Annotated in this window: 101 protein-coding genes and 5 tRNA genes (1 of these 106 running past the window's edge); 48 read left to right on the plus strand and 58 right to left on the minus strand. The window is 36.0% G+C overall.

The window, feature by feature from the left end; genetic code table 11:
• Positions 1-1,134: 1,134 nt before the first annotated feature.
• Positions 1,135-1,207, minus strand: a tRNA-Ala gene (locus ACUN8G_RS11175).
• Between the two features lie 112 nt (positions 1,208-1,319).
• On the opposite strand from ACUN8G_RS11175, the gene ACUN8G_RS11180 reads away from it, so the two are divergent.
• Together ACUN8G_RS11180 and ACUN8G_RS11185 are read left to right on the plus strand one after the other, a co-directional pair.
• Complete coding sequence (locus tag ACUN8G_RS11180) at positions 1,320-1,724, plus strand: c-type cytochrome (protein ID WP_437347300.1); 405 nt, start codon at positions 1,320-1,322, stop codon at positions 1,722-1,724.
• Positions 1,708-2,172, plus strand: a complete 465-nt coding sequence (locus ACUN8G_RS11185) for a GIY-YIG nuclease family protein (RefSeq protein ID WP_437347299.1) — start codon at positions 1,708-1,710, stop codon at positions 2,170-2,172. The genes ACUN8G_RS11180 and ACUN8G_RS11185 overlap by 17 nt, the downstream gene beginning before the upstream one ends.
• On the opposite strand, the gene ACUN8G_RS11190 is transcribed toward ACUN8G_RS11185, so the two are convergent.
• Positions 2,103-3,095, minus strand: a complete 993-nt coding sequence (locus ACUN8G_RS11190; RefSeq protein ID WP_437347298.1) for an NAD-dependent epimerase/dehydratase family protein — start codon at positions 3,093-3,095, stop codon at positions 2,103-2,105. The genes ACUN8G_RS11185 and ACUN8G_RS11190 overlap by 70 nt on opposite strands.
• A 152-nt stretch (positions 3,096-3,247) precedes the next feature.
• Here ACUN8G_RS11190 and ACUN8G_RS11195 point away from each other — a divergent pair, with 152 nt between their 5' ends.
• A complete protein-coding gene (locus ACUN8G_RS11195; RefSeq protein ID WP_437347356.1) occupies positions 3,248-4,387 on the plus strand; it encodes an aminotransferase class I/II-fold pyridoxal phosphate-dependent enzyme in 1,140 nt (379 codons plus the stop codon).
• Positions 4,388-4,406: 19 nt separating this feature from the next.
• On the plus strand, positions 4,407-5,528 hold the full coding sequence (locus ACUN8G_RS11200) for a hypothetical protein (protein WP_437347297.1): 1,122 nt from the start codon (positions 4,407-4,409) through the stop codon (positions 5,526-5,528).
• 6 nt (positions 5,529-5,534) lie between these two features.
• Here ACUN8G_RS11200 and porD read toward each other — a convergent pair whose 3' ends face one another.
• Entirely contained in the window at positions 5,535-6,431 is an 897-nt protein-coding gene (porD, locus tag ACUN8G_RS11205) for a type IX secretion system protein PorD (RefSeq protein WP_437347296.1), read from the minus strand.
• A 66-nt stretch (positions 6,432-6,497) separates the two neighbouring features.
• Here porD and ACUN8G_RS11210 point away from each other — a divergent pair, with 66 nt between their 5' ends.
• Entirely contained in the window at positions 6,498-7,301 is an 804-nt protein-coding gene (locus tag ACUN8G_RS11210) for a hypothetical protein (protein WP_437347295.1), read from the plus strand.
• Positions 7,302-7,314: 13 nt separating this feature from the next.
• Positions 7,315-9,231 carry a ComEA family DNA-binding protein gene (locus ACUN8G_RS11215; protein ID WP_437347294.1) on the plus strand — a complete coding sequence of 639 codons (1,917 nt, stop codon included), beginning with the start codon at positions 7,315-7,317 and terminating at the stop codon, positions 9,229-9,231.
• 40 nt (positions 9,232-9,271) lie between these two features.
• Here the strand turns inward: ACUN8G_RS11215 and amaB are convergent, their stop codons facing one another.
• Positions 9,272-10,801, minus strand: coding sequence for an L-piperidine-6-carboxylate dehydrogenase (gene amaB / locus ACUN8G_RS11220; RefSeq protein ID WP_437347293.1), 1,530 nt, complete (start codon positions 10,799-10,801; stop codon positions 9,272-9,274).
• A gap of 493 nt (positions 10,802-11,294) precedes the next feature.
• On the opposite strand from amaB, the gene lat reads away from it, so the two are divergent.
• The gene (gene lat, locus ACUN8G_RS11225; protein ID WP_437347292.1) at positions 11,295-12,602 is read left to right on the plus strand and encodes an L-lysine 6-transaminase; all 1,308 of its coding nucleotides are present in this window, start codon (positions 11,295-11,297) and stop codon (positions 12,600-12,602) included.
• Between the two features lie 82 nt (positions 12,603-12,684).
• On the opposite strand, the gene ACUN8G_RS11230 is transcribed toward lat, so the two are convergent.
• On the minus strand, positions 12,685-13,122 hold the full coding sequence (locus ACUN8G_RS11230) for a hypothetical protein (protein WP_437347291.1): 438 nt from the start codon (positions 13,120-13,122) through the stop codon (positions 12,685-12,687).
• A 218-nt stretch (positions 13,123-13,340) separates the two neighbouring features.
• Between ACUN8G_RS11230 and rsmI the strand changes: the two genes are divergently transcribed.
• On the plus strand, positions 13,341-14,051 hold the full coding sequence (rsmI, locus tag ACUN8G_RS11235; RefSeq protein WP_437347290.1) for a 16S rRNA (cytidine(1402)-2'-O)-methyltransferase: 711 nt from the start codon (positions 13,341-13,343) through the stop codon (positions 14,049-14,051).
• Here rsmI and ACUN8G_RS11240 read toward each other — a convergent pair.
• The 7 genes from ACUN8G_RS11240 to ACUN8G_RS11270 all read right to left on the minus strand — a co-directional run bounded on the left by ACUN8G_RS11240 (position 14,036) and on the right by ACUN8G_RS11270 (position 20,516).
• The gene (locus tag ACUN8G_RS11240) at positions 14,036-14,557 is read right to left on the minus strand and encodes an adenine phosphoribosyltransferase (RefSeq protein WP_437347289.1); all 522 of its coding nucleotides are present in this window, start codon (positions 14,555-14,557) and stop codon (positions 14,036-14,038) included. The genes rsmI and ACUN8G_RS11240 overlap by 16 nt on opposite strands.
• Positions 14,558-14,575: 18 nt before the next feature.
• Positions 14,576-15,571 carry a tRNA dihydrouridine synthase DusB gene (dusB, locus tag ACUN8G_RS11245; protein WP_437347288.1) on the minus strand — a complete coding sequence of 332 codons (996 nt, stop codon included), beginning with the start codon at positions 15,569-15,571 and terminating at the stop codon, positions 14,576-14,578.
• A 2-nt stretch (positions 15,572-15,573) separates the two neighbouring features.
• Positions 15,574-16,743 (minus strand): MFS transporter, encoded by a 1,170-nt coding sequence (locus tag ACUN8G_RS11250; RefSeq protein WP_437347287.1) that lies wholly within the window; start codon positions 16,741-16,743, stop codon positions 15,574-15,576.
• A 126-nt stretch (positions 16,744-16,869) separates the two neighbouring features.
• On the minus strand, positions 16,870-17,061 hold the full coding sequence (locus ACUN8G_RS11255) for a BF3379 family histone-like protein (RefSeq protein ID WP_437347286.1): 192 nt from the start codon (positions 17,059-17,061) through the stop codon (positions 16,870-16,872).
• 14 nt (positions 17,062-17,075) lie between these two features.
• Complete coding sequence (locus ACUN8G_RS11260; protein ID WP_437347285.1) at positions 17,076-19,082, minus strand: (Fe-S)-binding protein; 2,007 nt, start codon at positions 19,080-19,082, stop codon at positions 17,076-17,078.
• Positions 19,083-19,120: 38 nt separating this feature from the next.
• The gene (locus tag ACUN8G_RS11265; RefSeq protein WP_437347284.1) at positions 19,121-19,675 is read right to left on the minus strand and encodes a biotin transporter BioY; all 555 of its coding nucleotides are present in this window, start codon (positions 19,673-19,675) and stop codon (positions 19,121-19,123) included.
• 10 nt (positions 19,676-19,685) lie between these two features.
• Complete coding sequence (locus ACUN8G_RS11270) at positions 19,686-20,516, minus strand: alpha/beta hydrolase (RefSeq protein WP_437347283.1); 831 nt, start codon at positions 20,514-20,516, stop codon at positions 19,686-19,688.
• A gap of 111 nt (positions 20,517-20,627) precedes the next feature.
• Here ACUN8G_RS11270 and ACUN8G_RS11275 point away from each other — a divergent pair, with 111 nt between their 5' ends.
• The 6 genes from ACUN8G_RS11275 to ACUN8G_RS11300 are packed head-to-tail and all read left to right on the plus strand — an operon-like array spanning position 20,628 to position 24,686.
• Positions 20,628-20,915: a hypothetical protein gene (locus tag ACUN8G_RS11275; protein WP_437347282.1), complete on the plus strand. Its 288-nt coding sequence runs from the start codon at positions 20,628-20,630 to the stop codon at positions 20,913-20,915.
• A gap of 58 nt (positions 20,916-20,973) precedes the next feature.
• Positions 20,974-22,125 carry an acyl-CoA dehydrogenase family protein gene (locus ACUN8G_RS11280; protein ID WP_437347281.1) on the plus strand — a complete coding sequence of 384 codons (1,152 nt, stop codon included), beginning with the start codon at positions 20,974-20,976 and terminating at the stop codon, positions 22,123-22,125.
• Positions 22,118-22,873, plus strand: a complete 756-nt coding sequence (locus ACUN8G_RS11285; protein WP_437347280.1) for a 1-(5-phosphoribosyl)-5-[(5-phosphoribosylamino)methylideneamino]imidazole-4-carboxamide isomerase — start codon at positions 22,118-22,120, stop codon at positions 22,871-22,873. Before ACUN8G_RS11280 ends, ACUN8G_RS11285 begins: the two co-directional genes overlap by 8 nt.
• A gap of 8 nt (positions 22,874-22,881) precedes the next feature.
• Positions 22,882-23,430 (plus strand): cyclic nucleotide-binding domain-containing protein, encoded by a 549-nt coding sequence (locus ACUN8G_RS11290; protein ID WP_437347279.1) that lies wholly within the window; start codon positions 22,882-22,884, stop codon positions 23,428-23,430.
• Positions 23,427-23,903 carry a universal stress protein gene (locus ACUN8G_RS11295; protein ID WP_437347278.1) on the plus strand — a complete coding sequence of 159 codons (477 nt, stop codon included), beginning with the start codon at positions 23,427-23,429 and terminating at the stop codon, positions 23,901-23,903. The genes ACUN8G_RS11290 and ACUN8G_RS11295 overlap by 4 nt, the downstream gene beginning before the upstream one ends.
• Before the next feature lie 18 nt (positions 23,904-23,921).
• Positions 23,922-24,686 carry an eIF2B alpha/beta/delta subunit family protein gene (locus tag ACUN8G_RS11300; protein ID WP_437347277.1) on the plus strand — a complete coding sequence of 255 codons (765 nt, stop codon included), beginning with the start codon at positions 23,922-23,924 and terminating at the stop codon, positions 24,684-24,686.
• Here the strand turns inward: ACUN8G_RS11300 and ACUN8G_RS11305 are convergent.
• A complete protein-coding gene (locus tag ACUN8G_RS11305) occupies positions 24,676-25,275 on the minus strand; it encodes a tetratricopeptide repeat protein (protein WP_437347276.1) in 600 nt (199 codons plus the stop codon). The two genes, ACUN8G_RS11300 and ACUN8G_RS11305, sit on opposite strands and share 11 nt — an antisense overlap.
• Positions 25,276-25,418: 143 nt before the next feature.
• Between ACUN8G_RS11305 and ACUN8G_RS11310 the strand changes: the two genes are divergently transcribed.
• The 10 genes from ACUN8G_RS11310 (at position 25,419) to trpA (ending at position 36,127) form a co-directional block, all read left to right on the plus strand.
• Positions 25,419-26,006 carry a sigma-70 family RNA polymerase sigma factor gene (locus ACUN8G_RS11310; RefSeq protein ID WP_437347275.1) on the plus strand — a complete coding sequence of 196 codons (588 nt, stop codon included), beginning with the start codon at positions 25,419-25,421 and terminating at the stop codon, positions 26,004-26,006.
• A 264-nt stretch (positions 26,007-26,270) separates the two neighbouring features.
• Positions 26,271-27,137 carry a sigma-70 family RNA polymerase sigma factor gene (locus ACUN8G_RS11315; RefSeq protein ID WP_437347355.1) on the plus strand — a complete coding sequence of 289 codons (867 nt, stop codon included), beginning with the start codon at positions 26,271-26,273 and terminating at the stop codon, positions 27,135-27,137.
• 102 nt (positions 27,138-27,239) lie between these two features.
• Positions 27,240-28,715: an aminotransferase class V-fold PLP-dependent enzyme gene (locus ACUN8G_RS11320; RefSeq protein WP_437347274.1), complete on the plus strand. Its 1,476-nt coding sequence runs from the start codon at positions 27,240-27,242 to the stop codon at positions 28,713-28,715.
• Positions 28,716-29,615: 900 nt separating this feature from the next.
• The gene (gene trpE, locus ACUN8G_RS11325; protein ID WP_437347273.1) at positions 29,616-31,097 is read left to right on the plus strand and encodes an anthranilate synthase component I; all 1,482 of its coding nucleotides are present in this window, start codon (positions 29,616-29,618) and stop codon (positions 31,095-31,097) included.
• Positions 31,075-31,644 carry an anthranilate synthase component II gene (locus tag ACUN8G_RS11330; protein WP_437347272.1) on the plus strand — a complete coding sequence of 190 codons (570 nt, stop codon included), beginning with the start codon at positions 31,075-31,077 and terminating at the stop codon, positions 31,642-31,644. Before trpE ends, ACUN8G_RS11330 begins: the two co-directional genes overlap by 23 nt.
• Positions 31,638-32,651 (plus strand): anthranilate phosphoribosyltransferase, encoded by a 1,014-nt coding sequence (trpD, locus tag ACUN8G_RS11335; protein ID WP_437347271.1) that lies wholly within the window; start codon positions 31,638-31,640, stop codon positions 32,649-32,651. The genes ACUN8G_RS11330 and trpD overlap by 7 nt, the downstream gene beginning before the upstream one ends.
• A gap of 3 nt (positions 32,652-32,654) precedes the next feature.
• Positions 32,655-33,458: an indole-3-glycerol phosphate synthase TrpC gene (trpC, locus tag ACUN8G_RS11340; protein ID WP_437347270.1), complete on the plus strand. Its 804-nt coding sequence runs from the start codon at positions 32,655-32,657 to the stop codon at positions 33,456-33,458.
• Positions 33,448-34,062 (plus strand): phosphoribosylanthranilate isomerase, encoded by a 615-nt coding sequence (locus ACUN8G_RS11345; protein WP_437347269.1) that lies wholly within the window; start codon positions 33,448-33,450, stop codon positions 34,060-34,062. The genes trpC and ACUN8G_RS11345 overlap by 11 nt, the downstream gene beginning before the upstream one ends.
• 89 nt (positions 34,063-34,151) lie before the next feature.
• Positions 34,152-35,351 carry a tryptophan synthase subunit beta gene (gene trpB / locus ACUN8G_RS11350; protein WP_437347268.1) on the plus strand — a complete coding sequence of 400 codons (1,200 nt, stop codon included), beginning with the start codon at positions 34,152-34,154 and terminating at the stop codon, positions 35,349-35,351.
• Positions 35,348-36,127, plus strand: a complete 780-nt coding sequence (trpA, locus tag ACUN8G_RS11355; protein ID WP_437347267.1) for a tryptophan synthase subunit alpha — start codon at positions 35,348-35,350, stop codon at positions 36,125-36,127. Before trpB ends, trpA begins: the two co-directional genes overlap by 4 nt.
• Here the strand turns inward: trpA and ACUN8G_RS11360 are convergent.
• From ACUN8G_RS11360 to hisG, 9 genes are all read right to left on the minus strand, one after another.
• The gene (locus tag ACUN8G_RS11360; protein ID WP_437347266.1) at positions 36,124-36,984 is read right to left on the minus strand and encodes a sulfurtransferase; all 861 of its coding nucleotides are present in this window, start codon (positions 36,982-36,984) and stop codon (positions 36,124-36,126) included. The two genes, trpA and ACUN8G_RS11360, sit on opposite strands and share 4 nt — an antisense overlap.
• Before the next feature lie 85 nt (positions 36,985-37,069).
• Positions 37,070-37,678 (minus strand): bifunctional phosphoribosyl-AMP cyclohydrolase/phosphoribosyl-ATP diphosphatase HisIE, encoded by a 609-nt coding sequence (hisIE, locus tag ACUN8G_RS11365; protein ID WP_437347265.1) that lies wholly within the window; start codon positions 37,676-37,678, stop codon positions 37,070-37,072.
• Positions 37,675-38,430 carry an imidazole glycerol phosphate synthase subunit HisF gene (hisF, locus tag ACUN8G_RS11370; RefSeq protein WP_437347264.1) on the minus strand — a complete coding sequence of 252 codons (756 nt, stop codon included), beginning with the start codon at positions 38,428-38,430 and terminating at the stop codon, positions 37,675-37,677. The genes hisIE and hisF overlap by 4 nt, the downstream gene beginning before the upstream one ends.
• A complete protein-coding gene (hisA, locus tag ACUN8G_RS11375; protein ID WP_437347263.1) occupies positions 38,399-39,139 on the minus strand; it encodes a 1-(5-phosphoribosyl)-5-[(5-phosphoribosylamino)methylideneamino]imidazole-4-carboxamide isomerase in 741 nt (246 codons plus the stop codon). The genes hisF and hisA overlap by 32 nt, the downstream gene beginning before the upstream one ends.
• Positions 39,133-39,720 carry an imidazole glycerol phosphate synthase subunit HisH gene (gene hisH / locus ACUN8G_RS11380; RefSeq protein WP_437347262.1) on the minus strand — a complete coding sequence of 196 codons (588 nt, stop codon included), beginning with the start codon at positions 39,718-39,720 and terminating at the stop codon, positions 39,133-39,135. The genes hisA and hisH overlap by 7 nt, the downstream gene beginning before the upstream one ends.
• Complete coding sequence (hisB, locus tag ACUN8G_RS11385) at positions 39,717-40,595, minus strand: imidazoleglycerol-phosphate dehydratase HisB (RefSeq protein WP_437347261.1); 879 nt, start codon at positions 40,593-40,595, stop codon at positions 39,717-39,719. The genes hisH and hisB overlap by 4 nt, the downstream gene beginning before the upstream one ends.
• On the minus strand, positions 40,592-41,641 hold the full coding sequence (gene hisC, locus ACUN8G_RS11390; RefSeq protein WP_437347260.1) for a histidinol-phosphate transaminase: 1,050 nt from the start codon (positions 41,639-41,641) through the stop codon (positions 40,592-40,594). Before hisC ends, hisB begins: the two co-directional genes overlap by 4 nt.
• Positions 41,638-42,909, minus strand: coding sequence for a histidinol dehydrogenase (gene hisD, locus ACUN8G_RS11395; protein ID WP_437347259.1), 1,272 nt, complete (start codon positions 42,907-42,909; stop codon positions 41,638-41,640). The genes hisC and hisD overlap by 4 nt, the downstream gene beginning before the upstream one ends.
• On the minus strand, positions 42,906-43,787 hold the full coding sequence (gene hisG, locus ACUN8G_RS11400) for an ATP phosphoribosyltransferase (protein WP_445480942.1): 882 nt from the start codon (positions 43,785-43,787) through the stop codon (positions 42,906-42,908). Before hisG ends, hisD begins: the two co-directional genes overlap by 4 nt.
• A gap of 198 nt (positions 43,788-43,985) precedes the next feature.
• Between hisG and ACUN8G_RS11405 the strand changes: the two genes are divergently transcribed.
• On the plus strand, positions 43,986-44,816 hold the full coding sequence (locus tag ACUN8G_RS11405) for a metallophosphoesterase family protein (RefSeq protein ID WP_437347257.1): 831 nt from the start codon (positions 43,986-43,988) through the stop codon (positions 44,814-44,816).
• Here ACUN8G_RS11405 and ACUN8G_RS11410 read toward each other — a convergent pair.
• Genes ACUN8G_RS11410 through ACUN8G_RS11420 form a run of 3 tightly spaced genes read right to left on the minus strand, consistent with a single transcriptional unit; the run spans position 44,808 to position 51,037 of the window.
• On the minus strand, positions 44,808-48,005 hold the full coding sequence (locus tag ACUN8G_RS11410; protein ID WP_437347256.1) for a PEP/pyruvate-binding domain-containing protein: 3,198 nt from the start codon (positions 48,003-48,005) through the stop codon (positions 44,808-44,810). The genes ACUN8G_RS11405 and ACUN8G_RS11410 overlap by 9 nt on opposite strands.
• Complete coding sequence (locus ACUN8G_RS11415) at positions 48,002-49,699, minus strand: PEP/pyruvate-binding domain-containing protein (RefSeq protein ID WP_437347255.1); 1,698 nt, start codon at positions 49,697-49,699, stop codon at positions 48,002-48,004. Before ACUN8G_RS11415 ends, ACUN8G_RS11410 begins: the two co-directional genes overlap by 4 nt.
• Positions 49,700-49,750: 51 nt before the next feature.
• Positions 49,751-51,037: a Glu/Leu/Phe/Val family dehydrogenase gene (locus ACUN8G_RS11420; protein ID WP_437347254.1), complete on the minus strand. Its 1,287-nt coding sequence runs from the start codon at positions 51,035-51,037 to the stop codon at positions 49,751-49,753.
• Between the two features lie 391 nt (positions 51,038-51,428).
• On the opposite strand from ACUN8G_RS11420, the gene ACUN8G_RS11425 reads away from it, so the two are divergent.
• From ACUN8G_RS11425 to ACUN8G_RS11435, 3 genes are read left to right on the plus strand one after another with little or no spacing between them, the layout of a single operon-like run.
• Positions 51,429-53,534 carry a prolyl oligopeptidase family serine peptidase gene (locus ACUN8G_RS11425; protein WP_437347253.1) on the plus strand — a complete coding sequence of 702 codons (2,106 nt, stop codon included), beginning with the start codon at positions 51,429-51,431 and terminating at the stop codon, positions 53,532-53,534.
• A 13-nt stretch (positions 53,535-53,547) separates the two neighbouring features.
• Entirely contained in the window at positions 53,548-53,784 is a 237-nt protein-coding gene (locus ACUN8G_RS11430; RefSeq protein WP_437347252.1) for a PGPGW domain-containing protein, read from the plus strand.
• A complete protein-coding gene (locus ACUN8G_RS11435; RefSeq protein ID WP_437347251.1) occupies positions 53,762-54,202 on the plus strand; it encodes a hypothetical protein in 441 nt (146 codons plus the stop codon). The genes ACUN8G_RS11430 and ACUN8G_RS11435 overlap by 23 nt, the downstream gene beginning before the upstream one ends.
• 150 nt (positions 54,203-54,352) lie before the next feature.
• Here ACUN8G_RS11435 and ACUN8G_RS11440 read toward each other — a convergent pair.
• Positions 54,353-54,443, minus strand: a tRNA-Ser gene (locus ACUN8G_RS11440).
• A gap of 182 nt (positions 54,444-54,625) precedes the next feature.
• Between ACUN8G_RS11440 and ACUN8G_RS11445 the strand changes: the two genes are divergently transcribed.
• Together ACUN8G_RS11445 and ACUN8G_RS11450 are read left to right on the plus strand one after the other, a co-directional pair.
• A tRNA-Ser gene (locus ACUN8G_RS11445) sits at positions 54,626-54,712 on the plus strand.
• 20 nt (positions 54,713-54,732) lie between these two features.
• Complete coding sequence (locus tag ACUN8G_RS11450; protein ID WP_437347250.1) at positions 54,733-55,158, plus strand: surface-adhesin E family protein; 426 nt, start codon at positions 54,733-54,735, stop codon at positions 55,156-55,158.
• Here the strand turns inward: ACUN8G_RS11450 and mtgA are convergent.
• Positions 55,136-55,843, minus strand: a complete 708-nt coding sequence (gene mtgA / locus ACUN8G_RS11455; RefSeq protein ID WP_437347249.1) for a monofunctional biosynthetic peptidoglycan transglycosylase — start codon at positions 55,841-55,843, stop codon at positions 55,136-55,138. The genes ACUN8G_RS11450 and mtgA overlap by 23 nt on opposite strands.
• Before the next feature lie 82 nt (positions 55,844-55,925).
• Here mtgA and ACUN8G_RS11460 point away from each other — a divergent pair, with 82 nt between their 5' ends.
• The 5 genes from ACUN8G_RS11460 to ACUN8G_RS11480 all read left to right on the plus strand — a co-directional run bounded on the left by ACUN8G_RS11460 (position 55,926) and on the right by ACUN8G_RS11480 (position 59,237).
• Complete coding sequence (locus ACUN8G_RS11460; protein WP_437347248.1) at positions 55,926-56,414, plus strand: ferritin; 489 nt, start codon at positions 55,926-55,928, stop codon at positions 56,412-56,414.
• Between the two features lie 78 nt (positions 56,415-56,492).
• A complete protein-coding gene (gene rpmB / locus ACUN8G_RS11465; RefSeq protein ID WP_014857469.1) occupies positions 56,493-56,732 on the plus strand; it encodes a 50S ribosomal protein L28 in 240 nt (79 codons plus the stop codon).
• Positions 56,733-56,889: 157 nt separating this feature from the next.
• The gene (locus ACUN8G_RS11470; protein WP_437347247.1) at positions 56,890-57,636 is read left to right on the plus strand and encodes an electron transfer flavoprotein subunit beta/FixA family protein; all 747 of its coding nucleotides are present in this window, start codon (positions 56,890-56,892) and stop codon (positions 57,634-57,636) included.
• 9 nt (positions 57,637-57,645) lie between these two features.
• The gene (locus ACUN8G_RS11475; protein WP_437347246.1) at positions 57,646-58,617 is read left to right on the plus strand and encodes an electron transfer flavoprotein subunit alpha/FixB family protein; all 972 of its coding nucleotides are present in this window, start codon (positions 57,646-57,648) and stop codon (positions 58,615-58,617) included.
• Positions 58,618-58,619: 2 nt separating this feature from the next.
• Positions 58,620-59,237: a bifunctional nuclease family protein gene (locus tag ACUN8G_RS11480; protein ID WP_437347245.1), complete on the plus strand. Its 618-nt coding sequence runs from the start codon at positions 58,620-58,622 to the stop codon at positions 59,235-59,237.
• Position 59,238: 1 nt separating this feature from the next.
• On the opposite strand, the gene ACUN8G_RS11485 is transcribed toward ACUN8G_RS11480, so the two are convergent.
• The 21 genes from ACUN8G_RS11485 to ACUN8G_RS11585 form a co-directional block, all read right to left on the minus strand.
• Positions 59,239-60,723 (minus strand): DUF2851 family protein, encoded by a 1,485-nt coding sequence (locus ACUN8G_RS11485; protein ID WP_437347244.1) that lies wholly within the window; start codon positions 60,721-60,723, stop codon positions 59,239-59,241.
• An 83-nt stretch (positions 60,724-60,806) separates the two neighbouring features.
• Positions 60,807-61,598 (minus strand): orotidine-5'-phosphate decarboxylase, encoded by a 792-nt coding sequence (pyrF, locus tag ACUN8G_RS11490; protein WP_437347243.1) that lies wholly within the window; start codon positions 61,596-61,598, stop codon positions 60,807-60,809.
• 12 nt (positions 61,599-61,610) lie between these two features.
• Positions 61,611-62,147 carry a dCTP deaminase gene (dcd, locus tag ACUN8G_RS11495; RefSeq protein WP_437347242.1) on the minus strand — a complete coding sequence of 179 codons (537 nt, stop codon included), beginning with the start codon at positions 62,145-62,147 and terminating at the stop codon, positions 61,611-61,613.
• Between the two features lie 7 nt (positions 62,148-62,154).
• Positions 62,155-63,384 carry a rod shape-determining protein RodA gene (gene rodA, locus ACUN8G_RS11500; protein WP_437347241.1) on the minus strand — a complete coding sequence of 410 codons (1,230 nt, stop codon included), beginning with the start codon at positions 63,382-63,384 and terminating at the stop codon, positions 62,155-62,157.
• A complete protein-coding gene (mrdA, locus tag ACUN8G_RS11505) occupies positions 63,374-65,182 on the minus strand; it encodes a penicillin-binding protein 2 (RefSeq protein WP_437347240.1) in 1,809 nt (602 codons plus the stop codon). Before mrdA ends, rodA begins: the two co-directional genes overlap by 11 nt.
• A complete protein-coding gene (gene mreD / locus ACUN8G_RS11510; RefSeq protein WP_437347239.1) occupies positions 65,179-65,667 on the minus strand; it encodes a rod shape-determining protein MreD in 489 nt (162 codons plus the stop codon). The genes mrdA and mreD overlap by 4 nt, the downstream gene beginning before the upstream one ends.
• Positions 65,664-66,494, minus strand: coding sequence for a rod shape-determining protein MreC (gene mreC / locus ACUN8G_RS11515; RefSeq protein WP_437347238.1), 831 nt, complete (start codon positions 66,492-66,494; stop codon positions 65,664-65,666). The genes mreD and mreC overlap by 4 nt, the downstream gene beginning before the upstream one ends.
• On the minus strand, positions 66,494-67,519 hold the full coding sequence (locus ACUN8G_RS11520; RefSeq protein ID WP_437347237.1) for a rod shape-determining protein: 1,026 nt from the start codon (positions 67,517-67,519) through the stop codon (positions 66,494-66,496). The genes mreC and ACUN8G_RS11520 overlap by 1 nt, the downstream gene beginning before the upstream one ends.
• Before the next feature lie 25 nt (positions 67,520-67,544).
• Positions 67,545-69,062 (minus strand): bifunctional phosphoribosylaminoimidazolecarboxamide formyltransferase/IMP cyclohydrolase, encoded by a 1,518-nt coding sequence (gene purH, locus ACUN8G_RS11525; RefSeq protein ID WP_437347236.1) that lies wholly within the window; start codon positions 69,060-69,062, stop codon positions 67,545-67,547.
• Between the two features lie 4 nt (positions 69,063-69,066).
• Complete coding sequence (gene purN, locus ACUN8G_RS11530; protein WP_437347235.1) at positions 69,067-69,678, minus strand: phosphoribosylglycinamide formyltransferase; 612 nt, start codon at positions 69,676-69,678, stop codon at positions 69,067-69,069.
• 25 nt (positions 69,679-69,703) lie between these two features.
• Complete coding sequence (locus ACUN8G_RS11535; protein ID WP_437347234.1) at positions 69,704-71,203, minus strand: tetratricopeptide repeat protein; 1,500 nt, start codon at positions 71,201-71,203, stop codon at positions 69,704-69,706.
• Positions 71,200-72,825: a CTP synthase gene (gene pyrG, locus ACUN8G_RS11540; protein ID WP_437347233.1), complete on the minus strand. Its 1,626-nt coding sequence runs from the start codon at positions 72,823-72,825 to the stop codon at positions 71,200-71,202. Before pyrG ends, ACUN8G_RS11535 begins: the two co-directional genes overlap by 4 nt.
• Positions 72,826-72,919: 94 nt before the next feature.
• The gene (locus tag ACUN8G_RS11545; protein ID WP_437347232.1) at positions 72,920-73,804 is read right to left on the minus strand and encodes a lytic transglycosylase domain-containing protein; all 885 of its coding nucleotides are present in this window, start codon (positions 73,802-73,804) and stop codon (positions 72,920-72,922) included.
• A 154-nt stretch (positions 73,805-73,958) separates the two neighbouring features.
• Positions 73,959-75,269: a citrate (Si)-synthase gene (locus ACUN8G_RS11550; RefSeq protein ID WP_437347231.1), complete on the minus strand. Its 1,311-nt coding sequence runs from the start codon at positions 75,267-75,269 to the stop codon at positions 73,959-73,961.
• Positions 75,270-75,300: 31 nt separating this feature from the next.
• Positions 75,301-76,602: a hydroxysqualene dehydroxylase HpnE gene (hpnE, locus tag ACUN8G_RS11555; protein ID WP_437347230.1), complete on the minus strand. Its 1,302-nt coding sequence runs from the start codon at positions 76,600-76,602 to the stop codon at positions 75,301-75,303.
• A gap of 2 nt (positions 76,603-76,604) precedes the next feature.
• Positions 76,605-77,447, minus strand: a complete 843-nt coding sequence (gene hpnD / locus ACUN8G_RS11560; protein ID WP_437347229.1) for a presqualene diphosphate synthase HpnD — start codon at positions 77,445-77,447, stop codon at positions 76,605-76,607.
• Positions 77,444-78,319 carry a squalene synthase HpnC gene (gene hpnC, locus ACUN8G_RS11565; RefSeq protein WP_437347228.1) on the minus strand — a complete coding sequence of 292 codons (876 nt, stop codon included), beginning with the start codon at positions 78,317-78,319 and terminating at the stop codon, positions 77,444-77,446. Before hpnC ends, hpnD begins: the two co-directional genes overlap by 4 nt.
• A 78-nt stretch (positions 78,320-78,397) precedes the next feature.
• Positions 78,398-78,484 (minus strand) — tRNA-Leu (locus ACUN8G_RS11570).
• A 28-nt stretch (positions 78,485-78,512) separates the two neighbouring features.
• Positions 78,513-80,789, minus strand: a complete 2,277-nt coding sequence (locus ACUN8G_RS11575) for a penicillin-binding protein 1A (protein ID WP_437347227.1) — start codon at positions 80,787-80,789, stop codon at positions 78,513-78,515.
• A gap of 3 nt (positions 80,790-80,792) precedes the next feature.
• Positions 80,793-81,515 carry a UDP-2,3-diacylglucosamine diphosphatase gene (locus tag ACUN8G_RS11580; protein ID WP_437347226.1) on the minus strand — a complete coding sequence of 241 codons (723 nt, stop codon included), beginning with the start codon at positions 81,513-81,515 and terminating at the stop codon, positions 80,793-80,795.
• Positions 81,508-83,175 (minus strand): M1 family metallopeptidase, encoded by a 1,668-nt coding sequence (locus ACUN8G_RS11585; protein WP_437347225.1) that lies wholly within the window; start codon positions 83,173-83,175, stop codon positions 81,508-81,510. Before ACUN8G_RS11585 ends, ACUN8G_RS11580 begins: the two co-directional genes overlap by 8 nt.
• Before the next feature lie 81 nt (positions 83,176-83,256).
• Here ACUN8G_RS11585 and glgC point away from each other — a divergent pair, with 81 nt between their 5' ends.
• Both glgC and uvrC read left to right on the plus strand, forming a co-directional pair.
• Positions 83,257-84,513, plus strand: coding sequence for a glucose-1-phosphate adenylyltransferase (gene glgC, locus ACUN8G_RS11590; RefSeq protein ID WP_437347224.1), 1,257 nt, complete (start codon positions 83,257-83,259; stop codon positions 84,511-84,513).
• A 62-nt stretch (positions 84,514-84,575) separates the two neighbouring features.
• Positions 84,576-86,429, plus strand: a complete 1,854-nt coding sequence (uvrC, locus tag ACUN8G_RS11595) for an excinuclease ABC subunit UvrC (RefSeq protein WP_437347223.1) — start codon at positions 84,576-84,578, stop codon at positions 86,427-86,429.
• Positions 86,430-86,432: 3 nt separating this feature from the next.
• Here uvrC and ACUN8G_RS11600 read toward each other — a convergent pair whose 3' ends face one another.
• Positions 86,433-87,464 carry a LacI family DNA-binding transcriptional regulator gene (locus ACUN8G_RS11600; RefSeq protein ID WP_437347222.1) on the minus strand — a complete coding sequence of 344 codons (1,032 nt, stop codon included), beginning with the start codon at positions 87,462-87,464 and terminating at the stop codon, positions 86,433-86,435.
• A gap of 230 nt (positions 87,465-87,694) precedes the next feature.
• Here ACUN8G_RS11600 and ACUN8G_RS11605 point away from each other — a divergent pair, with 230 nt between their 5' ends.
• On the plus strand, positions 87,695-88,861 hold the full coding sequence (locus ACUN8G_RS11605) for an iron-containing alcohol dehydrogenase (protein WP_437347221.1): 1,167 nt from the start codon (positions 87,695-87,697) through the stop codon (positions 88,859-88,861).
• A 41-nt stretch (positions 88,862-88,902) separates the two neighbouring features.
• Here ACUN8G_RS11605 and ACUN8G_RS11610 read toward each other — a convergent pair whose 3' ends face one another.
• The 6 genes from ACUN8G_RS11610 to ACUN8G_RS11635 all read right to left on the minus strand — a co-directional run bounded on the left by ACUN8G_RS11610 (position 88,903) and on the right by ACUN8G_RS11635 (position 102,543).
• Positions 88,903-91,431 carry a glycoside hydrolase family 9 protein gene (locus ACUN8G_RS11610; RefSeq protein ID WP_437347220.1) on the minus strand — a complete coding sequence of 843 codons (2,529 nt, stop codon included), beginning with the start codon at positions 91,429-91,431 and terminating at the stop codon, positions 88,903-88,905.
• Between the two features lie 16 nt (positions 91,432-91,447).
• Entirely contained in the window at positions 91,448-93,775 is a 2,328-nt protein-coding gene (locus ACUN8G_RS11615) for a spermidine synthase family protein (RefSeq protein ID WP_437347219.1), read from the minus strand.
• Positions 93,772-95,733, minus strand: coding sequence for a GDSL-type esterase/lipase family protein (locus ACUN8G_RS11620; protein ID WP_437347218.1), 1,962 nt, complete (start codon positions 95,731-95,733; stop codon positions 93,772-93,774). Before ACUN8G_RS11620 ends, ACUN8G_RS11615 begins: the two co-directional genes overlap by 4 nt.
• A gap of 106 nt (positions 95,734-95,839) precedes the next feature.
• The gene (locus ACUN8G_RS11625; protein ID WP_437347217.1) at positions 95,840-97,570 is read right to left on the minus strand and encodes a peptidylprolyl isomerase; all 1,731 of its coding nucleotides are present in this window, start codon (positions 97,568-97,570) and stop codon (positions 95,840-95,842) included.
• Positions 97,571-97,699: 129 nt separating this feature from the next.
• On the minus strand, positions 97,700-99,457 hold the full coding sequence (locus ACUN8G_RS11630; RefSeq protein WP_437347216.1) for a T9SS type A sorting domain-containing protein: 1,758 nt from the start codon (positions 99,455-99,457) through the stop codon (positions 97,700-97,702).
• An 80-nt stretch (positions 99,458-99,537) separates the two neighbouring features.
• Positions 99,538-102,543 (minus strand): TonB-dependent receptor, encoded by a 3,006-nt coding sequence (locus ACUN8G_RS11635; protein ID WP_437347215.1) that lies wholly within the window; start codon positions 102,541-102,543, stop codon positions 99,538-99,540.
• 1,313 nt (positions 102,544-103,856) lie between these two features.
• Here ACUN8G_RS11635 and ACUN8G_RS11640 point away from each other — a divergent pair.
• Positions 103,857-104,678, plus strand: a complete 822-nt coding sequence (locus ACUN8G_RS11640) for an SDR family oxidoreductase (RefSeq protein WP_437347214.1) — start codon at positions 103,857-103,859, stop codon at positions 104,676-104,678.
• 3 nt (positions 104,679-104,681) lie between these two features.
• A complete protein-coding gene (uxuA, locus tag ACUN8G_RS11645; protein ID WP_437347354.1) occupies positions 104,682-105,899 on the plus strand; it encodes a mannonate dehydratase in 1,218 nt (405 codons plus the stop codon).
• A 42-nt stretch (positions 105,900-105,941) separates the two neighbouring features.
• Here the strand turns inward: uxuA and pta are convergent, their stop codons facing one another.
• The gene (pta, locus tag ACUN8G_RS11650) at positions 105,942-106,925 is read right to left on the minus strand and encodes a phosphate acetyltransferase (RefSeq protein WP_437347213.1); all 984 of its coding nucleotides are present in this window, start codon (positions 106,923-106,925) and stop codon (positions 105,942-105,944) included.
• 120 nt (positions 106,926-107,045) lie between these two features.
• On the opposite strand from pta, the gene ACUN8G_RS11655 reads away from it, so the two are divergent.
• The 6 genes from ACUN8G_RS11655 (at position 107,046) to mdh (ending at position 113,926) form a co-directional block, all read left to right on the plus strand.
• The gene (locus ACUN8G_RS11655) at positions 107,046-108,098 is read left to right on the plus strand and encodes an AI-2E family transporter (protein ID WP_437347212.1); all 1,053 of its coding nucleotides are present in this window, start codon (positions 107,046-107,048) and stop codon (positions 108,096-108,098) included.
• Positions 108,099-108,128: 30 nt separating this feature from the next.
• Positions 108,129-109,526 carry an MBL fold metallo-hydrolase RNA specificity domain-containing protein gene (locus ACUN8G_RS11660; protein WP_437347211.1) on the plus strand — a complete coding sequence of 466 codons (1,398 nt, stop codon included), beginning with the start codon at positions 108,129-108,131 and terminating at the stop codon, positions 109,524-109,526.
• Positions 109,513-110,499, plus strand: a complete 987-nt coding sequence (locus tag ACUN8G_RS11665; protein WP_437347210.1) for a fibronectin type III domain-containing protein — start codon at positions 109,513-109,515, stop codon at positions 110,497-110,499. Before ACUN8G_RS11660 ends, ACUN8G_RS11665 begins: the two co-directional genes overlap by 14 nt.
• 1 nt (position 110,500) lies before the next feature.
• Positions 110,501-112,423 (plus strand): hypothetical protein, encoded by a 1,923-nt coding sequence (locus ACUN8G_RS11670; RefSeq protein WP_437347209.1) that lies wholly within the window; start codon positions 110,501-110,503, stop codon positions 112,421-112,423.
• A 57-nt stretch (positions 112,424-112,480) separates the two neighbouring features.
• Positions 112,481-112,894, plus strand: coding sequence for an ATP-binding protein (locus ACUN8G_RS11675; RefSeq protein ID WP_437347208.1), 414 nt, complete (start codon positions 112,481-112,483; stop codon positions 112,892-112,894).
• Between the two features lie 66 nt (positions 112,895-112,960).
• Positions 112,961-113,926, plus strand: a complete 966-nt coding sequence (gene mdh / locus ACUN8G_RS11680; RefSeq protein ID WP_437347207.1) for a malate dehydrogenase — start codon at positions 112,961-112,963, stop codon at positions 113,924-113,926.
• Positions 113,927-113,955: 29 nt separating this feature from the next.
• On the opposite strand, the gene rpmA is transcribed toward mdh, so the two are convergent.
• Complete coding sequence (rpmA, locus tag ACUN8G_RS11685) at positions 113,956-114,216, minus strand: 50S ribosomal protein L27 (protein ID WP_437347206.1); 261 nt, start codon at positions 114,214-114,216, stop codon at positions 113,956-113,958.
• Positions 114,217-114,228: 12 nt separating this feature from the next.
• A complete protein-coding gene (rplU, locus tag ACUN8G_RS11690; protein ID WP_437347205.1) occupies positions 114,229-114,537 on the minus strand; it encodes a 50S ribosomal protein L21 in 309 nt (102 codons plus the stop codon).
• A 573-nt stretch (positions 114,538-115,110) separates the two neighbouring features.
• Between rplU and ACUN8G_RS11695 the strand changes: the two genes are divergently transcribed.
• Both ACUN8G_RS11695 and zwf read left to right on the plus strand, forming a co-directional pair.
• Positions 115,111-115,184, plus strand: a tRNA-Arg gene (locus tag ACUN8G_RS11695).
• 119 nt (positions 115,185-115,303) lie between these two features.
• Positions 115,304-115,343 carry the start of a glucose-6-phosphate dehydrogenase gene (gene zwf / locus ACUN8G_RS11700; RefSeq protein WP_437347204.1) on the plus strand. Its footprint extends 1,478 nt past the window's final position, so only the first 40 of its 1,518 coding nucleotides appear in the window; its start codon is at positions 115,304-115,306; its stop codon lies beyond the right edge, outside the window.

Consider the following 115,343-nt stretch of genomic DNA (forward strand, 5'->3'; position numbering starts at 1 on the left):
TTCGATTCATACAAATTTATACTTCACTAAACCTTATGCCACGCATCATCTTCCCGCCTATTTTATCACATTTAATTGTTAGCGGGATTTCGCTTCGCTCAACAATTCCATGGAGCCTGTCCCGCCGAAGGCGGGAGTTCGATTCATACAAATTTATTCTTCACTAAACCTTATGCCACGCACCATCTTCCCGCCTATTTTATCACATTTAATTGTTAGCGGGATTTCGCTTCGCTCAACAATTCCATGGAGCCTGTCCCGCCGTAGGCGGGAGTTCGATTCATACAAATTTATTCTTCACTAAACCTTTCGCTACGCATCATCTTCCCGCTTATTTTATCACATTTAATTGTTAGCGGGATTTCGCTTCGCTCAACAATTCCATCCCGCCGAAGGCGGGAGCTTGATTCATACAAATTTATTCTTCACTAAACCTTATGCCACGCATCATCTTCCCGCCTATTTTATCACATTTAATTGTTAGCGGGATTTCGCTTCGCTCAACAATTCCATGGAGCCTGTCCCGCCGTAGGCGGGAGTTCGATTCATACAAACAAAAATTAACTGAATAAGTTTCTTTAGTTCTTTGCTCTCAATTCCATTACGGTTCGATTCATACTGTCAAATTTGATGGCAAAATATTGCGATTTTTTATTAAAATCAAATATTTTTTTTCAACTCCACCAAAAAAATTTACGTGAACCTCTTTTTCTTTAAAAACCCTGGGAGGTTCAAGTTTCGATTTTGAGCTATTTTCGCAACTTTTGTGTGATTTGTGTGTCTTTTAACTAAAAAAGACACGAGGTTCACAAATCGAACCTCGTTTTTGGCTCGTTTTCGCACTTTTTAAAATGACATTTTTATGCCTCTTTTTATTGCTTCAAGCTATTTTATATCGACCTTTTGACTTTATTTAAAAGTATGTCAATATAAATTAGGAGTGAATTTGGAAGTGGTAGGTTCTCCTTTGTTTATAAATGCAATTAAAATTTTGAGGCATGTTAAACATAGATTTATAAAATTAGGCTTGACCGTTCTGATTGTCTTAATGTTAAAAACGGAAGAAATCTTTTACAAAGTTGAAATTAAAAAATATCTTTGGAATAATTTAGAAGTGGAGTTAGTGCTTCTTTGTGGAGCTGAGGGGATTCGAACCCCTGACCTTCTGAATGCCATTCAGACGCTCTCCCAACTGAGCTACAGCCCCATATTTCAATACGCAAAGATATAAATCTTTTCCTTTTTCTACAAAGTGTTGGTTTATGGATTTGTTTAATTCTTTTTATAAAAATATTTTTATAAATAAAAAACCAGTGAATATGAAAAGCAAATTAATTTCTTTAATCTTTATTTTGATTTTTGGCTCCACAATTTTTTTCAATTGCGACGATACGATCAATCAAAGCGAACTCGATTCCCGCCCAATACCATTATCAAATATTAGCTATGCCGAACATATACAACCTGTATTTGATGCCAAATGTAACTATTCAGGATGCCACAACGACGCCGATATGGCCGGTGGATTGAGCCTGACATCGCATCAAAATACAACCGCAAATTATTTAATTGTAGCCCAAGGTTATCCAGATAATAGTAGACTTGTGCTTGCAGTTGAAGGTCGCACGGTAAATCCCATGCCCCCCTTAGGCTACTGGCCTTTGACAGATAATCAGATACGCGCAATAAGGACATGGGTGAAAGAAGGTGCTAAAAATAACTGACGCAGTTACTAATTCAGGCATTTATTTACTGGAAATTTTTATTCCTAATCAATTTATCATAGACATAAAAAAATTCAACAGCCAAATTTTTCCCGATGGTTATTATTATTACGCAGGCAGTGCACAGAAAAATATGCGCAAGCGTCTACAAAGGCATCTTAGTAAAAATAAAACCATCTATTGGCACATCGATTATATTACCTGCCGTTTTGATATAAATAAAATTTTTTATTTCAACAATCGAGGTAAGGACTTCGAATGTAAATTGGTTTCTGAATTAGAGGAATATTTCGGATTGAAATCGATAGCACCGGGTTTTGGTAATTCAGACTGTCGAATATGCGAATCGCACTTACTTTATTCTAAATTGCCGATTGACTATAACCAATTCATTTCGCGGTACCATTCAATAGTCCGTTTCATACCTTCTTCCAAAGAAACTTTTTGATGGAAATCCAATTCCTTTACGGCTTTCGAGGCACTGCACGTCCATGCAGGTTGAACAAAGTCCTTTGCTTTTTCGATATTGAACGTTGCAGCCTTCTTGCTGAAGAATGAAAAAAATTCTGCAATTGCTGCCACAGTGTATACCAGAAAGTGAGGTATCTTAATTTTCAAAGCACCTCTTCCAAATGCTTTTTTTATTGCTTCGCTTACTTCATTCCAATCGTAAATTTTTTCGGATGCAATAAAATAAGTTTGCCCTTTTGATTTTTCGCTTACTGCCGCCAGATAAATCCCTTCTACAGCGTCTGCCACATGAATAAGGTTCAACTTTTTGTTGTCGAATCCCACTAAAGTCATCAATCCCATTTTGTATGTTTTAAATACTTGATAAATTTCCGTATCCCTCTCTCCATAGACTGCAGGCAATCTCACAATTGTTATCGGAAGTTTGCCCATATAACTTTTGGCAACTTTTTCCTGTTCAAGTTTGCTTCTACCATATGTGGTAATGGGATGTTCAGGTGTTTCTTCATCAACTGGTTTGCCATCGAGAGATGGGCCACAGGCTGTTTGACTGCTTGAAATAACCACCCTTTTAATCGAAGGATTTACTTTCAAGAGAACATCGAGTAAATTTTTTGTGGTCTCAACGTTACCTTTGAAATATCCTTCTTTTGTTTTCGACTTAACAACGCCGGCAATATGGAATAGGTAATCGGCGTCTTTTAAAACTTCTTCAAGTCCTTCTTTATCAAATAATCCTGTTGAAAAAATTTCTACTGGTTTATTTTCGAGCCAACGTCTTGAGCTTGTTTTTCTTATAATACATTTGACCTTGTGACCTTTAGTCAGTAAGTAATCAACTAAATGGCTCCCGACAAATCCGGAAGCACCCGTAACCACAGAGATAATTTTCGATTCCATAGTGTTGAATAATTCTTTATATTGTTTTAGTTAATTCAAAAAAATTATTTATAAATATAAGAAGATATAAATAACTAATAAAATACGGAGGTATTTTGGTAGATCTATTCAAAAAATGTTTCGATTTCACCCGAGCAGACGATATTAAAGCAATGGGTGTTTATCCATACTTCAGACCAATCGAAGAAAATGAAGGACCTGTAGTTCAAATTGAAGGCAGAAAAATTGTAATGGCAGGTTCCAACAACTATTTAGGTTTAACAGCTCATCCGAAAGTAAAAGAAGCTGCAATTAAGGCAATTGAGAAATATGGCACGGGATGTTCAGGTTCGAGATATTTGACAGGCACGCTCGATCTACACATAGAACTGGAAGAAAGATTAGCAAAGTTTTTTGGAACAGAAGCTGTACTTTTGTACAGTACGGGATATCAAACTGCACAAGGAGTAATAGCAACTTTGGTGCAGCGCGGTGAATATGTAATTTCCGACAAAGACAATCACGCGTGCATAGTTGCCGGCCAGATAATGGCACGTGGTGCTACAGCCGAATTAGTACGTTATAAACACAACGATATGAACGACCTGGAACGCGTTCTTAAAAAAGTACCTATCGAAGCAGGCAAATTAATTGTAAGCGACGGCGTTTTTAGTACGGGCGGTGAAATTGTCGACCTACCAACTTTAGTTGACCTTGCCAGGAAATATAACGCTCGCATTTTAATTGACGATGCACATGCCGTTGGCGTTATTGGAAAAGGTGGAAGAGGAACCGCCAGCGAATTCAACCTTGAAGAAGAAGTTGACCTTACAATGGGTACTTTCAGCAAAACATTCGCATCGCTCGGTGGCTTTGTTGCCGGCAAAGAACGAGTGATTAATTATCTTAAGCACCATTCTTCTGCACTTATATTTAGTGCATCGCCCACTCCAGCTTCGGTTGCTGCAGCGCTTGCAGCTCTTGATATTCTCGAGGCAGAACCATGGCGCGTACAAAAGCTAATTAATAATGCCAATAAAGTACGCACTGAATTAGCTGCAGCTGGATTCAATGTATTAGAAGGTAGAACTGCAATTGTACCTGTTATCGTAGGCGATGATGGCCTGGCATTCAAAATGTGGCGACGTTTATTTGACGAAGGCGTTTTTGTTAATGTCTTTATTTCACCAGGTGTTCCGCAAGGTAGACAAATGATGCGCACAAGCTATATGTCGACTCACGAAGATGAACACCTCGACTTTATTATAGATACATTTAAAAAAGTGGGTAAAGAACTGGGATTAATTTCATAATTTTAATGGAGTATCTTCGATGTCGGATATAACTATAAAAACAGTTAAATCTAAAAAGGATTTAATGAGATTTATAAAATTCCCGTGGGAAATTTATAAAGGTGATCCTTACTGGGTGCCACCATTAATTTATGACAAAAAGAAAATCCTGGATAAGAAAAAGAACCCATTCTTCGAACATGCCGACATTGAACTATTTTTAGCCGAAAGGGATGGTAAAATTCTCGGAAGGATAGCCGCAATCAGCAACCAATTACATAACCAATATCACAACGATAAAGTTGGTTTTTGGGGCTTTTTCGAATCGATTAACGACCAGGCTGTTGCCAATAAACTTTTTGACGCCGCTAAAGAATGGCTCAAAGTTAGAGGTTTCGACACAATGAGAGGGCCAGCCAATCCTTCTTCAAACGATGAATGGGGAATGTTAATAGACGGTTTTGAAGATACTCCAAGAATTTTAATGACTTACAACCCGCGCTATTATTTGACGCTTTGCGACAATTACGGCTTCAAAAAAGTTAAGGACCTTTATGCATACAAACTGGAACATGATAAGGTTGTTTCGTCCGATAAATTGAGAAGGGTTGCAGAGATTGCACGCACTCGCTCGAAAATTAAAATCACTCAGTTGAATATGAAGAACTTCAAAACAGAACTCGACAAAGTCAAATACGTTTATAACAAAGCGTGGGCTCCGAATTGGGGATTCGTTCCTATGACCGAAAAAGAGATAGATGCAATGGCTAAAGATTTGAAGCCTCTGGTTGAACCTTCATTGGTGTTATTTGGTGAAATCGACGATAAACTTGTGGGTTTTGCTCTGGTTATGCTCGATTACAATCAAATAATCAAAGATATGAACGGGAGATTATTGCCCTTCAATTTTATCAAGCTTTTTACACAGAGGAAAAAAATTAACTGGTGTAGAATCATAACACTTGGAATAATACCTGAACATCAAAAAAGGGGTTTAGACTCAGTTTTCTACTGGGAAATTGTAAACCGCGCTGCAGAACTTGGAATTTACCTCGGCGAAGCCAGCTGGATTCTTGAAGATAATGATATGATGAACCGTGGTGCTCACGTTATGAACGGAGAACTTTATAAGAAATACCGTATTTACGAAATGCCAATTTAGTCAGGATTAATCAACTTTCATCGCTTCGTCGTATTTTGAGATGTGAGGTGGATCGATCTTTTTCAAAGCTTCGAAGAGTGGTTTATTGTCTGGGTAATTTTTCAACAGTTCAGCAATTTCACCAGCTTTGGCATCGAAAAATACTTTAAGCAGTGGGCTTCGTGGGTCTAACTGATCCTTCACTTTGTCTAGATTTATTATCAATTTAACAATATTTTTGTAAGCTGCTTCTGGCTCTGAGCTAAGCAAATCCAATCCATTATAATGGTAATCATAAAAATCCATTCTAAACTGCTGATATTTGGCATTCATTAAATTTTCGACCAGACCTCTGCGACTGTAGAGAGTGCTCTTCGATTCCCAGCCTTCCATATACGCAGTGTTTATGCCTCTTATTGCAATATCGAGGGCTTTTGAAAAATAGGGAGTTCCTGTCAACTTGCCATACGAATCGCTGTCAAAACCGATTATTACATAAGCATAGAAATCGAGAAAACTGACTAAAGGATCGAAGTCGGATTGATTAAAATAGAGAGCTTGATTTTTTTCGTAGGTAAAACTCCAGGCATTATCGAATATATTTAACATCAAAGAATTTCTTTCCGAATTTTCTATTGGTCTTTGACTGGTAACAACGACCTGAGCTTTATATGTAGTTTCGTCGTCGGCAGCTTTAAGGAAAAAGATATTGAATCCACATCGAATTTTATAATCGCCCCAATTTTCAGTGGTAAATTTGGTATTGTTTAAGTAAGTTTCTATCTGACTTTGAAAATTAATTAACCTTTCCTTTGCAGCAACGGGCAGCTGTTCATAATTAACCGATACTGTAGCATCTAATTCTTGCGCTCTTATTGTTGATAATAAGAAGAGTGAGACAATTATAAAAATTAGTTTTTTCATTTATCTTCCTGCAAATTTAATGGCAAAATAAATAATTAAACAATTTTATACAATCATGGATGAACGATGAAGAAAATCAGTTTAATCCTTCAACTCCTGATTGTCGTTAATTGTTTCGGTCAATCCGATGCAGGCGCTCGCCGAACAGCCCTCAACTCTTCCGATATCATAAGTTGCAACGACCCATTTGCAATCTTTTATAATCCTGCATCGGCTGCATCGTGCAAGTCAGCTCAAATCGGTTTTTTCTATTCCCCATCCCCTTTTGAAATGAAAGAACTGTCAACATTTTATGCAGCTTTTATTCAACCTACTTCAATTGCTTCATTTTCACTCGGCTTTATGAAATATGGGTTTGAACTCTACAGTGTCAAACAGATTCAAGCTGGAATTGCATTTAACTTTTATGAAAGTTTTTCCGCCGGTATAAATTTTTCGATGCAAAATCTTTTTATCGAAAATTACGGCACACGCAATTTCTTTTTTGCAGATGCCGGATTGACTGTTAAATTAAACGAAAAAATAAGCACGGGAATATTTGTTAAAAATATAACCAGAACCTCAATTGACAATTTCGAAAATCAATTCCCAACAATTTTTAATGCGGGCATTTATTATAAAATTATTGACGAAATTAATCTTTATGCCAGCGCAAGGAAAGAATTAGGATATAAAATTGCTTTACAATACGGCATTGAGTTCAGTATAGTTGAGTACCTTAATTTGCGGGCTGGCATGTCAGACTTCCCCGAAACTTATAGCGGTGGAGTCGGAATCAATTACAAATCGTTCGAATTCGGTTACAGTATAAACTCGCATTTTGAACTCGGGCTCTCACATCAATTCGAAATAATAATTAGACCGTATTAATATGAGATACTTTTTGATAATCATATTTGTTTTGTTCAATGCGTTTATTTTGAAGGCACAAACCGATACTACATTCGAAGAGCTACTTTCTCAATTAATTGAAGATAACTTAGGCGAATTGGAAGAATCTGAAATCTTTGACGATATCGAAGAGTTGCTCGACAACCCGATAGATATTAATACCGCCTCTTTAGATGACCTTCTCAGAATACCAGCGCTCGACAGGCGCAAAGCCTCTGCTATTATCCAATACAGACAATCGCACGGAAGTTTTAAGAATAAAAACGAACTTTATCTTGTACCAGAATTGAATGATTTAACTGCGAGATGGATTTCATATTTTATTAAAATATCGAGTTCAGCTAAATCAGAAAGTATCTTTTCCTTTTCAAAAATTGCCCTTCGTTCAAGGATACAGAGCGACCTCCAGATTCGACAAGCTTACATTGAAAACAAATTTGCTGGCAATAGACTGAAATCTTATAACCGCTTACTTTATTATGGAAAATATATCAATGCAGGATTTGTTACAGACAAGGACCCGGGCGAAAAAAGTTATACCGATTTTACTTCCGGTTTTATCGAATTAAGGACAAAGACTTTTCTGAAAAAGATTATTGTTGGCAATTATACAGTTGAATCGGGATACGGATTAATTTTATGGTCGCCATATAATTATCGCAAAGGAAACGAAGTTACCGTTCCGATTTCCAATTTTAGAAGCGGGAGTCGCCCTTATAAAAGTTCGGGAGAATTCGGTTACTTCTCTGGAATATCGACAAGTCTCTCTGCAGGAATCATTGAATTCTTACCATTTGTTTCTTTAAAGAGAATTGATGCATCTCTCGATACAACAGGAAACATAAATTCATTTAAATACGACGGCTATCACCGTTCGTTGAATGAACTAAACTCGCATTCGAATACTAAAGAATATGCTTACGGTGCAGTAATTAAACTCAAGCCATCTCAGAGTTTGACTTTAGGATTAACGACTGTTTCTTATAAATATAACAGGGCAATCAATTCAGTCGGTTCGTCACGCTTGCAAAATCATACGATAAATTTTAGTTATGGCAATCCCTTATTCACAATTTCTGGTGAATCTGCACTTTATAAAAATCATCTCTCCTCGATAACGTCTGTCTTATTGACGCCGCTCGATAACCTAAAATTAAGTCTTTCATACAGAGATTATTCGCCCTATTTTTATTCTGTCATGGGTAATTCTTTTGGCGAGCGTTCAAATTCCACCAACGAGAAAGGGTTCTACACTTCAATTGACTTTAAATCCCGTATGGGCAATTTTTCTTTCTATTATGACATCTATTACTTTCCCTTTGTTAAGGGAAATTTCCCTGCAAAGGGGAAGGATTTTCTGTTCGTATATCAAAACAAATTAAGTAACACAAGTAAAATAAATCTATTATATAAAAATGAACGGGCTGAAATGCCTTCAAACGAAGAGTTATATCCTCGATTGGTTTTAAATTCAAGAATTCGTTACAGGATCGAATTGATTAATTATTTCAAAGACAGGATACGAACGAAAACCCGTTTTGAACTCGTACGTATTAAATCATCGGCGATAAAGGAAAACGGTTACTTAGTTTATCAGGATTTACAGTTAAAACCTCTAAACAATATCACGGTATACGCCAGAATCTTATTTTTCGATAGTGCTTCGTACGATTCCCGCATTTATGCATATGAAAACGACCTGGATGGTCTAATGACAAACGGCTTATTTTATGGAGAAGGGATTAAATGGTATTTATTACTAAAGTATACTCTTAATGGATTTAGTTTTTCGCTCAAGTATTCCGAATTGTACAAACCTTTTGAAAGACAATTAGGCAGTGGCTATACGGAAATTGAAGGTCACACGGACAATCGGATTTCATTTCAATTTGATTATGCCCTCAAATAAAAAGTGCCCAGACGTTGAAGTGGCATCGGGGCAGTGGAAATCAAATTTCGAATTTAATGCCCTGTGCAAGAGGAAGTTTTGTACCGAAATTGATAGTATTTGTTTGTCTGCGCATATAGAATTTCCATGCGTCAGAACCCGATTCACGTCCTCCTCCAGTATGCTTTTCGCCTCCGAAGGCACCTCCAATTTCAGCACCAGAAGTTCCAATATTTACATTTGCAATTCCGCAGTCGCTTCCCCAGGCTGAAAGAAATTCTTCGGCTTCTCTCAAATTGTTAGTAAAAATTGAAGATGAAAGTCCCTGTACAACATCGTTTTGAATATCTATCGCATTTTGAACTTCGCCGGAATATTTAATCATGTATAGTATCGGAGCAAAAGTTTCCTCTTGCACAATTCTATAGTGATTTTCGGCTTCTACAATTGCAGGCACAACATAACATCCCGATTCGTAGCCCTTTCCGGAAAGGACTTCGCCGCCGTATAGAATTTTTCCGCCTTCCTCCACAACCTGTTTAAGTGCATTTTTGAAATCTTCTACTGCAGCTTTATCGATAAGAGGTCCCACATGATTTTTCTCGTCGAGAGGATTACCTATTTTCAAACTTTTGTAAGCTTTAATTAAAGAATCTTTCACTCTGTCATAAATATCTTCGTGAACAATTAAACGGCGAGTTGTAGTGCATCTCTGTCCAGCTGTGCCGACGGCTCCGAATACAACAGCTGGAATCGCCAGATTGAGGTCGGCTTCTGGAGTAATAATAATTGCATTGTTGCCACCCAGTTCTAATATCGACCTACCAAATCTACCTGCAATAATGCCTGCTGCTCGTTTACCTACAGCAATTGAGCCGGTCAATGAAATGAGTGGTATCCTTTTGTCGTTCAATAATTTGTTGCCGATAGTCGAACCTTTACCAATTATCAAATTAAAGAGTCCTTCTGGCAGGTTATTCGATTTTATTACACCAGCCAAAATATTTTGTACGGCTATTGCTGATAATGGCGTTTTCGATGAAGGTTTCCATAAATTGACATCGCCACAAACAGTTGCAATCATAGCATTCCATGCCCAAACGGCTACAGGGAAATTAAAAGCTGTTATGATGCCAACGATACCGAGCGGATGATACTGTTCATACATTCGATGTTTTTCTCTTTCGGAAGCGATTGTTAATCCGTAAAGTTGTCTCGATAGACCTACAGCAAAATCGCATATATCAATCATCTCCTGCACTTCGCCCATTCCTTCCTGCAGCGACTTTCCCATTTCATAAGAAACCAGCTTACCAAGAGGTTCTTTATATTTTCTTAGTTCAAGACCGATTTGCCTGACAATTTCGCCTCTTTTGGGAGCTGGCACAGTACGCCAGTACTTGAACGCTTGCTCGGCTTTTTCGACAACACGCTCGTAATCTTCCTCGTCAGCTTGAATCACTTTTGAAATTACTTTTCCATCTACAGGTGAAACTACGTCAAATGCTTCTCCTTTTGTCTTGACCCAATCGGTGCCCGTCGATGCGCCGTTGTTCTTTTCAGTTATTAACAGTTGATTTAAGAATTCCATTTTTCTCCTCCCGCTTTTTCTTAGGGATTTTTAAGTGCATTTATAAAACTTATCCGAAAAAAATTTTTTCCACGAGATATTAATTCTGTATCGGACTCTTTAGTTTGATGTTCCAAATTGTCTTAATAATTACCGATTAAAAAGCATTTAGTGATATGCTCCCCCTCAATAATCCTTGATACAAAAACGATTTATGTAAAAATTGATTACTCTTTCGATTAATTAAAAGGGACTTCGTTCATCCCTTAAATTTGTTATCCAATTTAGTAAATTGAATATTATCAGTAAACCTGAAATCTTCTTATTAATAGTTCTTGATGAATATTTTTCCATTTGATATATTTGTTTGTCAACATCGATATAAGATGAAAAACTTCAAAAAATTAACCGGTCGAAACACACTCCGAAATTATATGGCATCCCGCTTCGAAGACGTCTTCTAAATTTTTTCTCCCTTCTCGCTCTATTATATTATTAAAACAGGGAGAAACAAATGATTACAAAAGAAAACGCACTCGACTTTTTACGTCGATATATGTTAATCGACGGATTTGATATTTTGCTCGATCTTTCTGAAAGCAAAGGAATTTATCTCGTTGATGCGAGAAATGGAAACAAGTTTCTCGATTTTTATTCTTTCTTTGCTTCATCACCTGTGGGCATGAATCATCCGAAATTATTCGAATCAGAGTTTCTTGAAGAATTGCAAAGAGCCGCTTTGTCCAAACCGTCGAACTCAGATATTTACACACTCGAAATGGCTAAATTTGTAGAAGCTTTTTCAAAGTATGCAATGCCAGCGGATTTCAAGCATCTATTTTTTATTGATGGTGGAGCGCTCGCCGTTGAAAACGCTTTGAAAGCTGCTTTCGACTGGAAAGTTAAAAAAAATTTCCAGAAAGGATATAAAGAAGAAAAAGGCACTCAGGTTATTCATTTCAAAAGTGCTTTCCATGGTAGGACGGGCTATACAATGTCGCTTACAAACACCGACCCAAACAAAACGGCATATTTTCCAAAGTTCAACTGGCCCAGGATATCGAATCCGAAAATAATTTTTCCGCTTCAGGAAAATCTCGATAAAATAGTTAAAGCAGAATCGGAAGCCATCGATCAAATTTACAATGCAATTAAAAACAATCCAGATGATATTGCAGCGCTTATCATAGAACCGATTCAGGGCGAAGGTGGCGACAATTTTTTCAGAAAAGAATTTTTCGAAAAACTACGTGATATAACACTCGAAAATGAAATTATGCTAATATTTGATGAAGTCCAAACAGGAATTGGTATAACCGGAAAAATGTGGGCGCATGAACATTATGTTCAACCCGATATGATTGCTTTCGGTAAAAAAGTGCAGATCTGCGGATTTATGTCGACCAATCGAATCGACGAAGTGGAAGATAATGTATTTAGAAAATCGAGCCGCATTAATTCAACCTGGGGTGGAAATTTAGTTGACATGGTGCGTTCACGAAAATATCTTGAAATAATCTCTCAAGAAAATCTTCTTCAGAATGCTGAAGCTACAGGTAAATACCTGCTCGAGCAATTAATACAAATAGAAAAAAAATTCCCGAAATTAGTATCGCAAGCTCGTGGATTGGGATTGATGTGTTCATTCGATTTACCAAATCCAGAAGTTCGTAAAAAATTTCTGGCAAAACTATTCGAAAAAAGAATGCTCATGCTTGGCTGCGGCGTAAGTACAGTACGTTTTAGACCGCCGCTTATTGTAAATAAAAATGACGTGGACAAAGGAATTGAAATAATCGAAGAGGTACTAAAATCTTTCTAAAAAAAGACTGACTAAAAAGTAGATCGACATTACCATCATCCTTGATTTAGGAGTGGATTGATTACTTTTTAGTCAGTTTCATTTAATAGCTGCCCATTCCCTGATCGTGCTTTTTACTCATATTTTTTACGAGTTTAAAGCGGATGGGACCGTTGAGTAAAGTGCTCGAATTCCAGAGCTTATAACCGCCTGCCATACTTAAGTCCTCGCCAAGCCAGGCATCGATATCGCCGTTGAGGTCACCCATATTTGTATCATTTAGCTGAAATGTAAAAATGGTATGTTTGTTTATAGAAGTACCTTCAAAATTAAATGTAATTGCATTCCAGCTGCCAGTGCCATAAACTTTGTTTCCTTCTTGTGTATAAAGAAGAATAACAACCGGCTCTTCAGAGGATGAGTTGTATGGTACCGATTGATATTGTCCACTGAATACGTCTGAATCGACGGGCTCGACAATCTTTTCGGCATTGCAGGCAATTAAGAACGGCAGCAAAAACAGAGCGATGAGCTTTTTCATAGTATCCTTCCTATGATTTTTATTGTTAAGAAAGTATCCTTACTTCTGCCCTATTATCGATCGCTGCCCTCTTTTTGTTTAGTATGTTTGTATTGAAATTAGAGGGATAAATTTTTCTTTAAATTAATTTTCATTCGATACGATAATTAATTTTATCTCCAGTTCGGACTAAACATTTAAAGGATTTTATTACATTTGCTCGAAAAAATGGTAATCTTATGGATGGAAAAAGTTCAGGCAAGTTATACGTTGTAGCCACACCTATCGGAAATTTACAGGATATAACATTTAGAGCCGTTGAAGTCTTGAAAAACGTTGAATTTATCGTTTGTGAGGACACCCGAGTTTCCGGTATCTTATTGTCGCATTACGGCATAAATAAACGGTTGAAAGTCTTAAACGCACGTAATGAAACAAAAGTATCGGAAGAAATAATTGAAGAAATTAAAAGTGGAAATGCATGTGCACTGATCTCTGACGCTGGTACACCACTGATTTCCGATCCTGGAAGTCAATTAATTAATAAAGCTGTAAGAGAAAACATAGTTGTGGTTCCGATTCCAGGTCCCAGCGCCTTGATTGCTGCATTAAGCATTAGTGGGCTTCCATCAAGTTCGTTTCTTTTTGAGGGTTTTCTGCCGCAAAAGAAAGGACGACAAAAAAAACTTGAACAACTATCACACGAAAACCGAACTATCGTCCTTTACGAATCAACTTATAGAATAGAAAAATTACTCAAAGAACTTTTGGAATATATGCCAGAGAGAACAATAGTGGTTTGCAGAGAATTAACAAAAAAATTCGAAGACGTATGGCGAGGTAAACCCTCGGAGTTACTAAAACAACTCCCCTCAAGAAATATTAAAGGGGAGTTTGTAGTAATCATTTCTCCTTTGGAATGGATTGAAGAAAATTATTCTGAATCGTAATTGATAAGAGAATGAATTTCGTAATTGGATAATTTATTCCGTCCATTCAAAAACGATAATTCGATTAAAAAAGAGATCTGCACAATTTTACCGCCAAGTTTTTCGACCAATTTACATGCAGCTTCCATAGTACCACCCGTAGCCAGCAAATCGTCGTGCATCAATACAATGTCGCCTTTTTCGATTGAGTCTTTGTGAATTTCAATTGTATCGGAACCGTATTCCAGTTCATAAGTTTCTGTCAATTTATCAGCGGGCAATTTTCCGGGTTTACGCACAGGTACAAATCCTGCTTTTAATTTCAAAGCCAGAGCCGCTCCTAAAATAAAACCACGCGATTCAATTCCAACAACCTTTGTAATCGCTTTGTCCTTACTTAATTCATACAACTTATCAACTGCATAATTCAAAGCCTTGCTCTCTTTTAGAAGAGTTGTCACGTCCCTGAACATAATACCTTTTTTCGGAAAATCCGGCACTGTGCGGATGTAATTTTTTAAGTCCATTTCTTTGTCCTTAATTTATTAATTGGAAAGCTGACTTTCGAATTTATTTAGTTCTTCTAAATAATTCATCAGCAAATTCTCAATTGGAGCGTATTCTGTAAATCTCATTATTTCCTGTTTAACTCTCGAAGAATTTTTTAGCCCTTTCAGATATCCCGACCAAAACTTTCGGAAGGGAATGATTGCGTTTTTTTCGTCGTTTTTTAATTCAATTGAATATTTAAGATGACGGAGAGCAATTTCGAATCTTTTCTCGGGAGTATCTTTGAATTTAATTTCACCATAATAAAGAAGTTCTTTTGCTTCCAAGAAAATCCATGGACGTTCAATGGCGCCCCGTGCAATCATCACGCCATCTGCCGGCGTAGTATCAAAGGCACGCTTAACGTCGTCAGCAGAAAAAATACCGCCGTTCAAAATAACTGGGATACTAACAACTTCTTTAACCTTTTCAATCCATGACCAATCTGGTTCTCCGCTGTGTCCCTGATTTTTAGTTCGGCAATGGATAGTTAATGCAGCAGCACCAGCAGCTTCAATCCTTTTGGCAATTTCCTGTATATTAATTGAATTTTCATCCCATCCAATACGGGTTTTTACTGTAACGGGCAATTTTACACTTTTTACAATTTCTCTCACCATCGTTTCCATATACTCAGGATCTTTTAATAGGCCAGCTCCTGCGCCTCTATTTGCAACTTTTTTCACCCAGCAACCAGCATTAATGTCGATAATATCGGGATTTAAGTCTTCTACTATTTTCGCTGATTCGACCATCGGCTCGAGATTTCCTCCGTAAATTTGAATTCCAACAGGACGTTCTTGATCTGTAATTTCCATTTTCCGGTAAGTTTTTTTATTAGAGCGCACCAATCCATCTGAATTAATAAATTCTGTATAAACTATATCCGCTCCTAATTCTTTGCATAATTTACGGAATGCAATATCTGTAACGTCTTCCATTGGCGCCAATAGCAAAGCTCTATTTAATTTGATATTTCCTACTTCTAACATATTCAATCGGTCCTTAAATAGTAATGTGTCAAAACGAGAGTAACAAAAGTAAAGAATGCACCTGTCAAAAACGGTGTATAATAGCCGAGATAATTAAATGAAAATCCACCCCAGAGCGGACCTAAAACGCGAGCGAGCGATGCCAGTGATTGATTAATTCCGAGAATTGCACCCTGCTCGTTTTCCGACGATAATTTTGAAACTAAACTTAGTATTGTAGGCTGTAAAATGCCAGTCCCAATCGAAAGAATGGTAACAACAATTGCCACCCCAAAAAAATTATAACCGTATGGAATTGCACCCAGACCAAACATCATCAATGTTGTTCCCCACAGAACTAATTTTCTTTCGTTAATTTTTCCTCCTGCCGATTTTACAAAAAATCCCTGCACCAGAACGCTAACAGCGCCCATTATTCCGTACAGAAATCCATTCTGCTGGTCGGTAAAATTGAAGTGTTTATACCCCAATAGAGCAAAGGTGCCGTAGAGATTTGCAATTGAAAAAATTATTATAAAAAAGAGAATTATTAATAAACCCACGCGCTGAATTTTCAATACCTTAGTGATGAATTTTATATCAACTAATTTTAAGGAGATCCTGACATCATTCGATTTTTTAAGATTCGATTCGGGCAGGAAAAAGATCGCAAAAAGAAAAGCTATGAATGAAAATGTAGCACTTCCAAAACCAGCAATATCATATCCAAATTTCGCAAGCAAAGCCCCAATTAATGGTCCAAAAACAAAGCCGAGGCCAAATGCAACGCCGATCAATGCCATTCCTTTTGCTCGATCTTCTTTCGAAGTCACATCGGCAATGTAAGCTTGTGCTACAGCGATATTGCTGCCGCCAATACCAGCCAGCATACGAGAAACCAATAGAATTATGAATGAATTGGCAAAACTGAAAATTATATACGAAACAGCTGTCATTAAAAGTGTGGTTGTTATCAGCGGCTTTCTTCCAATTTTGTCAGAAAGCTTACCCAATAGAGGATTAAATAAAAATTGCATCAAGGAAAAAACTGCTACAATTATACCAATACCGAAATCGGATATACCAAGTTGCTTGCTGGCAAAAGTGGGCAACAATGGGATCAGAATTCCAAAACCCATTAAATCGATAAAAATTGTAAAAAATACGATTACAAGAGCAGTTCTATTTTTCATATATCAGAAAATTCTTGAGAAATTAAATTCAAAGATAGGAATTTTTAACAAAAATAAGATGCGGGGTGTATTATGCGAAAAGAAGGGTGACCCGAAAATATTTTTCTCGGGTCTCCCCATGTGGTATTATTCTTTAGGAGCTTTTCTCTGAGCTTTTACTTCCTGAACTTCATTACGGATCTCTTGAGCCATTTTCTTCAGTTCGCTCAAGCCTTTTCTCAAACGAGTTCCTGCTGCAGCCTGCCCTTTTTCGTAAAATTTGACTACATCGGCTTCCAAACTTTTAACGAATTCTACCAGTTGTTGGTATTTTTGCATACTTCCTCCTTTTTTTAGTTAATGATTACATTTTCGAGTATTATTTCAGCAATATCTTTAACTTCTATTTCGTTAGATTTATCGAGACTTTTCATACCGTCGTTTAACATCGTCATGCAGAAAGGACATGCTGAAACGACTTTTTGAGCTCCCGTTTCAACAGCTTCTCGGGAGCGATTGATATTAATTCTTTCTCCTTCGTTTTCCTCCAAAAACATTCTGCCGCCTCCGGCTCCGCAACAAAAACCTTTGTCTTTTGAACGTTCCATTTCAATTAATTCAAGACTCCCAAATTTATTCAAAATTTCACGCGGTGGATTATAAATATTATTATATCTTCCCAGATAACACGAATCGTGATACGTCACTTTAATCTTTTCCCTGCTTTCATTATTTATTTTAATCTTCCCTTCTGCGATTAGTTTTATAAGTAATTCCGAATGATGCTCTACTTCGTACTTACCACCAAATTTGGGGTATTCGTTTTTTATCGTGTTGAAACAATGTGGACACGCAGTCACAATCTTCTTTACGCCATAATTATTTAGTGTTTCTACATTTTCTTGAATTAGCATTTGAGCCAGATATTCGTTACCGAGCCTTCTTGCCGTATCACCGTTACATTTTTCCTCAATACCTAGAATTCTGAAGTTAATATTTGCAATTTGCAGCAATTTTGCAATTGCTTTTGTCACTTTTTGATATCGGGCGTCGAAAGAACCCGCGCATCCTACCCAGAAGAGATATTCACATTCAGGGTCTTCTGCCATAGTTTTAATATCCATCCCTTCTGCCCAATTGGCTCTATCCTGCCAATTAAAAGCCCAGGGTGTGAAATTCGTTTCAATATTTTTGAAAACCGTATTGAGTTCCGGAGGGAAATTTGATTCCATCAATACAAGATTCCTGCGCATATCAATAATTGCATCGAGGTGCTCAATCGAGACGGGACATTCGTAAACGCATGCACCACATGTAGTGCATGCCCATAATTCCTCGTCGGTAATGTAATTATGCACCAAAGTTTTTTCTAATAACTGATTCTCATCATCGCCTTTTAAGATCAATGGCGCTTTCTCTTCTGTGCGATGACGAATATTGATGATAATTTCTCTTGGGGATAATTTTTTCCCTGTGTTTGCAGCAGGGCAAGCCGCTGTGCATCTTCCGCATTCTGTACACGAGAAACCATCGAGCAGCTGTTTCCAGGTTAAATGTTCAATATCAGCTGCACCAAATTGCTCTCTATTTTCATCTTCAAGGTCGATTGCTTTTGCAATAAACTTTTCGTTACCCAGTTTCGAAAAAAATACATTCGGAATCGAAGTAACAACGTGAAAATGCTTTGAATAAGGCAAAAAGTTTAGAAATAACAAAATTAAGCCGATGTGCATCCACCAGAAAAATTCGTAATAAGCTACATGGACATAATTAGAATCACTAAAAAACAATTTGCTGATAAACATCGATACAGGCTTAAACTCGAATAATCCATAACGAAAATCATTGTTTATAATATTAATTACATTCTGACCGAACATCGAAAATACAATACCAAATATCATTAGAAGAATAACAGCTGCATCGAGATTTCCTTTTTTACCCACATTTAAACGGGGAACTTTGATTATAAATCTCCTGTAAAGCGCTGCTAATACGGCAATCATCACAAAGAAGCCAAAGGTATCCTGTACAAACGTAATTAAAAGATAAATCCTTCCGAGGAAACTGAAATTAAAATCATAATAAAATCCCTGAATGATCGACTCGACTACAACCAGCAAAAAAAGCATAAATCCCCAGAATATTAAAAAGTGAATGATACCAGCTGCAGGTTCACGTAATAGCTTTGATTGCCCGAATGCAATTTTCAGTACATTTTTTATTCTTTCGGAAATATTATCAAATCGGTTTTCTGATTGCCCTATGCGCAGGTAAGAAAGGATTCTCCTTAAATTGTAGAAGAAGAATCCTATCGCAAATAAAAATAAGAAAGAAAAAATTACGCTTTTAATTCCCATCAATCACTTCTGTTTAATTTGAGAATGACAACCTGAATTTATTTCTTTTTCAGAGTAAAGAATAAAAGAGTGGCGCCAACTACTTTCAAGATATCCCAAAGGGTAAATAAGATCGCACCGCTAAATAAAGCTGTCCTTAGGTTACCTCCGAAGAAAATGGAAAGATAAAGTGCACCGGATAAAATAATCATTGCATCAGCCAGAAGAAATGTAATAAATACTTTTAATAAACCACTATTTCTTTCAAGCAGATAACCCGCCAAAAATGCTGCAAATGGGAATGCGAGCAAATAACCACCTGTAGGACCAAATAATTTCATGAAGCCAAAACTGAAACCCGCAAATACAGGAATACCAATTGCACCTGAAATTATGTATAAAATCTGGCTGTATGCGCCATTGCGTGCACCAAGAAAAGCTCCCGAAAGCAATACTATCATCGTCTGCAAAGTAAATGGGACGGGTTGAGTTGGGATTATAATCTGAGCACTTAAAAACGTTAAGACTGAAAAAAGAAGAATAAGAGTTGCTTCTTTTGATTTCGTCAAGGAAATCGGTGAAATAAAACGTTTTACATTTTCTTTGGTAATCATAGTATCCTCTTTATTTGAGATTATTATTAAAAAACGTCAAAGTTTTATCGAGTAATTTATCAAATTTTTCGTTTGATTGCTCAAAAGGATGAACAATTCCAAATGTATGGCCGGTATTGTTAATAATATAGAGTTCTGTTTTTTCTTTATTTGCCCAATTGTAAAGCTCCACTGCTTCCTCCAATTGAACAGCCACGTCCTGGTCGCCATGGGCAATTAACACAGGACGATTAAAATTGGCAATTGCTTTTTGAATATTGAGCAAACCTTCTCTGTTTTTTTCGATATCTTCCAGAAGGGAAAGGTTTAATTTAAGTTTTTGTTTTGTGCGCATATTCAAAACCTCTAAATAACCTTTGCTGCGCCACTCTTTTTTTTGTCTTTCTGAATAGCGATCTAATCTCGATATCGATGCCCAGAGTGCAACTGCTGGAATATCAACTCTGCGAGCTGCATTTAAAATTGAGATTGCACCTCCCCTGCTATGTCCGATATAACCAATTTTACCTTTGAAATTCAAATTCAGATAATCGTTATAGAGTGCATCGGTAATTTCATTTAGTTCTCGTATCTCGCGTGAAAAAGTATTTGCAGCGAATTTGTCGAGTTGTGTAAAATCATTATTTTCATCGATGCCGTTGTGTGAAAAGTTAAAGGCAATGGTTAGATAGCCATTATTTGCAAAAAATTCTGAAGCATATGGTCCAAACCCCCAATCCTTAAAACCTTTGAATCCATGAACAAGAACGAGTGCATTACCAGAAAATCGAGTTTCATTCAGGTATGCAGTAGCATTAATCTGTTCTTTGTCGGAAGTCGTAAAATTGAAATTTCTTATCATATTGCACGAAATATCAAGATTCGTTGGTCTAAAGTCAAGTAAATTTCTTTAAAGCTAAAGTCTTTTTACTTTTATCCGATTATTAAAGTAGAATAAATAAAGACTAGTGCCATGACTATTGAAGAAAAAGCAAAATGGTTTGACGTAGCAATGAGATTTGGATTGGAGGGTAAGATACATCTGGTTATGAAATCATATAAGGATGGGGTTGCAAAATGGGCTATAGTCGATACAGCCAGTAATAAGGTACTCAATTCAAATCTGGAATGGGAGCCTGAACCGCCGGCTAAAAAAAGGGATGAAAGTTTTTTAATACGTACGCGTTTCGATTTCGAAAGCGCAGTTGCTCTTTATAAACAATACAAAATGTTTGCCGTCGAAGCTTCCGAAGCGGTTTAATTTTCTTTTAGTATTCATTTGCGTATTTTTGACCTTCAAAAAAGGTCAGAAATCAATTATGTATCTAAAATTTACCGATGAACTCCAAATGCTCCGTCAAACCGTCAGGGAATTTGCATTATCTGAGATTAAACCGCTTGCCCGGCAAATTGATGAAGAAGAATCAATTCCTCGCAAATTAATCGAAAAAATTGCAGAAGTAGGACTACTTGGAACAGCTTTTCCAGAAAAATATGGCGGAGGCGGTTTCGGAGAAGTCGGATATTGTATTGCTCAAGAAGAAATTGCCAGAGCGTGCGGTTCGACTGCCACTTTTATCGGCGCTCACCAATCAATAGGAGCCAATGCTATTTTTATAGGTGGTTCTGAAGAATTAAAAGTTAAATACCTCCCTTCTTTAACATCCGGTAGTAAAATTGCCGCATTCTGTCTTACTGAAGCTCAAGCCGGTTCAGATTCTTTCAATATAAAAACATCCGCAATTAAAAAAGGAAATAAGTGGATTCTTAACGGAGAAAAATTGTGGATAACCAACGGCGCAATTGCGGATATATTCAGCGTATTTGCCAGGACAGAAAAAGGAATTACCGGTTTCGTCGTTGAAAAAGATTTTGGGGACGTTGAAATTGGTCCAAATGAAAAAAAATTGGGTATACGCGGTAGTGTAACCAACGCTGTCCGTTTTAACAATGTAGAAGTGCCGGCAGAAAATATTATAGGGAAAGAAGGTCGTGGCTTTCCAATTGCGATGAAAACTTTAGACGCCGGCAGACTAACCATTGGAGCCTGCTCGCTTGGCGCGGCAAAAGAGATGCTCGAACTTTCAGTTCAATATGCAAATCAAAGAGTACAATTCGACCAGCCGATATCACGTTTTGAAGCAATTCAATTTATGATTGCAGATATGACTTCAAAAATATATCTTATGGAAAGCATTTTATACCGCGCTGCACAAAAGTACGACGAAGGCCTCGATGTAAGTCAGGATGCAGCAATAGTAAAGTTATATTCTTCTGAAGCCGTTCAAAAAATAGCAGACATGGCACTCCAGATCCACGGTGGTATGGGGTATTCCCGGGAGTTACCGATTGAACGTTTTTACAGAGACGTCCGAATACTGAAAATTTTCGAAGGCACAAGCGAAATTCAAAAGTTGATTATCAGCAGAAAGACTATAAAAAATAACGGCAAATGGCTTATCGATGGTTAAAAAAATATTAATTATCCCTTCAATCGATATTCAAGACGGTAAAACTGTAAGAGTCGTTCAAGGCATACCAGAATTAAATTGTCCATCTTATGGAAATGACCCAGTTGAAATGGCACTTATCTGGCGCGCTGAAAACGCAAAGTGCCTTCACGTTGTCGACTTCAATTCAGCATGGTATCATTCACATGTAAACCATGATGTAATCAGACGAATATGCGAAAGTGTAATTATTCCGGTAGAACTCGGAGGAGGAATTAGCAACCTTGAAGATGCTGAAAGGGCTTTCGATTTAGGCGCTGCTCGAATTGTAATCGGTACACTTGCCCACGAGAATCAAAAAGAATACGTAAAAATCCTTGAAAAATTTTCGCCCAGTAAAGTTGTTGCAGCTATTGACGTAATCGAAGGTCAGGTGGTAACTCGAGGCAGAAGAGTTTTTACAGGCATTGATGCACTTGAATATGCAAAAAAACTGAAAGAACTCGGCACAGAACGTTATATTGTAACTGATGTAAGAAGAAACGGCATGTTATTGGGTCCGAACATTGAATTATCCAAAAAAATTGCCGAAATTACAGAAAAGAAAGTCACACATTCGGGAGGGATATCTGGTTATCAGGATCTGATACAATTACAAAAAGAAGGTGGCAACCATATTGATTCTGTCATAATTGGAAGAGCTTTGTACGAAAATCGTTTCTCCTGTCAAAAAATATGGCGTGTGGCAGAAGCTGGATTATTTAATTGAGTCGAAAGATGGAATCTAATATCAGAATACCTCAAAAAAGCAGTTTCTGGACAAATTTGTTCAAAAGTCCAACAGACAAAAACGAACTCGAAGAAGTACTGGCTTCAATACCACCTTTTAAAAAGTTGTCACCGAAATACCTGAAATTACTGATGAAACTCATACACAATCGTTTTTACAAAGCCAACGAATATATCTTTTACCAGAATGACCCCGGAATTGCTCTTTATATAATTGTCAGCGGCGAAGTATTGATTACACAGGAAGATGAAGAGGGGGAACAATTTGACCTGGCTCATCTAACTAGAGGCGATTTCTTTGGCGAGCTGGCTCTAATTGACGAAGAACGTCGTGCAGCAAGCGCTATAGCACTTAAAGATTCTTTTATAGCTGCAATTTTCAAACCCGATCTTGACGAATTTATAGAAGTTCATCCACTGGAAGGAATTAAAATTCTAAAAGGTCTTATTCATATAATTGCAACACGTTTGCGTAATGTTAATAAAGAATATCTGGAACTTTATAATCAAATTAGAACAAAGGAGAAGCAGCTATGAGTCTGATAAAAAAAATTTTGGTTCCGGTAGATTTTTCAGAATACTCTAAAGAAGCTTTGAAATATGCAGTCCAGTTTGCCAAACAATTCAATGCAAAACTTTATATAATCTACGTAATCGAACCAGTTATTTATCCCGCTGATTTTAGTATGGGACAGGTTGCAATACCTTCTCTTGAAAATGATATTAAGAAAAGAGCCGAAGAAGAAATGGACTCTCTAATTAAATCCTTTGTAGATCCATCTCTTGAAACAGACATAATAATTAAAACTGGCAAACCGTTTGTTGAGATTATTGAAACAGCTCGTGAGACAGACACCGACCTAATTATTATGGCAACACACGGACACACAGGAGTGGAACATCTTCTATTTGGAAGCACCGCCGAAAAAGTTGTTCGCAAAGCACCCTGCCCTGTTTTGACCATGCGTAAGCCAATTAAAGGATTCCAGTATAACAAGCAAAACAGTTAAGATTAAATTTACTTTTTTATGAAACAGGATTTTACGGAAGACAATATTTCAGGCAGCAGCGAATTGCTCCAGGAATTGCATGAACATTTAAAAACTCAGAAAAATATTCTCTCGCTTTTCCCTGATTTACTCGACAGTTTTGGCAAAAAATTTGCCGCTTTCGAAAACATCCAAAATTATTTGAATGAATTAAGAAGAGTAATCAAAACAAAAAAGAGCATAGACGAATTTTTTAAAAAATACGATAACTTGATATTAAACATATACGATAACATCTATAACAATTGCCGCACCATACTCATTAAACACTCTTCCTTTATAACAATATCGAACAGTAAAACTGTTTTCGAAATATTAAAACGATTATCAAAGGAAAATAAAGAACTGAGTGTAGTTGTTACAGAATCAAGACCACAATATGAGGGACGGATATTGGCTCGAAGGTTATCAAAAGAAGGAATTGAAGTTAAGTTAATTACAGAGGCAATGATTTATAATGAATCTTTAACATGCGAAGCAGGAATAATTGGTGCAGACACTGTATTAAAAAATGGGAATGTCGTAAATAAAACGGGTAGTGGTCTTCTTGCATTGGCATGCAAATATCGCAATATTCCACTATATGTTGTATGCGATAGACAAAAGTTTTCTAACAAAAACAAATTCACCAACAAACTAATGCCTTCCAACGAAATCTGGAAAACACGTTCCAGAATTAAGATCGAAAATTACTATTTCGAAGAAATCGACAAAAAATTAATCACACATATTTTTACTGATTAGTGGCTGATAGGCTTTCGAGAATCTCTTTTGCATTATTCGCAGCGCGACTATCGGGATGTTTTTCAATCAATAGTTTCCAGTATTTCTTGGCCTCTTTTTCGTTTCCTTTCACCTGTTGTATTACACCCATATTATAAAGTGCAAGCGGGTAATCATCATCCAATTTTAAAATCTTTCTTGTATACTCTTCTGCCCTTTCTAATTCGCCCATGTTAAAATAAATAAATGTCAACTGCAACATTGCATCGAATCTTTTGGGATCGAGGGTATGGAGTTTTTGATATAATTTTAGCGCCTCTTCTGGTTTATGGGACATGGTTAGCATATCAGCGTATTCTCTGATTCGGAGTGTATCATTCGGATTTTCTTCATATGCTCTCTTAAGCTCACTAAGTTTTTGAATAACCTCCTCCATCACATTTGAATCTGAAGGCATTTCCCCTTCTTGTCCTTTTAATCCTTTATGTATTTCGTCATCTGGCATATTAGGATGTAAATTCTTGGGTTCGTTATTTTGGGAAAGAAATACAACCGTAACTATAAATGCTATAAAGACCAATAAATATATATAAATAGATTTGAATTTCATTTTTTTCTGCTCCATAATTATGACTTCTCAAACATAGTAAATTCTATAATAATTAATTCTTTTTTTATAGACATGAGAATAAATGAACTAAAACTTATTCGCTTCTGTTAACGAGATATAATGTCATAATTTGAGGAAGAAAAATGGCTGACACAGGTAAAAACAGAAGAAAAGAATTTGATAATGAAATTGCCCCGCATATTTCAGCACTTAAGTCATATGCTTTAAAATTATCAAGAGATCCAGACGATGCTGAAGACCTATTACAAGACACATTATTGAAAGCATTCCGCTTTTTTGACCAATATGAAAAAGGAACTAACATAAAAGCTTGGTTATTCCAGATAATGAAAAATTCCTTTATCAATACCTACCGAAGGATAAAGCGGCAACCAGGGAAAGTAAATTATGACGATATTGAAAACTTTTACGAAAATATACGTTCCGAAGAAATTACTTCATCTCATGTTCAAAATGATGCTTTTAACGACATTATGAACGATGAAATCGCCAATGCACTGGCAAAACTTCCCGATGAATTTAGAACAATAATTTTCTTGAGTGATATTGAAGGATACACATACGAAGAAATAGCTGATTTTATCGATTGCCCGGTTGGCACAGTTCGTTCTCGTCTTCACAGAGCACGTAAAATGCTTTATTATCTTCTCTATTCATATGCTAGGGATAAATCGCTCATAAAAGAAGAAAATAAATTAATTTTAAATTAATATTAATATTTTATTATTTTTTTGTTGGACTATTAGAAAAATTTTATGTAATTTTGTGAGATGAAAAATCGAGCAACATATCTAAGAGCTACTATCGATAACCTGTATTTTACTATCACTAAATGCTTCTCTTTAAGAGGAGATATTAAATAGCAAATATAAAATAAATCACCCATATAAGCAGGCAAAATTTAATGCCGTGGGGAACTAGTGTGTATTTATTGAAGTCAAAAAACAGTGTAATTTAATAATATAAGGAGATATATAGAATTGAAGATAACCAAGCAATTCACGAACCGGGAAAGCAAATCTTTAGACCAATATCTTCAAGAAATCGGAAAAGTTGACCTCCTTACCCCGGAAGAAGAAATTGAATTAGCCAAACGAATAAAAAAGGGCGATAAGCAAGCCCTCGATAAACTTACGAAGGCTAATTTGAGATTCGTTGTCAGTGTAGCAAAACAATATCAGAATCAGGGACTTCCATTGGGCGACCTGATTAACGAAGGAAATTTAGGTTTAATTAAAGCTGGGCTTCGTTTTGATGAGACCCGCGGTTTTAAATTCATTTCTTATGCTGTCTGGTGGATTCGGCAGTCGATTATGCAAGCTATAGCCGAACAATCCAGAATGGTTCGACTGCCCTTAAATCGAGTAGGCGCATTAAATAAAATGGGCAAAGCTCTAAGCCAGCTCGAGCAGGAATACGAAAGGAAACCAAGCGCCGAAGAAATAGCAGAACAGCTCGACATGGACGTTCAGGACGTCAATTATGCAATGCAAATTGCCGGTAGACATATTTCAATGGATGCTCCCTTCGCTCATAGCGATGATAGTAATAACAGTCTACTCGACGTTATGCCCAATGAAGATCAACCATCACCCGACCATTCTTTGTTGAAAGAATCTCTCAAAACCGAAATTGAACGCTCTCTTTCAACACTTACCGAAAGAGAAGCTGAAGTAATCAGACTTTATTTTGGATTGGGCAAGGAACATTCTCTTACTCTTGAAGAGATCGGCGAAAAACTCAATCTGACGCGTGAACGCGTACGGCAGATAAAAGAAAAAGCTCTTATCAGACTACGTCATTCTTCCAGAAGTAAAAATCTTAAAGCTTACTTAGGATAATCTTCATTTCTACCCCCTTTTTGAGAGCCTCTCATTATTAGTATGAGAGGCTTTTTTTATCCTCCGTAAAAATCTTCTTATATTTGTAGAAAAAAAAGCTATATGAATTCACTTGAAAAATATTTTGAAAAATTTAGACTGAATATTACGGGCATCGACCAGACATTCGATAGTCCTTATGGCAAAAAAAAAATTATCTATGCTGACTGGATTGCTAGTGGCAGATTGTATAATCCTATCGAAAAAATAATGATTGAACGTTTTGGGCCATTTGTAGGAAATACCCACTCTGAGTCATCGGTCACTGGTACTTCGATGACAAAAGCCTATCGAGAAGCTAGGAATATCATAAAAAGACACGTGAATGCATCGAACAATGATGTTTTGCTCTTCGCTGGTTACGGTATGACGGCGGCAGTAAATAAATTTCAGCGTTTGCTTGGACTTAGAGTACCTGAACAGTTACAAAGACATATAAATATTCCGAAGGACGAAAAGCCCGTAGTTTTTCTTACACACATGGAACACCACTCCAACCAAACATCGTGGCTCGAAACAATTTGCGACGTTGTTTTGATACAACCTGACGATAAAGGGTTGGTCGATTTATCTCATTTCAAACATTTACTCGAATTGTACAGTCATCGTAAACTAAAAATTGGCTCTTTTACCGCAGCTTCGAATGTTACGGGAATCGAAACGCCTTACTACGAAATGGCTGAATTGATGCATGAATATGATGGATATTGTTTCGTCGATTTCGCAGCTGCAGCTCCTTATGTAAATATAAACATGCATCCCAAAAATCCAGCTCAAAAACTTGATGCCATCTTTTTTTCACCTCATAAATTTTTAGGGGGTCCCGGTACATCTGGAGTGCTGATTTTCGATTCTCATTTGTACAATCGACGAATACCCGACCACCCAGGTGGTGGAACAGTTGATTGGACTAATCCGTGGGGAGAACATAAATATATTCAGGATATTGAGACTCGTGAAGATGGAGGTACACCTGGTTTCCTTCAGGCTATTAAATCCGCACTTGCCATTAAACTGAAAGAGAAAATGGGAGTAGATAAAATACGCAAACGTGAGAACGAATTGCTGAAAAAAGCTTTCAATCGTCTGAAAAAAATTAATCGTCTTCATATCCTCGCAGCCGAACACGAAGAAAGAATCGGTGTAATCTCTTTTTATGTAGAAAATGTACACTATAACTTAATGGTTAAATTGCTGAACGATAGATACGGCATACAAATGCGCGGCGGTTGTTCTTGCGCAGGTACATATGGCCATTATTTACTTCACGTCGATCCAACACGGTCTAAGTATATTACCGAAAAAATTAACAACGGCGACCTCTCCGAAAAACCTGGTTGGGTAAGACTTTCACTACACCCGACTATGACCGACGAAGAACTTGATTTTATTCTCGATGCAATTGAGGAAATAATTCAGAATGCTGAAAAGTGGTCAAAAGAATACACATACTCCTCACGCACAAATGAATATACCCATACTTTCTATAATGAAAACGCCTGGCAACATATTGAGGAGTGGTTTGAGATTAGGGATTAGGGATTAGAGTTTAGGGGTTAGGGATTAGAATTTTGGAGACGGAATTTTTATATATAATTTCTTTATAAGATGAGAACATTGTCATATATTTTCGTTGCATATTTGCATAATTAAGTCCTTGCATGATATTTTATTGATGAAACACTACTTAATTTAATTCTGTTATATTTCATGCCGGGCAATTTGCTTTATTTTTTCCTGTATGCTTGCTTCCTGGATAATCATTCAAAATGTAAACTCTCAAGCAGCCGACTATTCATTATCAGCTCTCCATATTTAATTTCATTGACCAGATATTATTAAGTTTCAGAATAATTTTTTTGCCAAAATAAATTTTTAATAACCAGCTCTTATCGCATAGGTTTAACTTTTTTTGTGTAGAATAAAATTTAATGGCTTTAAGAAACAACCAAACAATTTTAATCCAAGCAATATATATCTAAGTTTTGATTTTTCATATAAGATAAGAATCAAATTACCACTTCAATTAGCTAAGGCAACACAATCTGAATAAATAATATGGTTTTAACCTTTATTATTTTTGGGTATGTTTATTTACCTGCACTCTGATTGATTTCCTTATTAACCACTATTATAAATAATTTTCAGCTTTTACAATATTAAGAAAATCTATTGCAGTGAGTATAATTATAAATAATGATGAATATTTATACATATTTTTTTCAAAGGATATTGACTTGATAGTTAATTTTTTTCTATCTTTGCTGCCAAATGATGAAAGTATATTTTACATATAACAATACAAACAATAATCACTGGTGGTGGTGGCGCAATTTTATATCCATCATCTCAGTGATAACATAAATTAGTTTAAATAATTAACAAAAGAAGCCCTTCTTAGTTATCACTGAGAAGGGCTTTTTGTTTTAAAGAGGTTTTATGGACTACGATAAATTTTTATTGCTGGCAGAAAGATATAATACCGTTCCAGTTTACGACAAACTGGCTGCTGACTTACAAACTCCTGTATTGGCATATCTCAAACTTCGCAAATATGCGAATTCATCCTTCCTGTTAGAATCAGTTGAAGGGATTGGTAGGCTGGCGCGTTACTCGTTTATCGGAATTGATCCTGAAATAATTATTTCTAACCACTACAAAAAAATAAAGATAGAAACTAATGAAATAACAGAAACAATCGAATCTAATCTATTCGAGTATCTACAAAAATTTATGTCACATCAGAATTATCCACTCCTCGATGAACTACCCTATTTTACCGGCGGTTGGGTCGGTTACATCGGATTCGACAATATTTCTTTAATAGAAGAGGTAATCGAATATAAAAATAATAATGGAGAAACTTTTCCGGACTCGATACTTGGTTTTTTTAAAACCGTGATTGTTTTTGATCATTTTAAGCATCAGTTAATTTTAATTGATAACGCAGATTGCACTGACAAATCGAAATTGAGAAATACATATAACTTATCGATCAACAAACTTCAAAAAATAAGAAAAATACTGAATGAAGAATTAAGCTATAAATCTGATTTCAATGTTGATGCTGAGGAAATCGATCAAAACGAAGAAGAAAATTTTTTAAGGTTAGTCGAAGACAGTAAAAGAAATATTTACAATGGGGATGTTTTCCAAATTGTTTTATCACATCGATTTTCAGCCAATTATAAAGGTGATCTTTTTAATGTTTACAGATCTTTGAGAATGATTAATCCTTCACCTTACATGTATTATATAAGTTTCGGCAATGAAATAAAAGTAGTCGGAACGTCGCCGGAAGATTTACTAAAAGTAAAGGACAGGAAAGCAGAAATTCTTCCTATAGCCGGTACACGTCGTCGCGGAAAGAACGAAGATGAAGACAAAAGGCTCGAAGAAAATTTGATTAACGATCCAAAAGAAATTGCCGAACACGTAATGTTAGTCGACCTTGCGCGAAACGATCTGGGAAGAGTTTGCAAAACAGGGACCGTAAAAATTAGCGAGAATATGAAAGTCAATCGATTCTCCCACGTAATGCATATTGTTTCAAGGGTGGAAGGAATTTTAAAAGATGAACTCGATTCAATTGATGCTCTTAAAGCTGCCTTCCCTGCCGGAACAGTATCAGGTGCGCCTAAAATAAGAGCAATTCAATTGATTAATCAATATGAGAAACAAAAGCGTGGCCTCTATGCCGGTTCAGTGGGATATATCGATTTTCGTGGTAATCTCGATATGTGTATTGCAATTCGAACATTGTGGGCAAATGATCGATCTGTTTTCTGGCAAGCCGGTGCCGGAATTGTTGCTGATAGCCGCCCCGAACTTGAACTTAAAGAAATTAAAAATAAATCCGCGGTTCTTTTGAACGCATTAAAATTAGCCGAGGTAATAGATGAAAATATTGATAATAGATAATTACGATTCATTCACTTATAATCTCGTTCAACTTGTCGGTATTTATGCGTCCAACATTATTGTAGAACGAAACGACAAAGTATCAATTAACGACATCATGAGAATGCAACCGGATAAAATAGTTATCTCACCCGGCCCTGGTAAACCGGAGGAGTCCGGAATATCGATCGAAGTTATCAAAACACTCGGACAGGATATTCCAATTCTCGGGGTTTGTCTTGGCCACCAGGCAATCGGATATTGCTTTGGAGGTAAAGTAATCAATGCACCCTCTCTTATGCATGGCAAAACTTCTCATATTCAACACGACGGGAAAACCATTTATTCTAACATCGAGCAAGGTTTTACAGCAGGCAGATATCACTCACTGGTTATAGATAAAAATACTCTTCCGGAGGTCCTCGAAATATCTTCAACTACAGCGGATGGAATTATTATGGGTGTTAGACATAAAACATTCCCTATCGAAGGCATTCAATTTCATCCAGAATCGATCTTAACAAAAGTAGGTCATTTAATAATTAAAAATTGGTTGGAAGCATGTTAAAAGAATACATTGAAAAGATTAGTAACCGAGAAAATCTTTCGTTCAATGAAGCTTATTCTGCAATGTCGCGCATCATGAGCGGCGAGTGTAATAACTCGCAAATAGCAGGTCTATTGACAGCCTTAAAAACGAAAGGCGAAACAGCCGAAGAGGTTGCGGGTTTTGCCGGAGCCATGCGTCAATTTAGTATTAAAATCGAAATTGAAGACGAAAATTTAATCGACGTATGCGGAACAGGCGGAGATAATTCAAACACATTCAACATTTCAACTGCCACTGCATTTGTGGTAGCAGGTGCCGGAGTTAAAGTTGCAAAACACGGCAATAGATCAATATCAAGTAAGTGTGGCAGTGCGGATGTTATTTCCCTTCTTGGCATTGATATCAATCTAACGCCCGAGCAATCGAAACGCGCCCTCGATAAAATCGGGATCGCGTTCTTATTTGCTCCCATTTACCACCCTGCGATGAAATATGCCGCTCCCGTTCGTAAAGAACTAGGCACGAAAACAATATTTAATATTCTCGGTCCATTGACCAATCCTGCAGGTACAAAAAAACAACTCATCGGCACGTTTAGTAATCGTACGTCTGCTTTGATGGCTGAAGCTGCTCAATACCTAAATATGGATTCCGCAGCTTTTGTATGCACGGCAAATCAATACGATGAAATTACTTTGACAGATGAGACCAACATAAAATTTTATAAAAAAGACAAGCCGATTGAAGATATTAAAATTGACAACACTCATTTCTCTTTCGAAAAGATAAAGCTAAAAAATATCACAAGCGATTCTCCGGAGAAAAATGCAAAGTTTATCCTAAGTATTATTCAAGAAAAACAAAAAGGCGACGCATATAATGTGGTGGTTGCTAATGCTGCGATGGCTCTTTTGATTGCTGGTGTGGCTGAGTCAATTGAAGAAGCCAAATCCATTGCAATCGAATCGATCGAATCCGGCAATGCATATAAAAAGTTACAGGACATAAGAAATTTCGGAAATTGAACTATGAGTTTCCTTAAAGAAATAATTAATAACAAAAAAAATGAAGTAACAAATCTGCGGAAAAAATACTCGCTTTGTTATTTCGAAGAGCAAGAGTTATTTCACGCCCCTCCGCTCAGTCTCATCGATTCTTTAACTCGATCGAAAACTATAGGTCTGATTTCCGAAATCAAAAAAGCCAGTCCGTCAAAAGGCATATTGCGCGAAGCTTTTAATCATATTGATATCGCAAAAATATATATGAACAATAAAGTAAATGCAATTTCGATATTAACAGATTCGAAGTATTTCCAAGGTTCAATAGATTATTTAAAGGAAATTGCGGGATTCAAGACCGTCCCTTTATTGCGTAAAGATTTTATAATTGATGAATATCAAATCTTCGAAGCGAAGGCTGCAGGAGCAGATGTTGTGTTGTTGATTGCTGAAGCATTATCAGCTGACCAATCCGATTCTTTAATTGCCGCTGCTCATGAATGCAATCTTGAAATATTATACGAAATCCACTCTGCCGACCAACTGGACAAAATTGATTTTGACAAAGTTAAATTAATCGGAATCAACAACCGCAACCTCGAAACGTTTGAAGTTGATGTTCGCACGACCAGGAAGATAGCTGACTTATTACCAGATGGAATAATTGCAATTTCCGAAAGCGGTATAACAACCCCAGACGATATCAAGACTATTTTACACAAAAAAGTAAAAGGTATTTTGGTAGGTGAATATTTTATGAAATCTAAAGACATAGAAATTGCACTCAAGAACTTTATTAATAATCTTGAAAAAATAAGCAATGAGAATTAAGATCTGCGGAATAACGAATTATAACGACGCCATTGCCGCATACGAAGCGGGAGCAGATGCTCTTGGATTTATTTTCTATAACAAGAGCAAAAGATACGTGGACCCAATTATTGCCTCTAATATTATTCGTAAACTACCACCATTTATAACAACTGTTGGAGTTTTTGTAAACTCCTCTTTAGAAGAGATAAACGGGATTGTAGATATCTGTAATATCAATATAATTCAATTGCACGGCGATGAAAGACCGGATATAATTCCTCTTCTTAAAAGACCTGTTATTAAGAGTTTTAGAGTTACTAATGAATTTCGTTTTGAAATTTTGGAGGAATATAAGAATTGTTTTTATTTACTGGATGCATACTCTGAAAATGAATACGGTGGAACAGGAAATAAATTTAATTGGGACATTATACCGGAAAATTTGAAAAGGAAAATTATTCTTGCTGGGGGAATTGGAAAAGATGATTTGCTAAGAATCAGAACAAGTATTAATCCTCCCGCTATCGACGTTTCTTCTTCAATCGAATTGGAACCAGGGAAAAAAGACATTATTAAATTAAAAGAGTTGATGGATGAATTACATAGAATTTACCCCAGATAGATGCATACACTCCGACCGGATCTTTGAGTCTGTTTACCAAACAGATAGAAGATCCGGCTTATTTATTAATAATTCAGGGATATCTAAAAATGAAAAACTATAACGTACCGGATAGAACAGGTAAATTTGGAATATACGGCGGAAAATTTGTGCCTGAGACATTAATAGGAGCACTCGAGACGCTCGAAAGAGTATACCTGGAATTAAAAAATGATAAAAATTTTTTAGAAAAATTAAATGAACTCCAGAGCGAATATAACGGCAGACCTACACCTTTAACATTTGCCAATCGATTAACCGACTATTACGGCAGAGCCAAAATATATTTAAAAAGAGAGGACTTATGTCATACAGGAGCTCATAAACTTAACAATGCTCTCGGACAAATTTTACTGGCAAAATATCTCGGCAAAGAAAGAATAATTGCAGAAACTGGCGCAGGTCAACACGGAGTTGCGACCGCTACAGTATGTGCCAAATTCGGCATGCAATGTATTGTATATATGGGCGAAGAGGATATCGAACGACAAAAACCAAATGTCTTTCGTATGAAACTACTCGGTGCCGAAGTTAGACCAGTTTCTTCTGGAAGCAAAACACTTAAAGATGCTACTAACGAAGCAATTCGCGACTGGGTTACCAATGTAAAAAATACTCATTACATTATCGGTTCGGTTGTTGGTCCACATCCTTACCCGATGATAGTGCGCGACTTTCAGTCAATTATCGGCATTGAAACTCGAGCACAAATTTTAAGTAAAGAAAATCGATTGCCTGACTATATAATTGCTTGCGTAGGTGGCGGTTCGAATGCCATCGGTATTTTTTATCCATTTATTAACGAAGAATCAGTTAAATTAATTGGAGTTGAAGCAGCGGGTGAAGGTCTCGATACGAATAAACACTGTGCCACATTGACCATAGGAACACCGGGTGTTTTTCAAGGAATGTACACATATCTTATTCAATCTGAAGAAGGACAAATTTCCGAAGTCCATTCAATTTCCGCAGGACTGGATTATCCAGGAGTTGGACCTGAACATTCTTATTTGAAGGATATGAGTCGTGTTCAATATAGAGCTGTGACGGATAAAGAGGCTCTCAAAGCAGCAAATCTGTTAACCAGATTGGAAGGCATATTGCCGGCACTCGAATCCGCACATGCAATTGCGTATCTGGAAAAAATGATCGGCACTACAGATAAAGACGATATTATTATTATTAACCTGAGCGGACGCGGCGACAAAGACCTTTCTACTTTAATGAATCACAGCAGGGATAAGTTATGAAAATTAAAAACACAATTGATACCATAACTCGAAATAGAAAAAAGGCTCTGGCTATTTTTCTTACTGCCGGTTTTCCAGACAAAAACAAATTCCTCGATTATGCGAAAGCCACTCTGGATGGTGGAGCCGATATATTAGAGATTGGAATTCCTTTCAGTGATCCTTTAGCTGATGGACCTGTCATTCAAAAATCTTCAACTCTGGCACTTAAAAAAAATTTCAGAATTAAAGACATTTTTAGCTATATCGAGGAAATCAGAAAATACTCCGATATTCCAACTATATTAATGGGATATGCAAACCCAATCAATAAATACGGTAAAGAGAAATTTTTAATCGATGCAGCAAATTGTGGTGCGGAAGGTCTAATAGTTCCAGATATACCACTTGAAGAATATGATTTCTTTTTTCCCGCTGAGAAGCATGGTCTTGAAATAATTCTACTAACAACCCCAACTTCTACGAACGAGCGCATTAAAGCTATCGATAATAAGAGTGAAGGTTTTCTCTATTGCGTAAGTGTGACAGGTACAACAGGAGCCGACAAAAATTTCGACTCCTCTACATTAGAAAATCTAAAACGTACATATTCGTTAATAACAAAAAATAGAATGATGATTGGCTTTGGTATCGGCAGACCTGAAGACATTCACACATTTTACAATTATTCCGATGGCTTTATTGTGGGAAGTAAAATAATTAAATCGATTATCGAGGGGATAGAACCTTCGGGAATTTCGGAAACAGTGAAGCAATTTAAATATGCATGCAATTAATGCATTCTTTTAGGATAACCTTGTTCGATTGGTAATGTGAGATCACGGGACCATTCGTTCCACGAGGCCAGATAATTGTATACTTTTTCATAGCCAGCCATTTTTAATGCAACGAAGAGATTCGATGTGCGGGCTCCTTTAAAGCAGTAAAGATATAATACTTTATCCTCAGAAAGACCAAACTTTTTGAACATTTCATTGAGTTGTTCTGGACTCTTAAACCACGGAATAAATCCTTTGTACTCCATAGTATTATACCATTCGATCCAAACAGAGCCGGGAATTCTTCCTTTGCGCGGTGTAAAATCGGGACCATATGGAGAAGAGCTTACTCCTACCCATTCAGCTCTATCTCGGCAATCTATTATTGTTATTTCTGGATTTTGAATTGCAGCGAGCATTTGCTTTTTATTCAAGATAATCGAATTGTCTACTGAAATTTCGAATTTCCGAAGTTCAGGATGAGGTGTATGTCTTTCCACATTCAAATTTTTATCGAGCCAGGCTTGATAACCTCCATGAAGAATTCTCACATTTTTGTGTCCCATATGATTAAAAATAAACCAGCCGCGGCACGAACGTCCATAACCGTTATCCATAGCATCTTCATAAACAACCACTTCTTTCGAAGAATCGATTCCCGCTAACCCAAATAAATTAGCGAAATGCTTTCTCAATTGTTCATAACCACCATTCGATTCGGTAGCAAGATAACTGAAAATATCGTAGATATTAACTGCTCCAGGAATATGGTCAATAAGATAATCCTCCGGCTCCCTTGTATCGACAATGATTAGATTATCTTCATGTAATTTATCGTAGAGTTCTTCAATTTCAATCAGGTATTTATTTGCCATATTAAGAAGTGCAACCTTTCAAGAATAATTTTTTGTACTATAGTATCGAATTCGTGGATTAATCTTTAAATAGGGCTTTGTGGTGTTACTTTTTTGTATGACGTTGAATTAAATTTTCCACTACTTCATCAAGTCCTATCTCGAGTTCAGCCATTAATACTAACAGATGATAAATCAAATCTGAAGATTCGTCAATAAATTCTTTTCTGTTTTTATTTTTAGCTGCAATTACTGTTTCAATCGATTCTTCACCAACTTTTTGAATAATTCTGTCGAGTCCGCTCTGGAATAATCTTGTTGTGTATGAATTCTCCGGAAGGTTTTTCTTCCTTTCATTTATAAGTTTGTAGAGATAGGAAAGAAACATGACATTATCTTTATCAATTCCGAAACAAGAATATCTGTTCAAATGACAGGTAGGTCCTTCTGGAATAGCATAAATTAGAAGAGTATCATTGTCACAATCGGTTACTATCGAATCGAGTTTGAGGTAGTTACCGGAAGTTACTCCTTTCGTCCACAATTCTTTTCTACTTCTGCTGTAGAACGTAACCAGTCCAGTATCAATTGTTTTTTTTAGCGCTTCTTTATTCATAAATCCGAGCATAAGAATTTGTCCAGTAAATTTATCCTGTACAATGGCAGGCACGAGTCCGCCTGACTTTTCGAAATTGATATTGTCGATGTCGATCATATTCTTATATTAATATTATTATCCAATAAATATTTTTTTAATTCTGGAATTGACAGTTCACCGTAATGAAAAAGACCAGCAGCGAGGCATGCATCAACATTAGCCAGGCGGAAAGCTTCAAGAAAGTGTTCTTTTTTACCAGCGCCACCGCTCGCAATAACGGGAACAGTAACGTTTTGAACTACCTTTGACAAGAATTCAACGTCGTAACCGCTACGAGTACCGTCGTGATCCATCGAAGTAAGAAGAATTTCTCCAGCTCCCAATTCACATACTCTTTTACACCATTCAAAACCTTCGAGATCAGTTTCTTCTTTACCACCTTTAATAAAAACTTTTTTTATGCCATTTACAATTTTGACGTCGATAGCGGCGACAATGGCCTGCGACCCAAAACGTTTTGCTGCTTCTGTAATAAGATCAGGTTTACGAACTATATATGAATTTAGCGATACTTTATCGGCACCCGCTTTCAACAATTCTTCTATATTGTTCAAATCCGATATTCCGCCGCCAACTGTAAATGGAATACGTAAAACCTTAGCTACTTCTCTAACCAATTCTACTAAAGTTTTCCTTTTTTCTTCCGTGGCAGTAATATCAAGAAATACCAGTTCATCCGCTCCTTCTCTGTAATATCTTTCTGAAAGTTCTACAGCCGAGCCGGCATCTTTAAGGTTTACGAAGTTAGTGCCTTTAACCACCCTGCCGTTTTTAACGTCAAGACACGGTATTATTCTCTTTGCTACCAATTTTTGCAAGATCCTTTATGTTTATTTTGTTTTCATAAATGGCCTTACCAACTACAACTGCATAGACATTCAATTGACTCAACATAAGCACGTCGTGAATCGAACCGATACCACCAGATGCAATTAATTTGATATCAGAATTGTATTCCATTATTTTTCGATAAAGTTGAGTATTGGAGCCAGTCAACGTTCCATCCCTGCTTATATCCGTACACAAAAAAATATTGATGCCGAGTTCTTTACAATAATTAATATGCTCGTAAATTGAAACCCCACTGTCTTCTGTCCACCCTTTAATAAATATTTTTTCATTGTATGAATCGAGTGCTACTACAATTTTTTCAGCTCCATACAACTCAACAATACGTTCAAATGTATTTTTATCTCTGATCGAAAGTGAACCGATAACAATTCTATCTGCCCCCGCCTTAAATACTTCTTCAACCTGAGATAAATTTCTGATACCTCCACCAAATTCTACTTTAATTCCAGTGTAATTTTTGATTTCTCTAATAATAGGCAATACATTAATTTTTTTATCCAGTGTAGCCCCAAGGTCAACAATGTGAAGCCACTGAAATCCTGCTTCTTCGTATTTACGTGCTATTGCAAGCGGTGTTGTATCGTAATATTTGGCTTTATCAAAATCGCCTTTTGTTAGTCTGGCAACTTTATTGTTAAGTATGTCGATTGCAGGTATTATTAACATTTTTCAATGAAGTTTTTTAAAATTTTTATTCCTTTCTCTCCCGATTTTTCAGGATGAAATTGCACACCGTAAAAATTATCCTTTTCAATGGCAGCAGAAAATTTTACACCGTATTCTGAAATTGCGATTGTATTTTCGTTTTGTGGCACATAGAACGAATGTGCAAAATAAAAATATGAATTATTTTCTATTCCATCGAAGAGAGGAGATTTACTAATAATTTCGACTCTATTCCATCCCATATGCGGTACTTTAACTTTCGAAGGCTCGAACATCTCTGTAGTGGTATCGATAATACTCAGGCAACAAACATTTCCCTCTTTCGATTTTGCGGTCAACAATTGCATTCCAAGACAAATGCCGAGAAGAGGTTTTTTTGTAATCCTTAACATCGTAAAGAGATTTAGAAGATGTAATTTTCTTATCGCAAAGGATGCTTCGCCAACACCCGGGAATATGATTTTGTCGCATTTCAAAATATCGCTCTCTCTGCTGGTTACAATATAGTCGACCTGAAGATCATCGAGGGCGTTTTTAACTGACTGAATATTCCCTGAGCCGTAATCAATCAAAGCAATCATAATTTACCCTTAGTTGATGGAAGTTGACCTTTCGCTCGTTCATCCAATCTGAAGGCTTCGTTTAACGACTTTGCAAACGCTTTGAACATCGATTCGATTTTGTGATGATCGTTTTTGCCTTTAGCTTCGAGATAAATATTTGCCATCATTCCAAGTGCCATCCCTCTAAAAAATTCTTCCGTCAATTCTGTTGGGAACTGCCCCACTTTTTCACGCTCAAATTTGCATTTGAAATTAAGATAGTTTCTGCCACTGAGGTCTATGGCACATTTAGCAATCGAGTCGTCCATCGGCAAAAAATAACCAAATCGTTTAATACCCTTTTTGTCGCCAAGCGCTTTCCTGATCGCTTCTCCTAATGCAATGCCTGTATCTTCCACTGTATGATGCTCGTCCACATTTAGATCGCCTTTAACCTTGACTTTTAGATTAATGTTTGAGTGGCGTGCTATTTGATCGAGCATATGATCAAAAAATCCAATACCGGTTTCAATCTTCGATTTTCCTTCGCCATCGATATCAACTTCAATTTTAATCTCGGTCTCTTTAGTTCTACGCTCAATTTTTGCGCTTCTACTTTTTTTCAATATCTTATTAACAATTTCTAACAAGCTCTTATTATTTTTACCCGTCGTAAAAACATTCCTCGTTGCCCTTCCTTTAATGAGAATTTTAATTGACGGTTCTTCTGGATTACACCTTAAAATTTGTAGATCGTTTCTGTTAAGAAAGTCGAGTATTTGTGGATTTATTTTTTCAGTATCGCTTTCAATCGAATATGAATATTCCTTTAAAAGCAATAAAGCTCTGAGTAGTCCTTGAGAGGCTTTTGTATTCATATAAAAAAAATCAGGGTCGATATAAATTTTCTTCATAATATTTCATCAAGCTTTTTTAAGAATAATTCGTTCTCACTCGGAGTTCCCACAGTCACTCTTAGATAGCCCTGGAAATTATACTGATTACTCCTATCTCTAATGATGACCCCGTTTTTTTCGAGATAATTGTATACTTCCCGGGGATTTTCGACTTTAAAAGAAATAAAATTGGTATCGGTAGGCAATACATTAATTACTTTTTTATTTCTTTTCAGTTGATGGAATAAAAATTCACGCTGTGCCATAATCTCTTTTACATATTGCTCTTTTAAGGCTGCATTATCAATAGCTTTTGTAACTGTCATAGCGGTTAATTTATTAATATTATATGGCATCTTTACTTTAAAGAGAAAGCTTATGATTTCCTCGTGGGCAACGCAATATCCACATCGCAGTCCAGCCATGCCCCATGCTTTTGAAAAAGTTCGCATAACAACTAAATTGGGTAGTGTTGTAGCTTCTTTTAGAAAGCCCTCATCGTTTGCAAAATCTATATAAGCTTCGTCAATCACAACAATTAGATTTAGTTCTGAGATTAATTTTCTGATTACATTTTTATCGAGTAAATTCGAAGTGGGATTATTAGGCGAACAAAGGAATAGAATCTTTGTATTATTATCTATGTGAGAAAGAACAGTTTCATATTCGACGTCATATTTATCATTCAATGGAGCGTTTATTACATCTACATTATTGATATCGCAAGCTACCCTATACATTCCGTATGTGGGCTCGCAGACAACAACATTATCAATTCGGGGTTCGCAAAAGGTGCGAATTAAAAGGTCGATAATTTCATCCGACCCGACTCCGAAGATGAGATTAGACTCTGAAATGCCAAGGTAATCACTTGTTTTTTTCCTCAACGCTTTCTGAAATGGATCTGGATAACGGTTGAAATTAGAACTCTTAAATTCATCTACTACGCTGCCAAAACTATTTTCATTTGCATCGAGTAATACACCTTCCATATGTGATTGTCGAGCAGAAGTATACGGTTTTAAATTGAGAATATTTTTTCTAACAAGTTTTTCGATATTCATTTTTTCAACCTTATTTTGATTGCATTTGCGTGTGCTTGAAGATTTTCTTTTTCAGCCATAGTAATTATTGTTGGAGCAAGATTAGTCAATCCCCGTCTGGATAATTTCTGAAATGTAACCGACTTCATAAACGATTCTACAGTGACGCCGCTATACGATTTTGCATATCCATAAGTTGGTAACGAGTGATTAGTCCCTGATGCATAGTCGCCGGCGCTTTCTGGAGAAAAAGCTCCGACAAAGACCGAGCCGGCATTTTTAACAAGGCGTTTATATTTTGTTGCATTTTTCAGGTTCAGTATTAAATGTTCCGGCGCATAATCGTTTGATATTTCGAAAGCAGTTTCAATTTTCGATACGACAATAATTTTAGAATGTTTTAACGCTCTTTGTGCAATCTCATTCCTTGGTAGATCTTTCAATTGGGCATTAATTTCTTTTGAAACATCGTGGGCAAGTTTATCGCTATTGGTAATCAAAAATACTTGAGAATCGGCGCCGTGCTCTGCCTGTGAAAGTAAATCGGCAGCAATAAATGAAGCTTCGGCATGTTTATCTGCAATTACCAAAACTTCGCTTGGGCCTGCCGGCATATCGATAGCGCATCCATCGGGATCAATACTTATCAACGATTTAGCCGCAGTTACAAATTGATTACCAGGCCCGAATATCTTGTCAACTTTGTGGACAAATGCCAGCATGCCTACTGCTTGAGCACCCCCAACATTATAAAACTCGTCTACTTTCAATTTGTAAGCTGCATAAGCTAAAGCTGGATCTATCTTATCTCCTACAGGAGAAGCGACAATTATTTTTTGGCAACCTGCAATATGAGCCGGAATTGCGAGCATCAGCAAAGTCGAGAACAAGACGGCGCTTCCGCCCGGAATGTACAATCCAACTTTTTCAATTGGGATGAAAGTTCTGCTGCATTCGACACCTGGCATAGTCTCGACTTTATAACCTGTGGGGTACTGTAACTTATGGAAACGTGTGATATTTTTAATTGCCGTATCAATTGCAGCTTTAGTCTTACGATCGAGTAACTCGGCCGAGCTTTTCAATTCACTTTTGGAGATCAGTAAATTTTTGTTTTTAATATTGTCAAACTTTCGTGCGTATTTGATAACAGCTTTCATTCCATTTTTTTTGATATCTTTCAGTACGGGTAAAATATATTCGTAGACATCGTCCGTTTTGATGGCCGACCTCTTTAATAATTTTTCCCGTTCTTCTTTTGTGAGCTTGTTATAATATAATATTTTCATACTATCATATTATCTATTGGTAATAATAAAATTCCTGATGCCCCAGCATCTTTAAGGTCCTTGTAAATTTCCCAGAATTTGTTTGTAGGAATCACTGCGTGGACAGCTACCATTTCCGGGTCTGCTAATGGTAAAATTGTGGGGCTTTTCAGTGAAGGAATAATTTCTTCAATTTTTTCAAGTGAACTTTTGGGAGCGTTCATCATTAAGTATTTCGATTTGCGTGCGGTAAGAGCAGAATCGATTCTTACGAGCAAATTATCAAGTTGTGATTTTTTCTCAGCGTCTTTCTCTATATACCTATTGGCAATCAAGACGGCCTGCGATGAAAAAATATCAATAGACTTTTTGAGTTTATTAAACTTAAGCGTATTCCCAGTTGAAACGAGATCACAGATATAGTCAGCTACTCCAAGAGAAGGTGCAATTTCTACAGAGCCGCTTATTTCCACTACAGTTGCATTGATATTATTTTGCGTTAAAAAGCTTTTAAGAATGTTGGGGTAGGAAGTTGCTATTCTTTTGCCGTTAAGGTCGGATATCTTTTCAAGTGTTTGATTTTCAGGTATTGCCAGTGAAAGCTGACATTTACCGTAACCCAATTTTCTGATTACGTCCACATTAGCTTTTTTTTCATAGAGCACATCCTCTCCTACAATTCCAATATCAGCAACTCCGTCCTTAACATATTCCGGTATATCGTCGTCTCGCAACAATAAAATATCAAGATTGTAGTTTCTGGCAGTGATTATTAGTCTGGATGAATATTCCTCAATATCGATATCACAGCTTTTGAGGAGATTAATTGACTTTTCCGTAAGCCTGCCGTTTTTTTGTAATGCAAGTTTAAGGTTTCCGTTTACCATTTTATCTCCCATAAAAAAAAACCCCGACATGCGCCGGGGTCAATTAAATTTTTCAGTATTTTATTTATAGCATACCGGCGCTACTGAAGTAGTAAAAGTAATGATGATGCCACTTACCGGTATGAATTTTTCTTTTCATAAATTTTTTTATTTTGGTACAAAATGTAACAAACTTTATATAAAGATACAAAACAAAAAAAAGGATTAACATTGGTTTGTTTCCATGTTTCCGATTTACACGGACGGATAGACCTCTACGATAAATTATTCTTTCGGATTATTAAGGAAAAGCCAAATGTAATTTTGATAGGTGGCGACATTCTACCACACGGAATATCGAGCCAAAACTTTATTACCGATTATTTTAAACAAAGGCTAATCGATTTAAGAAAAATAATAAAAAACGACTATCCAAAATTTCTCTTGATAATGGGCAACGATGACCCGAGAAGATTTGAAAAAGAGATCGAAGAATTGTCAAATGAAAATTTAATCTCCTACTTGAACCTTAGAAAGGAAACCATAGAAAAGTATGACTTTTATGGTTATTCATATGTCCCACCAACTCCTTTTCGAATAAAAGACTGGGATAAGTACGATGTTTCGAGATACACAGAACCAGGCTGTATATCTCCAGAAGATGGGTACTTTACAATTGAACGTGATGAATACGACTTCAAATATTCCACTATAAAAGACGACCTTCGAAGTTATCTCGGGAACAGAGACCTTTCAAATTCAATAATTCTTTTTCATACGCCTCCCTACAATACAAAACTCGACGTAATTAAATCAGTCAAAATAAATCATCTGGAAACTGACAAACATGTTGGAAGTATTGCTGTTCGAAAATTAATAGAGATAAAACAACCCTTAATAACATTGCATGGCCATATACACGAATCTTCTGAATTAAGCGGCTCGTGGAGCGATAGGATCGGCAGGACTTATTGTTTTAACGCTTCGTACCATAAGTCGAAATTATCGTTAATAAGGTTCGACCCGGCAGCACCCGAGGAAGCAGTGAGAATATTAATTTGACTTTTCAATTACTTTAAGAGGTCTTGCTGCATCTGTCAGTGTATTTATTTTAACGGCGTAGCTTGTTTTGTTTTTTATATCTTCGTCGGTTACGAAATGCACATCGAGAAGACCTTCCGTTTTAATACCTGTTCGCATAAAATTGAAGTGGCTCAAACATAAACTCCACCCTTGTAACCAGGCTTCCAATTCTTTTTTAGGACATTTTTTCTCGTCGATATGAATGATAAGGTCAATATCGCTTCCCGGTCCGGCGACTGCATTTTTAGTACTTCCGAACAAATAAACACCTTTAACACCCATTTTTTCGGCATCCAGCTCTTTTGCGAGATTTTCTGCCATTTTCATACGCCATCTCCAGTGGTCGCTTGAATTATAATTTTCGATAGCCGTTTTACTTTCGATTTCGCCAATTATTTCATTAGTTGGATCTGAAAAAATTGCAACAGCTTCTTCCATATCGGCGTTCATTAGTACTCGTAAAATCATCCCACCTTTCACCGAAGGCACATCGATAACCTTTACTACATCTTCCATATAAAAATACTCGGGTAATATATCCGAAAGGATATTTTTCGATTCATTAAAAAACTTTTCGTCGAAGACTATACCCGTGTCATCTGGATAAAGAGGGAGATATCTGATATTAGCTTCTACTAAGTCCTGAAAAAAATGGGTTCCAAATGATACGTCGGGAATATAATTACCCTTTTTACGAGCAATTTCAATTAACATTGCTGTATTGTTAATATCGGAATATGTAACACTGACCCCTAATTTAATATCACCACGGCTTCCCCATCTGCCTGGTCCAAGTAAAATGAACTTTCGTTTCGGAAGTATTTTATTCAACTTTCCAATTACTCTACCAATTTTCAACAATTTATTTTTGTCAGAAATTTCCGAGTATTTTTGTGGGTCAACATAAACTAAATGAGTGATTTCTGGCACTTTCCCATTTGAAACAAATTTTTTTGCGTTGAAAAGTATTCTTTCTTTTGGAATATCTTTCGGAATTGGATCGCCCGCTGTTTCGCGACTCCTGCTTTGGGGGCGGCATTGAAGTAAATAGAGATCGTTACCGTTAGATACAAATTCGATGTCAACGGGTGTTTTCATTTTTGTCTGTAATGTCTTGAGAATCGCATCCATCTTTCTTAAAAATTCCGTTTTTGTAAAAAGGCCTTCAAATGTAACAACATAATCGCTTTTGTCGTCGTCCATAAAAGAAGGCATTCTAATCATACCGCCGTCAAGCACTGAAAACACATTTTCAAATGAAGGATAATCACGCTTTACTTCCTTAATTAATAGATCGATATCGATTGTTTCAAATTGGTTAGTTCTTAAATTGATTACATCAATTTTTTTAGGTGAATATCGAATCACTTCCTCTGGAGTAACATTGACTCGAATGGAGGGCTGACCAGGAGAAATTAGAATCGGATAATCATCACTCAATCTGTCAACGGCTCTTGTGCCGAGGCCAGGAACAATTCTCAAAAGCCCGTCTTCCCTTTTAATACGTGGCGACCACCTGAATTCATTAACGCTGAATGCTACGCCGGCATAAGCAGGTATAAAATAATCTCCGACACGTTTACCTATCACTTCCTGAATCATTATTCCCATCTCTTCGTGAAAATCAAGTAGTCCTCGCTCTGCTCTGTATTCGATTGGGTCGGGACTGAATGTTGAAGCATAAACTTCAGCTATAGCATCCATTAAAGCAGCAAGGCGCTCGGACTTGCTCCCCTGATTAGCCAGGAATAAACTTTTGTATTTACCTGAAAACGAGGCATCCATCTGATCTTCAAGTAAACTTGAACTGCGAACTACAAGTGGCACGTCTCCGAAATCATCTAACGCAACTGACAAACCTTTTACAATATCCGTCGGAAATTCTGAATTTTTAAAGAGTTGGACTATATGAGGATATTCAATTCTAACCTCATCAATTTCTTTATATTTTTGCTCAAATACTTCCTCTAAGTTATTGTGTTGCATAAAATTAAGAATTCCATCTGAAGTAATATACCATGTGTTTGGCACTTTAATATTTTTCAATAATTCATTTTTTTCCGCTTCTTTTGTTAGGATATGGTAAGCAATAAAGAGACCCGCACTTTTTCCGCCAAGTTTTCCATGGCTTTGAGGTGGAAATATCATTTTGTCGATAAGACGATAGAAATCGGTTAATTTTACATATTCTTTTGCAATTGATATAAAATTAAGCTGGTCTGTAAAAAATCTACGAAGCAAAGATACTCTCAAACCCTTAATGGTTTGAGGTGGCAATTCAAATTTCTCGGGAGCAATGTGATAATATTTTCTGAGTGCTTCAGCAATTTCGGTCAATGATGTATCCTGATTATCCACTACTTTAATAAGTGCACTCGATTTATCTTCCTGTATCCACTTCTGAATTTTACTTAAAATAACTTCGTCGGGTAAATTTTCGTCCGCCAAGCGTTGAATTGTATCTACATATTCGTCGTAATTTACAATACGTTCCACCTTAGAGGGTTTATTTTCATCTTCTTCAATAATGTCGTCATTTAAACCAATTTTAATTTTTCGTGCAATACTTGTATGTTTCATCAAAAGTTCAGCTTCTTCTACACCCTTCCAGCATAAAAGATGAAGTAATTTCCGCATTAAACTCATGAATAAATTTGGATCAGTTTTGCGAATCATATCAAGTACAACTTTCCACTCGCCTCGTGCAGTCTTACCAACGGATTGACGTGCATTTTGGAGTTCATTAATGACATTTTTAAGTTTATTGTGAAGAATAAAATGTCCCAGTCTGTCGGCAATAATTCTAATTAAACGAATTTCTTCTTTTAAGAATAAGTTACCTTCTTTGACAGGAACGCCTTCCAGGTAATATACCTCAAGACGTCCAACAACTTTATCCTGAACTTTTATATCCTCAGAAATTTTCCATTTGCTTTCGGTAAATTCTTCTGTCTGATAAACTATATCGCCATAAACAATTCTTGCTTTACAATAATTTGAATAAAAAAAAGCTGAAGGGATCGCATTAATGACAGTCTGGAACGCCTGCCTCAGTGATATTTCAGACCTATTTAATGTATCTTCGATTGTGTAAAGGCAATTTAATTCTTTAGCTCTTTCCTGAAGTTCAGTCATCAAATTATCAATTGGTTTATTTTCCGTGCTCATCTTAGAATTACTCCCTTTCCTTTTTTACCGTCAACTTTTACTATTAATTTACTATCGGCTTTTATGTGTTTGACAAATTTCAATTCATCAATTGTTCTCTGTTTTTCAATCCATTCCCAATCGATATAATCAGTATCATAATTTAATGAAAAATAAGGAACATCCAAATTTAACAGGTTATGGAAAAAGTGAGAACCCTGACTGAATTCTACGTTTAGATTCATTAGATTAATTTCGATAATCACTTTTGCGGCGTTTACATTTGACCATTCAACAGGGATTCCGAGCCAGGGATCTGCAGTTCCCCACCTGCCAAAACCAATCAGTATATATTTTTTATATTCCTTGATAAATTTTTTATTCATCTGCGATATTTGATCTGCTATTATAGTCGAGTTCTTCATATCAAAATTTTCTCTTTTTACAATAACAATATCATCTATTCCCTCAATGATGCCGTTACCCAATACTTTATTTGATTTCAACACAACGTTGTCTACATTTAGTTCGAACTCCTCAATAGGATCTGTATATTTTTTCATGGGGCGCACCTGTAGAAAAGCAAAATTCAGTATGGAGTTTTTATAATCTTGCCAGCAAGCAAATTCAATCTCTACAGGAACTTTGTATTCTGTTTCAAAATTATTTAATAATATTTTCATAAAATCGTTGAAGCCATACATGTTCAGTTCAATCAAGGGTGAGAAATCAACTATTCGAGGGCCTTGATAACCTAAGCCCATAATAATTTTATCATCGTAAGTTACATAAGTAGAAGCAAGGTTCTTTAAAACATTATCATATTCAGCCGTAGATAGTTCTTCGTGTAATAAAAATTCTGTTTCTTTAAGAGGATCGTATTTTACTGAAGAACTTATATCAATTGCCCAGAATTTTTTTTGAGTTAAATTTAGCAGATCTTTATTGTTTTTATATGGCAACTTGTGTTTAGGGAATGCAGGAGAATACGACCAAACAATGTCTCCGTCCACAATTGTTTTACCCAGGCCCAATGCAAGATGAACGATTCCATCTACTGGACGAGCTTTGCCGAAGGGATAAAAGTTATAAGATTTGGCAACACCTGAAAAGTCTGGATAAAAACGATTATAATGTTTTTCTCCCGCAACTCTTTGTAATATTACTGCCATTTTTTCGCGCTCGATTGGATAACCTGAGACAGAAAAATAATTTTTAGCAGCTTCCGAGTAAACCGATGCATAAACAAATTTTATTGAGTCGATTAGTCTATTAAAGCGTAAATTCGGCGCGCCTGGTTGAGGATTAATCATTTTTGTTTTATAAATACCTGCTAATGGCTCATCTTGTGAGTCCTCCAGCAACCCCGAAGATCTGACTGCGAGGGGGAATTTTGCTTCGTTCAATATGCTATAAAGTTCCCCCAAATACTCATTTGGGAAAACAGAACTTAAAAATTTTTTATTCAGATATCTTTCGTCGTCCTCGTCAATTGCATACTCTAATAATTCATTACGTTCAATAAATTTATCGAATATGTCCGAAGCAATTATTACCATTCCAGGTATGAATAAATTGATAGTGGGAGGGATTTCTTTTTTTATTTTATGTAGAATAGAAGAAGCTGATAGAAGTCCTGCAGCTTTTCCCCCCACTTCGTCTTTTCCAATAATCAAGTGAGAATTATGAGAGAAAAATTTTGATATATTATTCATTTAATAAAAAGCCGGGCATAACCCGGCTTTATTAGTTTTCCACTTTAAAGATTAAACCCAGCCTCTATCTTTACAAGCTTGAGCCACTCTACTAACTGCAATTACATAAGCTGCATCACGCATATATAGCTTTTTATTACGAGCAAGTTCGCTTACAGATAAATAAGCGTTAGTCATTTTTGTATCGAGTTTTGCTAATACTTCTTCTTTTTCCCAGTAGTAATTCATATTAGATTGAACTTGTTCAAAGTAACTACATGTAACTCCGCCTGCATTTGCCAGAAAATCGGGGATAACAAAAATGTTTCTTTCTTGAAGCACCTTATCAGCTTCAATAGTTGTTGGCCCGTTAGCTCCTTCTGCAATAATTTTAACGCGTTTGCTGATTTTATTTACATTAGCTTCATGAATTTGATTTTCGAGTGCGGCAGGGATCAATATGTCAACGTCTTGTTCTATCCACGCTTCTCCATCCAAAATTTCGTAACCAAGTTCTTTGGCTTTAGTTTTATCTATACCACCGAACTTATCTGTAATGCGTAATAATTCATCGCGATTAATTCCATCCTTTTTTCTAAAGGTATAAGAACATTTATCCTGTTCATCCCAGCTGGCTACTGCAATAACTTTTCCACCGAGTTGTGTATACAATTCTATTGCATATTGTGCGACGTTTCCGAATCCCTGTACAGAAGCCAGAGTATCTTCGGGTTTGATATTCATTTCTTTTAGAGCTTCTCTTAGAGTAAAGATAACACCATATCCGGTTGCTTCAGTTCTGCCTAGAGAACCTCCCATTCCCACAGGTTTCCCTGTTATGAAGCCGGGGTATTTCCCGCCTGTGATTGTTTCATATTCATCAAGCATCCAGAGCATATGCTGTGCGTTGGTCATTACATCAGGTGCAGGCACGTCATTTACTGGACCTACATTTTTAACCATCTGGCGTACCCATCCGCGACAGATTTGTTCTTGTTCATTCATACTGAGATGGTGTGGATCGCATATAACACCGCCTTTTCCCCCACCTAATGGAATGTTAACGACTGCACATTTCCAGGTCATCCACATTGCTAATGCTCTTACAGTATCGACTGTTTCCTGGGGGTGAAAACGGATTCCGCCTTTGGAAGGTCCGCGCGCATCGTTGTGCTGTACACGGAATCCTCTGAATATTTTTGTAGAACCGTCATCCATTTTAACAGGAATACTGAAATGATATTCCCGAAGTGGATTTCTTAATAGTTCTCGTGTTGCCTCGTCTAAATTGAGTAATTCGGCAACTTTGTCGAATTGAGCTTGAGCCATTTCAAAAGGATTAAACTCTTTGGATTTCATAAAAACCTCATTATTTGAATATGTTTATTCAGGGATTATGTTTCCCTTTTTCTTTTATATCAAAAATAGATACGCTTATATTGTTAAGCAAACAAAATCAATAACAGAAATTTTTATCAAAAAAACTATGTTCACTTAATAATTATCGACTTGCTACAAATTAAGCATACTAAGTTAATATGCCTACTTTCTTTGCCTCTAATAATTAGTCCTGGCAGGTAATTCCTATAAAAAAAATAAAAAAGTACTTTTTTATATTTTTTCAACAAATATGTCATATTATATGGTAGAATTATTATAATTAAAATTTATTCAATAATTTGGATATTTTTAATTCTTCTGGTATCTTTAAGAAAGTTATCTCCTTAGGGTAACAATAAAGAGTTGAGTTATGAAAATAAAAACATCTATGCTTTCGTTTTTACTCTTATCTACTTCTTTTTATTTAGCGCAAGGTACTAACTATCCTGAATCAAAAAGAATAGATCATAAGGATTATTACCACGGAGTAGTTGTCGATGACCCATATCGATGGCTTGAAGATATGGAATCTGCCGACACAAAAAAGTGGGTTGAGACCCAAAACAAATTTACTCAGGATTATCTTGAGAAAATACCGTACAGAGAAAAGTTGCGAACACGATTAAAAGAATTATGGAATTATAAGCGTTACACCACCCCATTTATTGTTGGCAATAATTTAATCTATTCAAAAAACGATGGTCTACAAGAGCAAAATGTTTATTACATTCAGAAACCTGGATTCAATGAAGAAATACTATTGGATCCTAATAAATTTTCTGATGATGGTTCGGTTTCATTAACTGGACTCTATTTTTCTAAAGATCATAATTACATGAGCTATGGAATATCGAGAGGTGGCTCAGATTGGCGTGAATTCTATATCATGGAATTAAATTCAAAGAAAATTATCGACGATACTATTAAATGGGCAAAGTTCACTGGCAACGCATGGTATAAAAACGGATTTTTTTACAGCCGATACGACGAGCCTGAAAAAGGAAAGGAACTGAAAAGCGTGAATGAATTTCATAAGCTCTACTATCATAAAATTGGAACTCCTCAATCTCAGGACATTTTTATTTTGAGCGACTCAAATCCCAAACGCCTTTTGGACGCCGTAGTAACTGACGACGAAAAATATTTAGTTATAAATGTTTACGAGGGTTCTTCTTCAAATAATTTATTATGGTTCAAAAATCTGGAAAAGGATGGTACAATAGTAAAATTAATAAACGAATTCAATGCAGAATACGAATTTCTGGATGCAATTGATGGCCAATTTTATTTGCTAACAAACTTAAATGCACCAAATAAAAGAATAATTAAAATTAATCCCGAAGGTTTTGATGGTAAATTTGAAACCGTAATATCCGAAAGAAACGAACCGATAAAGTATGCCTCAATAATAGGCAATAAGATATTTGTTATTTATATGAAAGATGCAAGTGATGTGGTAAAAGTATATGATATTAAAGGTCATTATTTACAAGACATCGAATTGCCAACTATCGGTTCTGTCTACGGTTTTAGTGGTTCAAAGAAAGACTCCATTACTTTCTTTACTTTTACATCTTTCACCTATCCACCTACAATATATAAAGTGAGTACACTATCGCTGAAAAAGGAAATATTTATTGAATCAGAATTAGATTTCAATCCAGAAAATTATACAACAAAAAGGATTTTCTACACGAGTAAAGACGGTACAAAAGTGCCCATGTTTATAGTCCATAGAAATGGAATTGTAATGGATGGAAGCAATCCCACACTTCTATACGCGTATGGCGGTTTTAATATACCGATGTTACCTTCATTTTCTGTTCCTAATTTAGTACTACTTGAGAATGGATTCATTTTTGCAATGGCTTGTCTGCGAGGCGGAAGTGAATACGGTGAAGAATGGCATAAAGCCGGAATGCTTGAAAAAAAGCAAAATGTGTTCGATGATTTCATTGCAGCTGGAGAATGGCTAATAAAAAACAAATATACATCTTCAGAAAACTTAGCTATTCAAGGCGCTTCTAATGGAGGGTTATTGATAGGAGCAGTAATTAATCAAAGACCTGAGCTATTCAAAGTTGCCATTCCTATGGTTGGCGTTATGGATATGCTACGTTTTCATAAATTTACGATCGGGTGGGCCTGGGTTTCAGAATATGGATCGAGCGACGATCCTCAACAATTCAAGTATTTATTTAAATATTCACCACTGCATAATATTAAACCAGGGAGGAAATATCCCGCTACTATAATTACAACAGCCGATCATGACGATCGAGTGTTCCCTGCTCATTCATTTAAATATGCCGCTGCATTACAAAACGCCAACGCCGGCGAAAACCCCATTTTAATAAGAATTGAAACACAAGTTGGACACGGCGCCGGCACTAGTATTTCTAAATCAATCGACCTTTACACAGATTTATGGTCATTTCTATTTTATAATCTGAATGTTAAACCAATTTATAAATAATCATTGATATTCTATGACAAAGAAGAAATTAAAAAAATTAATTATTAGTCTAACAGGTGGGACATTATTGATGCTTGGGATTATAATGATTATTATTCCCGGACCTGCTTATTTAATTATACCTGCAGGTTTGAGTATATTAGGCACCGAATATTTATGGGCAGAGGAACTTAACAAAAAAATAAAGAATAAAATCAATCAATTTTTCAATAAGAAGAGGATAAATAGTGGAACTCAGTCTGATAGATAGAAGTAATTATTTCAAAGGTATTTTAATTCTAATCAAGAAAGACAAAAAATTAAGTAATGAAGAAAAAAATATGTTCAAGTCGTTAGGCAAAGCATTAGGTTTTGGAGAAGAATTTTGTGAAGAAGTAATGGAAGATTTGCTTGAGAACGAATATTTAATCGAAGACCCACCGCGTTTTGAAAATAAAGAAATTGCCGAATTTTTTTTCAAAGATGGACTAAAACTTGCACTGTCCGACGGCGATATTCACTTATATGAATTAAACTGGCTAAATCTTGTTGCCGAAAAAAATGAACTCGACAAACAATGGTGTTTGGATACTTACAACAAATTCAAAGAAAATTATGAAGGTTTCGACGGCATTTTTGAAATCGAAATAGTTCTAACTCACCAAGATTTATCTAAATATACGCGATAAGGAAAAGCTAAAGTTAATATGGTTATATAAAGGTTAATTTATCTCAAATGAATGTGAAGGTCGTCGTCAAAAACTTTAAGTATTTGTTGAGGAGCATCGTTAATTTTTAAGACTTTGAATTTCGGCTGTGTAGTATAATCAAATTTTACCTGGCGGAGAGGGAGGGATTCGAACCCTCGGTCCGCCTACGGCGGACAACGGTTTTCGAGACCGCCCCGTTCAACCACTCCGGCACCTCTCCAAAAAAATTTTCAAATACCCTGTATATGTTAAATTGTATCGCTTTGATGAAATTGTTTTATCTTCTATTGCAATTTCATTCTAATAGCGTCGTAAAGATAATAAAAAATTTGTAATCGTATATAGTGATAATTTGAAAAAATTAATATATTTGACCTTCGATTACAATAAATATTGAAATCCGGAAAGGTGCAGGAGTGGTTGAACTGGCACGCCTGGAGAGCGTGTAACCGTTTACGCGGTTCGTGGGTTCGAATCCCACCCTTTCCGCTCATTTTATTAAATGAATATTGCTTGACTTAATTTATATACTTCAATTGATAATTCTTTTGGCACAAACCGATGCCGAGAATTGGGTACCTGTAGAAAACTACAGGGAAAGTAAAATTTATGTGGACGCATCTTCACTTAAAAAATACGACGACGATTATTATGTATGGGTCTTAGAAGAGCACGACCCACCTATATCAATTGAATCAATCGACAAAAAAATATATAAAACTAAAACTTATCTTATTATAAACAAGCCTTCTAAACGCTACAGCATCATTCAAATTATTTTTTATGATATCAACAACAACGTATTGAAAAGCTACTCTTATAATATATCCGAACTTGTGAAGTATACGTCTCCCATATTAGAAGGCTCAAAAATAGAATCTGTTATGATTAAATGTATAATGCTGAGCGATATCAAAAAAGCGAAGAGCAATTAACATTTCTTTTTATAAATTCGACTCCTCCGAGTAATTTCATCTGTCTTATTATTTCACCCTGCCTTCTGAGTAAATAGGGAGTTACTCTGGAAGGATTCCTTTTATTAGGACTTGGCAATGTTGCTGCAAGAAGTGCCGATTGATTGATGTTAAGTCTATTGGGTACTCTACGAAAATATTTTAAAGCAGCTACTTTTACACCATAAACTCCTGGCCCGAACTCAGCACTGTTTAGATATATTTCCAAAATTCGTTCTTTGCTCCATAATAGTTCGATTAATAGAGTATAATACACCTCGATTCCTTTTCTAATCAAGCTTTTACTGCGAAACAAAAATAAATTTTTCGCAACTTGCATTGAAATTGTACTTGCACCCCGTGCAATTCTTCTTCTTTTATTTTCCTTTAATGCCTTTTGAATTTGCTTAAGGTCAAATCCCCAATGCTCGAAAAAGCGCTGATCTTCAGAAGCTACCACACTCAATTGCATATATTTTGAGATATTACATAAATTGACAGGCGAGTAATTTTCAGAATAGTCTTTCTTAAAAAATTCGTCCCACTGGAGTTCTTCATTTATAAATGCCGTTGATGCAGGATTAAAAAATCGAAAAAATAAAATAATCAATGAATTAAAAGCTGTAAACAAAACAAAAAATGTCAACAAGAATTTAATTATTTTCATAAATATCTCATGATAATGAACTAAATTTACTTAAATTTGTTAATAGTAAAAAAAATTTATTTACAAAAAAAAGAGGTGTAAAATGATTTCAGAAAAAATGGCAAAATCTCTTAATAACCAGGTTAAAGAAGAATTCTTTTCTTCATATCTATATTTATCAATGGCATCATATTTCGAAGTAGAAAATTGGCATGGTTTTGCAAACTGGATGAAAAAACAATCCTTAGAAGAATATGGACACGCAATGAAAATTTTTGATTACCTAAATGAAGTCGGTAAAAAAGTGAATCTGGAACAACTCGATAAACCGAAAACTGAATGGAACACTCCTCTCGAGGCATTCGAAGACGCATTAAAACATGAACTTCACATTACAAATAAAATTAACGAGCTGGCAAAATTAGCCGATGATGAAAATGACTTTGCTACTGCAAATTTCCTGCAATGGTTTGTAAATGAGCAAGTTGAAGAAGTAGCTTCTGTTAAATCGATAGTCGAAAAAATGAAATTTATTGGCGACCAGAAAAGCGGTTTACTCTTTCTCGATAGCGAGCTTGGAAACCGCAAATAATTTTTCACCCGAGCCTTTTTATAATTAAAAATAAATTATTAAATTTGCATCTCATAATAATGAATAATGAGGATAAAAATGGCGCGTAGATGTCAAGTTACAGGAGTTGGTCCCGTAAGTGGTCATAATATTTCGCACGCTCACAATAGAACAAAAAGAAGATTTTTGCCAAATTTGCAGAAAAAGAGAATCTGGGTTAAAGAACTCAACAGATTTGTTACAGTTAAATTGACCACAAGCGCACTGAGAACATTGGCAAAAAATGGTACCGGCGAATTGGCTAAGTTGATTACTTCCGGTAAAATCAAAGTTCGATAATTAAAAATATTTTTTTCTTTGTGTTTCAAAAGAGGCTTTTTTAAGCCTCTTTTTTTATTTTAAATATGCTTCTCAATAGTTTTTTAGTATATTGATTTTTGATTTTTCGACTCACCGTTATATATTTAAATGTCCTATAGAATTATTAGGAGGATAAATGAAAATAGCCGTTTGTCTTAATCATGTACCAGATACTGCCTCAAAAATTAGTGTCGGCCAAGACAATAAATCAATTGACACTGCAGGTGTGACCTTTGTCGTAAATCCTTATGACGAATTTGCCGTAGAAGAAGCTTTAAAAACAAAAGAAAAAGTGGGAGGCGAAACTGTTGTAATAAGTTTGGGTAACGACAACAACAAAGAATCGATTAAAAAAGCTCTTGCGATGGGCATAGATAATGCTGTATTACTAAAAACAGATGAAATATACGACTCCCTTTCCGTTGCTAAAATTTTAGCAACCGAAATTAAAGTTCAGAATGCGGAAATAGTTTTCTTCGGTAAACAATCGGTCGATTATGATAACGGAGCTGTAGGCCAGATGTGCGCTGAGTTGCTTGGGTACAATTCGGTATCAGTTGTTGTCGGCTTGGAAATCGATGGAAATAAAGTCAGAGCAGAGAGAGAAATTGAAGGCGGGCGAGAAATTGTTGAAACAGAATTACCGGTGGTTATAACAACTCAAAAAGGTTTGAACGAACCGCGTTATGCATCGCTTAAAGGTATTATGGCTGCAAAGAAAAAAATAATCGATGAAAAGATTCCTGAAAGTTGCTTAAACTATACCGAAATTATCAGCATGAGAAAGCCGCCGGCAAAACAACCTGGCAGAATTATCGGAACAGATGCTACAGCTGTACCCGAATTAATCCGACTGTTAAAAGAAGAAGTAAAAGTTATCTAAAGGTGACTTATGGCAAATAAAATTCTAGTTTTTCTCGAACAAAGAGATGGACAAATTAAAAAATCTTCATATGAAGTCTCCGTTGCTGCGTGGAAACTATCTAAGGACTTGAATGCAGAAGTTGAAGGTGTGGTTATTGGCAGTGAAGTTGAGAATCCAGATTTTGCAGGGAATTACGGACTAAGTAAGGTTTATCACATAAAAAACGAACAGCTTGCAAACTATTCATCCAGCGCTTATACAGATTCGCTCCTGGATTTGATTAAATCAATCGATGCTCAAATAATAATTTTTTCAGCCACATCGATGGGAAGGGATCTGGCACCGCGCATAGCCGCGAAACTTGATTGTGGGATTGTCAATGACGTTATCGATTGGAAGGTAGATAACGGCGAAATTATTGCTACAAGACCCGTATACGCAGGAAAAGCTTTAACAGATGTTAAAATTAAATCCGATAAGAAGATTTTTACTCTTAGACCAAATGTGTTCAAGGCAGAAAAAATTACGGAACAAGCTGCCACAATAGAAGTAAAAGGCGTAGAAAACCCAAATATTAGAACAAAAGTAGTTGAAATAATAAAATCAGATACTAAACTTGATGTGGCCGAAGCTGATATTATAGTATCCGGTGGAAGAGGTATGAAAGCGCCAGAAAATTTCAAACTTGTTGAAGAGTTAGCCGAGTTGTTAGGAGCGGCAACGGGAGCTTCCAGAGCAGTTGTGGATGCCGGGTGGCGACCGCATGGTGAACAAGTTGGCCAAACTGGCAAGACGGTTTCGCCAACACTATATATTGCGCTCGGCATTTCTGGTGCAATTCAACATCTTGCAGGGATGAGATCATCTAAGTATATTGTTGCAATTAACAAAGACAAAGACGCTCCAATTTTTCAAATTGCAGATTATGGAATTGTCGGTGACCTTTTTGAAATTGTTCCTGCTATGATTGAAGAAATTAAAAAAATTAAGAATTCTTAACTATGGATAAAGTTCAAGTTGAAATATTAGGATTATCTGCCAGCCCCTCTACTGGAGGGGCTTATGCCCTCTTATTAAAAGAAGTTTATGGTTTACGTAGGTTACCAATAATCATTGGTTCTTTCGAAGCCCAATCGATTGCCCTTGAAATTGAAGGAATTAAAGCACCGCGTCCATTAACACACGATTTAATGAAAATTCTTTTAGACCACTTAGGAGCTAGTGTTACCGAAGTTCTAATAGACGAATTAAGAGACAATACATTTTATGCCAAAATAAAACTTGAAGTCTCATCTTTAACGCATGAAATCGATTCCCGTCCAAGCGATGCAATTGCTCTTGCAGTTAGAACTGGTTCGCCTATCTATGTTTCGGAAGACGTTATGAGATTAGCTTCTTTCGTTCCTTCAAGTGAAGACTTAGAGGAAAGTACAAATCCAGAAGAAGAAGATGATGATGAATTTGAAGAACCAAAGCCAATGCCCGAAAAGAAACCTCTATCGAAAGAAGGAAGATTAGCCGAGTTGCAGGATCAATTAAGAGAAGCTATTGAAAAAGAGGATTACGAAAGAGCTGCTAAATTACGCGACGAAATAAATAGATTAAAAGGGAATAATTAGTTTATTCGAATACAACTTTACCGATCTCACATTCGAGGCATTTATTTTTAGAGCAATAATTCCTAAATAAGTCTATCATTCCCTGTGCATATACCGTTTTCTTAATTTTATCTTGCATTCCTAAAGCATTGGCCACATTATGAATTACCTGATTCTCATCCCTTTGTTCATAAATTCCATATGTTTTTACTAATTTATCTGTCAGTTGCTCGTGTCCGTATATCTTAAAATAAACTGCGAAGTATGGTAGTATAACATTAATCATTATTTCATCGGCACGCGAAACTCCCACAAAATATTTTATTTCAGTCGATGATGGCTCGCCCAATAATACATAATGTCGTTTCCAGTATCCGTCTGATTTTATTACAAAGAGCGACCTTATTGAATTTATAAGTACACTGAGATTATGAATCTCCCTGATCTTTTTAATAATAATTCCAATCAAATCGTTATGCAACAATTGATAAATAATTCTGGCTCCGCCTGCAATTCTAACAGTTGGAAAATTCTGCGGACGGATTCTAAAAAATTGCCACTGATTATTTTCCAAATAGTCACCGTCATAAAAAGGTTTAATGGAATCCCAGTATAACCTGGATTTATCCAGATAATCAGTTGTGTCTTCATCAATAACTTTGGGAAGTGAATTAAGCAACCCGGAGATATGCAGAAGAGCCGACTCGTATTTTTGTACTAATATGCCGTCTTTTTCAATCTTCAAAAGGAATTCTATATCGGCTTTTCTCGCCAGAGCAACCATTGGATTTTTATTTTTCGAATAACCCAACGCTTCGAATAGCAACTCGTATAATAATTGCTGCCAAACATCTTTACGATGGAAATCATTATAATGAAATTCTCTTTTCTGAAATTCTTCCGTTAAATCATAACCAACGACCGGCTCTTTAATACCTGCATCCTTCAAAAATTGAATCTCTTTCAGACGTTCATAAATTTTATTGCATTTTTTGTTAAAACGTTCAATTCCCAACTTGTACAAATGTGAATTACGCAATTCGGCGGGCGCATTTAACGCAACTGCAGAACACTTGAGAATGCCTGAAATATTATTCTTTTCTTCGGAGTGTGTTTCTTTAATCTTTTTAACCTCATCGCTGCTAATTAAACTTGCTATTGTAATCGAGGGAATTTTACGTCCGCTTCTCGTATAAACATATCCATGATTATTTTTATTTTCGAATGTAACGTGGAGTATAACGCTATTGTATTTACTGTCGATATTATGTCCATGAAGTTTCCAATCTGCATAGTCATAGTCGATTTCAATATCACCAACATATGTCAGATTGCCTATTCTGATTCTGGCATTTTTAAAATCCGGGCCGGCAGACTCATGGTTTGGTGTACCACAGTCGAGGACTGCAATTTCTTCTCCGTTAAGTGTTTCAAGAATTGTGTTGTGATCTAATTTCTGCCAGATTTCGTAGAGATACCCTTCATGAAATTTTGATTCTGAACCCATTGGTCCGCCAATTTTAATTGAGAATGAACTGATGATTCGATTGCTTATAAAATTAAGATATTATTTTAGTAAAATCCACAATTTTATAAATTGATATAGCTTATTATTTTCTCTCTCAATGTTTCTGGAAATTTATCAGTTTGATCGCAATAAAGCAATCCTCGACTAATATTTACAATGAAATTGCGCTTTCCTTTATTTCTGAATATCGACACCACCTCTTCGTAACTTCCTCCTTGAACACCTACGCCAGGCAATAGCACAGGCATATTGTCAAATGAATCGATAGCATTACGAAGTTCCAATGGATTGGTAGCACCAAATACAAGTCCTATATTATTACGGATATTCCACTTATTCAGTTTTTCAATAACAACGTTAAATAAAAATCTACCATCTGCAAGTTTTAGCTTTTCAAAATCTTCAGAACCCGGGTTTGAGGTAAGAGCTAATACAAAATTTAATTTATTTTCAAATTCGAAAAAAGGTTGAAGTGAATCAAATCCCATATAAGGGTGAAGTGTGATGGCATCACACTTAAAATAATTAAAGATCGATTCGGCGTAAAAATGGGAAGTGTTACCGATATCCCCTCTTTTTGCATCGGCTATAATAAGTATATCTTCAGGTATCAATTTTATTGTTTCGAGCAAATTTCTTACTCCCTCTAATCCATCTTTTTCATAGAAAGCAAAATTAATTTTATACGCTGCAGCATATTCATACGTATTTTCAATTACAGTTTTATTAAAAGCCAGTATAGGATTCGGTTCCTTCTTAAAGTATTCTGGTATTTTAGACAAATCAGTATCAAGACCTACACAAACATGGAGGCCTGAGTTTATTTTATTATATAATTTTTCCTGGGCAGTCATTTATATCTCATTTTATTTAAAGTTCTTGAACATCATCGATTCAACGGGATATACAGTACGCTTATTATACTTAGCGGAAGATTTTTTATTATATGAAACTTCAACCTGGCCGTCTAATTTGAAATAAATAATCTGTCCTATTGGCATTCCAGCATAGATTCTTACAGGTTGTTTTACACTTATTTCAAGTGTCCATGTATTACAAAAGCCCTCGTCGCCTTTGCCTGCTGTGGAATGAATATCAATACCTAAACGGCCGATGCTCGATTTACCTTCGAGGAATGGCACATAATTATAAGTTTCCGTGTACTCTTCCGTAACGCCGAGATATAACTTTGACGGAAGAAGAATAAAACCCTCGTCCGGTATTTCGAATAGAACAATTTCATTATGTTTTTTGGCATCAAGTATATCATCTTTATACACACCCAACCACTTCCCGAGGTGAACATCATAACTATTCGAGCCCAGATTTTCACGTTTGAAAGGTTCAATGACAATATTCCCTCTTTCTATTTCTTCTAATATTTTTTTATCTGAAAGAATCATAAGTACCTCAAGTATGTAATTTTCTGTTTTTATAGACGTTCATTACAATTCCAGCTAAAACCATATTTACCAACAAAGAGCTACCACCGTAACTTAAAAATGGTAACGGAATCCCAATCACTGGTGTTATACCCAGATTCATCCCGATATTAATGGCAAAATGGGAAAAATAAAGTGACAATGTTCCAATAATTATTAGCGAGCCGAATTTATCTTTAGATACAGACGCAAAATATAGCAGTCTCATAAAAACTATAAAGAAAAGGAGTAATACAATTGTGCTTCCAATAAAGCCGAACTCCTCGCCTATCACACAATAGATAAAGTCGGTCCATTGTTCTGGTATAAAACGTAACTGTGTCTGGTTGCCCTGCATAAAACCTTTACCGAATAAGCCGCCAGAACCAATTGCAAGTTTTGCCTGCAATGCATTATAACCTGCGCCAAGTGGATCTGCATAGGGATTAATAAATGTTTCAATTCTCTTTTGCTGATGAGGTTTTAATAAACGGAAACCGTATTCGAAAAAGAAGGACGCTCCTAAATTCAGCATAAAAATGGCTATACTGTTGAACAAATCTCTCTTAAAAATAATGAGGGCTATAATTACTGCTATTAGTGAAATTATAAAGTATACGGGTCCAAGTAACGAAGCAAAAACAACAACTATAGGTGAAAGTACAACGAATAGTGCAAACAAACTTATGCCGCTCCAGTAGACAATTGAAATGGTAAGTATGATAAATATTATTGAAGTACCCGTGTCTGGTTCCAATAATATCAGTAATGCCGGGAAAAACCCGATACCAATTGCTATTGCTATATCTTTAATGTTATTTATATCCCTCTCTTTGTAAGATATCCAGTAGGATATGCCCAGTATTATTCCAATTTTTGCAAATTCAGAGGGTTGAAATCCAATTGGGCCAAAATCGAGCCAGCTCCGGGCACCATAGACAGTCTTCCCTGCAAATAAAACCACAACCAACATTAATAACGAAACCACATAAAAAGATAAAGCCATATTTTTGAAAACTTGTTCTGGAAGATTATAAATTACCAGAAATGCAAGCAAAGAAATTAAACTAAATACTAACTGCTTCTCGAAATTCTGTGACGCAGTAGGATGATTTGCAGTTGAACTGTAAATTGCAGCCAATCCAAATAATATTAAAAGAAAAATAGATACAAAAAATAAAATATCGAATCGATCGTTTAATTCATAATCAATTTTCAATTTTGCTCACTCCTGCGACGATTTCATTTTTTATTATTTTTTTCTCTTTTTCAATACGATTTTTTAGATAAGCTTTAATTACGTCCCGTGCAATCGGAGCGGCAACAGTGCTACCATAGCCAGCATTTTCAACTACCACAGCAACAGCAATTTTAGGATTTTCATACGGCGCAAAACCAATAAAGATGGAATGGTCATCGCCATGAGGATTTTGAGCTGTACCGGTTTTACCTGCAATTTTTACATCCGGCAATCTAATATTAGTTGCTGTGCCAGCTCCGTTGACTACGAGATACATCGCATTTCTAACTATATCAAAAGTACTTTTACTAATTCCAGCATCATAATATTCAGGTTCAATTTTCTGGAATACTCCTTTTTTGTAGAAGCCTTTAACCAGATGCGGCTTTGCAGATTTACCATAGTTTGCAATTAGTGCTACATATTGTGCTAACTGGAGAGGTGTAACACTGAGCTCGCCTTGCCCGATACCCAAGCTCAACAAAATTCCTTTTGGCCACCGATCTTTGCCGAAAGCATGTTCATAATATTTTTTTGTCGGCAATAAGCCGGCAGTTTCTTCTCCTATATCAATTCCGGTTTTCCTTCCGAAACCTAATTTAGCCGCATACTTCGACCAATTATCAAGACCAACTTTAAGAGCCAGTTGATAATAGTATGCATTACACGATTTCTCAATTGAAGTTATAAGATCAACACTGCCGTGATAATGGAGACATTTAAAGAAACGATTTCCAAAATAGTAACCGCTATTACAATAGAAGCGACTCTTTTCAGTTATTATCCCTTCTTCAATTCCAGCTATTGCCGAAACCATTTTAAATGTAGAGCCCGGTGAATAGATTGACATTGTCGCCCTGTTAAACAAGGGTTTATCCTCGTCTTCATTGAGTTCTTTCCAAACCTTCGAAAAATCCATTGAAGAGAAATTTTCCAGATCGTACATAGGTGAACTAACCATAGCCAAAATTTCGCCTGTGCCAGGTTCAATTGCAACAAGAGCACCTCGTTTATCTGTAAACAACGACTCGGCAACTTGCTGGGTATATTTATCGATTGTAAGCATTAGATCGAATCCCTTAATGGGAGCTACATCGCTTTTACCGGAATTGTATCTGCCGATTGTTTTTTGATGAGAATCGACCAATAGGTATTTTATGCCTTTTTCACCGCGGAGTACTGATTCATATTTTTTTTCTATACCAACGTAACCAATTTCATCTCCTAAACTATAACCAGTCATTTTGTCCAACAGGTTTTTATTGATTTCTCTCAAGTATCCAAATAGATGAGATCCCCGAACTCCAAAAGAATAGTCTCTGCGCATTTCGATTACATAATCGACACCAGGCAGCTTTTCCGAATTTTCTTCGTACCAGGCTATAACTTTGTAATCTACATTTTTCGCTATTCTGATTGGTACGTAAGGCGACATATGTCTGTTCTTTTTGAGCAGACTTTTGATATAGCCTTTATCGAAACCGAGCATGGTTTCTAAATGACGATTAAGGGAGGTGTCGTACTTATCGGGTGTAATTCTCAATGTAAAAGATGGCTTATTTCCTACAAGTACATTTTTATTTCTGTCGTAAAATATACCTCTCGGTGCGGTCTCATAGATTGGTTTAATACTGTTTTCGTTGGCTTTGGCAGTATAAATGCTACCCTGTAACACCTGCATGTTAAACAATTGAATAAGTGAAATAACAAAGAATGCGATTATTACCAGAAATAATAATCGCCTTCGAACATCCTGTCCGAAAATTTGTTCTTTCATCTTAATTCCCTTTTAGGCATTGCAATTAATACAGGCAATGCAAAAACTGAAGTATAAACAGCAGGTAGAAAACCACCTTCGATCAAAAGAATAAATAGATTAAGCTCTGGTCTTGCCGCAGCAATTAGTGTGTATAAAAAAGAATAGACAGTAGCAACTATCAAATTTATATAGAAAAAATTCATCGTTGCGGTATTTATTTCAATTTTATTTTCATTATAAAAATAACCTGCGATAAAACCACTTATAGTCATGGCAAACATATTAACTCCTGTTACACCTCCTGAAATCAAATCAAACATAAGTCCAAGAGTAAATCCCAAAAGAATTGCAAAAGATTGACCGTTCTTCAAAGCATAAAATGTAATTAATACAATCAATAAGTTAGGTGCTATTCCTGATATACTAATAAGAGGTACCACTGTCATCTGTAAAGCAGCCAGCAAAGTAAATAAAAACATCAGTATTAGTATTTGCTTTATCATTTAGCTATAAGATTGAGTTTTATGTCTTCAAGTTTTTTATCCGGTACAATACGCATTATAAAAAGATTATAAAGTGCACGAATGTCGCTATGAGGACTTACTGTAACGTTATGTAAGGCTCCGACAGGTACATCTTCCCTCTCAATTACTTTCCCAATTGGAATATTTGGAGGAAAGATAGTACTAAATTCGGATGTTTCGACCGAGCTTCCAATCTGTACATCATATGTAGACGGAATATTTTTAATTATCAGTTGATTGCCGTCCCAAGTCATAATTCCGTTAATATTTAATGGCTTAATTGTAACGGCGATTTTTAGCTTAGTATTATAAAGATTTCTTATAACCGCATAGTCGTTTGAAATGTTTGTAACAATTCCGACCAGACCGCTGGAACACAAGGCAGGCATACCAACATAAATACTGTCATTCAAACCCTTGTTAATTATGAATGAACCATCAATATCGTTGACAGTTTTAGAAATAATGTCTGCGGCAACAAGTGGATAGTTCAGCGAATCTCTTAAATTAAATATTGCTCTCAATTCTTTATTTTCATCAACTCGATTTTTAAGTCTACTCAATTCAAGCATCAGTCTGGCATTTTCTCTTTTGAGTTCTTCTATTGATTCGCGTTTCTTGATAAACGAAATAGGATAATTTATTAATTCGCTTACAACCGCAAAATTTCCGAAGGCGAATTGTTTCAGTCGAATCAATTGTGGATTATCATTAAAAGAGAGTACAAGCAAACTAATTGTAGAAAGCAGAAAGAGCAGAAAATATTCTTTATAGCTATTAATTATCTTAAGCAAAAATCTTATCATCAGTATGTTCTTTTACGCAAAAAAACTTTCGAATATTTATTGATATTTTCCAGAGCTTTCCCCGTACCTCTCACAACCGCTGTAAGAGGGTCATCAGCAACGTGAACAGGTAAGTTGGTTTCCATTCGTATTCTTTCGTCCAGGCCTTTCAAGAGAGCGCCTCCGCCAGTCAACATTACACCTCGATCGAGAATATCTGCCGATAATTCTGGTGGTGTGCGCTCGAGAGTCTGTTTGACAGCATCGACAATTTGTATAATATTTTCATTGAGTGCTTCGCGGATTTCAACGGAACTTACTTCGGTTGTTTTCGGGATACCGCCCACAAGATCTCTTCCCTTAACCTGTATTGTCACTTCTTCTTTAAGGGGAACAGCTGACCCAACCTCGCATTTGATAGCTTCTGCAGTGCGTTCACCGATCAATAGATTATAGTTTTTCTTGAAGAATTGCATAATGGCATTATTCATTTCGTCGCCTGCAATTCTGATTGATTCCTCGTTTACAATACCGCCCAGAGCAATAACTGCAATTTCAGTTGTTCCACCGCCGATATCAATTATCATATTTCCCGCAGGGGCTTCTACGTCAATACCGATACCGATAGCGCCCGCCATTGGTTCGGCTATTAGATGAACTTCTTTTGCACCTGCATGTTCGGCCGCATCGCGTACTGCACGTTTTTCTACTTCAGTGACACCGCTGGGGACAGCAATAACAACTCTTTTGCTTGCAAAACTGCTCGATGTAACCCTTTTAATAAACGCTCTTATCATTCCCTCTGCAATTTCAAAATCTGCTATAACTCCGTCGCGCATTGGTCGAGTAACTCTTATATCCCGATGTTCTCTGCCCTGCATCTCCTTAGCTTTATTTCCAAGTTCTATTATTCTTTTGGTATTTCTGTCGTAAGCTACTATCGAAGGCTCGTTGAGCACAATTCCTTTACCCTTTATATAGATAAGAGTATTTGCGGTACCGAGGTCGATAGCTAGATCTGTCGTAAAAAAGTCGAATAATCCCATATATCCTCCCACCTCTCAATAGAGGTCAGTGTTTAAAATTTCTAATTCCTGTAAATATCATCGATAAATTATTTTCATTTGCTGCATTGATAACTTCTTCATCACGTACCGAACCTCCCGGTTGAATAACTGACGTGATTCCATACTTAGCAATTTCAAGCAATCCATCGGCAAATGGGAAGAAAGCATCAGATGCTGCCACTGCACCCTCGAGTTGATGTCCGAATTGATTAGCTTTTATTGCAGCAATTTTAGCAGAATCAACTCGTGACATTTGTCCAGCACCGACACCAAGTGCCTTGCCATCCTTTACAAAGACAATTGCATTCGACTTGGTATGTTTACAAACCGCCCACGCAAATTTGAGGTCCTCAATTTCAGATGGCGTCGGCTTTTTTTCTGTTACTACCTTTAACATATCATCGGAAATTTTTGAATTATCTTTATCCTGAACCAATAGTCCGCCAGGAACGCTCCTGATTACTTGCTGGTCATCAGCAGGATATTTTTTAATAAGTATTAATCTTCTGTTCTTTTTCTTTTTTAATTCATCAAGAGCTTCTTGGGTGTAAGAAGGAGCACAAATAATTTCCAGAAAAATATCGTTTAATTTTTGTGCAGTTTGAAAATCAACTTCATTATTGAATGCTACAATTCCTCCGAATGCAGATACTGGGTCGCCCGACAATGCTTTTTCGTATGCTTCAAGTACCGAGCTTGCAATCGATGCACCACACGGGTTTGTATGTTTTATAATAGCGCATGCCGTTTTATCGAATTCAGAAACCAGTTCGACTGCTGCTGTAAGGTCAATTATGTTATTGTAAGACAATTCTTTGCCGTGTAAAATCTCGAAGTATTCAGAAATATTACCAAATAATGTTGCTTTTTGATGTGGATTTTCTCCATATCTTAGATTAAAGGCAGTCTTGTAATTCAATCGTATTGCTGTCGGTTCGGATAAAAATTCTTTTTCGAAAAAGTTGGCAATAATAGTGTCGTACATCGAAGTATGAGAAAAAGCTTCGGCTGCAAGTTTGCTGCGTGTTTCAATACTAATTGTTCCTTTATTCAATTCTTCTATAAAGGAATCGTACTGGTTCGGATTAGTTAGTACTGATACATATTTATAGTTTTTCGCAGCAGCTCTAATCAAGCTCGGTCCACCAATATCAATATTTTCAATTTTCACTTCGAGCGAAATGTCTTTGCGATTAACAACTTCGGGAAAAGGGTACAGATTAACACAAACGATATCGATTGGCAAAATATTGTTTTCACGAGCTTGTTGAATATCTTCCTCGACATCACGGCGCATTAGAATACCGCCGAATATTCTTGGATTCAGCGTTTTTACACGTCCCGAGAAAATTTCTGGATAAGAAGTAAAATCGCTGATTTCTGTACACCTGATACCGTTATCCATCAAAGTCTTTGCTGTTTTGCCCGTTGCAAGTATGTCGTATCCATTGTTAATAAGTTCAGAAGCGAATTCAACTATTTTCGATTTATCCGAAACGCTTATTAATGCTATTTTATTCAATTTATTACTCCAAAATAATTACTCTGTTACCCTGAATGACAATTTTACCTTCGGCGAATTTTTGTACCACATATGGAAGGATTTCATGTTCAATTTTTAAAACCCTTTCAGCAATTTCGTGTGGAGATTTCACATCTGAAATATCAACACATTTTTGCATAATTATTTTGCCATTGTCATAAATTTTATCCACGAAATGGACTGTGGCGCCCGAGACTTTTGCGGATGAATTAAATACCGCATTATGCACATTAATTCCATACATTCCTTTCCCACCAAAAGAAGGAAGAAGAGCGGGATGTATATTGATAATCTTGTATTCAAAAGAATCTACGAACTTATCGGGTAGTTTTTTCAAGAAACCGGCGAGAACAATAAGTTCTATGTTTTTATCTTTAAATATATTTGTTAATTCATCGTAACTGACAAATTTGTCGGAAGACTTCTCGGCGACAAAGTATACCGGAATATTGTTTCTTTTTGCATAGTCGACAGCCTCGCAATCGATACGATTACTGACTAGAGCAACGATTTTAATTTTATCACCGGAAACTTTTTCGTTAATGGCTCTGAAATTTGAACCCCGTCCCGACACAAACACCGCAATATTAATCATACACAATCGATAAAATTACTTGCCATTATATACTTTTGTTTAGTTTTCTATTCAAATTTTCTATTAACGCTTCTAAGTAATCGACGAAATCATATTTATTGTTATCTTTAGCTAAAGTCAAGTAGTAAGAAGCTTTTTTATAATTTTTCTTCGAATAATGCGTAGCGGCAATTAAATAATACGATTTCGGAATAATCCATTTGAATTTGCTAAAATTAATTTTTGGGATATTCTCGGCATAATAAACAACTTCGTCGTATTTTTTTAAATGGTAAGCTGCTTCAGAAAGATAAAGAAAAGCAAAACCTTTTTTCACGCCGTTCAGTGAATCTGCATAAACACTCAAGGAATCATACACAATTTTATATTTGCCAGCATGTAAATTGTTATTCATTCGTATTAAGAATAAATCTTCATCAGTCACGCCTGTTTCTTTAAAATAAGATGCGAGTTTAATAGCATACGCATCTTCAAAAAGATCAGGATTCCCTTCACTAGTTCGATTGAGGTACACAAAAAATGAATCACTGTTTCCAAGAAACTTAAGACAGAGAGCAGATTTAAGAGAACTTTCGCTCAAATAGTCAGGTTCTCTTGCAGTTTGGTAAAACGAATCAAAATTCTCGAGTGCTTTAGAAAATTCGTTTTTATAAAAATAAATATTTGCTATTCTGAATCGAGCTAGTGCGGAAATTTGTGGGAATTGTTCTTTATTAATTTTGAGTACTTTATTGAATAAACCGAGCGCATAGTCAAGCTTGCGTTTATTAAACTGAATGAGAGCTTGCTGGTACAGGAATAAACTATTGGCGGGATATCTGGATACGAGATTTTTAATATAAATTTCAGCGCTGTCATATTCAGCAATATAATCGACATATATTTTCGAGAGGTGGAAGGCAGCTTCTGTTCTGTCGTATTTACCTTTGTCGTAAGCAAGTTTAATGTATCTCAGTCCCCTTGCTTTATTGGATGACAAACCTGCTATATTTAAAGTCCAACCCAAAAATTCGGGGACAAAGCTCATAGCATAATCGAAAAGGCCGAGTCCAAGATAAGCATCGTAAAATTTAGGATTAATTTCTAAGGTAGTATTGAAAAGTTTAACAGCTTTTTTACTATACCACAAGGCATCGACAGCCGAATTATTAATTGCATAAGACATGGCTCTTAGTGATGCCAAATTTCCTGCCATATAAGTATAAAAAGCATTCTTCGGATTTTTAGATAAAATGAAGTCTAATTTTTTTTCGGCCAATTCGGCAAATTTAAGGAATACATAGTATTGTCCAATGTCGTGACTAGCCAGAAAAGACCAGAAATAAAGTTGTGAAATCCTGAAATATCCGTCTGGTAAATCGGGATCAATGCCAATTACTTTATTATAAATTTCTTCGGCTGCTTTGAATTCGAGATTGTAAGCTTTATTCAGTCCCTGATTTAACAGCAGTTCTCTTTTACTATAAGAATATGTGTTTGATAAAAGAATGAATGAAAGGCAAATGAAAAATAATTTTTTGCTCACTTTCGCTCCCTGGAATAATTATATGCCGCTTTAACAAATTCCCTGAATAAAGGATGTGCCTTTGTAGCTCTCGATTTTAATTCCGGATGGAATTGGCAACCAACAAACCAGGGATGATCTTCAATTTCAATCATTTCAACTAATTTTTCATCGGGCGACAAGCCGCTGAAAATCATACCATGCTTTTCGAGGATATCTCGAAATTTATTATTAACCTCATAACGATGACGATGGCGTTCTGAAATTTTTTGCTTTTTATAAGCTTCGTACGCTTTAGTCTTCTTTTTGATTATACAGGGATAAGCACCCAGACGCATCGTTGCTCCCTTCATTTTCACTTTTGCCTGGTCGGGCATAATGTGAATTACATTGTAGGGATTTTTGCTCCGAAATTCCTGACTGTTAGCTGATTTAATGCCACACACATTGCGGGCAAATTCGATAACAGCACATTGGAGCCCCAGACAAATACCGAAGAAAGGTATTTTATTTTCTCGTGCGTACTGAATTGCTTTAATTTTACCTTCAATCCCACGTTCGCCAAATCCTCCTGGAATCAATAGTCCGTCAAAATCTTTTAATAAAGGCTCTGCTCCTTTTAGTTCAATTTCCTCAGAAGAAATAAATTCGGATTCAACTTTCAAATTATTTTCTGCACCAGCATGCACGAAGGCTTCGGATATACTTTTATATGCGTCCTTATTTTCAATATACTTACCACAGACAGCAATTCTAACTTTTTCTTCGGCATGCAAAACTTTATCAACAAATTCTTTCCAGCCATCGAGTTTAATAGTAATGTCCGGTAGTTTAAGCCTGTCTAATACAATTCTGTCTAATTCTTGTTCGTATAAGACTAAAGGGACCTCGTAAATTGTCGAGCAATCATAAGCTGAAATTACAGCTTCGGTTTTAACGTTTGTAAAGAGAGCAATTTTTTCACGGATTTCATGAGAGAGTTTTTCTTCAGACCTGCAAACTAGAATATTGGGTTGTATACCGAGTTCAAGTAAATTTTTTACACTGTGTTGAGTCGGTTTGGTTTTCATTTCGCCAGCTGAAGAAATATACGGCACAAGTGTAACGTGAACACTAATGGCATTCTTTCTCCCGTTTTCGAGCATAATCTGACGCATTGCTTCAATAAAAGGAAGACTTTCGATATCGCCGACAGTTCCACCAATCTCTGTAATAACAATATCGTATTTGCCAGTTTCACCCAGCAATCTCATCCTTCTTTTAATCTCATCAGTAATATGTGGAATGACCTGAACTGTAGCGCCGAGGTAATCTCCCCTGCGCTCCTTTGTAATTACTTCATTATAAACCTGTCCGGTAGTCGTATTATTTGCTCTGGACATATCAACGTCGAGGAATCGCTCGTAGTGTCCCAGGTCAAGGTCCGTCTCAGCTCCGTCATCAGTTACATAAACTTCGCCGTGTTGAAACGGATTCATTGTCCCTGGATCGACATTTATATAGGGATCAAATTTTTGAATTGTTACACTGTACCCTCTCAATTTAAGGAGGAGTCCGAGCGATGAGGCCGTAATTCCCTTTCCTAACGATGAAACTACCCCGCCGGTCACAAATATATACTTTACCTTCTTCTTATGTGCCATTTTTTTTAATTTTTCTATAAAATTTTTTGAAATGAAAAATAAAAAAAATTGTCTATATCTGTTGGAAATTTTTTATAAAAAAAGTGCAAAAAGACTACTCATCAGGAATTTTAATGCGATAGACCTTACCATTATGCGCGGGCAAATAACTATCCCGTAACCAGGGATTCAATAATTTGAGTTTTTTATATGTAGTGCCGTGATGTTCGGCAAATTCAGTGAGGTTCTTTATACCATACCTTACATTAACAATTTTGTATTTATACGGTTTATACAGATCTTTTTCCTCAAGAAAATATCCATATTTTTCTGGATGAGTCATAATTTCTTTTAAAGCCACAATACGAGCTACATAACGAAAAGTTTCCTGATTCAGGTAAAGTTCGTAGTAGTTACTGCTTTTTTGCCTTTTAATCTGGCGATCAATACCGTTAATACCATAATTATAAGAGGCGGCTGCCATCGTCCAGTTTTTATATTTTGCGTAAGAATCTTTGAGATATTTACATGCAGCTTCGGTAGCTTTTTCGACATCGTATCTTTCATCAACAGTATTAGAAATTTCCAATCCATATTTTTTTGCAGCTGGTGGAGTAATCTGCCAGAATCCCGCCGCGCCTGCGGATGAAACCATATTCGTTAAATTACTTTCAATTACAGCTACATATTTGAAATCATCAGGGACACCGTACTTTTTAAGAATCGGTTCTATTACAGGAAACCACCTGTTTGCTCTTTTAATATTTAGCAGGGTTGAAGAATTCCAGTAAATATTAACCAATATCTCACGCTCGACCCGTTCATAGACATCTGCGACTTGCATTGGAACGGATTCCCCGCAAAAATCGAGTTGAAGTGGAATTTCGGGAATAAAGATCCTGTAATCAGGATTTTTAAATTCTACGAATATTTTCAGATTTTCTTCTTTGCGTTTAATGAAAATTAAAGCCAAAGCCAGCGTTATTACCGCTACCGACATTAAAATTACTGGTAGGTAAAATAAATTTTCTCTTTTCATATATATAAAAAAGGGCTGTCCGTATAGTAAAAGCTCACTTAATTATTCGTTAAAAATCGTGTAATAAGTGTCTTTATCTCTCAAAGAGACAATTCTTAGACAGCCCCAGAATTCATTAAGATTTTTTTCCGAATGCAATTTCTTCCAGCATATCTGTTGTAACCGATTTGGGACGTTCAATCGGATAGCCGAGTCCACGTGCCCAGATTATATTGGAGCAAACTCCAAGAGCTCTTCCAATTCCAAAGAGAACCGTATAGAATTCGTATTCCCTTACTCCATAATGCCATTGAATAACACCCGACTGTGCGTCGACGTTTGGCCATGGATTTTTGGCTTTCCCCTGTTCCAATAAAATTGGGGGAACAACTTTGAATAAAAGGTCGACGTATTTAAATATCGGGTCATCGGGTAGATGTTTCAAACAAAATTCTCTTTGTGCCATATATCGTGGGTCAGTTTTTCTCAATACAGCGTGTCCGAATCCAGGTATTACTTTTCCTGATTGAAGTGTATCCCAGACGAACTTTTTCATTTCTTCTTCTGTCGGAATTTTGCCACCCATAGACTCCATTACGCCATGGAGCCATCTAAGTACTTCCTCATTAGCAAGTCCATGCAAAGGTCCGGCAAGACCGTTCAACATAGCACTAATTGAATAATAAATATCGGACAATGCGCTGGCGACAAGATGTCCTGTATGAGCGCTAACATTACCGCTTTCATGATCGCTGTGAAGTATAAAATAAAGGCGAGCTACGTCATCGTACGGTTTGTCGATGCCCATCATATGAGCAAAATTGCCTCCCATATCAAGATCTGGGTCGCTCGGGATTATATCGCCATTTTTATATTTCCATCTGTAAATATGAGCTGCAATTTCAGGAATTTTGGCAAGAAGATTCATAGCATCTTCATAGTATGCAGACCAATAATCGGACTTATGAATTCCCTTCCTATATTCCTTATCGAATACAGAATCGAGATGCATCGACATGATGGCTGTAGCAAACATTGTCATCGGATGAGAATCCTTGGGCATTGCATGGAGAATATCGAATACATATTGTGGCACTTTTTTCCGGGCATTAAATTCATTGTGCACTTCTTCAACTTCCTGCATTGTAGGAATATCGCCCGTCAATAAAAGATAAACAAATCCTTCGACATAAGGCATTTCAGCACCAGGGACTTTAGGAAGTTTTTCGAGGACTTCTGGAATAGTGAACCCTCTAAAACGAATTCCTTCGAAAGGATCGAGATACGAAATATCGGTAACCAGACATTTAATTCCTCTCATACCTCCAATGACTTGATTGATTTTTACCTCGTCTACCTTTACATCACCATACTCTTTTAGTAGACGTTCAGTTCGCGGTCTGTGCTGTAGAATCTTTTCTTCGAGTTTTTTCTTTAGTGACGACATAATCCCTCCGTAATTTATTTGAGTGTTTTATTCACAAACGGTCGTTTACTCGATATAAATTTTCAATATTGCGAGATATTATTTCTGCACTCAGAACAGCACTTTCAATCGTTGCTGGGAGCTCTGGTATAGTCCAATCGCCTCCTATAAACAAATTTTTTATATCCGAACCAAAAACGCTATTCTTTTTCAACCTATTATTATCTGGAACAAATGTTGCTCTTTTATCTTTCATGACCTTTACATTTTGCACTAATTTTCTGTTAAATATAGGAAAAAATAATTCTAAATTCGAGTATAATTCGGATAATAAATCCGCATTATTTCTTTTTATTAATTTTTCTGCAGAGCTGCTGGTAATCGATATATATTTGCCGTGATTGAAAAGCCAGTGGAAATCTGTCCCAAGCAAAGCATAGTATGGTTCAGTAAAAGGATTTTCTTTTAAGACAAGGTGAACGTTTAAGATAGGAGAATATTCAAATGCTGGAATATTTTTTAATTGATGCCCTCTAAATTTTATTTTATGGAGGGCATGCGCCGGTACTGCAAAAACTACTGAATCAAAATTATCATAAATTTTTCGAGTTGTAATAATCTTTTTAATTACTCCTTCTTCAATATCGCATTCAAGTACACGTTCGGACATGTAAATTGTGCCGCCATTTGATAAAATAAAGTTTTTTGATTTATCGATATACATCGTCCTTAAATTTTTGCGGGGGAGGATAAATTTGTATCCATCCGTTCCAGAAAAGAATATCCTCCTCAGTACATTTTTAAAAATCAAAGCTGAGGACTTTTTTATGTCTGAATTTAATGCACCCACGCACAATACCTGCCAGAAATATTCAATTGCCTCTTCAGTCTGACGATTTGCTTTTAACCATTGGTAAACACTCTCACTCTGTTCTGAATTACTTTTATCAAATTTAACTTTTAATAGAAGAGTAAAAATTTTTAAGCGACTTTTCCAATTAACTGTGGAAAAATTCAAAATTGCGTCTATTAAATTCAGCGGGTAAAAATCGTCTACGGCTCTTAGAAATGATATTTTGTTATTCGGCCCGATGAAAGGCACTTTTAGTGGTAGTAATTTAATTTCTGACTGGGCGCCAATAATTTTCAGGAAACGAATTGTTGAGCGATAACATCCCATTAATAAATGTTGGCCATTGTCGAATTCGACGTTTGAATCAGGATCGTAAATTGAATAAGCTCGGCCACCCAGTTTGGGAGAAGCTTCGAGTAAGGTAACATTGAAACCTTTTTCAGAAAGAAAAACAGAAGCGGCTAAACCGGTAAGTCCTCCGCCTATTACAATAATTTTCATAATCAATAAACGAGATTATACTTTATCCACGTTCCTAAAGAGAGGGCAATTTTTTCACCGGAAGAAACTCTAATATAATTATTCAGGACATCATAGTTAGCTTTTTGAATTTTTCTTAATAACTTTTCATAAATATGTTGCATTGCTCGGGCTGGAAACATCATGGGTTTATCTTCAAAATCCAGAGAATTATTTGCTTTTTGAAAATAATATTCCGCGCGTTGGCTTTCATATTTCATTAACTGAACAAATTTATCGTTATACTTTTTTCTTCTCAGATCTTCAATTGAGTAATCAAATTTATCAAGGTCATATCTGGGTATATAAATCCTATTGTTTTCAACGTCCTTACCAACATCACGTATAATATTGGTTAACTGTAATGCAATACCGAGGTTAATGGCATAATCTTTAGCGGAATGATTTTTATATCCAAATATTTCGATACACATTAGTCCTACAGTCGAGGCTACTCTGTAACAATACTGTAGAAGGTCATCAAAACTGAGATAACTTTTCTTTTGTAAATCCATTTCCATCCCTTCAATTAACTCAAAAAAGGGATCGATTGGGATATTGAATCTTCTTATAATCAGATTTAATTTATTGAGAAGAGGATAGTTCGAACAGCCGCGCAACCCTTTCTCAAATTCCAGGCGCCACATTCTTAGTTTTTCGTATTTAATATCATCAGGTTCAGTTGTTTCGTCAACTATATCGTCCGTTGTTCTGCAAAATGCATAGACTGCATTCATGGCATCACGTTTTTCTGATTCAAGCAGAGAGAATGCATAGTAAAAACTACTTCTGCTCTTTTGTGCTATTTGTTTGGCTTCGTCTTTCATTTGAATAATGCTCTAATAAACAACAGTATAAAATCGTAAACTTTCAATGTGGGTCTTTTTTCAATTGTATCATAATTATTTTTTTCAATATAATCTAAAACTTTATTCCCGCCAAGGAGCGTAAGTTTCAACTGACATATTAAACCTCTTGTGGCATTAGGGTGATTTCTCAGCGCCGGAATTAGATTTTTGCCATTTTCATAAAATTTTCTATTCCTCTCCACTTGTATTTTCATCAATTCCTTGAATCTAACTTTTTCTTCGTCATTAAAGAAAAGTAATTTATCCTGATCAAGTTGAAATTCTTTCATTTCATCGAGCGGAATATATAGCCTATCCTTCATGAAATCAATTGAAATATCCTGATAAAAGTTGGTCAATTGTAATCCCGTGCAAATTGAATCGGAATAGTTGAATATTTTATCATCACGAATATTAAACAATTCGAGAACAATTCTTCCGACTGGATTGGCAGAGTCTGAGCAATATTTCAGAATATCTTCAAAAGAATTAAATCGATTTACAGTTATGTCCAGTTCGAAAGCGGTTAACAAATTAAAAAAATTTCCTTCTGAAAGGTTAAAGCTTTTGATCGTGTTATCGAGAGCTGCCCAGAAGTTATCGTTATAATTACCTTCAAGGGCATTTGAAAATTTCAGACGGTAAAATCTTAGATTCTCGAGTCTTTCAGCAATTTCAGTATCGCCTTCGTCTGCAATATCATCAGCCATACGTGCAAATTTATAGACTATCGCAATATGTTTACGCAGGCGCTGAGGTAAAAGAATCGAGGCTACTGGAAAATTTTCATAGTGCTTTCGGGTAAATTCGAGCGCCTTTAAATACTCGCTATCAATTATTTTATTAATCACACAGCAACAAAATTATGGTGAGACAAGATAGCTAATTTCGGAGGAATAATAAATAAAATTGATTATAAACTCAGGAACTGGTGCCCGGAACAGGACTCGAACCTGCACTGGCGTAAGCCAACTAGCTCCTGAAGCTAGCGTGTCTACCAATTCCACCATCCGGGCAAAAATTACGGAACCAAATGTAAAAAATTTATCGAAAAATAGAAACGGTATCTTTTGATTCCAAAGTATCTTTAGTAGCATGTTTTTTTGGAATTTTTACGTAGTTGTCGCGCATGGAATCGTATGTACCCGGAATATCTCGAACGTTCGATATATCTGTATAGACACCATTCCTGCAATCTCTTGAGTAAAGTCTCGGATTGCCAAGTTCAAATATCGATTCCCTGCAATAATTTACAGTAACGATATTACCGTTTTCAGGCATTTGAAAATCCTCAAGGGGCAGATCGAGTTGTTGATAAACATCATGCATAAAAATTGCCCAAATCGGGAGAGCAGCTCTTGCACCCTGTCCGTAATCACCTGTAAAAGAAACCTGTTGATCGTCAAAACCGACCCAGACACCCGCTGCCAGTTGTGGTGTAAAACCGATAAACCAGGCATCTGCATAATCTTGTGTAGTGCCGGTTTTTCCTGCAGCCGGCCGTTGAAAATTAAAACGATATCTAATTGCAACTCCGGTGCCTTTGTCAACGGCGGTTCTCATCATGTCCGTCACTAAATATGCAGTCTCTTCGGGAATTGCCTCCCGTGTTTCGGAGGTGAACTTATCGATAAGAATACCGTCTTTGTCTTCTATTCTGAGAATAGATATTGGTTCATTGTAGATACCACGGTTGGCTAAAGTTGCAAAAGCCGTTGTTATTTCCAGAGGAGAAACAAGCGAAGTTCCAAGTGCTATCGATGGGAATAAATCGAGCTTACTTTTAATACCCATCTTTTCTGCAAAAAGACCGATTTTCCAGAGCGGCGCATAATCTTCAATTATTAATCGGGCAGCGACTATGTTAATAGATTGCGCCAGTCCTGTTCTTAAAGTTGTAAATCCTCCAGTTGATAAATCGAAATTACGAGGACTCCATCCATTGTAATTAAAAGGTTGATTCAATATCGGATATGCTGGATAAAGACCATTGTCGATGGCAACAGAATAAATAATCGGTTTAAAGGCAGAACCGGGTTGTCTTTTAATTTGAGTTACGTGATTTAAGCCGTAAAGAAATCTCTGATTGCGTCCTCCAACCATAGCTTTTATTTCACCGGTTTTAACATCAAGAACTACGAAACCAACTTCAATGCGTGTCGCTGCTTGTTTAACTGAATCGATAAACTTTCGATTGTATTTTAAACTGTTATAAATTTTTTTTCTTTCTTCTGCATTTTGAGCCGTTATATATTCAATTCTATTTTTGATTGCCTTCTCTATCAGTTCATTCTGATCACCTTTATAGGCGCTCCAATTCCAGCTTCTGTCAAACTGTTTTTGAAAATCATTCAGGTGTAATTCTACAGCTTTATTTGCTATCTCCTGCATTCTGCTATCAAGTGTAGTATAGATATTCAAACCGTCCCTGTATAAATCATATCCGTATTTTGCGGCAATCTTTTCCATCTGTCTTCTAATATGTTCCAGGAAGTGAGGAGCAATTGTACTTCTGATACCATTTTTTATTTTTTCGTATGACAATCTTATTGGCTTCAGTTTAAATTTATCGTAGTCTTCTTTGCTCAGGTAGCCCATTTCTACCATTTTTTCCATAACCAGGTTACGGCGTTGCAAAGCACGTTCGTAACGACTATAAGGATCGTAATAGACCCACGATTTCAGAATAGCCACAAGCATTGCAGCCTCAGGTACGGTAAGCTCCTGAACGCTTTTGTCAAAATAAATTTTCGAGGCCATACCAATGCCGTATGCTCCGTGACCAAACCATTGAACATTTAAATACATTTCAAGTATTTCGTCTTTAGTATAATTCTTTTCGATCTGAACGGCTGTAATCCACTCTCTAATTTTTCTTATGCCAGTATCAAAAAGAGTTTCGTTTTCAATCTTGAGGTCATACAGATTTTTTGCTAACTGTTGAGTGAGTGTGCTGGCACCTTCTCTCCTACCCAGTAGAACATTTTTAATCATTGCTTTTATAAACCTTTCGAGGTCAACTCCCCAATGGTCATAAAATTTCCTGTCTTCTGTTGCAATCAGAGCGTGGATTACATGAGGAGGAATGTCTTTTATACTTACTTCAATTCTATTTTCTTTAAAGAATTGTCCAATTAAAACACCATCGCTGCTATAAACATTACTTGCAAGCTCTGGTCTTGGATTTTCCAGCTCCTCAAGTGAGGGAAGACCTTCAATTATGTATTGAATAAAAAGTATTGAAGAAGCAAGCAGAATAAATCCTGATAAAATCAATAAATATCTTAGTGTCTTTCTTTTTTTCTTAATAGTTTTAGCCATATCTTACCAATCGATTATTTGAAATGTATCGGTGAATTTGCCGTAACAAGGTTTATCGAGCCATGAACCGAGATTGATATATTTTCCTTTTTTATATTCGAGCTCGGATCGAATGTGGGTGTGCCCGAATAGCACGTAATCATAACCTTCGTCAATTTTTTGTTTCGCAGTATCGATAAGACCATCGTTCTTGCCATAATCCTTTCTCGAAGTATATGTTCTGCTCGTTTTGCTTGTTCTGCTGGCAATTTTGATCCCGAGGTCAGGATGAATGGCGGAATAGAGTCGCTGTAAAAATTTATTTCTTAAAATCCACTTAAGAACTCTGTAACCCGAATCATTCGGTAACAATCCATCTCCATGTCCGATGTAAAATTTTTTATTATTCAATATAAAAGCCGCTGGTTCTTCGTATAAAATTGCTCCGATTTCCTCACGAAAAAAGTTACGATGGAGGAAATCGTGGTTCCCGATAAAATAATGAATCTTTTTACCTGACTCGGAAAATTCAATCAAGGCGGCAAGAGTTTTATAATATCCTTTCTGAATTACACGCTTGTATTCAAACCAATAATCGAACAGGTCACCGAGAATAAAAAGTTCGTCACAGTTTTCAACTGCATAATTTATAAGCTTTACTAATTTTTCTTCCTTTTCTCTCTCTTTCTCTTTTAAGCCGAGTCCGAGATGAACATCCGATATAAAAAAATAGGTGGAATCAATCATTTTTCTTTTCTACCGTAAACTTAGCAAGTAATTTTGATTCTGGATCTAAAATAATTTCAACAGGTTCGAAATTAGTGACCAGTTCAAAATACTTAAATCTATTGTCAATATAGAGTTTTTCGAGTTTAATGTCCGATTCTTTTTTCCCGACCAGTTTTAATTGCAGCGGGAAGATATAGTTTTTGTAACCACTTTGTAACTGTTCGATAAAAATTTTGTTCCTGTATTTATCCTCAAATTTATGACTTTCCCATCTAATTTCAGCTTCTATAATGCCCCTGCCTTCGTAAACCCATTGTTTAAAAAAATAATCGAGATTCATACCAGTAGTATTTTCGCAAATGTTCTGAAAATCTCTTGTTGAAGCGTTTTTATATTTATATTTATTCAAGTAATTCCTGAGAGAAGCAAAAAATAGGCTATCGCCAATTTCATTTCTAAGCATATGAAGTACCCAGGCGCCTTTATCGTAGATAGTTCTACTGAATAATCTAAAACCGGGATTATAGAGAGGTGTATCGTTGAAATTAGATATCTTTGAATTCATTGTAGAAATCAGAGCAGACTTTCCCGCCTTAGCTTCCCAGTAAAGAGCTTCGGAATAAGTTGCAAAGCCTTCATTAAGCCAGATATCCCTCCAGGTGGAAGGACTAACAGCATTTCCCCACCAGTGATGAGCCAGTTCGTGAATCAGCATATCCTGAAAGAATTTTCTGCCGGTTATAAAATTGGAACCGATACCAGTAAGAGTTTGGTGCTCCATTGCACCGTATTTCCATAAGAATTCCGCAACAGCATACTTTTCTTTTGTAAACGGATAAACGCCGAACAATTTTTCAAAAATTTTCAGGTAGTCAGGGTGGTCTTCGAAATCTTTCAAAGCTTTTTCAAAATTATTCTTGAGTGAATAGTATTGAAGGCTGAGTGTATCACCACCAGTAGAAATATAATTAGTAAAATACGATTGATAATCCCCTGAATAAATAGCGATCAAATAAGTTGAAATAGGATAATAAGTTTTCCAGTGATAAATTTTTTTATCGGCATTTTTATTTACTTCGATCAACTTACCGTTGGAAAGCGAAACATAATTCGAATCGTTCTCAATATAGATATCAACCAGCGCTTTGTCGTTTGGGCGATCGTTACACGTAAACCATGTGGATGCGAATGTCGGCTCGTTCATTGTATAAACGAAATAAGAATTTTCTAAATGCTCGAAATTGAACGACCCGAAACCTTTTTGAAGAGGTGTCCCTTTGTAATAAACTTCGAGTTTTGATGTGTCCGGTAATGTACTGTTTAATTCGATAATGATTTCGTTATTATTCCTTTCAAATTCTACTTTCTTACCGTTGAGTTTGACAAGATTAATATGCATGTTTTCATAGAAATCAAATTTTAATTCTTTGTTTTCTTTTGATTTTAAAAGAAATAAAACCCCGGCTTCGCCAATGATATATTTATCTTTTGGATGTAAACTAATTTTAATGTTATAATGGAGAACGTCGATGTCAGAAACTGGTGCTGCCTCTAAATCGTCATCAGAAAAAGAAAACGATTTGTAACTACGAACTTCTGGAAAAAAGACAAAAGCGCCAATCAGCAGTGTAAGTGCTAATAAGGCAAGGATAATCAACGGAATCAGAAATTTTTTCATTATGCGGAATAAAAAGTTAGTGTTAACACAAAATTAATTATTTCTGACGTTGCCAATCAAATATTAATTGAATATATTTTAATGCAAATAGTCGAGGATGCTATGGCATACACGGGTTCGGAAATATTAAGAAAAACATTAACCATGATTCTTGCAGGCGGTCAGGGAGAAAGATTATTTCCATTGACAAAAGACCGCACAAAGCCTTCCGTTTCTTTCGGAGGTAAATACAGAATCATTGACTTCACATTATCTAATTGCCTGAATTCAGGTTTTAGAAAAATCTACGTATTGACGCAATATAAATCCGATTCGCTTAATCGGCATTTATATGAAGCGTGGAATATTTTTAACCCTGAATTAGGAGAATTTATTTATTCAATTCCACCACAATTTAAAACAAGCAGCGATTGGTATCTCGGAACGGCAAATGCAATTTATCAAAACTTCAATTTGATTGAGGATCATCTTTACGATTGGGTATTGATTCTATCGGGCGACCATATTTACAAAATGGATTATCTAAAAATGATTCAGTATCACATTGAAAAAAAAGCCGATTTAACTTTATCAGCTATAAATATTCCGAAAGATCAAGCGAATAGATTTGGAGTAATTCAAATTTCGGAAGATTACACAGTCCAGTCGTTCATTGAAAAGCCGAAGTCCCCGCCTACAATTCCTGATAACCCAGACCAAAGTTTTGTCAATATGGGTATTTATGTGTTCAACGTAAAAGCATTAAAAGAAGTAATGTACAAAATGGAAGAAGAAAAAGTACCGAGTCTAGATTTCGGCAAACACGTAATTCCATATATGCTGAAGAAAAACTATAATTTGAAGGCTTATCGTTTCGTCGACGAAAATAAAAAACCAGAACCGTACTGGGTAGATGTTGGGACAATAGAAAGTTACTACGCAGCGAGTATGGATTTAATCAGTGTTAATCCCCATTTTAATCTATATGATACACACTGGCCTTTAAGAACTGAGCAAAGACAGTTTCCCCCTGCCAAAACAGTTTCGCACGAAGGCGAGCGAGTCGGACGTGCGATCAATTCGCTTATAACAGATGGAACAATAATCTCCGGAGGTCTCGTCGAAAGATCGATACTCGGTTTTAATGTCAGGGTTAACAGTTACACATACATTACCGATTCGATTATAATGGACAATTGTAACATCGGTAGATATTCGAGGATACGACGGGCAATTATCGATAAAAATGTACACATCCCCGAAGGCACAGAAATCGGCTTTGATCCAGAAGAAGATAAAAAGCGATTCAAAGTATCCGAAACGGGCATCGTTGTTATACCGAAGAACTACAAATTCTGAGTAACAGGGCAGGGAAACTTCCCTTCCTTGCCTTGTTATCCCCTTTAAATTATTTTTATAATATGAAAGAAAACTTACAAAATAAACTAGATAATCTTCCAAATTTACCGGGCATTTACCAATTTCTGGATAAAAACGGTAAAGTTATTTATGTCGGCAAAGCAAAGAATCTACGCAATAGGGTAAGAAGTTACTTTCATAAAAATATAGACTCACCCAAAACTGCAGCACTCGTTTCCAAAATTGAAGATATCGAATTAATTATTACTGATAATGAAATTGAAGCCCTTGTTCTTGAAAATAATCTGATAAAACAACTCAAACCTCGTTACAACGTTAATCTAAAAGACGATAAGTCTTATCCTTACATAAAAATATCGAATGAGCCGTTTCCGCAAGTTTACCCAACACGAAATGTAATTAACGACGGCTCGAAGTATTTTGGTCCTTATACAGATGTCAAAAGCATGAAGAAATCGCTCCGCCTAATTAACAAAATATTTAAGATCCGGAGCTGCAAATACCATATTACTCAAGAAACAATTGAGAAAAAAAAATACAAAGTATGTCTCGATTATCATATTAAAAAATGCGACGGACCATGTGAAGGGTTAATTTCAGAAAACGAATACGCACAGCTGGTAATGCAAGTGATAAAAGTATTGAAAGGCAAAACCGACGATCTAATTAACGAGTTGCAACAGCAAATGCAAAATGCAGTTGAGAAATTGGAATTTGAAAAAGCTGCTGAACTGCGCGACCGAATCGAACAACTGCAGGTATATTCATCCAAACAAAAGGTAGTATCCACAGAAAAAGAAGATAGAGATATTATTTCGGCTGTGTATGAGGGAAGAGATGTTGCCGCTACGGTATTGAATATCAGGTCAGGCAAATTAGTAGGTAAACGCCAATTGACATTGGCTATTTCTGATGCTATTCCGATGACTGGAGAGGCACATGATATCAAAGCACTTTATGCGTCGATTATTAAATTTTATTACAACGATTTTGTGGAAATTCCCAAAGAAATTATTCTTGAAGAAGAACCCGAAGAGAGTGAAACTTTAATAGAATGGTTAAGTAAAAAAGCAGGTTTTAAATGTCGTTTTATTGTGCCGAAGAAAATGAGCGAGGCAAAATCATTATTGATGATGTGCAAACAAAATTCAATTCTTCAACTCAAAGAGATTCAACTGCAGAGAATGAAAAAAGAAGGGAGTGTTCCATTTGTTATTGCTGCTCTGCAGAAAGAATTGGGACTAAGAAATTTACCTCGTAAAATCGAATGCTTTGACAATTCCAATCTTCAAGGTAGTGACCCTGTCGCAAGCATGGTAGTATTTATAGACGGCAAGCCAAAGAAAAGCTTATACAGAAAATTTATTATACGCAGTGTGGTCGGTCCCGATGATTTTGCCAGTATGCGTGAAGTAATCGAGAGGCGATATTCCAAAGCGATTGATGGTAGTGAGCCGATGCCCGATTTGATAATGGTCGATGGCGGCAAAGGGCAATTGTCCAGCGCTATCGAAGTTCTGAAAAAATTAGGAGCTCAAAATTACGATATCATTGGACTGGCAAAAAGGCTCGAAGAAATCTATTTACCAGGCGAAAAAGAGCCCCATATTATTCCAAAAGCTTCGCCTGTTTTGAAATTACTGCAACAGATAAGAGACGAAGCGCATCGATTCGCCATCACTTTCCATCGTGTACGTAGAAGCAAGCGAACAATAACCACTGAATTACTCAATATAAAAGGAATAGGTCAAAAATTAGCAGAAAAGTTACTGAGCGAAATGACTATTGATGAAATAAAACAGGCAGATATAGAAAAACTTTCTGGTATCATCGGGAAAGCAAAAGCTAAAATCATTTACGAGTATTATCATATAGCAGGTGGAGAAAAACAGTAATAATTATCCGTTCAATACTCTTGTAGATTCTCTAATGATAAGTTCGGTCTCGAGTACGACTTTTTCCGGGGGCAATAAAACATTCGATTCAATATTTCTAATCAGTATTTCAGCAGCTTTTCTTCCTATTTCATGTTGAGGTGCTCTTATTGTAGTCAGCGGAACCGGATAGATGCGAGCATAATAAATATCGTCGTTACCAACAATGGAAATATCTTCTGGCACTTTTATTCGTAGTTCCTTGAGTGCCATCATTACTCCTAAAGCCTGCTGGTCGTTAAAACATACAATTGCGGTGGGATAATTTTCTTTCTTACGGTTTTTAAAATATTCGATTGTTTTTCCAAAGCTTTCTTCGAATTTCGAACCGATCGAAACGATCATATCGTCTCTTAAAATCAAAGGGCTTTCGCTGAATGCCTGTTTGAATCCTTCAATTCGTTCCTGTGTATGTGAAGACTGAGGCGGCCCAGCAAAGTGGACAATTTTTTTATGTCCACAATCAATCAGATATTTAACAGCCTTTTTTATTGCATTCTGGTTATCAATGGCCACTACATTTGCCTGAATACCTCTTACATCTTCCAGGAGGACGAAAGGATAATTAATCATCTTCAATTTAAATAAATGCTCAATTTCTGAACTTCCCTCAACAATCGGAGCAATAATTGCACCCTTAATGTCTTTAGCCGAAAACATATGAGAAAATCTAATTTCGGATTCATGGTTATTTTCGGAACTTGTAACTACAACCGAATAACCTTTTGAATTTGCATATTCTTTAACCCCTGAAGCAATTGCAGTATAGAAAGGATAATTCAAGTCTTTAATTATAATTCCGATAGCCTTATCCTGATTGCCATTTTTTAAATTACGTGCAACTCCTTTGGGTCTATAGTTAAGCTCTTTCATTATCTGGAGGATATGGTCGCGTGTTTCTGGTTTTACAGTATTCTTAGCATTAATAACAGCTGATACGGTTCCTTTAGATACCCCTGCTTTTTTGGCTACATCTACGATGGTTATTTTCTTCATTTAAGATACCTGCTCTGAGCTCCCCAAATTAAAACGGTTTAATACTCTTCTAAAACATCCAAAAATACTTTTATATCCTCATAAAATCAAATCATTTTTTGATTGAAATTCTTAAAGAGGATAAAACTTTAGTCGTTATTAAATCGTATTTTCCTACCAAATTATTCATTTTATGACACTTTTTTTATCTTTGCACGAATAATTAATAAACTAATCCGGAGGTTAACCGTATGAATAATTTTGTATATCAAAATCCTACTAAAATTATCTTTGGGCGGGAAACAATTGGAAAGATAGGGAATGAAATAAAAAATTATAATATTAAATCCGTTCTTCTTTTATATGGTAAAGGCTCTATTTTCAAAAACGGAGTTTACAATAAAGTGATTGAATCGTTAAAAGCAAATAATATCCGATATATCGAAAAAGGAGGAGTTAAACCGAATCCCATATTGAGTTTTGTGCGAGAAACAGCGAGTTATGTTAAAGAAAATAAAATCGAAGCCATTTTAGCATTAGGTGGTGGCAGTGTAATTGATTCGGCAAAAGCAATTGGTGCTGCAGCCATTTATAATGGCGATATATGGGATGCATTCGAAGGAAAAGTTCAGCTAACAAATTCCCTGCCTATATTTTCTATACTTACCCTTTCAGCAACGGGCTCTGAAATGAATGGCTACGCAGTCATAACAAATGAATCGGAGAATAAAAAGTGGGCATTTACAGCCGGATTGGCTTCGTATCCGAAAGTATCGATAATCGATCCGACAGTACAATTTACACTACCAAAAGAACAGACAGTATATGGTGCTATTGACGCGCTTTCTCATATATTTGAATTGTATTTTGATGGCACTCCAGAGACAGATTTACCGGATGAACTTGCAGAAGGCCTAATAAGAATTATTATAAAGAGTACAAAGATACTAATTGAAAAACCGGATGATTATAACGCTCGCGCAAACTTAGCATGGGCTGCCACTCTGGCATTAAATGGAATAGTCGGAGCTGGCAGAAATTATGGTGATTGGGCAACTCATTCAATCGAGCATTCGATCTCAGCGTTCTATGACATTGCTCACGGAGCTGGCCTGGCTGTTATGTTTCCTGCTTGGATGCATTATAACATTAATCTTATAAATGAAAAGCTAATTAAACTCGGTAAAAAAGTATTCAGTGAAGATATAAATGAAGGTACACAGACAATAAAACAAATTGTAGAATATTATAAGTTGATTGGAGCACCGGTAAAACTAACAGATTTCGGTATTAAGGAAACCGATCTTTCAAAACTTGCAGATAATGCTGCATTACAAGCACCACTCGGCACATTGAGGAAATTGGAGCGGAATGACATTTATCAAATTTATGCAATTGCTTTAAAAGGCGAATATTAAAAAATGGGCTGTCCCATTATAATGCGACAGCCCATATAAATTTAGTTACCGTTCAATAAATTATCGACCGCATTAACGAGGAAGATATACTCGGCACAAATATCAACTACATATTCATTCTCGCCCCAGAGGAAAGGCCAGTCCTCTTTGTTTTCGGGAAAGTCCGGTTTCAACATTAATAATCCAGGAACAACACCGCCGGCAATAAAAGTAAAATCAGCCCTATTTCCTCCATAAGCCACTTTTTTTGAGTGAACTCCTACTGCCGAAACAAAGGAAATGTTCGATGAAGGATGAAGGCCGTAAATATAATTCAATCCTCTGAATGTATATTCGGGACTCATAATCTCGGGGAATGCTCTATTGACATGATAATTTGTGATTGCCCAGCTTATTAATTCATGGTTGCCTGCCCAGGGGCGCCTTCCAATTAATACTCCGTATGGATTTTCCTTAAAGAATTCGTCACACTCCGCTTTATATTTTTGTACGTACGGAACGAGCTTTTCTTTATACTGATCGTTGAAAAATGGAATGGCTTTTACAGCAGGTTCGATATAAAGAATACGTGATAAATCGAGAGCATCCCAAATCAGCTGTTCAAATCGTTCTTTATATTTATTATTGCCGGTTGAAATCAACAATTGCAATGCTGCATCGATTTCACTTTTAATTCTGTTCAATGCAAACCTGCCGGAATCTTTTATTTCCCAGCCAGATTCATTATGTTCTTTAATCCATGCATTTTCTGCTATCGACAATGCTTCACTGGCAAGCGAATCATTGAATCCTTTCAGGGCTCTGTATGCAGCAGCCAATGCAGCTATTGAGGAATAATTCAATGCAGTATCTTTACCTGTAAATGCCCACCTGTCGTCATTAACTCCACTGTATTTGCCATCATTTTCATTAACACCCATCTCGGGGTTATAGATCAAATTGTCTGTCATAGTAGATGGATCACCGAGATGGTGATATTGATGAAGATTTGGCACAACAATCCCTCTAAAGGCATGCCCGACAGATTTATGTTGAGCTACAAGTTGTAGCGTGCCGTGTTCAATCTGTTGCAACAAATCGGGTTTCCCGTCGGGATGATGAATATCAGTATATTTAATTTTTTGATCGATATAAGTTTGATCCCTGTCAATTTGAAACTTTTCCCAGCTATCGACAAAGCTCATTATTGCGGTACAATGATGCCCAGTTTGAATGTCAAAGTCACCCGCATCGAACCAACCACCAACATCGAGTCCTGGAATATGTTCGCCGGGTTTGTATTTAGTATCTGTACTGGGTCCCATACGGTAGCCATCAAAATGGACATGATTAACGGGAGCCTGTCGCGCATCGTCCCGGCTGGGTAAGCCATGCCATACTCTGTAAGCTTCGTTGACAAACATATGGTCCATCTGGACAGGGAACCATACATCCAGCGTAGCATGCCAAGCTGATTTATAAACATCCTTGCTTATCGGGAAAGGTTTGGTTGTTAATTCTCCATATTTAATACAGTATAATCCGCTTTCCTTAATGTCACTAAAATCAAAAGTAACATATTTATACCTGAGGAACTCACCCCATTGTTCAACTTTCTTTTCTAAGGCGAGGTTTGTATTTCCACTTTCGTCAATTTTATAAAGAGCAGCTTTTTCAAGTGGTGTATCGTTATTATCCAGTTCGATAACAGCAATTTTATTCTGATCGGGGTGATATCCAACTTGAGAATACGTAATTACTGGTTCACGTATCCAATCCTTGATTGAATTTGCTTTTAAGAACCATTTTAAAACTACTCCACTCTTATTTGCAGGCAATAACGACCTTACAACATACCAGCCATTTTGAGCCAAGTTTCTGCCGTCAAAAAGCATTAGCTTCTCCGTAAGCGATTTAATAGTTACTTGGCGTTCAGGATCTTCAGGAGCGAGAACAATAACCTTACCCTCAGCAATCGGCAATGGTTCGATAAATTCTCTGCGTCCCCTGTCGTCAAAAGTAGAATGGCCTGCAAATTGTGGAATTTTTTCTTCGATTGATTTGACTTTAACCGGACCGGTCGGATACAAAGGAAAAACTCCAGGCTTACCGTCAATTAAATAGGTTTTTTCAAAATAAGCCGAAGGTAAAAATTCCATATTAAAACCGGCGTGCCCTACTAATTTTTCGGGTAAAGGTTCGTCCAAAATTACTTCTATAAGAACACCGTCTTCGTACGCTTCGACCTTTACTCTGGAATTAAAGTCGAACTCATTGTATCTCAGTAAGACTTCTATTGCGTTATTCTCTCTATCTACTTTTCTCTCAACAACCATCGGTATCTGGTCCCACTGTTCTGGTGTGGGCTGAAGACGCACAGCACCTCCTGTAGCAGTTCTGACTCCATGATGGATCAATTCGATACCTGCGGTTTTTTCGTCAAAAAAGTAGCCTGTATATTGATTGCTGAAAACCAATAAATTCACACCACGAGTTTCAAAATATTCTTTTTCATTGATTTTCAATGTCTGAGACCATAGTGTAAATTGACTTAAAAATAACATCGCCATAAGAAGAAATAATTTTTTCATTTTACCTCTCCAGTTATTATTTATTGCAAGTTGCTCTCCATGCACCAAGAGTTATAACTAAATAGAAAAATAAACCTACCATAAAAGACACTGCAAATCCAAACGTCATTGATAAGATTACAGCTAAGACTGAGCCTGTTACGGACATAATACCATTAATACCATACAACCACGGGATGTAGTTTGAAAGACTATTTTGTTTAAGTAACTGAATTCCTGTGGGAAACGGGAAGCCAAGTAGAAAAGCTAAAGGTAGTAATAAAATAAAAATTACTAAAGCCCGATAAAATAGACTTAATTCAACTACTCCACTCAGTATTGAAGAATAAGTTGTGAATAATAATATTCCATATGCGATAATCAGTAAAGAGATAATAATTAAACGATGATAAATTTTTTCTTTGATTATCTTATGACTGTAAAAACTTCCTAATCCCATTCCAATCAACATAGATGAGAGCAAAACAGATAACGATATCGTAGGGACACCCAGATAAAGAATTAATTTTTGAAACAAAGCAATTTCAATAATCATAAAACCTGCTCCTATGCAAACAAAAAGCAGAAGCGCGAAAAGAAGCACTGTCCGATTTATTTTTTCTTTATTATTTCGGATTACTTTAACTAAGGGAATAGTTATAAATAGGAAACCGATAATCAAGATTCCTAAAAAAAGATTCTCAAAATCATCGGGTACACCGCGGTTTATCTTATAAAAGAATGGACTGTCGTCTCGTACAGGAGATATATCATATTTATCATTTTTTATTAAATCATCAACAGAATAGGTATTCTCTTTGATTGCCAGCAAGAATTGATTTTCTGGCGATTTTTCTAACTTATCCCAACTGTATGGAAGATAAGTTACCTGCGGTAAACTACGAGGAATTTTTTGCGCGGTATTTTTGATATCATTTATTTCTTCTTGTGAAAATGCCATTTTTTTTATTACAAGAGTAGGTGCATAATCCTGTCCAATTATAACAAAGTGATTTAACGCAGCCTGATTATCAATACCCATTTCTTCAAACGCATAGAGTGCTGTAACCAATAGTCGGATTAATTCCCATCTGTTATGTAACGTAAAAATCAACTTACCGGATAAGGATAGTTTGTTTAAATAATCTTTTATAGCTTCTACTGTAAGTAAATAGTTTTCGTTTGATGCAAGGTTATCAATATTTTGTAATTGTTCTGTGGAAGGTAGGGCCATTACTATTATGTCGAAATATTCATCAGTGCGCTTAATAAAGTTACGCCCTTCATCTACTTTAATAGTGACATTATCAAAATCGGTATAAATACCACCGTTGTAGTCTTTATAATCTTTGACAATCTGAACAAAATCTGAATTAACTTCAACTCCGTATATATTTTTAACTCCCTCGATTAAACCTATTAAAATTTCCTTTCCTCCCCCAGGTCCTATTACAAGCATCTTATTTTTTTCATTCTCTTTGAGAAATAAAAAAGGAATTGAAGTGGAATGTTGTACCAAGAGTTTGCCAAGTTTACTACCGGGATTTTTAACATCGCCATTAAAGCGGTACATTTGCGAGCCTGCTGAACCGTCCACAAATAATTGTTTAACTATATCTTGATTATTGTACCTAACTAGATCCGAACGACCGTTGATGCTCCATCTGCTTTCTTCAATTTCGGAAATATATTTTGCGTCTGGATAAACAAAATAAAAATCTTTTTCGGGATAATATCCTATCGGAATTTCCCCGAGCAGTTTAGCTTCTCTATTAATAAGAAGCAGCACCACGAACAATAATAAAAAGATGTTACTCAATAGTTTACCCTTCGGAGATAATTTACCGGGTAATATATTTATCGTTGTCAACAGCAATACTACAGAAATGAACAATACACTATTTGGAGCTCCGAGATAATCAAGAAGGATAATTGATATTGCCGCACCAATGGCTGCTCCAGCCAGATCATAGGCATATAATCGAAAACCCTCTAATGAAAATACTTTATAAATTTGTGAATAAATAATACCAGCCAATAGAAATGGTATGGTTTGCAGCAAGAAGTAAAAATATGGATTAGTTATTTTGAAGAGCGTTATCAATAAGATAAACAGTATAAGAAAAAGGCTCAAAGTTACAATCAACTTTTTCAATAATAAAATAATTTCTTCTGCATCGTTTTTCTTAATCTTATAATGTGCATATATACTTCCCAGGCCAATACCTAACATAGCAAGCGATAGGATTAAGAATGCATAGTTGCTGACGAAAATTACTGATGATATACGAGTCGATACTATTTCGAAGCTGATTATCGAGATAGAAAGTGCTAACAAAATGAAGTAAATTCTTTTACCTTTCATTGTGCTCCAGGAAATGAGATACGACTATTTTTATTTTTTTTAATTAGCCTATTTAACTCCACTGCTTCTTTGTTGTGCGGGTTTAGCCTTAAGGATTTATTAATATAAACAGTGGCTGAGTCGAAATTATTTTTTTTATAAAAAGCTAATGCCAGATTATATAAAATAACCGAGTTACCAGGCTCCGATTTATCAGCCAGTTTCAAATATCTGATTGCATTGTCGTAGTTGCCGATATAGAGAGCCATCAATCCGTTTCTACGTGGTGTATAATCGTTTAGATTAATTTTATTTTGTGCATAAAAAAATCTTAGAGCACCGTCGAGATCTTTTAGAATTGGATATTGATAAATAATTACATCCATATATTTAAGGTAGTCTTTAATTTCATCTCTTCTAAGATGATAAGTCGCTGCTATTAAGTGCGCATCGACCCATGATATCTTGTTTTCAATTCTTGCTGCGGCAATTGAATCGATGAAATCTTTTGGATTCAATATTCGCATTAAATCATGCTGATTAAATTTTCCTCTCCTTTTTTGGGTAAAAGGCCAATCCGACTTTAACAGTTTTACATAATAAATACCCAATACAGAATCCAATGGAGTGAAAACAAAATTTGCCAGTGTGATGCTGTCCTGTTTCTCATATGGAAATTGTTCTTTGCCGAGCGAATTCAAGTAACCGTATTTGTACATATAATCATAAAATGATTTTCCTATCAATTGATAACCCTGCAAATTCGGGTGCAGGTGATCAACAAAGAGATTGTCACCAACTATTTTAAAGGGACTCACGCTGTTAAATACTGAATCAAGAGGTACAACAGCAACTTTATATTTATTTCCGAGCTGATCAATAACTTCATTCAATGCCTGAGGAGCCCGAAATCTGAGAGCGTCCAGGTCTTTAGCCAGCACAAATAACGATTCGGCTTTTGAAAAATTATTTTTTTCCAATTCCTTTTTTGCATTTTCATAAATTTCGATGGCAGTTTTATTTCCACGATATTTTATTGACGCAAAAGGTTTTTGGTCCTTCAAATTACATACAAGCTTTCCTAATATTACAGGTGTTCCTTTTTCTTTGGCTAATTGTAAAATTTCATCTAAATTATTTCTGAACTGTTCCACGCCTTTAAAATACTCTTCTGAATCGATCGGGATTAACTTATTTTCTGCAATTTCCGACATAAGAGTGCCACGCGACTTTCTATCATCTGAAGAAAATAAGGATAGTATTGAATTGACTGCATCTCTCAACAATTGTGTTGTTTTGAATTTATTTAGAAATAGCATCAACTTAACCAGATTCCGAGATGTACCGAACGACTCAACGGAACCAACGCCCAGAGCACCGTAGTATTCATTATGTCCAGCATAGATCAATATTAAGTCCGGTTTTTGTTCCAATACTCCTGGTAATAAATCCAGAATCGTATATGAATTGACTGCTGTCATACTGATATTGACAATTTCAATTTTCGCCTGAGGATATACAAGCTCCAATCTTTTGCGAATATAACGTGAAAAAGCTCCCATCGGATTAAAGGGGTAACCCTGGGCACTGCTTCCGCCCAGCACAAACACTCTAAACGCATCTGGCTTTTTATGGAGGTCAAACATATCTTCAATTGTATTCGGAACAAAATTGCCACTCGGGAAATATCTTCTGCCAATTTCTGGATTAATTATAAGCTTGTCGTTGCCGGCATCGACCCATTGTTCCAGATTATATCCGTAATCAAAGGCTCTGAGTGATAATTCTAATAGAACTAAAAATATAATCGGAATAGCTACAAGGATTACGTAAAACCATTTAGGATACTTATGTGATGATGAATTTAATATTTCTTTGATTTCTTTTATGGAAAGATTATACTTTTTAGATAGCTGTTCGGGAGTAAAATTTTTACTATCCGCTAATACCTTCTTTTGAATGTATTTTTTATTGTCCAAATTATTCACAGATTATTATTCTACAATCTAACGGATTTTTTTACAATAAAACAGTTCATCACTTAAATCTGAATAAATTTTTTCAGTAGAAAAAAGATTAAATGAGTTATGAAATGCCGTCGATTAATTTTTTCAATACCTTTTCGTTAACCACAGGATTGTATTTTTTCATTAAATATTTTTCAACCTCTTGTTTAATCTCATTTCTGTGATAATTTTTATAGTCTTCAATGACTGAACCTTTGGCTTCTTCAAAAGTTAATTGCTTTTCTGGTCTGATTTTATAGCACTTAATAAGGGCATACTTTTTTTGATTTTCTTCTGTAAATTCAATTGGTTTTGTAACTTCCAGTTCATTTAATGTGAATGCTACCTTTCCAAATAAAGGTTTTTCTTCTTTTTGTAAAGACCTAATTTCTCCGTTACGTTCTTTAATATACGTCTTTACCAGATAGGCACTTTTAACTTTTTCAAATGGAATTCCGTCATTAATTTTTTTATAAGCCTCTTCAGCTTCTTCTTTTGAAGTAAAGACCATAACTAAAATATTTCTTTTTTCAAGCTGGTAATATAAATCGTTCTGGTGCTTTAAGTAGAAATCGTAAATAGCCCCATCCGTAGCCGGCGGGATTTTCGATTCAATTACTGCCTGATTGTATAGATAAACTATTTGATTCTTTAATACAATATCGTCTGTAAATGCATTGAAAATTTTTTCTTTTAGGTTCAGGCGCTCAGCTTTCTTTACAATCATATCTGTTCTCACAGCTTCAAGCAGAAAATTCTTCAATATTTCAATTGTAATATTTCCATTATTGTTAAGAATCAGAATGTTGTCTAACAGATAAACAAACTTTTTGTAATCAACCGAAAGATCGTCATACTTTAAAATGATTTTGTTATTCCCTTTTTTAATTTCTTCTGAGATTACTTGTGAATATTTGTCTTTATAAAAATCAGGTGTATTTGACCAGGAAGCAATTTGTTCTAAGGCAGTAGTATCCCAGCATACTTTATTTTCATCGATTAATTTCATTTTGTCATTTTCAAATTCCTCGTATGCAGGTGCGTAAGAAATATTTTTCAGGTACGTTGAAATTTCATTTTTAGCAACATCGTAAGGTTCTACAGTCACATGTTTTACTTCCGTAATTTCAACTATTTTAAGAGAACTAGGTGTATTTATTATTCGCACATCTCCTTCATTTAATTTAAATACGACATTTGCTACCGGATCAAGGAGTGCTTGTTTCCAATCGACTTGCTGAGTAATTGGATTGTTATTCGAGGAATATTTTTTAATTAGTTCGTTAAAATCTTTCCCGTTTTCGATTTCCAATTTTATCTGTATGGCTTTCTTCTCTAACGAATCGAGTTGCTGCTGTGCAATGTTCTCACTCTTTATTAGTTCTATTTGTCTATAAACGACTTTTCTACCTATCGTGTTATAAACATTTTTCACTGCTTCTTCAGTAGTGTATTTATTTAGGTACTGAGATTTGAAGTATTCTGTAACCAATCCTTCATTTACTATACGGCTTATACTTTTGATTAAATTAGTATCGTTTCCCAAACCTCTATCAAAAAAGTCCATCCTTTTTAACTGATTAATCAGCATATCATGTAGAGCATTACGATATACATCTTCTCTATTTTTATATTTTTTGTCATATAACCAATCGACTATATATTTATTTAGTTCAGAAATAGTAAAAGTATATTTATCGGCATATGTTACAACAATTGAGTCGTTTGAGGAAAATGTAAATGCTGATATGCTGCCACTGAGTAAAATTGCCCCCACTGCTAAAAGAAATAAGTATCTAAAATAACGCATAAATTTTCTCCTGTTCGGGAATCGATATGACGACTTTCAAAAACGCTGACTAATTATTTGATAATGTGAATTTAATAAAAATAAAACCCCGATAAAAATTATCGGGGTTTTACGATTAGAAAGTTATTATTATTTGATCAACATCATTTTCTTGGACAGTTTATAATTATCAGTCTGTAAGGTGTAGATATACAAGCCGCTGGCAAGATTGGAAGCATCAAATGTAACTTCGTATTTCTGTGCAGTTTTGTAACCTTCAACCAGAGTTGCTACTTCCTGTCCCAGAGCATTATATACCTTAAGAGTAACATTACTCGGCTCTGGTAAAGTAAAGGTAATAACCGTAGTCGGGTTGAATGGATTTGGATAATTTTGAGATAATTCGAATTGAGTCGGCATACCACCTAATTCTTTGACTGAAGTTACAGTATGACCTTCTGCCAATGCAGTAACAAGGTCAGAATAGTATTTGGAATGATTTGCAATGAAATTGGCTTTTGCATCTGGGAACCAGTTCAAATCACCAAGAGGTAATCCATCGGTACCGCCAACTTTTAGATCTGCATCACTGTAAGAAAGGTCGATAGGAATTGGCCAATCGGAATAAATGAAGTTTTCTGTTCCAGTACTGTTTACTCTCCAGAAAGGCATTACTGCTGTGCTTGTAGTATCAATAGTTGCAAGACTGAATTCTTTAAGAACATCTACCTGGTCAGTTAATAGGTCTGCGGGATTTGTAAAGTTTGGTAATTTTTCGTACCACTTACCTTCTGTTAAATATGGATAATTTGTATTATCGTCGAAAAGTGCCTTTGTACGGGCGTTCATTTTCATAGCCTGATTCATCCATGTGGTAAATCCATTAACAGCCATACTATTTGCTTCCGTTGCCAGATTTGCAACTCTAGGATCCCAGTAAACCAGGTTAGCTTCAACCAGCCACTTTCTAGGGACTTGCTCCATACTCTCTGGTAGAACAGCAACGTCGATAATGCCCTGTGGTTGACCGTCATAAGCTTGTTCCGATAGATCTTCTGTCATATTGGGTCTGAAAGGTTGTACGTTACTATTAACAAAAATGTTATTGGCAACGATAGCGTTACTTTGAACACCCTGAGTTTCAAAAATTACGTTCGAACAATTGATGAAAGTATTATGATTTACGTAGATAAATTTAATAGGATAATTTCTGAATTTATAAATATAACCTTGAGCCATAACGTGAGTATTGTTTTCGACGTAGATAGTATCCGTATTATTATCTACGTTATCGTATACACCTCCATTACGACGGCATGCACGCCCACTCATATTGACAAAATAGTTGTCTTTGAAATATAGCCTCGTACCCGAATTAGCATTAGACTGAACAAAAACCCACCAGTTATGCTCCATCATGTTATTTTGAAAAACAACTTTACGGTCTGAAGCACCAGAGTTAAAAAATGCCCAGCCATAGGTTCCATCTGGAGCACCGCAAATAATACTCGTATTTTTTACAGTTAAATCATGACTCCATGTTATACCGCCTGGACTGGAGCCACCCTCGTCGGAATATCCGGATATAATCGGCGGTGCAGCTTGTCTTTGAACCAGAATGTCATCATCTTCTCCAACAATTACCGTTGGCCTGTCAGCAGGAGTTGTAAGAGTAGCAGATAGAGGATACCAGCCAGCCGTCTTGAGCATGTAAACTCTGCCTGCAGGAGCCTCGGTGTCTAAGGTTATAGCATTAGTAAGCGAGTTAGCCTCGTTTAAGTCGTAAAAGTCTTTGATAACAAGAGTATCGCCCCTTACTTCTTCGACATAATCCATAAGGCTTTGAGCAAAAGAAGAAGAATACGAGAGCAGCAATAGAGTTAAGAAATAGAAAAATAATTTCTTCATAGCATGCCTCCTAATAATTAGTTGTATGATTAAATAACTTCCCCATGGTATTCATTTTTTACACCAACATATAAGGCACATTAGAGTGTGTACCTTAAGTTAAGTTCGAATACCCTTGGTGAATATAACGTGGATGCTTCGTTATCAAAAATAGGACCGTCCACTGTCCTTCGGAATTTTCTATAATTTTTTATTGGATTATGGAATATATTAATACCACTCAAAGATATACTTAAGCCTTCGATAGGCAGTTGTTGCTTAATTGTGAAATCCCATTTGTAGATATTCCCCGTGAATTGGTCTTCTTCTGGTCTCTGGCCTACAGAAGTAATTACATTCCCCTGCATATTGAAAGAAATACGTCCGGAAAATCCTTTATAGTCAATACCGAGCGCAATATTCAATATATCGTCACCCTGATTAATCAAACGAGCGGTTCTTATTGTATCCGTAGTCACATAATTTTCTCTGAATTTTTTTCTGCCGGTAATTGGATCAATATATTCTTCGCGGATTACTTGATTAATTAGTTGTTGATAATCCATTTCAGACCATACTCTTGTATAGTTGATATTCAAAACGAGCGAATTAAACGGTTCCGGCAAATACCAGAAGTTTGTTTGCCAGTCAAACTCAAGACCTTTTATTTTTGCTGGATCAGGATTGTTAATATATGTATCAACTCTATCCGATCTTGCAGGAGGAGTAATTCCCTGAGATACCCAGAATAAAGAGTCAGGGAAACTAACACCATAATAAGAAAGATTTTGATAGTAGATATTAGTCTGGAAGAATACATCATGAATTTCTTTATAAAATCCTCCAACTGTAAACAAACCAATTTGGTTGTTATAAAATGACAAATAGAGGTCGTAATTTGTCGATACTGCAGGTTTTAAATAGGGATTTCCTGCACGACTTGTAAGACCGGGTGAGAAGTAAACATTTGGAAGTATTGCCCGGAAATCGGGTCGTGATATTGTTTTTGAATAAGCCAATCTTATATCAGCCCAATTAGTAAACTTGTAACGAATTTGAGCGTTGGGGAAAAAGTTGTTATCATTTCTGTCAACCGTATGGAGAGTATCAATAATTCTACCATTTCCGTCAACGGGATGCGTTACATAAAAATTAGTAGCATTATAGTTCATGTTGTAATACTCGTATCTGCCACCCAATATCATTGATAGTTTCGTTCCAAGATTTAAAGTGCCCATTAAATATCCTGCTGAGAAAATTTCAGCACCACTGAAATCATCCGAAACTGTCCCATCTTTATGAACAGCTTGCCCCCACCCTGAACGTGCTCTTGTATAGAAGTCGTCAAGCATTCCGATGTTAAATGCATAGTTATAGGGGTGATCGCCATTCAAGAAATATTTCCCTCTTGAGTAATCTTTATTCTGAACATCGGTAAAGAGAAGTTGATTTTGGTTACTGAGTGTTTTACCCGGAATGAAATCTCTTACATTAGCATAGAAATCTTCATCGCCTGTTCGTTTGTACCAGCGATTCAGGTCATTTGAACGTGTGGTTCTGTTGAATTTACCGCCGACCTTAAAAGTTGCTGAAAATTCGGATGTAAATGAAACAGGAATAGTAACATCGAGTTGAGTATTGTATATATGTTGTTTGAAAGCCACCTCACGAATTACTGCCCAATCAGATATATCGGCTCCCTGATAGTCAGCAGGGTCAATCTCAATATTTAATATTTCGGCAGGTGTGATAGTATTTCTTAAATTAGAATATGAAATTTTATTACCATTTTCATCATAGCCAAATGGGGCACCAGCAGCATTTGCAAAATTAGTATTATCTCCAGGATCGCCATATCTTATATCGGTGTTGCGATCACTAAATGAATGAGAAAGCGTAAATTCTCCTTTTATATCGCCGAAATTATATTCTAACTGAAGCGCATTGGCTAACAATGTCCTCTTGTATTTGTCTCTGTTAAGTGAATAGATAACTCTATTGTTTTGCAAGTCTAGTTGAGTATTGTGAGTTGCATTGTCGTTCAATCCCCTCGAAATAGTATTTTGAAGCAATATTTTACCGGCGGGCAATTTATAATCGAGTATTATACTTCCACCGTATGTAGATGTTATATTTTGTTGATCTGAATATGTAAAATTATTCAGACGGTAAGGAGATTCTCCGTAAGGTAAAAATTCATATCTTTCATACCCTGAGGAGATCATATCTAAACCGTCGTCAAATCTGTCAGCGTTTCCTTGAATAAAGACCCCAAGTTTATCATCGAAGTATCTGTTGCTTACGCTTGCCCAAAATCTGTAATTACCATATGTCCTATCCTGGTGATTTAAACTTCCCTGAGAAAGCATGTCGAAATGAAAACCGGAAGGAGCTTCGCGTAGTCTTAAATTGACAACGCCACCAATAGCATTTGCGTCCATATCAGGCGTTACTACTTTAACTACTTCAATACCGGCAAGCATATTGGCGGAAATAAATCCAAGATTTGTGGCGCGTGTATTGACGTCGGTTGATGGCAGTTGAATACCATTAATTAATATAAGATTCTGTTTTGCCTGAACTCCTCTTATAACAACCTGGTCGCCATTCATCAACGATAGACCTGGCAGTCTGCTCAGCGCCGTTGCTGCATCAGCGTCGGGTAATTCGTGAATTTTTTCTGCTGAGACTACATTCTTGATTGTATTAGATGTCAATTGTTGGTTGATTGCAGCTTTTTGTCCCTGTGCTTGAGCTGTAATTATAATTTCCTGACCCTCAATTGCCTGCGTTGTAAGAGCAACATCGAGCTGCACTGTTCTGTTTGCCTGAACTTCAACAGTATATACTTTGGACACATATCCAATGTAACGGAACGATACTTTATATGTGCCCGGCTCAATTTGTGCAATTACATACTTACCTTCTAAATCAGTTGCCGACCCCAAACTTGTCCCGACCAATAGAACATTTGCTCCTACTAAAGGCTCGTTCGTAGTTGAGTCGATTACGGTTCCAATAATTCGACCCTTCCCTTGAGCTTGAGTCATATTTATTGAGGTTAATAAGAATAGGATAGTAAAAATAACTTTAGAAATTATCTTCATAACACTCCCCGCTTTATTAATTATTATTTTGAAAAATTACTACTCTATAAGAATTTCTATTTTTGTTATCTAGAATAACATTTCCCTCAATACCCTATTATAAGTGATTAACCGAAATTAAACCGTTTTTTAATTGTTACAATATTCATTGTACCGTTTCAATATTATGGAAATTCGTTCAAGATGTCAAGAAAATTTTATCATTAAAACAAAGAAATTACTTAACTGTTTAAGTAGAGCAAACCTTTTGTAATCGAATAACGGATGCTTTTTACAGATGTTCAAAAATCTTATTACTCAATGCCATGTCCTGTAAGTCATGTTGATTTGAATTTTACAGCTGCAATGATTATCGAAAGAAAAAAATTTTTTTCTGAATATCTGGAAAGGATTGAATTTCAAGTCTTAAGTTTGCTCTTAAATTCTAGACATTTTTCTCGGGTTAGCTTAAGAATTAAGATGGTTAACAGTGCTGTACTGCAATCCATATTGATAGTATTACAATTTTCTACCTTTTTATTGAACAACTAAATTAGTTACAGCATTATATTACAACAGATTGCTAATATACCTGGTTGCGAAAGTAACTTTTATCTATTTTAATTTTGGATTTTGCGTTTTGATTCCGTTTTGCTAAGCTCAACTAAATCAAATGATAAGCTTTCAATATGTTTATTTCGTTTTATGTAACTAATTCTTCACATTACGATATAATAACTTGAATCAACCAATGATTTACTAAACTCCTGCTAAAACAACCTCGCAAATTAAATTTACGAATGATATTCGAGACTAATAAAATAAATAGTATCGAATATCCCTTCATAATTAATTATCTGCTTATTGAAAGCGGTAAAGAATATAAAAAATTACTTTCAAACTGTGAGAAATCAGGCTTCTTAATCTTTACTAAAGGATGTAAGTATTAACCCTTACGTTTTTCAGTTCCGATCGAATTAGAATCCCAAACCTTTTAACCTGCTGTGCTGACGGCCTCTAATTCTGTTCTATCTGAGAAACAATCCCCTTAGATTCAAATTGCCCGCCTTTAATTTTGTTAATAAATTTTCTGGCAGAGTTCCTTTTCCCGAAAACGGTATATAAATTTATGTCTTCATCTATAAATTTTTGACAATAACGCCATACCAGAATAAAAAATCTTTTCACCTTGTATTAGTATTGAGCACTGATGCAAAAATAATTTTATAAATTTACTCTAATTTTGTCTTATTGAATCGGTTTAGCTATATTTGATATCAACTATTTTATTCAAAAATTTATTGAAAATTCACAATTAATTCGGATTACATCTAATGGAATATATAAATACACTTTTTAGTATCGAAGGAAAAGTAATTTTAGTAACTGGAGGCAGCGGTATAATTGCGACTGCAATTACAGAAGGTCTCCTTAAATGCGGCGCAAATGTAATACTTATCAGCAGAAACGAAGAAAAACTAAAACAAATCTGTAATTCATTTAAAGAACTCGGAAAGATCGATTATATTAAATGTGACGTATTGAAAGAAGTTGACGTTGAAAATGCAAAAGAACAAGTACTCAAAAAATACGGTAAGATCGACGTCCTGATAAATGGAGCCGGTGGCAATCTTCCCGAAGCTACATTAAAGCCCGAAGAAAATATTTTCGACCTCAGTTTTGAAAATTTTAAAAAGGCTGTCGACTTAAATTTACACGGCACAGTATTGCCAACGTTAAAATTTGGACTGCCAATGGCAAGGAATGGCAGCGGTTCAATTATTAATATTTCTTCGATGGCAAGTTTAAGAGCAATTACGAGAGTTGCTGGATATTCTGCTGCCAAAGCAGCTGTGGATAATTTTACACGATGGATGGCAATGGAACTTGCTTTGAAATTTGGTGACGGCTTGAGAGTAAATGCAATTGCGCCAGGATTTTTAATTACAAATCAGAATCGTACTTTACTTACAAACATAGATGGTTCCCTCACCGATAGAGGGAAATCAATTATTAAAATGACGCCGTTCAAAAGATTCGGTCACCCTGCAGAATTAGTCGGAACTGTAATCTGGCTGGCTTCCGATGCCTCTAAATTTGTTACAGGCACTGTAATTCCAGTTGACGGCGGATTTAGTATTTTCAGTGGAGTATAAATGATGGACTTTAAAGATAAAATCGGATTTATCTATTCGTGGCGGTGGTTCGGGCCTAACGACCCACTTACTTTTGATGACATTAAAATTGCAGGAGCTACTGGAATTGTTACAGCACTACACCATATTCCCACTGGCGAAGTCTGGCCACAGGAAGAAATATTAAAAAGAAAAAATGAAATTGAAAAACCAGGGCTGAGCTGGGAAGTTGTAGAAAGTCTGCCAGTACACGAAAACATTAAAAAGAAGAAAAAAAATTACAGGCAATTGATTGAGAACTATAAAACTTCCCTGATTAATCTCTCCAGGTGTGGCATTAAAAGAGTTTGTTATAATTTTATGCCTGTACTCGATTGGTCGCGTACAAATCTAAAAATACATACTGAGGACGGAGCAATCGTCTCGGGATTCGAATCTCACGTTTTTGCGGCATTCGATCTTTTCATTTTAAAGAGAAAAGGTGCTGAAAAAGATTACTCTGAAGATATTATCAAAAAAGCTGAAGAGTATTTTGCTAGTATCGATGACAACGAAAAGCAACGACTCGTTGACACAATTTTGCTCGGCTTGCCCGGTTCTCTTGAAGCCTATACACTTGACGAGTTCCAAAAAGCACTAGATGACTACAAAGAAATTAATGACATTACCCTCCTTGAAAATTTAAAAGACTTTTTGAAAGAAATAATACCAGTCGCTGAAGAAAATGGGATACTGATGGCAATTCACCCGGATGATCCTCCGCGTCCTTTGCTGGGATTGCCTCGAGTAGTAAGCACATGCGACCATCTTCTCGAAATAATAAACAGTGTAGATTCCACTTCTAACGGGATCACTCTCTGTACAGGTTCACTCGGATCGGGAGTTCAAAATAACGTAACAGAAATAACAGCTAAATTAGCTCACCGTGTTAATTTTGTTCACCTTAGAAATGTAATTATCGACGCTGATGGAAATTTTCGAGAGAACAATCATCTGGAAGGGTCGGTGGACATGTATAACGTAGTAAAAATTCTTTTGCTTGAACAAAAACGAAGAATGGAAAATGGAATAGAAAATTACCGTATGCCCATGAGACCCGACCATGGAAAAACGACAGATTTTGACAGAGAAATTGAAAAACTTCGGAATAAAAAATTTTATCCAGGTTACTCCTTTATCGGAAGATTAAAAGGTTTGTCTGAATTGCAAGGTTTAGAAATCGGAATAAAATATTCGTTATGAAAAGTTGCTGTCCCTTCTTGCAAGAAGGGACAGCGCAAAAAGTTAATCAGCCATAAGGCAGGCAATTGCAACAGTATTCACAATATCATCCACTTTACATCCTCTCGATAAATCAAAGAATGGTCTTTTTACTCCCTGATTAATTGGACCAACAGCCTCAGCACCTCCTAATCTTTGAGCAATTTTATAGCCAATATTGCCTGCATTTAAATCGGGGAAAACCAGTACATTAGCACGGCCTGCAACTTCACTGCCAGGCGCTTTTTTCTTACCAACTGATTCAACAATTGCTGCATCGAATTGGAGCTCGCCGTCAACTTTCAAATCGGGTCTTTTTTGCCGTACAAGTTGCGTTGCAGTTCTCACTTTATCTACAAGTGGATGTTCAGCGCTGCCTTTTGTTGAAAACGAAAGCATGGCAATATACGGTTCTTCGCCAGTTAATTTTCTATGATTCTCTGCAGTCGAAATGGCAATATCTGCCAGTTGATTTGGGTCGGGATCGGGATTAACTGCGCAATCTGCGAAACTATAAACTTTATCGGGATAAGCCATCAAAAAGAAACTCGATAAAATTGAAATCCCTTCTTTCAAACCGACACAAAAGATTGCAGCACGTGTAACATCTGCAGTTGTAGCAACAGAACCTGCTACACTTCCGTGAGCCATCCCCTCTCTGACCATCATCCCTGCAAAGAAGATATCTCTTTTGACAGTCTCACGAGCTTCTTCAATTGTTATCCCCTTATGTTTTCTCAAATTATAAAATATATTAGCAAAATCACTTAACTTATCTGACCTCTCCGGGTCGATAATTCTTATGCCGGTTAAATCTATTTTTAATTCCAACGCCTGTGTACGTATCTTCTCCTCGTTTCCGAGCGTTATAACTGAGGCAATGCCTTCCTTTGTAATTATCTCAGCCGCTCTTAGTACTCTCTCGTCGTGTGATTCCGGCAATATTATGGTTCGCTTCTTTTGAGAAGCTTTTTCTCTCAGGTTTTTCAATAATGCAATTTCAGACATTTTTTCTCCTAATTTTTTTAAATTTTTATCTGTAAATATAATTAAAATGGACAATTTAGTTTGAATAATTCCTCTTTTTAACGATATTTTGGGAAAGATAATTCGTTTTTGAAATTATAAATGGAAAACAAACATACATACTCTCTAACTACTTTATTTACCTGGATTCTTACCATATCGATTGCAGCATTTATTCTCTATACTTTTGCAGAAATCTGGATTATGCTAATTATCGCACTATTGCTCTCGATGATATTTAAACCGATTGTGGATTTTATCGAAGCTCAAGGAATTAAAAGGACATATTCCGTGTTGATTGTTTTTGTATCGACAGGCGTAATTAGCATATTTGGAATTTCAATAATACTTCCCAAAATTGTTCACCAGATGAAACAAGTAATTAACCTAATGACTCCAGAAAATCTGGATAATACATTAGGACAAGTTGAAAAAGTAATACATAGCACTCTCCCCTTCCTCAGACCGATTAATCTGTCCGAAAAAATAAGTGCCGATTTGCAAGGAATGTTTAATGTATGGATCAGTGATCTTACTAATATCGTCGAAAGTTTATTTGCTGTAATAGCAATTTTAATAATTGTACCGTTTGTTACTTACTTTTTATTGAAGGATAGTACACTGTTACTAAAAGGCATAATAAATATAATGCCGAATAAATATTTCGAAGTATCATACTGGGTAATAAGAAAAATATCGCTTCAGCTCAGCAAATATGTAAGAAGCTGGATATTCGATGCCATGATTGTAGGGATTATGAGTGGTCTGGGCCTGGCAATACTCGGAATCAACAATTCAGCTTCAATTGGGTTTGTAGCAGGCGTAGGACATCTTATACCATATTTCGGTCCGATTATTGGTGGACTGCCGGCAATATTAATATCAGTAGTACAATTTGGAGATTTTTCGATGCTACCTAAAATAATATTAATGTTCCTGGCAGTCTATGCATTGGACAACGGCTTTATTCAGCCAAACTTATTTTCCAAGAGTACGGACATCCATCCGCTGGGAATAATTATATTAATCTTAATAGGCAGCAAGTTGCTCGGAATAATTGGGATGCTGCTTGCGGTGCCCACCGCCACGGTAATCAAAACCGCGGCAAAAGAATTTTATTACGGTTATAAGAATTATAAAGTTATCAGAATGTAACAACCGAAATCTTCTAAGATAAGGAATATCATGAAAATTCAATTTATTGGTGCAGCTCAAACCGTAACCGGTTCAATGCATTATATCGAAGCATGCGGCAAAAGATTTCTAATTGATTGTGGACTTTATCAAGGTAAAAGGAAACTGGCATTTGAACTCAACCGCACTTTTGATTTTTTCAATCCGGCAGAAATCGATTTTGTAATACTAACTCACGCTCATATCGACCATTCAGGCAATTTACCTACACTGGTAAAAAAAGGATTTAACGGCAAAATCTTTTCCACATTTGCCACTCGTGATCTGGCGTCAATCATGCTTTTGGACAGCGCTCATATACAAGAGAAAGATGTCGAATACGTAAATAAAAAAAGAAAGAAACGGGGACAAAATTTATTCGAACCTTTATATACTCAAACCGACGCCCGACAAACGCTCGAATTGTTCGTCGGAATAAATTATCATCGTGAATTTGAGATTGTGCCAGGAATCAAGTTGACTTTTTTCGACGCAGGACATATTCTCGGCTCAGCATCGCTTTTCCTTACAATTAATGAAAACGGGACATTAAAACAGATTGGCTTTTCGGGTGATCTCGGCCGTCCAAATTTACCTATATTAAGAGACCCGGAAAAAATTCCCGATGTTGACTATTACATTTGTGAATCGACTTATGGTAACAAAACGCACGACAATCCAGAACATACTGAAGAAAAATTAGCTGAAGTTATTAAATTAGCCTGGGAAAGGAAATCAAAAATAATAGTACCGGCCTTTAGTGTCGGCAGAACCCAAGAACTTGTTTATGCTATTCATCGAATATTCGAGAATAAAATGGCACCTGAAATACGAATATATGTAGACAGTCCATTGTCGGTTAACGCGACAGAAATTTTCAGGCTTCATCCCGAATGTTTCGATTTTGAGATCAGCCAATTTTTAATCGATCACAAAGACCCTTTCGGATTCGATAAATTGACTTATATTAAGGATGTTGAGGATTCAAAAAAGCTCAATACGACTTCTGGTCCATGCATGATAATCTCGAGCTCCGGTATGTGCGAATCCGGAAGAATCTTGCACCACTTAGCAAATAACATCGAGAACCCGGACAATATAATTTTAATCGTCGGTTATACTGCAGAAAATACACTTGGCCGAAAAATTGCCGAAAAACAATCGCCCGTTAATATTTTCGGCGATGAATACCAGCTCAACGCCGAAGTAATAGTCATGGATTCATTTAGCGCCCACGCCGATACAAACGAACTGTTTAATTACGTATCGCGTTTTGATAAAAGTCGACTTCGAAATATATTTCTGGTACACGGTGAACTGGAACAACAAATACCGTTTAAATCAAAGCTGCTTAATGCAGGATTCAAATCCGTAATTGTTCCCGAAAGGGGATATAGTGAGGAGTTGTAAAAACATATTATTTTCAATTACAATTTTGTTGACTGTAGCTTGCCGAGAGAACGAACCTACACAGCCTGGCGGAGAATCTATACCACCTCTTCCTCCGATAAAGTTTGGAGTCTATTCAGCTTTCGATGGTCTGGTTGGTTTATCCTGGAGTAAAAATAATGAGCCCGATATTGATGGCTACCTGGTATTCCGCAGCATTAACGATACATCTAACTTTATCAATATAGCTTTTACTTCAAACAATTATTATATCGATAGGAATCTCGATTACGACTCAACATATTTTTATCGTATTGCTGCAAAGGATATTTACGGCAACATTAGCAACTTCAGCAATACAGTGTCAGCTCGCCCCTTGAATATATTCCCTCCTTACAATCCAGTTTACTTATTTGTTTATGGCTACAACCGCGCTGGGAAACCAGAAATCGAAGTTTCGTGGTCACCTGCTTACGACAGCGACATCAGTCATTACGAGATCTTTAGAGACACCGTGGACAATTTTTCAATTAACAATCATTCACCCATTAAAGCTTCTTCAAATAATTATTTTCTTGATACTAATAGCATTGAACTTTTGAAAAAATATTATTACAAAATTGTAAGCGTTGACAAAGGAGGACTCAAAAGCAACGGTACCGACGCTGTTTCAGATTACGTACTCAATGCTCCTATTCTTCTTTATCCCGAAGATAATTCAACTGTTATTTGGCTGGATAAATTTGTATTTAAAGCTGCTTCTGCCCCAGCTTCATACGATTTGATTATACAGACGAGCGAGAACGGGGGAATGATAAATAGCATTTCTCTTTTCGATGTCAAACCCGATACAATTTATACTGTAAAAGCTGATAAAATATATCTTAAACCTTATATTAAGTACTACTGGAAAATAATTAGTTACACGAAAGATAAAAGACCAAATTCAATCAGTAAAACATTTTCATTTTTTTATAATCCCGTGCAAAATTGACTTGTTAACAAAACTCAAAATATTATCCGTAATCATTTATATATCATTGATAATGTGGACGACCCATACTTTAGCCGATGCCCAAGTTTTGAAGGACAGTTCTTTTTATTCCATAAATTCTTTATCCGAAAAATTGCTTAGAAACTCAGTCGACAAACAGCTAAACACACACATATTCAACACACGGCTAAGTTACAATTATATCCTTTCCGACCTTTTTGTTGGGCTCGAAGAAAATTTTAATTCGACAGTTGTTAAGTCTGCCGATAAGAACATAAAAGACGAGCAATACTTTAGACTTTTGTTGCGATACAAATTTAATAATTACTTCAGAACTGGAATACTTTTTTATAATAATCTTTACAAAGACAATCGCCCGCTATCTATCAACAAAACATACGTTACGCAAGCTACTTTTTTTGCGGGGTTTCAGCCTTGGGAAAAATTTGAAATGACGGCTTTCGGAGGTAAATCGTCAAACAATCAAATAGATGAAACAGACAACGGATTAGTCTATGGCGCCGAAATTAACCTAGCTCCAACTAATATCGATGAATTTATCTTCTCGTCGTTTATGAAATTTCAGAACGAAGATATTTCGCCGAGGAAAAATTCCTTTCGGTATGTAAAATTCGAATTGAATAACGAACTTGAAAATTTGAGAAATTTTATTTCATTCAATTATTCCGTACAAAAACGCGATTTTTATTTTAAAGCCGACAGTATTACTTCTTACGAATTCGGAATTAACAACAACATACAATCACGAGATGAAGCTAACTATCAAATTATCGACAGGCTTACATTTGGTCAATCAAATTCACCTCTGAAAATGGGATTGCTTGGAAAGCTTTACTGGAAACAGGTGAAAAGAGTTACCAGGTATGTTAGTATCATTAACACAACAAGCAGCTCATTCGATTCTGAAATTCAGGAAATGAATCTGGAACTTGGTTCAAATGTAGACTATACAACTGACAAACTGAAAGTACTATTTAAATTTACTTATTCAGAGCGAGACGAGAATCACAAGCCCCGTGAAATTGAAGGATTAAGTCAGATTATTTTCAATCAAAGAGCCAATACAGAAGCACTAAAAAATAACTTTTCGAAAATTGCTCACATTTCACTTTCTTCATTATACAAAATCACGAGTAATGATTTATTAACTTTTAATTTATACCACAGGAAACTGCAGTACGACACACCGAGTGCCGAAAACTATGACGATAGAGACGAGCTTCTAAGCACCGCCACATTAACCTATCTGAAAAAACTCAGTCGGATTTTTGCGGCATTCATTAATCTGGAAGGTACGTTCAATAAAACTGTCTATATTTTTTCCCAGAGAAGTTCAAATAATAATGTACAGAGAATACTCAAATTAGGCACAGGTGGGATAATTGAATCGAACAAATTTCGTTCTGTAAATACCGCCGAAGTTTCTGCCAACTATACCGTATTCGATTATGAAAAACTAAATCCGAACTACAAAAGTTTTTCATATCGCCATCTTTTGCTCAAAGACTCTACATTAGCAGCTGTTTTCAACAATATAAATTTTTTTGTAACAACCTATATTAAATTTTCGGAACAAGGGGATTTCAACTGGGATAATTTTTCAGCAAGTCCTATAAGATTTTTATCCGAATTTTATGCGGAGCCCAAATTAATTTTTGACATCGAAGGTTTGAAAGTTGGGTTCGGCATACGATATTTTTTGCTGGATGCATATAATTATGCTAGTGGTCTTGAAAAGAAACTTGCATCCACATATAAAAGTATTGGTCCCATTGCCTCGGCGCGTTATATAATCAACAACAAGATAGATTTCACATTCGACGGAATCTATGAATTCATATCATCATCAAACAATAACAGAAATGTGATTAATTTCAGTATGAATTTAAATTATCGATTATAATTTGCACCAGTAAAGATTGTGTTTTATTTTTATAGAGTCTTTTATGGAGCATCTAATTTGACAGAGAAAATATGTTATAAAGAAATTCCGAGCGACAGAAGTTTGCTGCCTGCATTGGACGAATTTATTATCGGCGTAGCGAAAGACGCTGGACTGTCAGAAGACAAATTTAACAATCTGTCGTTATCTTTTTCAGAAGCTGTTTCAAACAGTATTATCCATGGTAATAAAAACGATCCCGATAAAAGGATTAGGATTACAGTCAAGGTAGACGATTCAAAGATGATTATAATTATTAAAGATCAGGGGAAAGGGTTTAACCTCGATTCAATTCCGGATCCAACGAAGCCGGAGAATCTACTTAAAGAAAGCGGGCGAGGAATTCATATCATCAAATCTTTCGTAGACGAATTGAGATATAATTTTACCAGCGAAGGAACTGAAACCATTCTTGTGCTGAACTTAAAATAAATATTTTACTTATAAGGCATATTTCCTATATTGTATCCACAAATCCAATTAAAATAAGGAGCAGCCATGCCTAGAAAAAAAATTGCACTTATTGGAGGGGGACAAATTGGCGGCGTTCTCACTCAATTAATAGCATTAAAAGAATTAGGGGATGTTGTTTTATATGATATTGTCGAAGACCTTCCGCAGGGGAAAACACTGGACATAGCAGAAGCCTCGCGAGTTGACCAGTTCGATCTATCAATCAAAGGCACGAATGATTATAAAGATATTTCTGGCTCAGACCTCGTTATTATTACGGCTGGACTACCAAGGAAACCCGGCATGAGCCGTGACGACCTGTTAACTACCAATGCTAAAATAATGAAAACAGTCGCCGAGAATGTTAAAAATTACGCACCTGATTCAGTTGTTATAGTCATTTCTAACCCTCTCGATGCAATGGTAACGTTATTCCAAAAAGTTAGCGGTTTCCCAACCCACAGAGTTATGGGACAAGCAGGAGTACTCGATTCTTCCCGATTTGCATCATTCATAGCCTGGGAATTGGGAGTATCGGTTAAGGACGTAAATGCTATGGTTCTAGGCGGACATGGGGATACAATGGTTCCGCTGGTACGATACGCAAATGTAAATGGTATTCCAGTTATGGAAATGCTGGAACGAAAGTACAATGATGCCAACAAGGCAAAAGAAGTTATGGATGCAATAGTTCAGAGAACACGTATGGCAGGTGGCGAAGTTGTAAAACTGCTTAAAACAGGTTCTGCATTCTACTCTCCTGCAGCTTCGGCAACTGCAATGGCAAAAGCTATTTTGCATGATGAAAAAAGATTGCTACCTACCTGCGCATATCTCAATGGCGAATTCGGTGTTAAAGGATTTTATGTGGGCGTTCCCGCAATTTTAGGCGAAAAAGGCGTTGAAAAGGTTGTTGAACTCACACTGAATGATGAAGAACAAGCAATGTTTAATAATTCTGTCGACGCTGTTAAAAAATTAGTAGATGATATGATCATACTTGGCTTTTAACAAAAAACCCTCCTTTAAGGAGGGTTTTTTTATGAAAGAGTTTCGTAGACGCTTACGTACTTTCTGTTGTTTTTCTTGCGTTCAAACTTAACATAACCGTCAATTGTAGCAAAAAGAGAATGATCGCCAGCTAACTTAACATTTTTCCCCGGATGAAAATTTGTACCCTTCTGACGAACTAAAATTGAACCAGCTGTTACTCTTTCGCCGCCAAAAGCTTTCACTCCTAAATATTGCGGATTACTGTCGCGACCGTTTCTCGATGATCCCTGTCCTTTTTTATGAGCCATTTATTCCTCCTTCTATGCTATCTTTGTAATTTCAATTCTTGTTAATTGCTGACGATGCCCGTTTTTCTTTTCGTACGATTTTCTTCTTTTCTTTTTGAAGACTATCACTTTCTCATCCTTTACGTGCTCTAATACTTTAGCATGCACCTTAACGCCTTCCACTTTTGGAGCGCCGACTTTAATATTTTTATCGTCGTTATACAAAAGAACCGTATCGAAAACAACTTCGGATTCTGGCTCTTTATCTAATTTCGGAACATAAATTTTTTTGTTCTCCGTTACGATAAACTGTTGCCCAGCGATCTCTACAACAGCAAACATTATTCCTCCAAATTATCATTTTTTTGAAACGCTAATATACTTAAAACTTTTTATAGTTGTCAACTCTTAACACAACAGGAAATTTTATTTTCTAAAATTAAAATAAGGAAAAAATCTTTGTATAGCTCAAAATACTTTCGGGGCGGTATATTATTTACAATCGAGTATGCAATTTTATTACATAAATTTTCACAAATCGAATAATAAAAAAATTCAAATTTGCGAGGCAGAATACACTAATAAAAACAATAAGAATCGATGAAATAATTCTACTTTTGTATCTTCAAGGTAAAGCATGATGTATTTCTTTAATTCAATACTGTAAATTGGAAATGCAATTAAATATCTGACGCAGTTTTCCGCAAAATTGAATATTTACTTTTATCGTTTTATATTTGTTGCACTTTTTTTAATTTTTGTATGAAATTGCGTTACTTTTTAATGTGTCGGCATGTTCTTTAGACATGTAATCTTGTGATTATCTCATTATTTAAATGAGCAGCACAGACTATAGACTAAAATAAGAATCTGGTAAAATAAATTCTTAGAAATCATGTTTTTTGTTAATTATTTGCACCCGTAGCTTAATTGGATAGAGCATCTGACTACGGATCAGAAGGTTGGAGGTTCGAGTCCTCCCGGGTGTACGAAAAAAGCAGACTTACACTTAAGGTCTGTTTTTTTATTTTAAGAGAAAGATTTTAGGTCATTGAACTGATACTTTTCGGAATTAATTACATCTTATCGATATTTCGTTTGAGTAAATATGAACAACGATAGACATATTTATACAATATTCGGTGCAT

This window comes from Melioribacter sulfuriphilus, assembly GCF_052656625.1.

What these genes read in the sequence shown, in the direction of transcription:
- ACUN8G_RS11180 (WP_437347300.1), top strand. Translation starts at nt 1,320, where the DNA reads ATGAAAAGCAAATTAATTTCTTTAATCTTTATTTTGATTTTTGGCTCC.
- ACUN8G_RS11190 (WP_437347298.1), bottom strand. Translation starts at nt 3,095, where the DNA reads ATGGAATCGAAAATTATCTCTGTGGTTACGGGTGCTTCCGGATTTGTC.
- ACUN8G_RS11195 (WP_437347356.1), top strand. Translation starts at nt 3,248, where the DNA reads ATGGGTGTTTATCCATACTTCAGACCAATCGAAGAAAATGAAGGACCT.
- ACUN8G_RS11200 (WP_437347297.1), top strand. Translation starts at nt 4,407, where the DNA reads ATGTCGGATATAACTATAAAAACAGTTAAATCTAAAAAGGATTTAATG.
- porD (WP_437347296.1), bottom strand. Translation starts at nt 6,431, where the DNA reads ATGAAAAAACTAATTTTTATAATTGTCTCACTCTTCTTATTATCAACA.
- ACUN8G_RS11210 (WP_437347295.1), top strand. Translation starts at nt 6,498, where the DNA reads ATGAAGAAAATCAGTTTAATCCTTCAACTCCTGATTGTCGTTAATTGT.
- amaB (WP_437347293.1), bottom strand. Translation starts at nt 10,801, where the DNA reads ATGGAATTCTTAAATCAACTGTTAATAACTGAAAAGAACAACGGCGCA.
- lat (WP_437347292.1), top strand. Translation starts at nt 11,295, where the DNA reads ATGATTACAAAAGAAAACGCACTCGACTTTTTACGTCGATATATGTTA.
- ACUN8G_RS11230 (WP_437347291.1), bottom strand. Translation starts at nt 13,122, where the DNA reads ATGAAAAAGCTCATCGCTCTGTTTTTGCTGCCGTTCTTAATTGCCTGC.
- rsmI (WP_437347290.1), top strand. Translation starts at nt 13,341, where the DNA reads ATGGATGGAAAAAGTTCAGGCAAGTTATACGTTGTAGCCACACCTATC.
- ACUN8G_RS11240 (WP_437347289.1), bottom strand. Translation starts at nt 14,557, where the DNA reads ATGGACTTAAAAAATTACATCCGCACAGTGCCGGATTTTCCGAAAAAA.
- dusB (WP_437347288.1), bottom strand. Translation starts at nt 15,571, where the DNA reads ATGTTAGAAGTAGGAAATATCAAATTAAATAGAGCTTTGCTATTGGCG.
- ACUN8G_RS11250 (WP_437347287.1), bottom strand. Translation starts at nt 16,743, where the DNA reads ATGAAAAATAGAACTGCTCTTGTAATCGTATTTTTTACAATTTTTATC.
- ACUN8G_RS11255 (WP_437347286.1), bottom strand. Translation starts at nt 17,061, where the DNA reads ATGCAAAAATACCAACAACTGGTAGAATTCGTTAAAAGTTTGGAAGCC.
- ACUN8G_RS11260 (WP_437347285.1), bottom strand. Translation starts at nt 19,082, where the DNA reads ATGGGAATTAAAAGCGTAATTTTTTCTTTCTTATTTTTATTTGCGATA.
- ACUN8G_RS11265 (WP_437347284.1), bottom strand. Translation starts at nt 19,675, where the DNA reads ATGATTACCAAAGAAAATGTAAAACGTTTTATTTCACCGATTTCCTTG.
- ACUN8G_RS11270 (WP_437347283.1), bottom strand. Translation starts at nt 20,516, where the DNA reads ATGATAAGAAATTTCAATTTTACGACTTCCGACAAAGAACAGATTAAT.
- ACUN8G_RS11275 (WP_437347282.1), top strand. Translation starts at nt 20,628, where the DNA reads ATGACTATTGAAGAAAAAGCAAAATGGTTTGACGTAGCAATGAGATTT.
- ACUN8G_RS11280 (WP_437347281.1), top strand. Translation starts at nt 20,974, where the DNA reads ATGTATCTAAAATTTACCGATGAACTCCAAATGCTCCGTCAAACCGTC.
- ACUN8G_RS11285 (WP_437347280.1), top strand. Translation starts at nt 22,118, where the DNA reads ATGGTTAAAAAAATATTAATTATCCCTTCAATCGATATTCAAGACGGT.
- ACUN8G_RS11290 (WP_437347279.1), top strand. Translation starts at nt 22,882, where the DNA reads ATGGAATCTAATATCAGAATACCTCAAAAAAGCAGTTTCTGGACAAAT.
- ACUN8G_RS11295 (WP_437347278.1), top strand. Translation starts at nt 23,427, where the DNA reads ATGAGTCTGATAAAAAAAATTTTGGTTCCGGTAGATTTTTCAGAATAC.
- ACUN8G_RS11300 (WP_437347277.1), top strand. Translation starts at nt 23,922, where the DNA reads ATGAAACAGGATTTTACGGAAGACAATATTTCAGGCAGCAGCGAATTG.
- ACUN8G_RS11305 (WP_437347276.1), bottom strand. Translation starts at nt 25,275, where the DNA reads ATGAAATTCAAATCTATTTATATATATTTATTGGTCTTTATAGCATTT.
- ACUN8G_RS11310 (WP_437347275.1), top strand. Translation starts at nt 25,419, where the DNA reads ATGGCTGACACAGGTAAAAACAGAAGAAAAGAATTTGATAATGAAATT.
- ACUN8G_RS11320 (WP_437347274.1), top strand. Translation starts at nt 27,240, where the DNA reads ATGAATTCACTTGAAAAATATTTTGAAAAATTTAGACTGAATATTACG.
- trpE (WP_437347273.1), top strand. Translation starts at nt 29,616, where the DNA reads ATGGACTACGATAAATTTTTATTGCTGGCAGAAAGATATAATACCGTT.
- ACUN8G_RS11330 (WP_437347272.1), top strand. Translation starts at nt 31,075, where the DNA reads ATGAAAATATTGATAATAGATAATTACGATTCATTCACTTATAATCTC.
- trpD (WP_437347271.1), top strand. Translation starts at nt 31,638, where the DNA reads ATGTTAAAAGAATACATTGAAAAGATTAGTAACCGAGAAAATCTTTCG.
- trpC (WP_437347270.1), top strand. Translation starts at nt 32,655, where the DNA reads ATGAGTTTCCTTAAAGAAATAATTAATAACAAAAAAAATGAAGTAACA.
- ACUN8G_RS11345 (WP_437347269.1), top strand. Translation starts at nt 33,448, where the DNA reads ATGAGAATTAAGATCTGCGGAATAACGAATTATAACGACGCCATTGCC.
- trpB (WP_437347268.1), top strand. Translation starts at nt 34,152, where the DNA reads ATGAAAAACTATAACGTACCGGATAGAACAGGTAAATTTGGAATATAC.
- trpA (WP_437347267.1), top strand. Translation starts at nt 35,348, where the DNA reads ATGAAAATTAAAAACACAATTGATACCATAACTCGAAATAGAAAAAAG.
- ACUN8G_RS11360 (WP_437347266.1), bottom strand. Translation starts at nt 36,984, where the DNA reads ATGGCAAATAAATACCTGATTGAAATTGAAGAACTCTACGATAAATTA.
- hisIE (WP_437347265.1), bottom strand. Translation starts at nt 37,678, where the DNA reads ATGATCGACATCGACAATATCAATTTCGAAAAGTCAGGCGGACTCGTG.
- hisA (WP_437347263.1), bottom strand. Translation starts at nt 39,139, where the DNA reads ATGTTAATAATACCTGCAATCGACATACTTAACAATAAAGTTGCCAGA.
- hisH (WP_437347262.1), bottom strand. Translation starts at nt 39,720, where the DNA reads ATGATTGCTTTGATTGATTACGGCTCAGGGAATATTCAGTCAGTTAAA.
- hisB (WP_437347261.1), bottom strand. Translation starts at nt 40,595, where the DNA reads ATGAAGAAAATTTATATCGACCCTGATTTTTTTTATATGAATACAAAA.
- hisC (WP_437347260.1), bottom strand. Translation starts at nt 41,641, where the DNA reads ATGAATATCGAAAAACTTGTTAGAAAAAATATTCTCAATTTAAAACCG.
- hisD (WP_437347259.1), bottom strand. Translation starts at nt 42,909, where the DNA reads ATGAAAATATTATATTATAACAAGCTCACAAAAGAAGAACGGGAAAAA.
- hisG (WP_445480942.1), bottom strand. Translation starts at nt 43,787, where the DNA reads ATGGGAGATAAAATGGTAAACGGAAACCTTAAACTTGCATTACAAAAA.
- ACUN8G_RS11410 (WP_437347256.1), bottom strand. Translation starts at nt 48,005, where the DNA reads ATGAGCACGGAAAATAAACCAATTGATAATTTGATGACTGAACTTCAG.
- ACUN8G_RS11415 (WP_437347255.1), bottom strand. Translation starts at nt 49,699, where the DNA reads ATGAATAATATATCAAAATTTTTCTCTCATAATTCTCACTTGATTATT.
- ACUN8G_RS11420 (WP_437347254.1), bottom strand. Translation starts at nt 51,037, where the DNA reads ATGAAATCCAAAGAGTTTAATCCTTTTGAAATGGCTCAAGCTCAATTC.
- ACUN8G_RS11425 (WP_437347253.1), top strand. Translation starts at nt 51,429, where the DNA reads ATGAAAATAAAAACATCTATGCTTTCGTTTTTACTCTTATCTACTTCT.
- ACUN8G_RS11430 (WP_437347252.1), top strand. Translation starts at nt 53,548, where the DNA reads ATGACAAAGAAGAAATTAAAAAAATTAATTATTAGTCTAACAGGTGGG.
- mtgA (WP_437347249.1), bottom strand. Translation starts at nt 55,843, where the DNA reads ATGAAAATAATTAAATTCTTGTTGACATTTTTTGTTTTGTTTACAGCT.
- ACUN8G_RS11460 (WP_437347248.1), top strand. Translation starts at nt 55,926, where the DNA reads ATGATTTCAGAAAAAATGGCAAAATCTCTTAATAACCAGGTTAAAGAA.
- rpmB (WP_014857469.1), top strand. Translation starts at nt 56,493, where the DNA reads ATGGCGCGTAGATGTCAAGTTACAGGAGTTGGTCCCGTAAGTGGTCAT.
- ACUN8G_RS11470 (WP_437347247.1), top strand. Translation starts at nt 56,890, where the DNA reads ATGAAAATAGCCGTTTGTCTTAATCATGTACCAGATACTGCCTCAAAA.
- ACUN8G_RS11475 (WP_437347246.1), top strand. Translation starts at nt 57,646, where the DNA reads ATGGCAAATAAAATTCTAGTTTTTCTCGAACAAAGAGATGGACAAATT.
- ACUN8G_RS11480 (WP_437347245.1), top strand. Translation starts at nt 58,620, where the DNA reads ATGGATAAAGTTCAAGTTGAAATATTAGGATTATCTGCCAGCCCCTCT.
- ACUN8G_RS11485 (WP_437347244.1), bottom strand. Translation starts at nt 60,723, where the DNA reads ATGGGTTCAGAATCAAAATTTCATGAAGGGTATCTCTACGAAATCTGG.
- pyrF (WP_437347243.1), bottom strand. Translation starts at nt 61,598, where the DNA reads ATGACTGCCCAGGAAAAATTATATAATAAAATAAACTCAGGCCTCCAT.
- dcd (WP_437347242.1), bottom strand. Translation starts at nt 62,147, where the DNA reads ATGATTCTTTCAGATAAAAAAATATTAGAAGAAATAGAAAGAGGGAAT.
- mrdA (WP_437347240.1), bottom strand. Translation starts at nt 65,182, where the DNA reads ATGAAAGAACAAATTTTCGGACAGGATGTTCGAAGGCGATTATTATTT.
- mreD (WP_437347239.1), bottom strand. Translation starts at nt 65,667, where the DNA reads ATGATAAAGCAAATACTAATACTGATGTTTTTATTTACTTTGCTGGCT.
- mreC (WP_437347238.1), bottom strand. Translation starts at nt 66,494, where the DNA reads ATGATAAGATTTTTGCTTAAGATAATTAATAGCTATAAAGAATATTTT.
- ACUN8G_RS11520 (WP_437347237.1), bottom strand. Translation starts at nt 67,519, where the DNA reads ATGGGATTATTCGACTTTTTTACGACAGATCTAGCTATCGACCTCGGT.
- purN (WP_437347235.1), bottom strand. Translation starts at nt 69,678, where the DNA reads ATGATTAATATTGCGGTGTTTGTGTCGGGACGGGGTTCAAATTTCAGA.
- pyrG (WP_437347233.1), bottom strand. Translation starts at nt 72,825, where the DNA reads ATGGCACATAAGAAGAAGGTAAAGTATATATTTGTGACCGGCGGGGTA.
- ACUN8G_RS11545 (WP_437347232.1), bottom strand. Translation starts at nt 73,804, where the DNA reads ATGTCGGTAGCGGTAATAACGCTGGCTTTGGCTTTAATTTTCATTAAA.
- ACUN8G_RS11550 (WP_437347231.1), bottom strand. Translation starts at nt 75,269, where the DNA reads ATGTCGTCACTAAAGAAAAAACTCGAAGAAAAGATTCTACAGCACAGA.
- hpnE (WP_437347230.1), bottom strand. Translation starts at nt 76,602, where the DNA reads ATGAAAATTATTGTAATAGGCGGAGGACTTACCGGTTTAGCCGCTTCT.
- hpnD (WP_437347229.1), bottom strand. Translation starts at nt 77,447, where the DNA reads ATGAAAGACGAAGCCAAACAAATAGCACAAAAGAGCAGAAGTAGTTTT.
- ACUN8G_RS11575 (WP_437347227.1), bottom strand. Translation starts at nt 80,789, where the DNA reads ATGGCTAAAACTATTAAGAAAAAAAGAAAGACACTAAGATATTTATTG.
- ACUN8G_RS11580 (WP_437347226.1), bottom strand. Translation starts at nt 81,515, where the DNA reads ATGATTGATTCCACCTATTTTTTTATATCGGATGTTCATCTCGGACTC.
- ACUN8G_RS11585 (WP_437347225.1), bottom strand. Translation starts at nt 83,175, where the DNA reads ATGAAAAAATTTCTGATTCCGTTGATTATCCTTGCCTTATTAGCACTT.
- glgC (WP_437347224.1), top strand. Translation starts at nt 83,257, where the DNA reads ATGCAAATAGTCGAGGATGCTATGGCATACACGGGTTCGGAAATATTA.
- uvrC (WP_437347223.1), top strand. Translation starts at nt 84,576, where the DNA reads ATGAAAGAAAACTTACAAAATAAACTAGATAATCTTCCAAATTTACCG.
- ACUN8G_RS11600 (WP_437347222.1), bottom strand. Translation starts at nt 87,464, where the DNA reads ATGAAGAAAATAACCATCGTAGATGTAGCCAAAAAAGCAGGGGTATCT.
- ACUN8G_RS11605 (WP_437347221.1), top strand. Translation starts at nt 87,695, where the DNA reads ATGAATAATTTTGTATATCAAAATCCTACTAAAATTATCTTTGGGCGG.
- ACUN8G_RS11610 (WP_437347220.1), bottom strand. Translation starts at nt 91,431, where the DNA reads ATGAAAAAATTATTTCTTCTTATGGCGATGTTATTTTTAAGTCAATTT.
- ACUN8G_RS11615 (WP_437347219.1), bottom strand. Translation starts at nt 93,775, where the DNA reads ATGAAAGGTAAAAGAATTTACTTCATTTTGTTAGCACTTTCTATCTCG.
- ACUN8G_RS11625 (WP_437347217.1), bottom strand. Translation starts at nt 97,570, where the DNA reads ATGCGTTATTTTAGATACTTATTTCTTTTAGCAGTGGGGGCAATTTTA.
- ACUN8G_RS11630 (WP_437347216.1), bottom strand. Translation starts at nt 99,457, where the DNA reads ATGAAGAAATTATTTTTCTATTTCTTAACTCTATTGCTGCTCTCGTAT.
- ACUN8G_RS11635 (WP_437347215.1), bottom strand. Translation starts at nt 102,543, where the DNA reads ATGAAGATAATTTCTAAAGTTATTTTTACTATCCTATTCTTATTAACC.
- ACUN8G_RS11640 (WP_437347214.1), top strand. Translation starts at nt 103,857, where the DNA reads ATGGAATATATAAATACACTTTTTAGTATCGAAGGAAAAGTAATTTTA.
- uxuA (WP_437347354.1), top strand. Translation starts at nt 104,682, where the DNA reads ATGGACTTTAAAGATAAAATCGGATTTATCTATTCGTGGCGGTGGTTC.
- pta (WP_437347213.1), bottom strand. Translation starts at nt 106,925, where the DNA reads ATGTCTGAAATTGCATTATTGAAAAACCTGAGAGAAAAAGCTTCTCAA.
- ACUN8G_RS11655 (WP_437347212.1), top strand. Translation starts at nt 107,046, where the DNA reads ATGGAAAACAAACATACATACTCTCTAACTACTTTATTTACCTGGATT.
- ACUN8G_RS11660 (WP_437347211.1), top strand. Translation starts at nt 108,129, where the DNA reads ATGAAAATTCAATTTATTGGTGCAGCTCAAACCGTAACCGGTTCAATG.
- mdh (WP_437347207.1), top strand. Translation starts at nt 112,961, where the DNA reads ATGCCTAGAAAAAAAATTGCACTTATTGGAGGGGGACAAATTGGCGGC.
- rpmA (WP_437347206.1), bottom strand. Translation starts at nt 114,216, where the DNA reads ATGGCTCATAAAAAAGGACAGGGATCATCGAGAAACGGTCGCGACAGT.
- rplU (WP_437347205.1), bottom strand. Translation starts at nt 114,537, where the DNA reads ATGTTTGCTGTTGTAGAGATCGCTGGGCAACAGTTTATCGTAACGGAG.